Source organism: Bacillus sp. RE35 (assembly GCF_052146655.1).
GTDB lineage: Bacteria > Bacillota > Bacilli > Bacillales > Bacillaceae_G > Bacillus_A > Bacillus_A cereus.
This window is the reverse complement of record NZ_CP197377.1, coordinates 2,242,673-2,358,015: the sequence shown is the minus strand read 5'-3', so window position 1 is coordinate 2,358,015 and position 115,343 is coordinate 2,242,673. Positions and strand designations below refer to the sequence as shown.

Here is a 115,343-nt window from a genome sequence, read left to right as displayed (position 1 = left end):
TATTCCAATGTAGCTTGTGCTGCTTCAGAAGCATATCCTTTATTGAAATATTTAGGATTGAACACCCAACCAATCTCATATGTATGCTCACCAAAATATTTATGAAAAACTATATGACCAATCAGAATATCTTTATGAATTAATACTACAGGAAAGTTCTTAGCGTTTTCACCAATGTTTTCATTCACAAAGTTTCTTGTATTTTCTTCAGTAAAAACCCCTTCAGGTATGTATTTCATAACATTGATATCTGATGTATACTCATGAACAGCTTGCCAATCTTTGAACTCAAATTTCCGTATTAATAATCTTTCTGTTTTTATAAACATTTACTTTTCCCCCTCAAAAAATTGCAACTATATTTTAAATCCACATTTAACCCTTAAAACAAAAAGAACTTGTAGGACTCTCTACAAGTTCTTTTTGTTTTAAGGTGAATATACGAGCCAAACAAACTATCTTACAGATTGACTGTAGAAACTTTAGGGGTAATGCTTTGACAAATATATTATATAACAAATATTAACATCCACAGGATTTATTTTTGAAAATTATGTGAATTAAGAAAGGAAGTAGTTTTTTCTTAGCTATTATTATTATTAACTGACGGTATCATTATATTTTATTCTGCAACTTATTTAGAAGAGCTATGTACATTTCGAAGAAGTTCTTCAATAAGTTTTGTTTTTTCATTTACCTTTGTGGCATATGTGAAATCACCATAACAATATGGATACCTAAAATTATTTTTATTTCCACCACAAGTATACATCGCTGGATTTTGATCAACTTTCATCTTAGAAAACTTTTTGGCTGAATCCTCCGAGTGTTGTTTAACTTCTTGACTAGCAACAAAATCAATATAACCTGGCCCCATATTATAGCTTTGAATAATTGTATCCATGCTAACATCCTTGTCCGTTCCATATTTGTACATTTTAGCAAAGTGTTTTACCCCTTGTTCAATGCTCAAGCTTGTCTCTTGAATTTCATTTGGCTTTAATCCAAGTGATTCAGATGACTGCATAGGATCGTTTCCCTCACCTCTACTCTCTTGATACATAATTCCTAATAAAATTGGTGTTTTCTCTCCTAAATTATATTTTTCTAATTCTTTTTTTAAGGTAGACTCATATTGCAATACACGTTTTTCGGTGGCTTGCGCTTTATTTTGTTGAATATTGGTTTTATGATTAAAATATAGCATTCCAAGTATTATTACTAAGCCTAAAATACTAATAAGGAACACTTTTATAATTTGTTTTTTACTTGTATCCTTCATATATTCCTCCTCGTATAAAAAATTTAATTTTTCAAAGGTAATTGGTTATTTACAAACTATGTAATGAACATCTATCTCCCGCCCTTTTTAGACTCAAACATCAATACTTTAAGGTTTTAAGTTTAATATAAAAATTTAAAGATAAGGTAAAGATAAGATAAAGATAAAATAAAGGGTATTTTTTAGCGTACTTTAAAAGATATTGCTACAAAGGGATATATGGGACAACTTGTTGATATGAATGGATTTAGTGATAATTGAAAGGTTATTGTACAAGTTATTAATTATGGAGACATCATTCCAGAAGATTTAATCCATCTTTTCAATATGCTTTATATAAAAACCACAACATAACATATAATAAAAAACGGCGAACCCTCCACCTAGGAGAATCCACCATCACAAATAACTGATTATTTCACACCTAGTTTTTTTGCTTTCTTAGGGATCCCGTCTTCCAGCACTTCCTCTCAAGCTGTTACACCTGGAATATAATGTGATTGCATTTGAAACAGGGCTTTGGGAAGCAGCAGCTGTTCAGCAAAATTTTGATAACTCAACCGCTACAGAAGCGATGAAACAATCCTTATACTCTGTATGGAAAACTGAGGAACTTGAACAATTATTTACCTATATGAAAGAGCAAAAAGAAAAAGGAAAGCCACTCACATTAGCTGGTTTTGATATGAATTTGTTTTATAGATCTTCATTCCGCTCTTATGCAAAAGAATGGTTGCAAAAAGTAAATCCTGAAGTAAAGAGTGAATTTGATACAGCAGTGTCAGAGTTGATTGAACTGGATAGGTATTACAATAAAAATAAAACATATCCCTATGATCGGTTTAAAATGGAGATACAGCCCGTAATTAACAAGTTTGAAAAGGTTAGAATGTTTATTCAGAATCATAAATCTGAATTGATTCAAGTTACACCACATCCTACGTATGATGTGAAAGTCAGAGGTGGCATCTCCTCACCTAACCTGACAGACTATTCTTTTTATATCCGAGATCAAAAAATGGCACAAAACTTCGCATGGCTAACTGAAATGCAGTATGGAAACAAACTGGCCCCCTTTAACAAGTAATAATTTGTTCTGCACCCATGTTGATAATTCTTCTGGTAATCGGAATGTAACGGAACCATGTTGCTCTTTTATAATGACATAGGGATTGCGGAATTCTTCTTGAATGCCGATTCCAATCACTTGATACAATTTCCTGCACTGACTCGGAAACAATATATTTGGAATGTCTAATGATTCAATTTCATGAAAAGAATGACGGAATCTCACATCCATTGCAAATACCATCACACCAACTCCCAGCTATACGTAAAACACAATTAGTATACCGATGAGATCTATGTTGCGTGCAGAAATCCCTGTTTTCTCCCCAGACTTATCTACAAGAATAAAAAAGGAATCACAAGATATGTTCCCTTTTCACTATTTGTTTTCTACACTTTTAATTCCAATATTTCTAGATGCTGAATAGATCCGCCCCCTGGCAGGTAGACATCTTCCTCCTTCAGCAGGTATACGGAACTTTCCGTTTCTACTAGTGATGGAAGATTGCGCACGCCAAATAATAATACTTTTCCCCTATTGCCCAAATGACGTGGGGTATGCATGGAAATCGTAAGGTTGTTTATGCATGTAATTGTTCCTGTTCTTAAACATTTTCGGGTATCTATTTTTATTATGTTTTGCTTTTGTAGTATTTCTTATTTTTATTGTTTGATTGTTATGACTGGCATTTGCTCGTTTTCGGAAATTTCACTGTAACCAAAATAAAGTAGAAAAAACAATAAAATAATTGTCCAAATAAATATAAACACTTTATAACTATACTTCATATGAAAAACCTCATTTTCCCTATATAAGTGAATGTACATACACCCTATAAATCTAATTACATAAATTATCGGATGTTTTAGTAGTAGAGAATCATTAAGTATTAGGAATTGTTATTCATAAACATATCCAAGAATTCTTCAAAAAAATATCATCTAGGCATTTTAACATTTCATCAAAATGCACAGATGATATTTTGTACGTTTAGCTTGGTAATGCTTTTTATGTAATGAATTCTTATCTCTATTTCGCCTTAATGTTTATATGTACAAGAGTCTGTGTAGCAATTAGACTGTACTTTAAATATGTACTCAATTGTGTGTGGGAAAGGAAGCACATTTTATTTAAAGTGGTTACTTTAAAGCCCTTAATTAGTTGGTAGTCTTCTTCATTCAGACAAAAAGGAAATTTAAAGTGTGCACGTACTTTCAACTCAGACTTTTTACTACACACACTCCTATACACATAACAATATTTATAGTTTTTGTAACATTACGGAAATAACAAGAAATAATACCGAAACACTTATGATATATTGTAACAACTTAGTAATATTACTGTAACATAACGTGTATAATCGCACAATACTTTTTAACTGAAAATCAATAAATTTATGTAAGTACCCATAACATATTACATATTGTTTGTGAAACCTTTTAATGAACAAGTATAAGTGGATGGCGGGAATTGAACCCACATCAGAGGTTCTGGAGGCCCCTGTTTTACCCTTAAATTATACCCCCTCGTGGTCGGAATGACAGGACTTGAACCCGCACATTCAACGGCTACTAGATCCACAATCTAGCAAGTCTAGCATTTCGCCACAAACTCCATAAAAATAGAAAAAGACCACCGAATGTACTCGATTGTCTTTTTGCCATGCATATCTGCACAAGAAGTGTATACTTCAAACCCTTTAATATTTTTAGCTATGAGCATACTTATAAAACTCTAAAAACTATTTGATAATCTTTTAGAATCTAACTTTCTTTTAATACTATTTGCTATTTCTTCAATATTTTCATTTAGAAAGAAATGATTACCTTCAAAAGAATGAAAAGTACACGTTTTACTTGTGTATCGTTCCCATTTTATTACTTGATCATATGTAGTAAATTCATCATTTTTCCCATTAAATATAAGAAAATCAATATCACATGGTTGTGTATTTTTGTCATGAATATACGTCTCAACGATTTTAAAATCTGCTCTTAGAATAGGGAGAAAGATCTCCATTAATTCTTCTGATTGCAGTACCCCAGATGGTGTACCTCCCATTGCAATAACTTCGCTTTTAAATTGCTCATTAGAAAGATTATGTCGGATATTTCTTATTTTACTATTTGGATGATTTCTACCGGACAAAACAAGAAATTCAGGCGATACGTTTTTAGAATCTTTTATTTTTCTGGCTACTTCATAGGCGATCAAACTTCCCATGCTATGCCCGAATAGAATGTAGGGCGAATCATCTATCTGCATAACTATTTTATTGTAGACATCATTTACTGCCTCTTCCATACTTTGGTACAAGTTTTCTTCAATTCTATATCCTCTACCAGCTAACTCTACCGGGACTACCTCAATATATGGATTAAAGTGATTTTTCCATTTTGCGTAACTAAACGCAGATCCCCCAGCATGTGGAAAGCAAAAAAGTTTAGTCTTCTGCATTGATTTTCTCCTTACTTTCAAATTTGTATATAGTTTGGCAAATTGTATAAATGTCTTTAATTATTATCTCTTGAGGAAATTCATCTCTTGTTGCACAAGCAGATAACTTATAATTTGGATCAATGTTATATTGTTTAAAGTAAAAGTTTTTAGGTATATGCTTGTATGAAATTGAAGTTCGTGATTCTTTTTTTATAGAGAATGAATTTAATGGGGTATAAAGCCCTTTTCCAATCGTTTTTATATAGCTTTCTTTTAATGTCCATAAATCATAAAAATAATTAATTTGTTCATCAGAATTCATATTAGATATATCATAAAATTCTTCCGCTGAAAAAAATTCTTTTGCTAATTTAAAAGCCTCTATTTCTGAAACTTTTTCTATATCAATACCCACATTAAAATTAGCAGTAGTACAAACCACCCATTCTCCTGAATGAGACACATTAAAATGAAAGTCAGAAAAGTTTTCAACAAAAGGTTTTCCATACTCATTATATATAAATCTAATTTCTTCATTATTAATTTTATACTTTTGGCAGATTAGAGATCGGATTAGTAAATCCCCTATCAGGGTCCTATTAATGTCGCATGAATTTAATAATCGCTTCATTCGCTCTTTCTTCCCATTTGAAACCAAGTTACTAAGTTTCTTAAACAAATGACTTTCAATATTCTTTGGTATTTTCACAGCGTGAATTTGTATGATAAATCACGTCCTTTTTTAAAGAATGGCTTCATATATGAACGTTACAGAAACTCAAATTAACTTTATTAAATTGCATATACAATAGAAAAGGTGCATATTTACATATCAATGAAAATATGCACCTTCCCTCAGTAATATCATCAGGCATTCGCTTCTATTACAAAGATTTCTATGTCTCTACCAATTACTTTTTACATTATCCCCTTAAAAAGTAATGCTCTTAATATATTCATTATTCCCTACACTTGATATGCAGTTATTGGGCTGCCCTTTTCGTTCATAGCTTTGCATCTTTTATACCCTCTACTTTTCCGTTAATAAAATGGACTTCTCTTTTATTCCTTCAAATTCATTTAGTAGATACATAGCTATTTTTTCAACTGCAGGTGAATCTACTATTTCCTCATGTGATCCAGGGACTGAATACCTATTTACTCTACCTTTTAATAAAGGTCCCCAATCTGTAAACAACTCTTTTCCTTCCTCAGCACTAAAGTAGAGAACTTCTCCAGAGTATGGTATTAAATCATGCTCTGCCATTAAGTTCAGGCATTTCCTATGAGCATTGATAACTTGCTTCAAATTCATAAGATCTGCATCAGGCGGGAGTACTCCCTCCATAATTAATCGCTCCACAAGCATATCTTGTTTATGGATGAGGCCTTCTTCCTGCTCAGTAAAATCTCTAGGAATGAAATGCTCATATATATATGAGCGCATTTCTTCTCTTGTTTTATAGTCCTGCTCTGAAGGTACTTTAGTATCCATTAGTATCAACAACTCAACTTCCTCACCTTGATTCTTTAGTACAGTTGCGATTTTATAAGCAATTGCACCGCCTAAAGACCATCCTCCAAGACGATATGGACCTTCTGGCTGAACACGTTTTATTTCTTCGATGTAAAGTTGAATTACTTCCGGCAAAGTTAACTCGTCAATTTCTTTCTTTTCTATAAGAGGATTCTGTAAACCATAAAATGAACAATGGTTCTTAAGCAATCTTGCTAGTTGAATGTAACAGAATACATTCCCCATAAACGGATGAACGCAGAAGAAAGGTCTTTTCTCTGATTCTTGTAGTGGAACTAGCGCTGATACAGATTTTGTCATATCATGCTTATCACGAATAAGGCATGCGATTCCTTCCACTGTTGGATTCTTAATCATTGTAGACACCTTAATCTCTTTTCCAAACTTCTCCTTAATTTTTGAAATCAATTTAATTACAAGGAGAGAATGTCCCCCTCTATTAAAGAAATCATCATTTACATAGACATCTTCTATCTGTAACACATCCTGCCAGATTTTAATCAACTGATATTCAATTTCATCCCTTGGAATGATTGGTGTAGACAAATTATTTTCTCTTTGAATTGTTAAACTGTTCAATGCCTTTCGATCAACTTTTCCATTCGGTGTAAGAGGAATCTTGTCTACCTTTATAAAGTGTGCGGGAACCATATAATTCGGTACTTGTGTCTTGAGATATTCACGCCAGTCATGCATACTTCCATCTCCAACTACATAAGCAACCAATCTCTGCTCTCCTAATTTATCCTCTGTTACCAAAACTACTGCTTCTTTTACCAATGGATGCTTCTCTATACTCGCTTCAATCTCTTCAAGTTCAATACGAAAGCCCCTAATTTTCACTTGATTATCAATTCTTCTCAAGTAATCTAAATTACCATCAGGTAAATAACGAACCAAATCTCCCGTACGATATAAACGCTCTTCTTCATTAAATGGATGACGGATGAATCGCTCTGTTGTTAATTCTGGACGATTCAAGTATCCTCGCGCTATACCTGCACCACCAATATATAGCTCACCTGTTACACCAACTGGAACAGGTAACAAATTTTTATCTAATACATAAGTTTGAACGTTCGGCAACGGACGTCCAATTGTAACTCTCTTACTATCTGTTTCGATATGATAACACGTTGCATCAACCGTACATTCTGTAGGACCGTATACGTTATAAAAATCAATTTTTTCAGTCTCTACTAGCTGTTTCCATAATGACGGCATGATTGCTTCACCACCGACTAATATCTTACTTGGTACATGAACATCAGCACTTGTTTCTAGTAATCCTCCATCTATAAGTAATTGAAGTAATGAAGGTGTCATATCAAACATTTCCAATTTATTCTCCCTAATATAAGACACAAATCGTTCCGGATTAGTGCGAACTTCACTTGGGATAATATATAAACTTGAACCATACAGCAGCATTTGTAATTGCTGAATAGATACATCAAAGGCAATTGACGCATTCAAACCGACGCGCATATTACTAGGTATGTTATGTGAGAAAACTTCTTTTTGTAAACCATAGGAGAGGTTTATTACAGAATGGTGCTGTACTAAAGCCCCCTTTGGATTCCCTGTCGAACCAGAAGTATAGATAACATACGCTAAGTTTTCCCCTGTTACCTCACATATTGGTGAAAGTTTGCTTTCTTGAGAAAGCATTGCTTGATCCCTATCTAGGCAAACTGTCTTGATGTCTTTAGGTATCCATCCTAGTAATACCTCATTTGTAACTAACACTCTAATTCCCGTGTCTTCTAAAATATATTGCAGGCGGCTTTCCGGATTCGATGGATCTAATGGAACATAGGCTGCTCCAGCCTTCCAAATTCCCATGAGACCAACAACCATCTCAACTGAACGCTCAAAGCAAAGGCCAACTAATGACTCTGTCCCAATTCCACATTTCTGTAAATGATGGGCTAATTGATTAGCTCTTTCATTCAGCTCTCGATATGTTAGTTGCTGTTTTTCATCTACCACTGCCAACGCGTCAGGCGTACGATTTACTTGCTCTTCGAATAGTTGATGGATTGCATTCTCACGTGGATAGGATATAGTATTATTATTCCATTCTTCCAATAGCTTTCTTTGTTCAGCTTCCGTAATATATACTAGCTCCGATAGATTTTGATCAATGTTTTTGAGCATTTGCATTAACACTTGGTGTAAATGACCCAGCATTCGTTCAATGGTTACTCTATTAAACTTACTACGGTCATACATTAACTTTAACGATAACTGGATTCCTGGAACTACAGCTAACCCTAATGGGTAGTGGGTTTGTTCTACCCCTTCCAATTCACCAATTTCCAGATTTTCTGAAGACTCCTCTTTCACTGGATAATTTTCAAACACATATAAACTATTGAACAGCGGTATTCCTCTAGGAACTTCACTCCACCCCTGAATCTCTGTCAAAGAAGCATACTCATATTGTCTTCTTTCTATCTCTTCCTCTTGTATCTTCTGCAACCAATCTATTAATTTTATATCATCCATCAATTGAATTCGCGTCGGTGACGTTGTAATGAAAGGACCTACGATGTTTTCAACATCAATAATCTCCGTAGAACGCCCTGAGCTTGTTACACCAAAAACAATGTCATTTTCTCCACTATATCGGCTCATGAGATATGCCCATGCACCTTGAATTACTGTACTCAAAGTAAGTTTATTGCGTTTCGCCCATCCTTGTAACGCTTGAGTCTGCTCTTCTGATAAATACGTAACCTTCTCTGTGTAACCTTTTTCTTCCTCTTTACTTTCTAAGCCCAGCAAAGTTGGCGCAGTAAAACTTTTTAGCTTCTCTCTCCAGAATTGTTCCGCCTGCTCCTTATCTTGTTCTCTTAACCATTGGATATATTTCTTATATGGTGAGGACTTAGGTAACTTCACAGCTTCTCCATTCATTCTCTTCTGATAGACTGTAAGTAATTCATTAAATACTAATGGTAAACTCCATCCATCCAGTAAAATATGGTGATGGGTCCAAACAATCCGATATTCTTCCTCACCTTCTTGAATGACTGTTACCCGCATCAATGGTGCTTCATCAAATTGGAAGGCTTGTTTTCGATCTAATGCCAAAAAGACTTTTCTTTTTTCCTCTATCTCTTCACTTGTCATTGTACGCCAGTCTTCTTTGTTCACTTTAAATGGGATATTTTCATACACCACTTGTACAGGTTCTTCAATTTCGTCCCATACAAATGCTGTACGAAAAATTTCATGCCGCTGAATTACAGATTTCCACGCCTGCTCAAATGTAGAAATATTCATTTTCCCTCGAATCATAAAACTCAATTGCACTATATACGGTGCAACATGTTCATCCCCTTGGTCATGCAATGTGTGGAAAATCATACCTTCTTGCAAAGGTGATAGTGGATATAAATCAGTAATCTGATTGTTCTTTCCGCGATGCATTTTGTTTAGTACATTTGTCAAACCTTCTTGGCTAAGATTAGCCATTGCAAAATCCGAAATGGTCAGTGCAGATTCTCTATCTGAAAATTGAATCAATTTACTCAGTTGATATAGCATATTCTGTGCAATACTTTGAATCGTTGATTTGGCAAATTGTCCAACATTGTATACCCAAGTGAACTGAAGTTTTCCATCCGTTACAACCCCAATTACATCAATTACATGCGATCGCTTGGAACTGGCAGCATGATCTAAACGCTTAAATTCGTTCTCCGGAATAAACATTGCATCGCTAGAAAACATTTGGTCAAATTGTCCAAGATAGTTAAAACTAATAGACGGTGTATATTGGGAGCTTAATGGCTCACACATTGTTGTGTTCATGTAACGCAACACCCCATAATCAACACCCTTATTAGGAATTTTGCGAACTTGTTCTTTAACTGCTTTTAATGCTGCAATTGGGGTATTAGCACTAGTAATATTTAAATGAACTGGGTAAATACTTGTAAACCATCCCACAGTTCTCGATAAATCAACATCTTCAATAATCTCTTCTCGACCATGTCCCTCTAAATCTACGCTCAATATCGGCTGCCCCGTACATGCTGCCGTAGCTTGTACTAATGCTGCTAATAATACTTCATTGATTTGGACACGGTGAATGCTTAAAGTCTCTTGCAATAACATACGGGTCTCATTCTCATTTAACACCACAGTAATTTCCTCAGTTACTGCGCTTACTGGATTACTTATAGTACCATCTACCGGCAATTTAACTACGTCTTGTTCAGCCTGCTCCTCCCAGTAATGTAGCACTTCTTTTGATAGTCCAGTTTCAGCGTAATGATGTAATTTCTCCGACCATTCTTTAAAAGATGTACTCTTCATAGGTAATTGAATTTTCTGACCTTGGACTACTTGCGTATATGCTGTTTGCAAATCTTCCAATAAAATTCGCCAAGAAACACCATCCACGGCTAAATGATGAATTGTCCAAAATAATCGGCCAGCGTGCTCACCTTCATCAAAATACACCATTCTCATTAGCGGACCCTCATGTAAATTCAAACTTTCTTGTGCAACATTAATCTCTTTTTGAATAACCTGATGCCAATCCGCTTCCGGCACTTCGTCTAATGAAATGACAGTAAGCATCAATTGTTCTTCTATTCCTTCATTCCACTGTTTCCAAACCCCATTAGGTAAACGTTCATATCTTAAACGCAGAGCATCATGATGAAGTAGAAGGTTACCTGCCGCCTTTTCCAGTGATCCTATGTCCAATTTCTCTTTCGTTCTGAAGAACATGGATTGATTCCAATGATGTGGGTTAGGATGATTTTGTGCAAAAAACCTTTGCTGAATAGGTGTAAGTATCGTCTCTCCAGTTATAATTCCTTGTTCAGCTTGTACACCTTGTTCTTCTTTGACTACTTGCGCCAACTCAGCAATCGTTTGGTGTTCAAATATTTGTTTTGGTGTCAATTGTAAACCAGCTTGCTTCGCGCGCGCGACAATCTGAATGCTAAGAATTGAATCTCCACCAATTTCAAAGAAGTTATCATTCATACCAATACGTTTTGAACCTAGCACACGTTCCCAAATGATAGAAAGCTTATGTTCACGTTCATTTCTTGGGGCCACGTATCCTTCTTGTGTTCCTTGATAATCTGGTATAGGTAACGATTTCCGATCAATCTTTCCATTTATGGTTAGCGGTAATTCTTTCATTTCGACAAAGTAGGAAGGTATCATATGGATTGGCAGCTTTGTTTTAAGATACTCTCGCCATTCTTCTAAATTGCCTTCGCCCACTACATAAGCTACCAGCCTCTTATCTCCCGACTGATTTTCCCTAACCATTACAACTGCCTCTTTTACCAAGTCATGCTCTTGTAAAGTCGACTCAATCTCTCCAAGTTCAATTCGAAATCCTCTAATCTTCACTTGATTATCCATTCTTCCCAAGTAGTCTATATTACCATCAGGAAGATATCTCACAAGATCACCTGTTCTATATAACCTCTCGCCTTCTTTGAATGGATGAGAAATAAATCGTTCGGATGTTAACTCTGGACGATTCAAGTACCCCCTTGCTAGACCTGCTCCTCCGATATAAAGTTCCCCCATCACACCAACTGGAACTGGCAACCTATTTCTATCTAATACATAAGTTTGGATGTTAGGCAATGGACGCCCAATTGTTACTCTCTTACTATCTTTTTTGATATGATAGTATGTTGCATCAACCGTACATTCTGTAGGACCATATACATTATAAAACTGGATTTTATCAGTCTCTACTAGCTGTTCCCATAATGACGGCATAATTGCTTCACCACCAACCAGTACCTTACTTGGAACATGAACGCAATCGCACGTTTCTAACAATCCGACATCTATAAGTAATTGAAGCAATGAAGGTGTTATATCAAAGATTTCTAACTTGTTCTCCCTAATATAAGCTACAAACTGCTCCGGATCACTTCGTACTTCGCTTGGAATAATATACAAACTTGAACCATAAAGCAGCATTTGTAATTGCTGAATAGATGCATCAAAGGCAATTGACGCATTTAAACCGACATGCATGTTAGATGGTATCTCATGTTCGAAAACCTCTTTTTGTAAACCATGCGACAAGTTTATTACAGAATGATGCTGTATCAAGACACCCTTTGGGTTCCCCGTCGATCCCGAAGTATAGATAACATACGCTAGGTTTTCTCCTGTTACTTCACATTTTGGTGAAAGAATGCTTTCTTTTGAAATCATTGCCTGATCCCTATCTAGACAAACTGCCTTGACTTCTTTGGGGATCCAACCTTCTAATGACTCATTCGTAACTAATACTTGAATTTCAGTGTCCTCCAAAATATATTGTATGCGACTTTCTGGATATGATGGGTCCAATGGAACATATGCTGCTCCAGCCTTCCAGATCCCCATAATACTAACAATCATCTCAACTGAACGCTCAAAGCAAATTCCAACTAATGATTCAGTCCCAATCCCACATTGCTGAAGATAGTGGGCCAATTGATTAGCTTTTTCATTCAGCTCTCGATATGTTAACTGCTGTTTTTCATCTACCACTGCTACCGCATCAGGTGTACGATTTACTTGCTCTTCAAACAACTGATGAATCGTACTTTCCCGTAGATATGCTACAGCATTATTATTCCACTCTTCCAACTGTTTTTGCTGTAATCCTGATAATATAGGCAACTTAGCTAATGATTTATCAGGATTCTCCACGATTACATTCAACCAGTTTCCAAAATGTTCAGCCATGGATTCAATAGTTAAGCTGTCAAATAAATCAGTTCTATAAACAAAAGTAAGTAATAAACCCTCTTCCACTTCTGCAGCTGTTAAACTTAAATCAAACTTAGCGATTGGAGCATTACTTTCCATTACTTCTATATTTCTTCCATGTAGTTCTGGTAGCTTCTGTCCCGTATTTTGCAAAGTAAACATGGTTTGGAAAATCGGAGAATGGCTTGTATTTCGTTCAGGTTGGATAACCTCTACAATTTTCTCAAACGGAACATCTTGATACTCATACGCCTTCAATGCTTTTATCCGTACTTGAGATAACAACTCTTGAAATGCCGGTGCATTACTTAAATCAGCTCGATAAACCAAGGTGTTGACAAAGAAACCAATTAGCCCCTCAATTTCTCGATAATTTCGATTTGCAATTGGGCTGCCAACAATAATATCCGTTTGTCCCGTATAACGAGCAAGGAAACTTTGATACGATGCCAATAAGGTCATGAAAAGTGTGGCCCCTTCTTGACGACTTAGTTCGTTTAATTTATCCAGTAATGAGCGTGACAACAAAACATTATGAGTTAATCCATGATGGGTTTGCACTGGCGGACGCGGACGATCCATTGGCAACATTAAGACTGGTAACTCACCAGATAATTCTTCCTTCCAATATGCAAGTTGTTGATATAGTACTTCATCTTTCAACCATTCTCTTTGCCACTGAGCAAAATCGGCATATTGAACTGGTAGTGGTTCCAGCTCTGCTTGTTTTTCACCAATCGCATTCTCATAAAATGCCATCCATTCTTGAAGTAAGATTTCCATCGACCATCCATCTGAGATAATATGATGCATATTACACAGAAGAACCCATTCTTCTTCTGAAATTCTTATGAGTTTCCCACGGAACAATGGCCCTTGTTCTAAATCAAATGGAGATTCGACTTCAGTTTGAATCCATTGCTCCAACTTTCTTTCTCGCTCCTCTAATGAAAGCTTAGTTAAATCCATTTGGAGAAGCGGACGGAAAACGTACGGTTGAATCTGCTGCACAGGATAGCCATCCTCTTCATAAAATACAGTCCGCAAAGATTCGTGACGCTCTATCAACTGATTCCATCCCAACTCCAATGCTTCAGGTAACCAATTCCCTGTAAGGCGGCATGCCATTGGCATATTATAAAGTGCACTATTAGGTGCAAATTGATCAATAAACCATAAGCGCTGTTGGGCATAAGATAGTGGAATATTATTTCCGCGTTCCATCGGCACCAATGGTGGAATTTCTCGTTTTTCGCTCCCCTTACGTAACTGATCTATTCGTTTCGATAATGCCTCGACCGTTGAATATTCGAACAGTTCACGTACCGGTAATTTGATTTGAAAGACTTCCTGTAAGCGTGAGACCACTTGTGTAGCAAGTAGAGAGTGACCACCGAGCTCAAAGAAAGAATCCTGAACACCAATTTCTTTTATTCCTAGCACTTGACTCCACACTGAAGCGATAAGTTCTTCCAGCGGAGTTCGTGGGTATACAGTATTTTCGACGGATTGTTCACTAAGTATAGGCAATGCCTTCAAATCAAGTTTTCCATTCGGTGTAAGTGGTAAAAATTCCATCTCAATAAAGTTTGTTGGAACCATGTAATTAGGTAAATGTGTTTGTAGATGTTCTCGCCATTCATGTAAACTTCCTTCACCAACTACATAAGCTACTAATCTCTTGTTACCTTGATTATCCTCTCGTACCAATACAACTGCTTCCTTCACAGAAGAATGTGCCTGCAAAACAGCTTCTATTTCTCCCAATTCAATCCGAAAACCACGAATTTTCACTTGGTCATCTATACGTCCATGGAACTGGAGATTACCATCAGAAAGATAACTTGCTTTGTCTCCTGTATAATAGAGACGTTCTCCTGACTTGAAAGGATGTGGAATAAATTTTTCCTTTGTAAGATCCGGACGATTAGCATATCCACGTGCAAGACTCTTCCCTCCAATATAGAGATCTCCAATTACACCAATTGGTACTAGCTGAAGATGAGAATCTAACACATAAACTTCTGTATTCGCAATCGGTCGACCAATCGATGGCGTACCTGTTGTCACTCCTACAGGTACATAACAATCTGTGGTAACAACGGTATTTTCCGATGGACCATACTGATTAATTACCGCAAAAGGAATATCGTTAGATGGGTACTGCGTTAATTGATCCCCACCAGTAATGATAAAACGAAGATCCGTTTTATCTGGCCAAGATAATTTCAAGAGCCTTTCCAGAATAGGCGTAGGTGCAAAGCTAGCTGTTATTCGTGAATCGATGAGCCAGTCCCTTAGTGCTTCTGGATTAATTCTCAGTTCCTCTGTTGACAAGTAGAGTGCTGCACCAGCAGTTAGATACGGCCAAATCTCCTGGACAGCCGAATCAAAAGCAACCCCTGCAATCTGAGTCGCACGATCCTCTGCTGAAATATGATAAACTTCCTGATGCCAAGAAACCATATTCATTAATGAGCGATATTCAACCATGACACCCTTCGGTTTTCCTGTAGAACCAGAGGTATAGACAATATAGGCTAAGTTCTCTGGATTTATTTGACGTGTAGGTGCGATTACGCTTTCCATCGTTAATTCTTCTAACCTCACCATTTCGACGTGTGCGAAATGTCCTTCTTGTCCTTCCGCCGTCACTACAAATTGAATTCCTGCATCTTCAATCATGTATTCTAACCTTGATTTTGGATACAACGGATCTAAAACGACATAAGCTCCACCAGCTTTTAAAATGCCTAGTAAACTTGCCATCAGCTCAGCTGACCTCGAAAGATAAACTCCTACCACTGACTCTGGGGCTACTCCCTTTCGCTGTAAAACATTTGCCAACTGATTTGCTTGTGCATCCAGTTCACCATAAGTCCACTGTTTTGTTTGATCAACTACCGCAATCGCATCCGGACGCCTTGCTACTTGCTCCTCAAATCTGTCGCAAATAAGACCCTGATGAGACATTTCCATTACAGTGTCATTCCATGTTTCTAATAACAAAGTACGCTCGGGTTCTGATAGCATGCTCAGGTCATGCAACGGATTTTGTGGGCGATAAGAAACTTCATGTAGCCATTTCTCAAAGTGTCCTGCCATCCGTTCAATAGTAGTAGCATTGAATAAATCCTTATTATACTCAAAAGTAAAAAGTAATCCCTCTTCCGTCTCAACTGCCATTACACTTAAATCAAACTTTGCAATTGGACTATAGCTTTCTATCATTTCAATACTTCTACTAGACAACACCGGTAATTCTTGTTTCATATTTTGCAAGATGAACATAGTCTGGAAGATTGGCGAATGACTTGTACTTCGTTCCGGTTGCACAACTTCTACAATTTTTTCAAATGGAATATCTTGATATTCATACGCCTTCAATGCCTTTTGACGAACCTGATACAGTACATCTTGAAATGTCGGCCTACCACTCAAATTAGCTCGATAAACCAGCGTGTTAACGAAGAAACCAATTAGTCCTTCAATTTCTCTATAATTTCGATTCGCAATTGGGCTTCCGACCAGAATATCTTCTTGTCCCGTATAACGAGATAGAAAACTTTGATATGCAGCTAAAAGCGTCATGAAGAGTGTAGCCCCTTCTTTTCGACTAAGTTCATTCAATTTATCATGTAGCGTGCTTGGCAGAACCATAGTGTATGTCGACCCGTGATGAGTTTGTATTGCGGGACGCGGGCGATCCACAGGAAGTTGGAGTACAGGAAGCTCCCCAGACAATTCTTCCCTCCAATATTGGAGTTGTTGATCAAGCACCTCCTCCTTTAGCCATCCTTTTTGCCACTGAGCAAAGTCGGCATATTGAACCGGTAATGGTTCAAGTTCCGCTACCTTTCCATCCGTTGCTTTCTCATAAAATGCCATCCATTCTTCAAGTAGGATTCCCATTGACCATCCATCTGAAATGATATGATGTAGAGTACAAAGGAGTATCCATTCTTCCTCTCCCACATGCAAAATACTTGTCCTGATTAATGGACCCTCTGTTAAATCAAATGGCACTTCTGTTTCTTGTTGAATTAAACGTTTAACTTCTTCTTCTTGATCTTCAGAAGAAAGCATAGTTAAATCCGTTTTCGGAATTGATTGAAAAGCATACGGTTCAATTTGCTGTACGGGTTGACCGTTCACTTCGTGAAAGACCGTCCGCAGTGATTCATGACGTTCTATTAGTTGATTCCATCCCGTTTCCAATGCTTCAAGTAGCCAATTCCCTGTAAGGCGACATACCATTGGCATATTGTAAAGGGCACTATTAGGTGTAAATTGATCAATGAACCATAAGCGTTGTTGGGCATAAGATAGTGGGATAGCTTCTCCTCGTTTCATTGGTATTAGCGGCGGAATCTCTCGTTTTTTATCTCCTTTACGTAACTGATCTAATCGCTTTGCCAGTGACTCCACCGTTGTATATTCAAATAGTTCACGTACTGGTAATTCGATTTGAAAAATTCCCTGTAAACGTGACACTACTTGAGTAGCTAGTAGTGAATGACCACCGATTTCAAAAAAGGAATCCTGAACACTAATATTTTTTATTCCTAACACTTGACTCCAAACGGAAACGATAAGCTCCTCCACTGGTGTTCGTGATGAAGTAATATCTTCACTTATGAACTGTTCTTCTAATTCCAGTAAGGCTTTCCGATTCACCTTACCATTTGGAGTGAGTGGCATACCTTCAATTTTGAAAAAGTATGCCGGAACCATATAATGTGGCAGTTGCTTCTTGAGATATTCACGCCACTCTCCAGTATCCCCTTCACCCACTACATAAGCTACTAACTGCTTATCTCCTGGTCGATCTTCCTTCACCAACACGACTGCCTCTTTTACAGATGAGTAATCATGTAAAGCTGCTTCAATTTCTCCCAATTCAATTCGGAATCCTCTAATTTTAACTTGGTTATCTATTCTTCCAATATATTCTAAGTTACGATCATTCATATATCTCACCAAGTCACCCGTTCGATATAATCGTTCCCCGTCCTTAAAAGGATGCGAAATAAAACGTTCAGTAGTTAAATCCGGTCGATTGAAGTAGCCACGTGCCAATCCTACTCCTCCAAGGTAAAGTTCCCCTGCCACACCAATCGGGACGACTTGTTGATATTGATCTAGCACATACAACTCTGTATTATCAATCGGACGACCAATCGGAATAAGCATTGCTTCTTTTTCTAAATCACAATCATAATAAGTCACATCCACAGTTGCTTCAGTAGGACCATACAAGTTAATTAACTTTGTTTGCTGAGCATTGTAAAAGATCCCCTTAAACCGGCGAACCTGCTCAGTGTTTAACGCTTCTCCACTAGTAAAAACTTGAATTAAAGACGAGACATCCCTTTTCGAATTATATAGTTCCATATAATCTAAGAAAGTAGATAACATCGACGGAACAAAGTGCATGGTGGATACACGGTATCGTTCAATATACTCCTCAATCACCGCAGGATCTTTCTCTCCTCCTGGTGGAAGTAAACAAACACGTGCTCCTACAAATGACCACCAAAATAATTCCCAGACAGAAACATCGAACGAAAACGGTGTCTTTTGTAGGATTGTATCCTCCTCGGACAATGGATATTTTTTCTGCATCCACTGTAGGCGATTGATAACGGAATGATGTTCAATCATTACCCCCTTTGGATTTCCCGTCGAACCCGAAGTGTATATGATATAGGCTAAGTTATTTGCTGTTACTCCACTTACCGGAGCTAAATTACTCTCTTTAGAAATCATCACTTGATCCCGGTCTAAACAAATTGCTTGAATATCTTTAGGTAACCAGTCCTGTAGTGTTTCTTTTGTTAACAGCACTTGAATTTGTGAATTCTCCAAAATATATCTCAGGCGGTTTTCGGGATAACTTGGGTCCAGTGGGACATAAGCCCCACCTGCCTTCAAAATCCCAAAGAGACCGATAATCATATCAGGAGAACGTTCAATACATATACCGACCAATGATTCAGGTCCGATACCTCGTTTTTGTAGAAAACGTGCCAATTGATTCGATTTTTCATTAAGTTCTTGATACGTTAGCTTTCCACCCTCATAAACTACCGCCACTGCATCAGGTGTCCGTGCAACTTGCTGCTCAAATAGCTCATGAATCATACAATCATGACCATAAACTACGTCCGTATCATTCCATTCTTCTAGGAGTTGTTTTTGCTCATTATCCGATAACATTGACAGCTTTGTAAATGATTCATCTGGATGATACGTGATTTCATTTAGCCAGTTCTCAAAATGTCCTGCCATACGTGCAATGGTACTACTATCAAATAAATCCGTGTTGTATTCAAATGAGACGAATAGACCTTCTTCCACTTCATAGGCAGTTAAGCTCAAATCAAATTTAGCAATAGACATATTACTTTCTACCATTTCAATACTTCTATCAGGCAAATCTAGTCGTTCTTGTTTTATATTCTGTAGCGTAAACATGGTCTGAAATATAGGGGAATGACTCATGCTTCGTTCAGGTTGCACAGCTTCTACTACTTTTTCAAATGGTATATCTTGATATTCGTAAGCTTTTAACGCCTTTTTCTTTGTTTGGTTCAAAATCTCTCGAAAAGTAGGGGTGCCACTCAAATCTGATCGATAAACCAACGTATTAACAAAGAAACCAATTAATCCTTCTACTCCCTTATGGTTTCGATTTGCAATCGGACTACCAACTAGAATATCTTTTTGTCCCGTATAACGAGCAAGAAAGCTCTGGTATGCGGCCATTAAAGTCATAAATAAAGTAGATCCTTCTTGTCGACTTATATCCTTCAATTGACTGAGCAATTTATAAGGAAAAATTACATGATGCGTAGCCCCAGAGTAAGTCTGTTTAACCGGTCGAGGTCGATCCACTGGCAGTTGTAAGATAGGAAGTTCACCAGACAATTCTTCCTGCCAATACGTAAGCTGACGATTTAGCACATCACCTTGCAACCACTCCTTTTGCCACTTCGCAAAGTCTGCATATTGAATGGATAGTGAACTTAATTTAGCATGATTTCCGCCCGTTTCTTCTTCATAGAAAGCAAGTAATTCATTCATGAATATACCAATGGACCAAGCATCAGAAATAATATGATGCATCGTACACAGTAATAACCATTCATCCTTCTCTAATTGAACAAGCTGATTACGAATTAAAGGACCATTCATTAAATCAAATGGTTCTTGCGCTTCTCTCGCAATTAAACTATCTACCTCTTTTTCTTTTACTTCTAGAGGAAGTTGAGAGTAATATCTTACAGGTAATGCTCTAGGAAGGAATTCGACAATTTGTTGCACGGGTTGTTCTCCTACTTCTTTAAAAACAGTTCGTAATGATTCATGGCGTTCAATGAGTCGATTGAATCCCTTTTCTAATGCTTCAGGTATCCAATTTCCTTTTAGATGCCATACTGTTGGAATATTATATAAAGAACTGTTTGGATTAAATCTGTCCATAAACCACAAGCGTTGTTGTGCATAAGACAACGGGAGTGCTTCTTTATTCTCCTTTTTTTGCATTTGCTTCTGAAGCCATGCTCTCTTCTCAGGAGAAAGTGAACTCAGCTTTGCAAGTAAATCACTTCTCATTTTTTTACCCCTTCCTCAATCAAATTACTCTCGAATATCCCTTGTGCTTCTTCCTCTGATAGCTCCTCTAATTGCTTAAGTAGTTCCAATAATTCTTCATCATTACTGACTTCTGCTTCTTTTTGAACATAGTCTTGAAGACTTACATTCTCCTTACTATCATTCTGCATTTCTTGATTTTTGTTATCGAGCAATTGATCAATCTGTTCTGCCAATTGCTGCACCGTATGAAACATAAATAAATCATGCAATGGTATCTCGATTCCAAAAGCCTCTTTAAGATTGGAAACAGCTTGCGTAGCGAGTAGTGAATGGCCACCAATTTCAAAAAATGAATCTTGAATTCCGATGTTTTCCATACCTAAAACTTCATGCCATATCGAAACGATTGTTTTTTCCGTAGACGTACGAGGAGCAATATAACCACTTGCTATCTCCTGTCTCTCTGGTGCTGGTAAGGCCTTCCTATCAATTTTCCCATTAGGAGTGAGTGGAAATGCATTTAATCCAACAAAATAGGCTGGAATCATATAATTTGGTAGTTGATCCTTGAGATAATCACGCCACTTTTGAGCATCCCCGTCTCCTACAACATAGGCGATCAAACGCGGATCGCCAGGATAATCTTCCTGCACCATCACAATAACTTCGTTAACCAGTGTATGCCTTTGTAATGTCGCTTCAATTTCTCCTAGTTCAATCCGGAACCCACGAATTTTCACTTGATGATCGATTCGTCCAACATACTCCAAATTTCCATCTGGTAAATACCTTACTAGATCTCCAGTCCGGTATACTCGCTCTCCTTCTTTAAACGGATGCGGTATAAAACGATCTTGCGTTAAGTCAGGGCGGTTTAAATATCCACGCGCTAACCCTGATCCACCAATGTATAGCTCACCAACTACACCAATTGGAACCATTTTTTGTTCGGCACTCAGTACATATACTTCTGTATTGAATATTGGTTTACCAATTGGTGGTACCCTATGCATGTCACACTTTTCTAATTCCATATACGTGGAATACGTAGTATCTTCGGACGGTCCATATAGGTTGTACACCTTTTCGATCGTACTTCTCTCGTATAAATCTTGAACAAGCGAATATGGCAATGGTTCTCCAGCCAAATTCATCACCTTTACCGAAGAAGGGATTGTTTTTGCTCGAACCAGTTCCTTCGCTGCCGATGGTACAGTATTAACCAAAGTTACACCTTTGGTAGACAACTTCTCTAGATGTAGAGCATTTTCAGTGACAATCACCTTACCACCCATCGTTAAGGGAACAAATACTTCAAAAACGGATAAATCAAAAGATAGCGAAGTTGAAGCTAACACTCCCGCTAATTCCTTTCGGGAATACGTATGATGCGCCCAATGAATCATTGTTACTGTATTCCTGTGCTCAATCATTACTCCCTTTGGATTTCCAGTGGAACCTGAAGTATAGATAATATAGGCTAAGTTATCGCCCGTCACTTCACTCGTACATACCGTAGTTACTTCTTGTTCTATTTCTGCTCGATTACTATCAATACAAATCACGTTGACGAATTTAGGTATAACCATTTTTTGTTGTAACTTTTCCTGTGTCACCAGTACCTTTATTTGAGCATCTTCTAAAATGTACTGTAGTCGACTTTCCGGATACGCTGGATCAATTGGGACATATGCTCCTCCCGCCTTCATAATTCCTAAGAGACCGACAATCATCTCAGATGAACGTGTGACGCAAATCCCAACTAATGATTCGCATGTTACACCATTTTTTTGTAAATAATGTGCCAACTGATTCGAGCGTTCGTCCAACTCTCGATATGTTAGTTCTTCATCTTCGCACACTACTGCAATTGCTTCTGGTGTTTTTTTCACCTGTTCTTCAAACATTGTATGAATCGTACTTTCTTCCATATCTATAACACGCGATTTATTCCATTCCTCTAGTAGTTGCTTATATTCTACTTTCGATAACATATTCAGTTCTGATAATACACCTTTTGGATGAGAGACAATTTGATTTAACCAATGCTCAAAATGACTTGCCATACGTTCAATGGTTGTATCATCAAACAAATCAGTATTGTATTCAAAGGTTAGTGATAATCCTTCTTCCGTCTCAGTAACAAATAAACTCAAATCAAATTTCGCTACAGAAGCATGGCTTTCCATGAGTTCCATTTGTCTTTCAGATAGCTGAGGAAATTCTTGCTTCGCATTCTGTAAAGTAAACATAGTTTGGAATATTGGTGAATGACTTGTATTCCGTTCCGGCTTTACGGATTCTACCACTTTCTCAAATGGGATGTCCTGATACTCGTATGCTTTTAGTGCTTTTTTTCTTACCTGCGACAAAAGTTCTTGGAACGACGGATTTTCACTGAAATCAGCTCGATAAACCAACGTATTTGCAAAGAAACCTATTAATCCCTCAATCTCTTTCACATTTCGATTAGCGATTGGGCTTCCAACCAAGATGTCATCCTGTCCTGTATAACGAGAAAGGAAGCTTTGATACGCTGCCATCAATGTCATAAATAAAGTGCATCCTTCTTGCAGACTTAAATCTTTGAGCTTTTCCTGTAGGGAATTCGCCACTATTAAGGACTGACTTGCACCACGATGGGTTTGAACTGCAGGTCGAGGACGATCCATCGGTAATTGTAAAACCGGTAGTTCCCCAGATAATTCTTCCTTCCAATATTGAAGGTGCTGATTCAAATTTTCTTCTTTTTGCCATTCCTTCTGCCACATGACAAAATCTGCATATTGGATAGATAATTCCTTCAATTCCGCCGGTTTGCCGCTTAATGCTCCTTCATAAAAAGCCATCCATTCTTCAAGTAAGATTCCCATTGACCATCCATCTGAAATAATATGATGCATCGTACAAATGAGAATCCATTCTTCCCTGTCCACTTTCAATATTCGTGTTCGAATCAGAGGATCTTGTCCAAAATGAAATGGTTCCTCAGCTTCGTTTTGAATGAGCCGTTTCATTTCTCTTTCCCTATCTTCCAAAGAGAGATCTGTTAGATTCGTTTGAGGAATATGTCTGAATACATGAGATTGAACTTGTTGAAAAGGTTCACCCTCTTGTTCTAGAATTATCGTCCTTAATGATTCATGACGCTCCAACAATTGATTCCATCCGGCCTCCAATGCTTCAATTGACCATTCACCTGTTAAGCGACACGCTGCATGAATATTGTACATAGCACTATTTGGCATTAATTGATCAATAAACCATAGACGTTTCTGCGCATAGGAAAGTGGGATAATTTCTTCTCGTTTCATAGGTACAAGGGGAGCAACCTCTCGTTTTTTATCTTCTTTTCGTAACTGATCCACCCGTTTCGCCAATGCTTCCACTGTATCGTGCTTGAAAAGTTCACGTAATGGAATTTTAATTTGGAACAGTTCTTGCAATCGAGAGACAATTTGAGTAGCAAGTAGTGAGTGCCCACCACGTTCAAAGAAGGAATCTTGAATACCAATATTTTCTGTTCCTAACACTTGGCTCCAAACCGAGGCAATAAGCTCTTCCGATGGCGTCCGAGGTAGCACATTTAAATCTTCAATAGCTTGCTCATCAGGTGCTGGCAAGGCCTTTCGGTCAATTTTCCCATTCGGAGTAAGCGGGAAGTGTTCTAACTCTATAAAGTGCGCTGGAATCATATGATTCGGTAATTGGTTTTGTAAATACTCTCTCCACTCTTGGGTATTTCCATCGCTTATTACATATGCAACCAATCGTTGATCACCTGGACGATCTTCTCTAACTAATACGACAGCCTCTTTAATAAACGAACATTTTTCTAAAGTGGCTTCAATTTCTCCTAATTCAATCCTAAAACCACGCATTTTGACTTGATGATCCATTCTACCTATAAATTCTATATTTCCATCAGTTAGATATCTTACTGAATCTCCTGTTCGATATAGTCGTTCCCCCAATCGAAATGGGTGCGAAATGAATTTTTCAGTAGTAAGATTCTGACGATTTAAGTATCCACGCGCTAAACCAGCACCACCAATATATAACTCACCCTCAGTTCCTATTGATTGCAAGCGTTGATTTTGGTCTAATACATATAATTGCGTGTTCTGTATTGGCTGCCCAATAGAAACAAATTCTTGATTAGGCTGAATATCAAATGCATTCACATAAATAGTGGCTTCAGTTGGTCCATAAAAGTTGGTTAATTTCACTTGTCCACTATAATTCCATTTCTGTTGAAATCGTCTAACTAACCCTGAACTTAGTTCTTCTCCACCAGAAAATACATGGCGTACGGACGAACAATTCATGTTCATTTCAATATGATTGAAGTGATCTAAGAAAACAGATAACATCGAAGGTACAAATTGAACTATAGTAACCTGATGTTGTTTAATCACTTCAGCTATAATAGAAGGATCTTTTTCTCCACCTGGAGGTAGGAAAGATACACTTGCACCAACGTGAATGCCCCAAAACAATTCCCAAACAGAGACATCAAATGAGAATGGCGTTTTCTGCAAGACCACATCCTTTTCAGAGAGCGGATATTTATGTTGCATCCATTCTAGATAATTAATTACTGAATGATGCTCAATCATTACTCCCTTTGGATTCCCTGTAGATCCTGAAGTATACATAACATACGCTAAATTTTCTCCTGTTACACCACTTATACATGGGGTTGTTTCTTCTTTTTCAATTGCAGTATAATCTTTATTCATACAAATCGTTTCAATATTTTCAGATACAAACAAATTTTTAGAATTCTCTTCCGTCACTAGTACTTCGATTCCAGCATCCTCTAATATATATCGAAGTCGACTCTCTGGATAAGTAGGGTCAAGTGGAACATACGCTGCTCCTGATTTTAGAATACCTAATAACGCTATCATCATTTGTAATGAACGTTCCATATATACCCCAACTAGAGACTCTGGGCCTACACCATGCTTTTGTAAATAATGAGCTAGCTGATTTGCACGCTTCTCCAACTCTTTATAGGTAATTTGTTCATTTTCGTAACTAGCCGCGATTGCTTCCGGTGTTTTTTTAACTTGCTCCTCAAACATCGTATGAATCATGCCTTCAGCCGAATAATTAACTTGAGTATGATTCCATTCCTCTAGTAACTGTATCTGTTCTTCTTCTGTTAAATGAGTAATTTCAAATAGTTTTGAATCTAGGCTCTTCGTCATCTGAATTAATATTTGCAATAAGTGATTCTGAATCCGATTTATTGCTTCTTCATTAAAATAGCTTCGATCATACATCAACTTTAAAGTAATTTTCTTACCGGGCATTACAATGAGTGTTAAAGGATAATTTGTTTGTTCCGTGCTTGTAACATCTAGTAATCTTAAATCATCATTTCTCTCACCTTGAATTGGATAATTTTCAAACACATACAAGGTATGAAATAAGGAGCTATTTCGCGGAACCTCACTCCAGCCTTGAATATCTATCAACGAATTATACTCATACTGTCTTCGTTCCATTTCTTTCATTTGTATTTTACGAAGCCAATCTACTACTGATGTATTATCCGCTAATCGAATTCTGGTAGGCAATGTGTTAATAAATAGCCCGACCATATTCTCTGCTCCTATTAAATCAGTAGGACGTCCAGCGCTAGTTACGCCAAATACGACGTCACTGTCACCGCTATACCTACTCATCAAATAAGCCCATGCACCTTGTACTAACGTATTCAACGTTAATCGACTATTTCGTACCCACTCTTGTAAATTCTCAGTAAGTTCCTCAGATACTTGATAAGCAAACTCCCCATAACCCTTCTCTTGTCCTTGATCCTTTCTTTCCATTGCTAATGGAGTAGGTGCATAGAACCCTTTTAATTCTTCTTTCCAAAATTCCTCTGCTTGACTTTGATCTTGTTTATTTATCCATTGGATATATTTTTTATAAGGAAGAGATTTAGGAAGATTCAACAATTCTCCCTTTATCATCTTGAGATAAACTTCCATCACTTCACTAAAGACCAATGACACACTCCATCCATCTAGTAAAATATGATGATGTGTCCAAATAATTCTCGTTTCCCCTTCTGCTTCTTTAATCGCAGTGACTCTCATCAATGGTGCTTCATCCAATAAAAATCCTTTGCTACGATCTGCAGTCAAAAACTGGTGTAATTTCTTCTCCTTCTCCTCATGCGAATGGGTACTCCAATCCTCTTGATGAATAGTAAAAGGAAGACGTTCGTAAACTGCTTGTAGAGGTTTTTCTACTTCCTCCCAAACAAATACTGAGCGCAGAACCTCATGTCGTTGAATAACATATTCCCAAGCTTTTTCAAAAGTAGCAACATCCAATTGCCCCCCGAGCAAGAAACCTACTTGTACAATATAGGAAAAAGAATATTCATCATCTTGATCGTATAAAGTATGAAACAGTATTCCTTTTTGCAAAGGTGATAAACCATATATATCAATAACGTCTCCCATTTTTACACCCTCTTCTTTGTTAATTTAAGTAATACTTTGCTCAAGCTTTCTTCCGTAAGATCCTCTGCATCAGCAAAATCTGATACCGTAAAAGCAGACTCTGTTGTTGGTTTATTTATAAGTTGACGAAGATGCCTCAACATACCATCTGCTATCACTTGAATTTTTAATTTAGAAAACTGTTCCCTACTATACAGCCAAATAAAATGTAACTTTTCATCCTTCAACATTCCGATAACATCAATTAGATGAGATGGTTTGGAATCTGGAGCATGATCTAAAAATGTAAATCCTGTCTCTTGCATAAACAAAGAGTCCCTTGAAAACACCTGATCAAATTGGCCCAAATAGTTAAAGCTTATTGAAGGCTTTTGCTGATAAAACGGAAGTAATCCTTTATTCAAGTAACGTAAAATACCATAGTCTACTCCGCGATTTGGGATTCGACGCAATTGTTCTTTGACTGCCTTTAACCCTTCAATAGGTGTCTGAGTTCCTTGAAAATTGAGATGAACGGGATAAATACTCGTGAACCAGCCCACTGTCCTTGATAAATCAATACCTTCAATCATCTCTTCTCTTCCGTGTCCTTCTAGATGAATAGAAACGGTTTGCTGATTTGTACAATCGACGATAGCTTGTCCTAATGCCGTTAATAGTACCTCATCAATCCTTGTCTTATGAGTGACTAGAACTTCGTATAACAATGCTTGTGTTTCTTCTATTCCTAAAGTCCTCGTCACTTGATCAATCGATTCTTCTGTCGTTTCTTGTATTGGATAGTCCATTGGAATTTTCATCGTTTCTTTTTCTACTTGTTCATTCCAATAATCCTTTACTTCTTTTGAAATACCCGAATCACTGTATGTCTGAAGTCGTTCAGACCATTCTTTAAAAGATGTACTTTTCGCAGGTAAGCGAATTTCTTGACCTTGTTTCATCTGGTTATATACCACCTGTAAATCTTCCAATAGAATCCTCCATGACACTCCATCTACTACTAAATGATGTATCACCCAGAATATTCGATCATTTTCAGTCAAGTTATCTTCAAAGTACACTACTTTCATTAACGGACCAGTAATTAAATTGAAACTAGCTTGATGAATATTCATCTCTTCTTGTATTATTTTATTCCACTCTTTTTCATTAACTTGATTCCGTTTTACAACATGGAGTACTGACAGCTCATCAGTCCCTTCATTTCTCTGCCTCCACGTTCCGTTTGGTAACTGTTCGTACCGGAAACGTAAAGCATCATGATGTTTCAGTAAATTTAATATCGCTCCCTCTAGTAATTTCACATCCAATCTTTCTTTTACTCTTAAAAGCATTGATTGATTCCAATGCTCTGTATGTGGATGTTCTTGCTCGAAGAACCAGCACTGAATTGGAGTAAGAGGCACATCACCTATCACAATTCCCTGCTCCGCTTGTACTCCCTGCGTTTCTATAGCCACTTGTGCCAGCTCAGCGATAGTTGGGCATTCAAACATTTGCTTTGGAGTAAGTTTTAACCCCACTTGACTTGCTTGAGATATAATTTGAATACTGAGAATTGAGTCGCCACCAATTTCAAAGAAATTATCATAGATTCCCACCTTTTTAACACCTAATACTCTCTTCCAAATGGTAGTTAGTATCTGTTCGTTACTATTCCGAGGGCCAACACATTCACTATTAATCTGCTTTTCCTCCGGCATAGGTAAGGCCTCACGATCAACTTTACCGTTAGCTGTAAGTGGAATAGCTTCCATCGCCACAAATCCCGAAGGAACCATATAACTTGGTAGTTTCGCTTTAAGATACTCTCTCCACGCATCTACATTTCCATCTCCTACAACATATGCTACTAATCGTTTATCGCCCGGCTGATCTTCTCTTACAATTACAACTGCCTCTTTTACATATGCATATGTATTTAAAGTAGACTCAATTTCCCCAATCTCAATTCGGAAACCACGTATTTTAACCTGATGATCAATTCTTCCACGATAATCTAGATTCCCATCTGGCAAATACCTCGCTAAGTCTCCTGTCCGGTATAATCTTGCTTTCAGATCACTACTAAATGGATGAGATATAAAACGCTCTGCTGTTAATTCAGGTCTATTTAAATACCCACGTGCAAGCCCTGCCCCACCAATATAAAGTTCACCATCAACACCTATAGGAACAGGTTGTTGATAAGCGTCTAGTATATACACTTCTAAATCGGGAATCCGCTTTCCAATATTACTTCTTGAAGCCTGCTGCACATCATCTAAAGTAATTGGATAATATGTAACATGAACTGTAGTTTCTGTAATTCCATACATATTAATTAACTGTGGGTTTTTCTCCCCATACCTTTGAAACCACGGTAACAAGCTAGTAGGTTCTAACGCTTCTCCGCCAAATATGACATAACGCAGCTGCAAATTTTTATTCTTATCTTCTTGTTCACACACTTGTATTAATTGTCGAAATGCGGAAGGTGTCTGATTTAGAACTGTGACTTCTTCCTCCACCAATAATTGATAAAAATCCTTAGGTGATCGACTAATCCAGTACGGAACAACAACTAATTTTCCACCATATAATAACGCTCCCCAAATTTCCCATACTGAGAAATCAAATGCATACGAATGAAAAAGCGTCCAAGTATCTTTTTCATTAAACTGATACCAACAATCCGTCGATTTAAATAACCGAATGACATTGTGATGTTCTATCATAACGCCCTTTGGATTTCCCGTTGATCCCGAAGTATAGATTACATATGCCAGATTTTTGGGACCGACACTAGAAACCGGCAAAGTCTTACTTTCTTTCCCAATCTCATCTTGATCACGATCCAGGCAAATCGACTCAACATTTTCTGGTAACCAGTTCAATTCTTTTAAACTTTCTTGCGTTACGAATAACTGAATGCTAGCATCTTCTAAAATATATTGAAGTCGTTGCTCTGGATATGTTGGATCAAGTGGGACATAAGCCCCACCAGCCTTCAAAATCCCTAAAATACCTACAATCATCTCGTGGGAACGTTCAACGCACAGTCCAACTAAAGTATCAGGTCCTACTCCTTTTTTCTGCAGATAATGAGCTAACTGGTTTGCACGTCCATTAAGCTCCTTATAAGTAATTTTTTCTTTTTCATACGTAACTGCAATAGCATTTGGATAAATCATCGCTTGCCGTTCGAACATTTCATGAATAGTTACTTGAGGTGGGACATCCAGTTTAGGATTGTTGAACTCAACTAAACTTTTTCTTTTATCTTCCTCAGAAATGATTTCTATTTCAGCCACCTTCTGCTTTGGGTTTTCAAAAATATTTTCCAGTATCACTAGCATAACGTTAAAGAATCGTTCTATCTCTTCCTTAGAAAATAGCTCCTCACGATAATCAATATGTACATGTAAAGAGTCTATATCAATTAGATTTTCAATATGAACTGCAAAATCTTGTACTTCTTCACGGTTTGGAATCCATAGTGAGTCACCACTTTCATCACGATCCCTATAATCAATCGTAGTTCCGAAAAGTCTCACATTACTGTTATTCTCTTTATTAATCTGCTTTAATAACAAATCAAATGGATATTTCTGGTGTCTTAATGATTTACTTTGTTTTCTGGACACTCTACTAATAAATGAAAGTACTTCTTCTTCTGGATCAATATCCATTCTTAAAGGAACTGTACTCACCATCATTCCAATCAATTTTCGTTCCATTTTAGTCATACGGTTGCCGTAAGCCATTCCTAAACCAATATCAAGCGATGAGGTCCACCGATACATGGACAACGAAAAAGCAGCAACAAAAAGAGTATATAAACTATTTTTGTAATCTTCAGAAATTTTTTCTATCTTTCTCTTCAAATGTTCCGTTAATATAAACGTCTCACGTGATGCTTTTGTACTAACTTGGTACGTATTATAAGGCTTCAATCCAGTCACAGATGGCAGTGTTTTAAATTCCTCTAACCAAAATTTTTGATCTTTTTGAAAGCGACTACTATTCAAGTATGTTTGTTCGTTGGTCAGAAATTGAACATATGAATTTTTAATTTCGCCTTCCTCATTCTCGTTATGCATGTCATAATAATATTTTGCAATCTGCTCAGTAAATATTTGAATTGATAAACCATCCATAATAATATGATGAACATTTCCAAAGACTGCACATTCGTTATCGTTTAATTTTATTAAAGCAAAATAGTATAAATTCGAATTAAATAATGTAAATGTTTCTTTTGTTTTCTGCTCAATCCATTCCTCAAGCAAATTTGTATTCTCCACATTACTGAAATCAAAAAACTCAAATTCTTGTTCTTCATGTTTAATAAAATATTGTTTCGGTTCCTGATGCCCATTTTCTTTTAACCTAATGCACAGACCGTCATTTTCACTGATAACGCGATTCACAACTTGGTTTAATTTTGAATAATTCATTTTCCGATGAAGTTTAAATAAAAATCTTAAATTACATATTCCTTTATCAGAATGAATAACTTCTGTATACCATATTCTTCGCTGCGGATGGCTTAATGGATAGCATTCCTCATTGGTCATAAAAATCTTCCCTTCAAAAATTATTTGCTCTTATAGGTTCGTGTTTATGTTTAGCCCATAAATATTTCTGCAGTGAAACTCCAATTACTCCAATAATAACAAGTCCAATCCCTCCATAAACATAGAGTTGAGTTACTCCAAACAAATGCACTAATGGACCACTCATAGCAGGAGAAATAATTAGAACTGCGTTTGTTAAACTGCTTTGTATACCAAATACTCTTCCTACTTGATCTTGATCGGATTCTATTTGTAAAATGACTTGATTAGATACAAGCATCAGCCCACTTCCGATACCAGCGATAAAACTAATTAAATAAGCTAAAACGAAGACCGTACCGGGCGTTATCAAACCAATCCCCCCAAAACCAATTCCCATTAAAACCATACCTCCACATACTACCCAGCCATATTGAAATTGTTTTAATTTCTGAGTTAGTAATGCACCAAGTATTCCGCCAAGACCAATAATAGAAATGATATATCCCATTTTACTTTTATCATGTGGGAATAAGCTCTTAAATAAAGTTGGGAATTGTGAGTCTACTAATTGTAATACTGCCATGGCTATTGTAACGAAAATCATGGTTGATAATATTATCCGATTAGATAACACATAACCCCACCCTTGTACCCAAGCGGTCCAAGTACTTTGTTTTTGCTTTTCAACAAATTCTTTCGATATAGTTTCTTTAAATTTTATTGTGGGTATGAGAACTAAGGTAGCTAATAAACAACTTATAGCTCTTATAATGAGGCAGAACTCTGGTTGAAACCAGCTCAGCAACATGCCCCCTATAAGTGGGCCTACTATCTTTGTACCCTGCTCTACTATTCCGTTGATACTTACTGCTTTAGTAAGCAAGTCCGGGGATACAATCTGTCTTGTTAGTGTTTGCTGTGCAGGATAATAGAAAACAATAAAAATAGAACGAATCATTAATGCCACTAAGAGCCAGTGGATATCTTGTACAAATAAAAGAGCAATTGTTATTAGACCAACCATTAGATTACAGAACATCATAATTGGAATTTTTCTAAAACGATCCGCAATAACACCTGCCCATGAGCCAAAAATAATTCCAGGAAGTGCATATGCAACAGGAATCAATCCAATCATAGTAGGATCTACTTCCCATTCAAACCCAACTATAGTCATAATCGCTAACATATCAATAAAAACACCAAGCATAAGCAATGAATAGGCAGAGAAAACTTGTAAATAAACCCTATTTCCTAATAGGCCTTTTGAATCAGTAGTTTTCATAAAAGCAAGCTCCTTAGGTTACTAATATAAACGCTTTTGCGTATAAGGTACCTCTTTATTAAACCTAATTAATCAGTATTGACACCTCACCTAGAATTTAACTTCGTCAAAACTCAAATCAGTCTTATTTTTCGTATATTTAAAATAGTCAGACAAACGAAAGCGTACCTATTCCTTCATTTTTATATCAACTGTTACAAAATATATCTTTACCTTACACTAATAACAGCTAAACGTTGCCTTAATATAACCCTTTACAGTCGTTTACACATTCAATTCACATCCTTTTTAAAGTTGGCTTTTTTCTATCTCAAATACTATCACACAAATATTTCACCTACTATATTCATAAAGTTGAAATATTTGAATCAGAAAATTCGGATAAAAAACCAAATCCACAAATCATAACAAACTATTATTTAGTTATATTTTCATTTTATAGATAGCTTTAACCATAAGGGTATTAAGAATTAAGTTTTTTAATTTTATTAACATAATAGTTTAAAGAGACCGTAAATCCAACTAAACAAAAAAAATATACAATAAAGTATATTTTTTCTAATCCTACATATTTTCTATGCAAATTAATTCCAATAACTAAAGTTGATAATAAAAATATAATATTACCAATCACTAATGTACTCATAACAAGAATTGAATAATATAGTATTAATACTTCTGCAGCTACTACCTATTTTATTTATTGGATATTTATACTTCAAAAAAAATTACACATCATTCACAATTAAGATACATACCCAAAATATGATTTGAACGTTTTATTATATTTTAAGATAATATAAAATCAGTTTTTCTATAAGAGAACTTAATTTTTATGTAGTACGAAACTGTTAGTAATACAGTATATACTAATTTAGTTATAAAAACATTTAAAGACCACCTATTTCCATAAGTGATCTTTCTTTGTGATTCTGTATTTGTGCACTACTGTAGAAATATATCGTAGAAACGCTTTGTTTGCTAAATGTTTAGTTCTTTCTATTTACTAAAAAACATAGCTTCATACAATTAATATCATATTCGTTACATTGCAAACTATTATTTTGTCTTCTGTACAGGCAAACTACTAAAAATTAATTCAGCAACTTTTACATATCCTTTTGAGTTTGGATGAATTAAATCCTTAGACCAAAGCGTATTGTCATTAACTAAATGATGATTCCAAAAATCAACATGATGAAGCTTATACTCTCTGCTCAGTGAATGTATAACTTCATTTGCCTCTAATAATTGTTCTTTTATTACTTGTTTTTTTTCAGAAGCAAAAGGAAGCCTAACTGTAAAATCGGGAAGGTTTGCTATAATAATATCAGCCCCTGCTTTACTTAATGTATCTATCATAAATTCCATATCGTTCTTATATGCATCATGATTCCAACGTCCTTTTAAAACATCGTTTGCCCCTGCAATGAGACTAACCAAATCTGGATTAAAAGTTAGCGCCTTTTCCAATTGCTGCGATTGAATTTCTTTAGTTACTAACCCACGCTTTGCAAAATTGGCATATTCTATATCATTTTCACACAGTTGAACAAAATGATCTACCCAGCTTTTTAATGCAATTCCCTCAACTTCATCCCCTATCCCCTCTGTAAAACTATCGCCAATTGCTACAAATCGCTTCCACATATGTATTCCCCCTTTATTGTTAACCATATCTATACTATACAATAGCTCACACCGTAATTGTTATTTCTAAGTGGTTTTCGATTTCAATTATATTCCACTTTACTATATTTACATTTAGAATCTAAAATTGACCGATTCCTAAGTATACTTAGGAATCGGTCATATTCATATATTTACTAAAGAAATAAAATCTATCTAGGAATTATACTTTTTTCAAAAAATTTATTGTTCTTTGTTTTGCCCAGTTGATACATTTCTTTTCGATTAAATGATATGAAACTATAGAAAAAAGTAGTGTCATTGCAATGCACAAAGTAAGAAGGAAAAAGATAGGTATCTTTGTATACAATAGTTTAAATAGTACCATCATGATTGGAAAATGACACAAATAGATACTGTATGAAATTTCTCCTAAATATACAAATACACTCTTATTTAGAAATGCTTTTACTTTTAGGTTACTCATAGCCATTATAATAAATATACTAACCCCCATTACGACACCCCAATCTTTTAATAAGAAAGTTGTATCATTACGGGAAAAACCATAAATTAAAATGGAATATAAATATAGGATAACCCCTAATGCAATAAGAAATCCTTTTTTAAATTTTTTCATATTCCTATATGAGTAGATAAGTTTTTCCTGATACTTAAAAAGTAACATTCCAACCATAAACATAGATGTAAAATGCAGTGTATCAGCATAACCATTATAAAATCCTTCAGCTTTCCCAATATGCAACATATTAAGAACAACACTAATTAATGAAAAGCTCAAAGCAAATAGTATCGTTTTCTTCCAATTCAGTTTATAAAAAAGAAGGAATAACAAAGGAAACACAATAGATATACGCATTTCTTGAGCCAATGACCAAATAACTGGATTATAATTTTCCGTAAAAAAGTTATTAAGAAGCACAAAGTGGTTTAGAATATCTAATTTTGTTATAGACCCTTGCCACCTATCATAGAACCAATCCCGTAATCCTACCACTTCATACGACGAAAATAAAATAAATAAAACAAAGGTAACGATTATCCAAAAATAATAAGGAATATAGATTCTTACAAATCTCTTAATTAAATATCCCCAATAATTTGTTTTTGAATGATAAAGTGCCATAGATAACACAAAACCACTTAGTACATAAAAAACGATAACAGCTTCCCCACCCGCCCATAAAAACCTAAGCGGGGAAAATTTAATAGAATTAGGCAACGATGGTAGCATTAAACAAAAATGTCCAAATACCACAGTAAGTGCCGCTAACCCTCGTATCGAATCTAATTCTTTTATTCTCTTACTCATAAAATGTTCTCCTTGTAAAATATAAATCTTGCTGTTCATAAAGGCCACTATAAGAATGTAGTGTAGAATTGTACATATTGTTTCTTTAAATTTCTAATATAAGCAGTACAAAGTTAATTTTACCTCCATTTCTTTATATACATAATTTAAAACAAAACATTTAATACAAAGAAAAGATTTTATTAAATTTTTATAAAGTGAAACATTTAGTTGTATCCTATAAAATTAGCTTTTTATTATATCAATCGCACTATCCCACATACCACTAAAAAAAGATCCTGTTTTACGCATAAAACGTGTAAACCACTTTGCTTGTTCCACATCAGATTTTGTTACAAGGTCTATTTGTAATGATTTACCTGATAAGAACCCAGGATCTGTATTATCTTTAGGCGAAATAATCATTTTACTAATTGTTACACCTTTTTTAATAGGCGCTTCTTGTTCTTTATTCAATACTTTAAATTCTTTTTTATAAATGTCTTTATTGCCCTTCGACATTGGAAGTGAAACAGCTTGCTTCGTTTGAACTACTACATCTTTGTCTTTTGCATTTGCCACTCGAACTGTTTCATATCCTTTTATTACTGAATCTTTTCCATAGAAATTCTTCACTTCAAAATTCGCAAATCCATAATCGTATAATTTCTTTGTTTCATCAAAACGTGCCGTATGAGATTTTGCTTTTATCACTACAGAAATTAGGCGCATACCATTTCTTTCTACTGTACCAGTGAAACAATCTCCCGCTTCTGGAGTCGTTCCTGTTTTCAAACCATCTACACCTTCATATTGCTTAATTAAACCTTTTAACATCCAGTTAAAGTTCGCCATATCAATTGGATATTTACCACCCTCTTGGAATGTTTTTTTAGGGATTTTTGCTGTATTTAATATTTGGGGGAAATCTTGAATAAGACGTTGCGCTAAAATTGCACAATCCCTTGCAGACATTTTATTTTTCTCGTCTAGAGTTGTCCCTTCTGAGTGATATCCTTTTAAATCTTGATTTGTTAAGCCTGTAGAGTTTACAAATTTATAATCTTTCATTCCAAACTCTTTCGACTTATCGTTCATCATTTTTACAAAATTGACTTCTTTACCAGCAATCTGTTCAACTAAAGCAATTGTTGCACCATTTGCAGAGTAAATTGCCATTGCCTCATATAACTCTTTTACCGTATAAGAGCCACCATTTTCTAATGGAACGTTTGATAATGAACGATCTTGCGAAATCTTATGTGCATATTCAGAGATTTTAACTTTTTGATCCCATTTAAGTTTTCCTTTATCCACCGCTTCATGAACTAAGTATTCGCTCATCATTTTTGTCATACTAGCAATTGCCAATGATTCATCTGCATTTTTTTCATATAAAATTTTTCCGGAATTTGCTTCTATTAAAATTGCTGATCCCGCTTCAACGTCTATAGCAGAAACTGTTTCCGCTGCTGCTCTTCCAAATGTAACGAACATGCTAAAAAATAGTGTAAGCACTGTTACTATTGCAATAAATCTCTTGCAAAACATACCTTTCACTTCTGTTACCTCCAATACCTTTGTACTCAAAAAAACCGTTATTCTAACATAATCTCAAAAAAATAGACAGTGTTCTCAAATTATATATACATATTAGACGTTAGGATCGCTTTCATATAGACCATCTCATCCGACACTTTTAGGTGCCCTGATACTTTGTACTCCCACACATATCCCTATTTTTAATCCCCTTATATTTTTCAAAATGATTCGCACTTTCATATTTTTTAGGATTACAATTAATAGACAATCTAGATGCTACATTTGTTCCATATTTACAAAAAATAAAGTGAAACTTTAATCAGTGGGAGTCTTACTGCCCGTTAATGCTTTATTAGCTATCAAGGATTTTAATTATTCAATTCAGCTATTTGCTAGACCTATATTAGAGATGAATTTTATTTAGTCTAAACTATTAGTTTTTTGTAATAAAAAAACTACACCCTATACTGGATGTAGTTTTTCTAACTGATTTATTTATTTTTCACTTCATTTTTATAAAAAGCAAATAATGGTTCGATGGATGGACTAGATAACAGCGGAATTGCCTTCTCGATCAATTTCCTATCCCAATCAAACCAACGCATTTCCATTAACATATTTATCTCTATATCAGTGAATCGTTTCTTTATTTCCTTAGCAGGATTTCCACCAACTATTGTATACGGCGGAACATCTTTACTTACGACAGATCCTGCAGCAACAATTGCCCCTTCACCAATAGTAACGCCAGGCATTATTATAGCATTCATTCCAATCCAAGCATCACTTTGAATGACTGTATCGCCCTTTGGTTCATATGATTGTTTGATTTGCTCAGCGAATGGATATACTGTAATCCATTCTGAGTGATGATTATGATTACCACCCATTAAAATGACTACCCCACTTGCAATGCAAACATAATTCCCAATAATGAGTTTATCAAGATGCCATCCCATCTGTTCAATTGGATTGAAAAGTGCTTGAGACTTAGCATCTCCCCACAAATACCTTACACAGCCATCTTCAAAATTTTGATGGCTATAATAGCCTGAATAATAGGAGTACTCTCCTACTTCAATGAGTGGATTTGTTACTATATCTTTTATATACTTTGTTTCTGACCAATGATTAAATAATGGATACTTCATAACTTTATTCCTCGCTTCTAAGTATTATATATTTTGCTATTTACTTAGAAGCTTACTACGACAGCTACATTTTTTAGCTTTCTCAAACGACGAATCATTATCTTCAAGCCTTTCTTTTATACTAAAAAAAGCATAACGCAATACATTACACTAGTCAAATTGTGTAATTTTGAACACATCTTAAACAGCGTAATACTGCAATAAGAACATGAAAACACTCTAACTTTGATCCAAATAATATATTGATTACATTCAGTTTATATTTTGTAAAAAAATTTTAATTGCCATGACAAAGCAAACAATAACCACTATTGGTCGTATTAATGACGTCCCTTTTGTAAGCACCATCTTCGCTCCAATATACGATCCTATAATTTGACCAAGCATCATAATCAACCCAATTGTCCAATCGATTTGGCCAAAAATAATAAAATATAACAAAGCAGCGAAATTACTTGTAAAATTCAAGATTTTAGCATTTGCAGTTGCTCTCGTAGCACTATATCCACATAAAAGAATGAATGCTAAAGCAATTAAACTACCTGTTCCTGGGCCGAAGAAACCATCATAAAATCCAAGGAATGGAGCCACTGTTAACGCAAACAACAACATACTTATTTTTCTCGGTCGATCTTCGTTTGCTATATTTGGAGATAATAGAAAATAAAGACCAATAATAATAAGTAAAAAAGGTAATATCATGATTAAATATTCTGCTCGTATCTGTAAAACAAGCCATCCACCCAAAACTGATCCCAAAAAGGTCATTAAGATGGACAAACGCATTTCTTTAAGATTAATTTCTTTCTTCTTAATAAAAAACACTGTTGCCATGAGAGTTCCGCTACTCCCTTGTAGTTTATTAGTCGCTATCGCTACAGAAGGAGACATACCTACTAATAACATTATCGGGATAGTTATCATACCACCGCCCCCAGCAATCGTATCTATCCATCCTGCTAATACAGCTACTAAAAATAGTAGTATAAGTAATTCAATAGTAAAATCCATACAAAGAATATGGGGAGGCTTGAGCTATTATAACCCAAACCTCCCCATCGTCCCTCCTCTCTTTAAACTAGTTAATTAAATCTGTAAAGTAACTTTCTTTTTGATCACGTAATCGACTGGAAACGTATTGTCTGCAAACAATTCTTCTTCCATATTTATTGTTTCCAATCGGGATTTTATATTCTTCCTCAGATAACCTTTCCCTACCATGAGTTACATTTGTTTGTTTACCATAGTATGAATTTGGTATAAGTAATAAATCTTCAGATGTAAGTGGAACCTTATAAGTAGGCGTTGTTCGTAAGAGTTCTAAAAACATGTCAAATTTCAATTTTTCTTCTTCACTTTCTCCCACATAAATTAATCTATTTTCCGCTCCATTCAAACAAGTTGCAATAATATCACCATTATCATCTAAAAATATAATTTGGTTTATTTCTCCTACAAATCCCGATATTTCACCATCAGCCATTCCTGCGATATGAGCAATAGGCATTTTACTTACCGCCAATATGTCATCTTTACTGAAGTGATTTTCTTCAAGATGCTTTTGCAGTAATTTTGGCGTTCCAATATGAGTTTGAGTTTTTAAATTTAACACTCCTTTTAATAAAAGAGCATCAACTCTAGTAAATTTTCCACAAGTAATTTCAGACACTATTCGTTCCACGGATTTATTAAGTCTATTTGATACAATTTCTAAATTCGTATTGAATGTTTTCAATCTTGCTTCAATATCTGATTGGTCTTTCATATCTGTATACACTGTGGCATCATTATGTTGATAAAAGTTCCCGCCACCGGTGCTTGCACCGACATTTCGCAAAACTTCATCGTTGTTTAAAGGTGAAATAAGATGAAATCTATTTTTCCCTGCATGTTCGGATGGGTGAATTAAAGCATCATAATTAAAAAGTGTGGCAAAAAGCCATGTGACCCATTCTGCATAAAAATATTTTTTCATTCTATCGTGTTCGTCTTCGCCATAATTAAAACCTCTGCGATTTTCCCCAGGTAATAGTGTTTCCATAGGATCACATGGAGTATTTTTAATAAGAGTAGGTGGTACGTTTCCGCCACAATTCGCTATTTTTATTATATGTAGTAGGTTTTTCATATCTGAATTCGGATTTTTCTTTGAATAGTCAATCAAACAATTAAGCCACTCTTTTGAAAAATATGCTGCTATTTCTTGATCACAAGTATAAGGATTATGAGTTTTCAATTCATTTTCTATCAGATTCTTCATTTTATCCTTCAATACATTAGGAATGCTAATTTCTTCAATTTCTGTAATCTGCAGTATTCCTTTATTCATTATAAAACCTCCGTTGTTTTATTTTTTATACCCTATCTTCTATTAAACAAACTATCCATTTCTTTTTTGCTCCTTCGCTTTTCGTCAGAGCTATTAGAACTACCGATTTACAAATAAAAAACGTGGATTATAAGAGATTTCTTCTTAGGTACATTTCCCCGACGAACCTCTATTGAATTGGTAAATTTAATTTAAAAATCTCTTTCATTTTCTAAAGTTTTCCTAATTTTAAAATCAGAATTTTCAATACAACTATGTTAACATTAAAAATATAACACGAAACCAAAAAATGTAAATGAATAGTTTTTTTATAAAAAATAGTCAGATTATTCATGAAGTAATTCGTATTCCATTGAACGAACTACGGCCCCTCAATTTTATTGATAACAATAAAAAAACCCCTAAATTGATAGAGGAATTTTTTTCAAGTATATTCTATTTTAAAGTTCTTACTTACCTTTTACCCCGCTATTTGCCGGGCAGTCCGATTGGTTCAACTAATAATCAGTGGGGATGAACAAAACTCCCCCTGATTAAAGTTTCACTTTATTTTAAAAGATATTGCTGTAACTTCTTTATTAACAGTTCCATCCCGTTTGGACTTACAATAATCTTCCCATTCGCTAACGAAATATTGCTGTCTGAAATATCCCCTGTAAGTGCACAAGCTCTTGGAGATTGATATTTTCGTAAAATAATCTGGTCCTCTTCTATAAACATTTCAAGAGAATCTTTTTCTACAATTCCTAAACTCCGTCTTATTTCCATTGGAATAACAATACGCCCCATGCTATCTGCTTTACGAGTAATTCCTCTTGATTTCATAAAATGCCACCCTTTATATTTATCTAATATTACGGTATTTATTTTAGCAATAAACAACAATTAGGAATAGTTCGTATTACAGTACTTTTTTTAGAAATAAATAACAATTAGGAATAGTTTATGTTAGAATTCTTTCTTGTTTATTCTTGATTTTTAATATATTTTTCCTTGATCATTTTTATATATTGTTTTCTTTCAGTTAGTTCAAATATAAATAATGCTTTTTTTATGTCTGTTAAACCAACTTCATTAGAGTGCTGAACTTTCAATAAAATTGCACCTTTTTCAAAAAATAATTCACCTAATAAGTATAAAGTATTCATATTTATCGCTAATTTTATACCTATTTCACTATACTTTATTGCTTCTTCATATTGATTTGCAAGGTGTAAACATTTTGTTAACGTATGAATGAGTCTTAATTTGATTTCTTTTTCTCTAGGAAATTCTATCTTATTAAAATTAATTAAACTTTGTTTTAATATATTTATACTTTTCTCATACTCTTCATTTTCTGCATGTATTATAGCAATTGAATTCATTATGCTTATTTCTTTTTCTGATAAAAAGTTACTACTACTTAAGGTTTGTTTTAGTGCTCTATTTAAAATGTCAAAGGCATTACTTGTTGCTCCATTTACATAATATATAGCAATCGCTTCATGCCATAATAGAAATTGTTTATCTTCTTTTGATTGAAAATTATTCTCATCTTTCTCTTTTTTTACTATTTCGTAAAGCTCATTATATTGTTTTTGTTTCACACAATCTCTCATTACACATTTTACATTTTCAATATATTTTATTTTTTTATTTTTGGTTAGTGCGAATATATAATTTGGATCAATACCAAGTCTTTCAGATAATTGATACAACAATATGCTAGATGGATAAATAATACCTTTTTCTATCTTACTAATTTGACTTTGTGAACATATTCCATGACATAATTCAGATTGTGACATGTTTTTTTTCTTTCTAAGTTCTTTAATAATAATACCAAGATTGTAGAATTCCATCTTTCCTCCCTCAAATGTAACACTTTATGAGTATAAGAATATTTCCCAACTTTTAATGTAATGTAAAATTAATATAGTTACAATTACTAATTATATGGATTTATAGTTTCTTTTACAAACTTATATCACAATACGAGAAATTATTAAAATATGGTTCACTAATAATTAATGGGAGTTTTATTCCCCCCCACTGATTATTAGTCCACTCCAGGCAGGCTTTTACAGGGAGTTCGACTTCTTTGCCACATCTAAATTTTGAGGTAGGAGTCTTACTATCCGCAAATAGCTTGATTAAAATAAATATGATTTTTCACCTTTATTTCTTTTAATAGTTTCTTTTGATTTTTATATAAATAATTTCGAAGGAGCGTATTTTATGAAAAGAATGTTGACCGAAAGAGAGTTAGAAGTGGCTATTTATGTAGCAAAAGGATTTACAGATGTAGAAATTTCAAAAAAAATATATGTTACCCCTCGAAGAATTTCAACGATAATTAATCATATTAAAGAAAAATGGCATATTAATTCTAGAGTGGAATTAGGTATTTTAGTGTATCATTATGGTTTTATAGATGCACCCTTATTTTCAAATAAAGAAAATCATTTATTCGAAAAGGTTGCACAATAATTGGCCAAGTATAATGTGTTTCATTTACAAATAAAAACAGAAAAGTCGCTGAACTTTTATTATTCAAGGTAATTCTGTATTCTGAAGGTAATGGGCATGTATGACTTGCTAAAAGAAAAAATATAGATTGTATTTAGATATTTTAGTAAGACTAATTGTACCAGAAACTTTTAAAATTCCAATAATAGAGGACTCTTTAGACGGTTTATTGAAGGGCTTCAAACGACTTTTAAAAGGTAAAAACATACCTTAGATAATGTTTCTTCCGTAACAGCAAGTATAGCTTTTAATGTAGAAAATTCATCCATTTTGATTAAGCTTTTTTCAAAAAGGGTGGGTTTCTTCAGTTTATAGGAAAGGTATACTTAACTTATAAAGTGAAACTTTAATCATTCAAGCTGCCCGTTAATGCAGGATAAAAAATACAATAAAATAGGTAAAAACGCCATCGCATCTTTACCTATCCTATGGATAAACAGGTTCTCATAAGAAATAGAAAACTTCCCTAAACACTATAAATATATTATTTTAAATTAATTGGTTGTTGTTGAGTAATACAATGGATCATACCACCATTTTTATAAAGCTCTCTTACATCAACCCCCACGACTTTACGATCAGGATAAAGTTTTTGAATCATCTCATTTGCTATTTTATCATTAGGGTCATTATAGTTAGGAACTAAGATAACTTGATTCGCTATATAATAATTAATATATGAACCTTTATAATCAAGTTCCTTTCCGTTTTTTAATGTAACATTATGCTTGCTTAACGGCAGATATACATACTTGTACTTATTACCCTCAGCATCTTTTGCCTGCAACAACTTGTTAATATCTTTATCAGACGTTCCCCATTCAGCTAAATCTTTTTTGTTTAACGTTATAATAGTAGATTTATCGTGGAATTTTGCAAATCCATCAATATGAAAATCAGTAATATCTAAGTTAGGTACTCCATCTAACCAAATAAAATTTGTTACCCCAAGGTCACTAATATATTTTTCAATATCTTTTTCTGACAATTTTGCATTTCTATTTTTATTCGTCACAGCACTTCTAGTTAGTAAAACAGTTCCATTACCATCTAATTCAAATGCGCCACCTTCAAGAACAAATTTATTCCAATCAATTCTTTCAATTCCTAACTGTTTACTAAGATTCTCACGAAGACGAGCATCTTTCTTATATGGTGTTTTCTTTCCCCATCCGTTAAATCCTGGGTCTAATATCTTTAGATTTTTGTCATTATCATAAACAAAAATTGGTCCAGTATCTCTTGTCCATACATCGTCAGTAGGTGCGATAAAGAAATCAATTTCCCCCATATTCACCCCGTGATCTATTAAAACCTCAGTAATTCTTTCTTTTTCTTCTTGATCATATGCAACAATATGAACTTTTTCGCCTTTGCTTAAAGCATTTGTCATTTGAATCCAAATTGGCTCTACTTCTTGCTGATATTTTTGCCCATATGTAAATTCATGAGGCCATTGTAACCATGTTCCTTCATGTTTGCTTTTTTCATCTGGCATTGTATACTTTCCTACTTGTTTTCGCACCTCTACTTTCTTCATATCTTTTCTTTGCGTTTTTTCAATTTCCTTCGCCTGAACTTTCTCAATCCCCTTCCCTAGAGCATAACCACCGAAAATAGATGTGGTTAGTATAGCACTCATACACAAATTCGTTATTTTTTTCATTTCTTAACCTCCTTTTCTGTCTTACTGTAAACCTTTACATAGTGTGAAGGTCAAGCTTTTCTATTTGAATTATTTAAATATTTTAAATGTGAAGTGCAATTTGATCGAACTCTATACAAAACAAGTAAGAATCAACTCTTCCTACTATAATCATCATTTTTCATAATATCTTACACTCTTTTCTCTTGTTATCCTTTTTATACCATGTACTGTATTATTTTTGAAAATAATACAGTACATGAAATTTCATACTAAATACATATATATTTATTCAGTTTATAATTAACTATTCAAAAGCAGTTACAATTCTCTCTTTCATTTTCTGTAATACTTCACTGCTCAATACTTTTTGACCAGCAGGAAGTTTTAATATGGCAGCGGCACCTTTACTAAGGTATATTTCTTGATCATTATTTTGATTTACTACCAATATTCCTTGCCCTTCAAATTCAAAATAACTAATATCTTTTGTTTCATTTGTATTATTCTTTATTGCTGTATATAATCCATATAAATCTTTACTTCTATTTTCTCCGCCCGTTCGAATCGGTTCAGTATCATTCGCAACAATTAGTCCTTCTGGCTGCTCACCCTTCATAATAAACCACAGCTTTTCATTTGTTGGTAATAGTAAATTCTTAAATTCAGAGCTATTTAAAATTTGCTGTGCTGGAATTGTTGCATAGATTGGTAACGAAAATGGAGATGTTGTTATTTTTTCAAAACTTAAATTTTCAGAAGAACTTCCCTTACTATATTGATAATCTTTTAATGCGATCGATTGTACTGATTCACTTTTATTTTTTGATGCATAACTAATTTTACTAGCGAAAATAATAACGGTCATTAAGCACATGCACAATATCACAAGCTTAAGTAGTTTTCCCATTTATGAACCCCCGCTTTTAATATTATTAGTTTGCATGGATATTATAAACAGTTTCACTCCACCAAAAATTATTATTGTTATGGAACGTACTGAAATTATGATTATAATGATCACCATACCAAGGGTCCATGTACGTTATATAATCTGTTCCATTTGTCCCTTTATAAAACCCATCAAGTACTAGAAAGTGTCCGATGTTAGCTCCATTTTGCCACATAATGAGTGCAATCATCGGCTGATTACTATTAATTTGACTTTTGAACCAATCATAAGATTTTGCTCCAGAACTTATAGCTGAGCTAACACCGTATCCTGATAATCCATATTGTATTTCACGTGAAGTTGCAGGATTATTATATGATCCACCCTTAACATACCTAACGTACTGATCTTGTGAAGGAGTTTTCCCAAAATAATTTAAAACTGAAACCGAAGTGCCTGCCCAACACCAATTTGATCTTTCTTGTAATATGTTAGGTACAAATAATTTACGATCTATTGATGTATTTGGAGGATTTCCATTAATATACGCTGACGTTACATATACTTTTTTTCCATCTTTAAAATAATAAAACCAACGATTATCTAAATTTCCTGTCCAATAATCTTTAACCGTTTCACCATACTCCCATCCTTTAAAAGATACTTTTGTATTTCCGGGAATCACATCTACAATATTTGCATTTAAACTTTTTGCCTCTCTAACATTTACATTCAATGGAGCTGTTGTTCCTGAAAATTCAACTTCTTCTGCTATTATTTTCTGAACACCAATAAAACTAAATGTGAAAAACAATAAAAACATACAAACAATAAAATGCTTTCTTTCCTTCATTTCTCCACCCCTTCATCAGTACTAAAAAACATCAACAATTCATCCTTATTAATTGTTCAAGCTTAATATTACATACTAACGAAAAATGACTTCTCATAAAGTGAAACTTTAATCAGTAGTGGTTTTATTCATCCCCCACTGATTATTAGTTAAACCAATCGGACTGCCCGGCAAATTGCGAGATAAATTCCAATACAAAAAAGGAGCCTATAAATTTTTATAGACTCCTTTTTATTTCTTCGTTATTACTTAGCTAATTCTTTTGTACCCTTCATTACATCAATGAAGAATCCCCAGTTATTCACTACAGAAGAGATACTGATATGTTCATCTGGAGTGTGGACGTTAAAAATGTCTGGTCCGAATGAAATTGCATCTAATTCAGGCATTTTTTGAACGAATGCGCTACACTCAATCCCCGCATGCACAGCGAAGATTTCAATTTCTTTATTGTATTTTTCTTGATGCACTTTTTCAAATAAATTACGAATTTGTGAGTTTGGATTGTATGGCCATTCTGGATACTCTGACTCTATTTCAAATGTAGCACCAACTAATTCAGCAATATATTTGATTTCTTCTGTAACATGTTGTTTTAAACTACTTACAGAACTTCGCACTTCGTTACGTAATTTAATTTCATCTTGCAACGTTTCAATAACGCCTAAATTTGTTGAGCTTTCTACAAGACCTTTAATATCCATGCTCATACTTTGAATGCCATTTGGAATTAAGAATAATGATGAAATAAGCTGCTTTTGTGTCTCTTTAGCAAATACTTTTTCAACTTTTTCATCCAATTTTGTCAGTGTAACATGAACATCTGGATCAACAGCACGCATTTCTTCTTGTAATACACGTGTCCATGATTCTAGTTTTTCTTCTACTTGTCCTACATCTTCTGTACGAATTAAAAGTGTAGCTACACTTTCACGCGGAATTGCATTCGTTTTTAATCCGCCGTGAACTTCACTTATGTTAAACTCCGTATGTGCCGATAAATCACGTAATACTCGTCCTAATACTTTGTTCGCATTACCGCGTTGTTTATCAATTTCCATACCAGAATGTCCGCCTTTTAGACCACCAATATATAGACGGTATGCATCCATATTCGCTGGCGTTTCATCCCAAATTACGGGAATTGTTTCAACAGCTTTCGCACCACCTGCACTACTTACAAGTAATTTATGATCTTCTTCAGAATCAATATTTATAAATATCTTTCCTTCAAAATGATTTGGATCAATAGCAAAAGCCCCGCCCATTGTCGTTTCTTCTTCAGTAGTGATAACGACTTCAAGTGCTGGATGCGTAATTTCTTTTGAATCTAATAAAGCTAATGCATACGCAACTGCAATACCATTATCAGCACCTAAAGTTGTTTGATTTGCATATAACATATCCCCAATGATTCTTAATTCAATTGGATCTTTTTCAAAATCATGTACTGTTGCTTGATTTTTTTCGCAAACCATATCCATATGACCTTGAATAATAATAGCTGGTACATTTTCATAACCAGCTGTTGCTTCTTTTTTAATAATGACATTTAATGCTTCATCTTGAATGACTTCTAAGTTACGCTCTTTTGCAAAGCCCACTAAATAATCACTAATTTCCTTTTCATTACCTGATCCTCTAGGAATCTTTGAAATTTCTGCAAAATGATAAAATACAGGGTGCTTTGTTAATTGTTCTAAAGTAGAATACATTTTTCAAGCTCCTTTCAAAATGAAAAAATAGTATGTAAGTCTTTTATCATTATACCATGATTTATTATTTTACCTTTCTTTTAACTTTTATTGTTCATTTTATGTAAAACACTCTTACAACATTGTAAGGGCATTGTAATCTATATCGATTTTTCTCATTTAATAATAGCCGTATACTTTTTAAAGAAACACATTAAAGGAGATAAAGAAAATGAAAAAGTTTTTAGCAATTATTACACTATGTTTATTATTTTCTAGTTTTACTATTGGCTGTGAGAGAGCGTCACTAAATAGAATTGGTAAAGATGTATATTACATGCAGATAAAAGGCGAAGGAACTATCGAAAAGGTAGATGGTAGAAACTTACGAAACTATACGCTGCCCGCATATGATGAAGATGGCGTCAAAAAACAAATTACATTTAGAAGTACAAAAAAAGAAAACAATCATAAATTAAATGCAGACGCGTTTTTACGCCTTTATGTAGATCAAGATGATAATAATAAAAATGAAATATCATCAATTGAAGTAAAGTCCTATGAAGAGATTCAGAAAGCAGATTTGCCTGAAAAAATAAGAGAAAAGTTTACTATTAAATAAAAAAAAGAAAATGCTCTATGCATTTTCTTTTGTTCTTTTCACCTGTATATATTTTGAACTACTATTATTCATCAGTTTCTCTAACCGATTTATATTCTCCGTTAATGCACCTTTCACAAGAGAGAAATCTGTATTTGATTCTTCTTTTTTTTCTTTAAAAAACGAAGACTTTTGCACATTGACTTCAGCCATCTCTTCTCCCCCTTTTCAAAAAGATACAACCTTTTATTTATATTATATAGCAAATGTAGAAAGAGTGTACACTTATGATTTTCTTTTTAATTCTTCTTCTAATTCTTCTACTTGCTGCAACGTATCCCCTTTTATTAAAGAGAAATCTGTTGTATCTTCGTTACCTTCTTTAAAAAAATCATTGTCATAATCTTTTACCACTACAATCACCTCTACATGCTAGTGTAGGAATGATTGTCCAATTTTATTCAACTTTGTCGGATTTTGTTTTTAATTTATGTATAGAAGAAAAGGACAGAAAAAGATTCTGTCCTTATTTACTAAAATAACTATGATGTATTGTTAAATTATATACATTTTCAAAATCCCGATCTTGCAGGTTATTTTTCTTTCCATCAATAACAATGAAAACGTCACTTACTATTTTTGCTGGTATAATCCCGACATTTTCTACTTGCACCGCTTTCTGCTCATTCAATTGCTCGATATGTTCTAACGGAACGATAATACTAAATTGCGAGCGAATACCACGAAAGTTTGTATTTAATTCCTTCGCGGCTTCAAAAACAACAATTTTCGCGCCAATCTTTTCCCCATATGAATCTAAAAATGCATTTAAGCTCTTTGTATATTCCTCTTCCGTATGCCATTCCATCGTACCGAATACTGCTGGATTAACATTTTGAATAATTGTCGTGTATATTTCCCCTCTCGCTTTAGATGCAATTAATGATCGTTTTATTGATTGAACTGTCTTGCCAATATCGCTAAATTTCGCACCCCATATTTCTGAAATATTAGGCGTTAAAATGAACGCAATATCAACAAAAATAACCATTGCAGTAAACATTAAAAGATTTTTCCAGAGGGTTAAATCAATTCCTTTTATCATGAAATACACGGTGACAGATATGATAAACAAACCATACCAAGTCTTTCTAATACGTTGCTTTTTCTCCTCGTACAACTCCTCATTTTTCCAATAAAAGAAAACAAGGACTACAAAGACAATCGCTAAAACAAATAAGCCAATTCGAATGTTAGAGATCATTAATCACATCACCCTCCATTCAAAAACTACTCACGATATCATTACATGCGCAAGCTGCTCTCTTTATGACAAAAGACGTGGACAAGCTTCTAAAATTAGCTACATCGCATATATATTAGAAAGTACCACGTCTTTTATCCTGTTATTTGTGGGAAATAAGACCCCCACTGATTAAAATTTCACTTTACCATGAGTCTATATTGTATATGTAGACAAGCATTCATTTCAAATTTTCGTATTAAAAAGAAATATGTTTCGGAATTTCCCCTTCAGGTACTTCTCCATCCATACTTAAATAATAATGACGAATCGGACGTAAGTTTTCGTCTAATTCATAAACAAGCGGAATGCTAGTGGGAATATTTAATGAAACTACACCATCACTTGAAAGGTTGTCTAAATATTTTACTAGCGAGCGAATTGTGTTACCGTGTGATGAAATAATTACTTTATTACCACTTTTTAATGTCGGCGCAATTTCTGAATGCCAATAAGCAAGTACTCTCTTCTCCGTATCCTCTAAACATTCAGTTAATGGAAATTCACCTTTTTTGAGTGTTTTATATCTTGGATCGGTCGCTTCATATCGAGGATCGTCTTCAGTGAGAGCCGGTGGTCTTACATCAACACTTCTTCTCCAAATATGAACTTGCTCCTCACCATATTTTTGTGCAGTTTCATCTTTATTCAGCCCTTGCAATGCACCATAATGTCTTTCATTTAGCTTCCAAGATTTATGTATTGGAACCCAAGTAAGATCCATCTCATGAAGTACAATCCATAACGTCCGAATTGCGCGTTTTAATACTGATGTATAAGCCACATCAAAAGTATATCCGTTTTTCTTTAATATTGCTCCTGCTTCTCTCGCTTCACTTAATCCATTCTCTGATAGATCAACATCTGTCCATCCAGTAAAGCGATTTTCAAGATTCCATAAACTTTGTCCGTGACGAATAAGTACAAGTTTTATCATTATAATTCCCCTTTCGGAAATGTGAATTTTATTGTTCCATTGCGTACACGTATAAAGTATCTAGTAATGTATCTTTTTATCCATTCACTCTATGACCAAATCATAGTTGCCAAATGTATGGATAAAATTTGTTCTTTTTCAAACGATAAAAACAGAAGTTTTTTCATTATTTTTGATCGACTGGTAGTTCACGTTTCGTTATCCAAGCATCAAAACCTGATCGGCTATTTGCCATTTCATTCATAACTTGGTGCCAATTGTCCTCACATGATTCACCAAATTTTGAAAAAATAGCACCCATTTGTTGTCTTTGTACATCACTCAGTTTTTTCTCTAAATCTGTACCTTTTTCTGTTAAAGACAACTGTTTCACACGTCGATCATGCTTAGCTTCATTACTCTCAATTAAGCCCTTTTCCACAAGTTGACGTAGCGGTCCGTGGAGAGCTTGTTTACTTATTTCTAATAGTGATAATAACTCATTTACACTTATCCCTGGAAAACGTGCGATAAAAAATAAAATTCGATGATGTACTCGTTGAATGCCATATTCTTTTATAATTTCATCTGGCTTTTCAGTAAATGTTTTATATGCAAAATAAAATAATGCTAATGCCTCATTCATCTGTTCTTCTTTATGTTGTGTCATCTACTTTCCCCCTGTATGTAAATTATACCACAATCTAGTAATGAATATTTTAATCAACGCATTAGAACTTATTTAGTCTATTGAAACATTCATTGCATAATTAGGAGATGATTCATTTGAAAAAACAATATACTGTAAGTACATATTTATTGGATAGACTACATGAATTAGGAATTGAACATATATTTGGGGTTCCTGGTGATTATAATCTTGCCTTTTTAGATGATGTGGTAGCACATGAAAATTTAAAGTGGATTGGCAATTGTAACGAATTAAATGCTGCATATGCAGCAGATGGGTACGCTCGCATAAAAGGAATCGCTGCTCTTATTACTACTTTCGGAGTTGGAGAATTAAGCGCTATTAACGGTATTGCTGGCTCATATGCGGAAAACGTGCCAGTTATAAAAATCACGGGTACGCCACCAACAAAAGTAATGGAAAATGGAGCAATCGTCCATCATACGTTAGGAGATGGAAAGTTCGATCACTTTTCCAATATGTATCGAGAAATCACTGTGGCACAAACAAATGTAAAACCTGAGCATGCAGCTGAGGAAATTGACCGTGTATTACGTGCATGTTGGAATGAAAAACGCCCTGTTCATATTAATTTGCCAATTGATGTGTATAATAAACCAATTAATAAACCGACAGAACCTATTATAAATAAACCTATTTTAAGTAATAAAGAAGCATTAAATAAAATGCTTCTACATGCCATTTCACAAATAAATAGTGCCAAAAAACCTGTTATTTTAGCTGATTTTGAAGTAGATCGATTTCACGCTAAAGAAAATTTACATCAATTCGTAGAAAAAACTGGGTTTCCCATCGCGACGTTAAGTATGGGAAAAGGAATATTCCCAGAAAAACAGCCTCAATTTATAGGGATTTATACTGGTGATGTAAGTTCTCCGTACTTGCGAAAAAGAATTGATGAATCTGATTGTATTATTAGTATTGGTGTGAAGTTAACTGATACTATTACAGGCGGCTTCACACAAGGTTTTACAAAAGAACAAGTTATAGAAATCCATCCCTACACTGTGAAAATTATAGATAAAAAATACGGTCCAGTTGTAATGCAGGATGTTTTACAACATTTAAGTGATTCAATTGAGCATCGTAATAAAGATACCCTTGACGTTAAGCCATTTATTTTAGAATCCTCACCTTTTACTGAAGAGTTCATTCCAAAAGCACAAATGGTCACACAAAAACGTTTTTGGCAGCAAATGTACCATTTCTTACAAGAAAACGACGTCTTAATTGTAGAGCAAGGAACACCTTTCTTTGGTAGTGCTGCTATCCCTCTACCTAATAACACTGCATATGTAGGACAACCGTTATGGGGATCTATCGGCTACACACTGCCTGCTCTACTTGGTACACAGCTCGCCAATTTATCACGGCGCAACATTTTAATTATTGGTGATGGTTCTTTCCAAGTAACTGCCCAAGAGTTATCAACTATATTACGTCAAAATTTAAAACCAATTATATTTTTAATCAATAACAACGGATACACTGTTGAACGTGCCATTCACGGCCAAAACCAACCTTATAATGATATACAAATGTGGGATTACAATAAACTATCAATGGTATTTGTGGCAGAAGAAAAAAGTCTAACATTTAAAGTAGAAAATGAATCAGAATTAGCAGAAGTCTTAACAAATATAACTTTTAATAAGAATCAACTTATCTTTATTGAAGTTATAATGAGCCAAAGCGATCAACCTGAATTGTTAGCTAAACTCGGGAAAAGATTTGGTCAGCAAAATTCTTAATATAAAAGCATAACCTAATTATACAATTGGTAGTGTAAAACTTGTTTTGAGAATAGTTTCGACAATCAAAATACATAAGGAAAAGGATGGAAAACACCATCCTTTTCTATTTTAAGAGCGTTTTTCGACTAACGCCCCGTGCGACAAGCAAAAATTCTTAATCCATCTTTAACTTTATAGCTTTTGTCGCAATAAATGTTTTAATATGCTTATCTAATATCCTTGTTCCACCAAAATCATCCTCATAAAAACCTGTTATAGCAAAACCAGCTTCAATTTGGCCTTGGATTTGGTCTTCTAAAGTATGTGCATATTCTATTGTTTGATTTGAATCGATGTAATCTTGAACTTCATCCTCTGGTAAATAATCCAATGTTGATGAAGGAATTGAATGTTTAACATCAAGAATACCTTTTTGTTCTTGGTTATCATCAAAAATCCATAGTAACGGATTTGTAAATCCAGCAATAAGAATACCCTTATTCTTTAAAACCCTAGAAACTTCATTCCATACAAGATGAACATCTTTTACAAACAAAAATAAGCTACGCTTTTTCTTTTTTATTCAGCAAGAGTTAACTGCCAAGATACACCATACTTATCATTTAACCAGCCAAACTTTTTACTAAACGGATAAGAACCTAAAGGCATAAGAATTGCTCCATCCTGCGCTAGTTTATGAAAGACCGTTTCAATTTCTTCTTCTGTCTCACAAGTTACATAAAGAGACATAGCTGGAGTGAATGTAAAATTATGATTTACATAACTATCAATACACATAAACTCTTGGCCATTTAGCGTAAAAGTTGCATGAATTACAGTTCCCTCTTTACCAGGTCCATTTTCATCGTAGCGAGAAATACTTACAATTTCCGATTGGTCAAATAGCGACGTATAAAAATTCATTGCTTCCTCAGCTTTGCCTTCAAACATTAAAAACGTAGTAATTTTTTGATTTGTGTTACTCATATGGAGACAGCCCCTTGTTATATATTTATGTAAAACATAAGTCGGCAAAAAACCGAACGTACATTCCTATAAGTGTATTGTCTATAAAAACGATGAGTTTGTCAATTATCTACTTTATTATTTCTTCTTAAATAATGCTGTCCAAAGAAATGATTCTCCAAACATTTCTTTCGGTTGTTTCATTTGTTTCATCCTTCTAATCTCAATTACCTCAAATTCTTTAAATATCTCTCTTAACTTTTCTTCCGAGTATGCAAGACCACCTTGTAGACTCCATCCTCTATATACATCCCAATCTGTTATTTCCGATCCATTTCGCTCATCTAAATCGCCTGCCGCAAAACATGTTAATCCGAAATAACCACCCGATTTTAATGAGTTTTTAATTAAATCCACATAATTTATTCTTCTATGCGGTGGAATGTGATGCAAACAGCCCGAATCGTATACAAAATCAAATTCGTTTTGAACCTCTAAATTAAAAATTGAATCACAAATAAAATGAATTGCTACCCCTTTTGCCAATGCCCTTTCTTTAGCCCAATTAATGCCTTCTACAGATAAATCCACTGCTGTTACATCAAATCCTTGAGTCGCTAAATAAATGGCATTTCTACCTGGACCACATCCAAGTTCTAATACCTTCCCTTTTGAAACTCTCTCTTTTTGTATATACGAAACTAGATTCTCATCTGGAATATTTTCAAAAAACGGAACATCCTTTTCTCTATTCTCATAAAACTCATTCCAAAATGGTTCTGCAGGTCTTAATAATGAATCAAGCATTTTTAAAATGTCTTCTTGTGTGTGTAACGTTTCAGTTTTCATTAATACCCCTCCATAAATTAATAGTCAGAAAATTATTATATATCTTTTCGAACTTTCAAACAAAGAAAAAACTCCTATATTCAATAGGAGTTTTTGTCTTTAAAATCCGAGTACAGCTAACCATTTTAACAATTTCTCTTCTCGCGCTTTTAAATCATCATTCCTAAACTTGCCTAGTTGTATTTCACTAACAACTTCTCCGTCCTCCATAAAAAGAACTCTTTCTGTTTTCTCTGCTACCTATACAACATGAGTCACTTAAGAAGGTTACTTTGCTGAAAAATAAAGCCGATTTCGTTAAGGGATATTTTTGCTAACGCCTCTTCTTTCATACATGTTATTTCATACAATCATACTTTTCTAATAAAATAACGCTTTTGTTCACTTTTTTGATACATTTACGAAACATTCATGTGTTACCTTCATTAAGTTCTTTTCTTTTTATAATGTCGTGTGAGATATACCAACAGAGGAAGCCCTAGATCCCCTAATCCTAGGGCTTTTTTATAAGAATTTTATACATTTTATTATTTCCACTAACTCTTTAAATTGTATATACATAATATAAAATTTTCATGTTGTTATATTTTTTGATGGCCTCTTATCTTTCCTTAAAAGGCTTTTTTTCAAATAACGCTTTTATTTAATTTATATTTAAAAAGTTCCTTTTCATAAAGACTTCCCTTATATGCTATACTCATTCTTAAATAATTGTATAAGGAATGTTAAAAATGGATGATAGATCGTCAAGACAATGGAAATTGCGACAAAAGTTAAGAGCACTGAAAACCAAAAACAACAATGACACAAACCCTTTGTTTAGTGAATGCCTTGAATCCCTAGGAAACGAAACTCTCATTTTCTCCCAAGAAAAAAGCCAGCAGATTGCTATTATTTTAATGAATTCATTTCCTATAACTGTCTCGGGAAGAATAGATTGGGAACAGATAGATAACCAATTCATAGCTTCGAACAAAGAACAACTAATTTCCCTTATTAGAGCAAACCAACTAGATTTTGACGAACAGATTTTTATAATATGGGATAACTATGAAATCCCTGTAGTAAGTACAAATCTTGATAAAGTATTCCAATCACTAGTTGACGTTGATGCAGTCAGTTTTTATTACTGGATATTAGACAAAGAATATAGATTCGTAATTGAAATAAATGATAAAGAATTGATTAGGATTGGGTTTCGCTAATACTCTAAGCATATTTCCTCATTCTACTGATCTGCAAAATTTAAATTGTATTATTTATCAAAGACTTAAAATATACGAATGTCACGTAAACCGATTGGTGTTAATCATGTTTATGTTTATAATTACGTTGATTTGGATAACTTGCATTTATAAAATGTAAATGTTTTACAAATTTAAGTTAAACAAACATTGTTATATCAAGGTTTGTTTGACCTAACATGTTATATTCTTGATACTAAGACGGTTTTTATGAGCATTTCGTATAAGTGTGATTTAACTGATTAAGACTATTTTTAAAAACGACATATCAGCGATAATTTATGTCTATTCTGTATAAGTGTTAGCAAGATCGTTTGCAAACTTGTTAGCACTTTTTTAAAACTTAAACCAGAGGAGATTCATACAATTTAGTAACAATGTAAAATTGTATTTATCAAGGATAAACCATTTAACAAATAGTTTGCAGCACTGAATGATTTACAAAAGAATACCCATCGATACACTACGAATAAAAATAATCAGCTAATCGAGGGAATATAATTATTTTTATTTAATTCGCACTTGTACTTCTTGTTCTTGTATTACTTGAATGATTAACTCCAATACAATATTTTGTATTAACTGATGCTCATTATCATGAAGTTTACTTTGTTCTGATATGTATTCAATACATTGATATATATACCCTTCTACCAATAAGCTCCCTTTTTCAACTGTAAGTGTATTTTGCTCATTCTTTTTTACCTTTGGTATTAAAAATTCGGTTTTTGTCAAAATAATCTCCTGTTCAACCTCTTTTATTCCAATGACTTTTTCTTTAAATACAACCTTTTCTCGTAAACTAATTTCACCTTTATATCTTCCTATTTCTATTGGTAGTTTCGCTGTAATAAAATTATTTACGTCTTCCCCATTTTCACTCTCTAATATTATACTGTGAATAGGAATCCATGAAGATGCCTCTACCTTATTCTCTTCTTTATTCCCTTTATTTTTTTGGTTATATAATTCAAAATGAATTCTCTTCTCATGAAGATTTAAAGAAACTAATTTACAATAACTATCCGAATAATATTGTTGCACTGTAGTTAATAACTTACAATCTAATTCACGCCCTTCTACACCTTTTTCATTCCTAAATACAAATGCTTCTTGATTTTTAACATTTATTTTTGGAAATATTTTAAAACTAGTTACTTCTGAAAAAATAGAAAATGGAGTTTTGACCACCAGTGAGCGTATTAAAGGCCCTATTTGTGATCCAGACGCTTTACCTTCTTTCTCTAATTTTGATGCTACATATTCTCCCTTTAATTCAGGTGGTATTTCTTCTTTTCCCCCTCTTTTTTCGTGTAAATTATCTTGTATATTCAGTTTTTTATACTTGTAAATTTCATCCCATATCCCCTTACCAATCCATGGATTTTTCATCACCATCCCCCCGTCTGATGAAATTCAAAAAATTTGTTTTTTGTATGTGACCATTTCATCATTATATATGTTGTATAAAAATAAAAAAGAAATTGTCTTTTTAACAAAGACAATTTCTTTTTATTTTTATAGTGCTACTTGTACTTGTTGTACTTGTAAAACTTTTAAAGTAAGATCTAGTACAATTTTTTCACGAAGCGTATCAAATGGTTCGTTTAGGTTTGTAGGACAAGGTGAAAAGTCTAATTCAAAAAATTGAGCGCTTACTAATTCACAATATGGTTGTTCGTTATAAAAAACTGCATTTTCAAAGAAATATTTGTCTAGACGTGGTAAATCACCGTTTTTAGGATTTATAAAATGAGAAGTAGTGTCCGAAGAAGAAGCTACTAAAGCTAATGATAGAAAATCACCTTCTGTCAGATCTGCAAAACCAGAAAATGGAACATTTGCAATACGATCATATAGAACTCCATTACACTCGTCATTTGCATATTCAATATTTTTACGAATATAGCCTTGTACAAATAATTTCGCTCTTGTAACTCGTCGGTAAGGTGTACCTGGTACTGGTACGAATGCTACAGGCACTAACTTACATTGTGTTAAAAATACGTTTTTTAAGATGCGTTTAATTTCGACTGCTGGAGGCTCTAATGAAATATCGGACTCTACAACAATTTGAAGCGTTCTTTCAGCTAATACAACTGGAATCTTTACAATAGGTGCTCCTGGAGTAACAATTGGTGTTGCAGTCTCATCACTTAATGGTGTTTGGGTTTGTCCCGCTACCTGACATGGTACATTAATTGGACATTGTTCGCTCATGTTTTATGCTCCTCTTTTTATAAGATTTTAGAGTTTATGAAATTTTCAAACTCATAATACTTGTATATGTCTTTCTTCTACTAATGTTTGGGTTCTATAGTAGCCTTTTTAATCATTATCATTAAGTTAGTATAATCTAATCATTTTTATTGAAAATTCTGAAAATTAATATTTTTAGAGGAATACAAATTCTGTTTTCAACGTATCTCGCAGATTCGGTAAAATTATGAAGTCTTTATTACATGAGTTATCTTGAATTTAATTTTGGATATCACGATATGAACATGGTTACCAAATGATGATTTTTATTTTTATCAAGCTATATATTCGTAAAAAATCGCTTTACATATACTGAAGTTTTATTTGTTGTTACATAAAATCTTTTACCTATTCAATTTTGAAATATACATTCAAGACAGTATACTCCAAAATAAGAAATTATTTTAAATTAGAATATTTTCTTTGATAAATGTGTGTTGATTAATTTCATAATCAGTAGTTCTATCCACTCTCCCTTAAAAATTAGCATAGTTTTTATGAATTCTATATCTAGTAGAAAGCTCTCTATCATATAAAAGTATAATAATAGGTTAATAAACAAGCAGTTTTTTTACTAAAACATAGAATAATACTGACCCTAATTGAAGGGAGGCATAAAAGATTTCCTGGAATAATGATTGCTGAAAATTTAAAGACAAGCACCATTGTGATGACGATAAATTTAGATATATTATTTAAATAATTTGTGTTATAGTTTCAAATGTTAATTAATTACAATATTTTCCAAAAAGAGTATACATAGTCATATAAATCATGTTATTTTGGATAGTTTGTTCTTTAAATTAGGAATTAAATAAAGAATTATAAAAACGCGCTAGGTACAACTAAGAAAGAAACAGGATAAAAAATAAGTCATATTACCTGTAGTAATAACACTAAGTGAATTGCACCTCTTATAAGTGACTTGTGTATCTCTTACTGCGTTTGAAGTTAATTGCCAATATTTCGTGTCGTTCTTCTACAAGACATTGCGTAAAACCGTTTGGTTACCAATTCCACCAACGTAATCTTCAACATCTTTCATTCACTTCATTAAATTGTCCTGTTGCTTGATTTTGTGCTTCTTGAACTTTTTTATTCAACTCTGTTTTTGTGGTTTCAATATCTTTGTTGACTTGCTCTAAGGTATCTTCCTTTACTTTGTCCATATCAGGAACAACCGACTCCCAATTGCCATTCTTCCATAATTTGAGGATGCCAGGCTTGCCGTTTGAAATATCTAACCATAAGGTTTTTCCATTTTCTAAACCGATTGTCGGTGGTTTTGCGCTTTCAATAATTTTTGTTTGATAATTTTTAAGGTTTTCTTGTACTTTTTCTGCTAACTTTTTTGCTGCTTCTGATTCCTTTTTCACAACATCAACTTGTTCATTTGTCTCTTTCACAAGTTCTTCCAACTTATCTAACAAGCCTTTATTTGCTTTTCCAGCTAGACTGCCCATAACTTGGGCATACATGTGATCTAACAGACTTCTCGTATCTTCTACTTCTTTAAAATCAACAAAATAATATTTATCATTTGCCGCATTTGTATCACATTCATCCGCTGCGATAAGACGTGCTTCTAAAAACAAAGGTGGCGTAAATTTTGTATCTTTGAAATGGACAATATCGCCCTTATTTACTTTTTCATGAGATAAACCAAATATCTTTTCTAATGCAATTGGAGTTACTTCATACTGTACAGTGCTATTAATACGTTTCTTTAGTTCCGCTTCCGTTAGTTGTTTTAATCTTTCGGCTGACATATTTTGATCTTCTGTTTGTGGACTATAGATGTCATATTTGTGTGAACCATCTTCTGTCCAACGTTGTAAGGCATCTGCATCAGCGACGTATAACTTCCCACCGTTAATCTTTTCAAAAGTTAGATACTCACCTGTTTCTTCGTTTGCTTCAACAGTAAAATCCTGTAGCGGTTCTTTTAAACTTTTCCTAGCCACTCCGCCATGCCATGTACTACCTGCACCAAAGTTATCTATAACAAAGCGCTCACTATCTGACTTTAGAGTTCCTGTGTTTTCACCTTCGTTAGTGTTTGGACCATTTTGATTCCAACCAACCATTGTTTTCATTTCATCGTGCATAACAAGCTGTTCTTTCTCGACTGTTCGTTCTTCCACAGAAACAGGGTATCCCATACGAAAATGTTGAATTTCTTCTTCCTTTTTTCGTGAAATATCAATAAAAGTAGAGGGAGTTTCTACCTTAACTATGAACGTAGGATCAGAATATTTACTCTCATTATTCGATATATTTGTAATTAATCTACTTCCTTGTAATTTGAAATCTATTTTTCTCCTTGGGCCTAGTTTATAAGGCATTGGACAAATGAATTTTAAGGTGCCTTTTCCTAAACTCATAAAATTATCAACATTAAAATCTTCATCAATAACAGCTATATATGTTCTATCTAGTTTTGTATCAAAAGTTAGCTCGGTTGCTTGTTCAGTAATTAACCATGTCGCTATTTCTTCTTTTAACGTTTCTAAATCTGTTCCATCTGGAACGATAATTCCCACAGGGACAGAAAGTCGACGAGGATCTGTTTCCATTCCTAATAATCTTGCGCCTGGATATCCAGGCGTGTTTAAGAATTTACGTTTTAGAGGTTCCCATGTTGGCGGGCTCCATCCTCTTTCTAGTTGGATATATTCTTTTCGTTGATTGTTGAATGTAAAAGAGCTCATTTTGACACTCCGTTTTTTTATAAAATAAAAGAAACCCAAACCTAAAAGGCTGAGTTTCTCTTTTCTTCTCTTTCTTGATACTCGGTTGTATAGCCGATAAGTACCGCGTGCCACGTCTCTTCCTTCTAAATTTACGGGTACTTCAATAAATCTCCACCAAGCATTGGAATAACTCCACCGCCAGATGATCCGAAAGAATTATTAATGACTTGATTTGATACACTATTTGTCATGGCTTGTCTACTGTTTGACATACTTCCATATACACCACTCATGACGGTCTTTAATCCTCCTAATTGGCTTGCGGAAGTAGCCATCATACGGCTCATATTATCCATTAATTGATTTTATAGATTATAAAGGTATATTATGAGTTGTGTTTTCCGCCACTTCTCACAATACAAATATATCATGTTAACTCCAAAACGACCGGCACATTTCCTGCCAAAAAACGGCCATAACCCTTTCACTTTTTATTATCTGATTTACATATAATTACAATGAAAAATGCAATTATGCTCACAAAAGAAGGGATTATTTTTAATCCCTATCTTTTGTGATTGTAGTATTTATGAAATTAGAGCTATCAAAGAGATGTATATCAATAAAGGCTGATGTTAGTTTTCATCTTTATCATTTTCTGATTTCGTAGCAGTATCTTTAAAAAAATCACCTGCTAAATTAAGTAGTTTCTTTCCACCTTCACTATTCAAAAGATTCATTAAAAATACCGGATCTTGAACCTTTTGAATAAGAGCTTGCATAAATACGGATTTAGCAACACCTAATATCTCTGTCGAAGTTATTTTTATATTAAAATAAGGAATATTAATTTGGAATGGCGAATAATCAGATGAATTATTTTTCTGTTTTTTTAATGTTTCATCAGTCGTTCCATTGATTGCTTCATTGGTTGTTTCATTATTCGTTTTGGAAAGTGTAACAGCTTCGGCCGCTATTATTCGACTTTTCTTCTGAGTTACTTCGGTTATTGGAATAGATGAAGTTTGATACGAAACATTTTTATTAAAATATGGGCTAGATCCCATTTTTTTCTCCTTTCATAACGAACACATTATATATTCTAAACATATATTAAACTATATTAATGAAGGATTACTTCACACTACGTGAAGCAACCCTTTATTTATTCTTGGTGATATAAGAAGGTTGTTACTTAAAAACCACCATATCCGCACCAGCTTGCACCAACGATAATAAGCAAGATAAACAATACGATTAGTAATGCAAATCCTCCGCCATAACCACCACAACCACTTCCATATCCTTTTTCTGCAGCCAAGATACACTCCTCCTCTCTAGAAAAAAATGAAGTTCATAAACTAGCAAAAACAAGTTGCACCAACGATAATAAGCAAGATAAACAATACGATTAGTAATGCAAATCCTCCGCCATAACCACCACAACCACTTCCATATCCTTTTTCTGCAGCCAAGATACACTCCTCCTCTCTAGAAAAAAATGAAGTTCATAAACTAGCAAAAACAAGCAGCGCCAACGATAATAAGCAAGATAAACAATACGACTAGTAATGCAAATCCTCCGCCATAACCACAACCACTTCTATATCCTTTTTCTGCAGCCAAGATATTCCCCCCCGATCCTATAACAAAGATGCGTTTCATAATAACTAACAGAAGTTCTATTAATTTAACTCGTAATGAAAACAAGCTAACAGAAAAATAATTTTTCATTGCAGTCATGTTGTACTTGCTTATCACTACACTGACACTATATGTATTGGGCTGTAAACGGTTATGTGCTTTTATATCAACTTTTCCATTTTTGAGGAAAATGTCATTGACCATTTTTAAAATCGTTATATTTATATTAATAATTTTATAACCCACATTTAAATTTAATCATTCGTATCTTTTTCTCTACTTTGACGATTTGAAATCATTATCTTCTTAATCCATACTATTTTCACTAAGTAATTAATATATTATTTCAAGTTCTCTATGACTTACCCATATCTTATATTGTGTGTAACTGAACCCTTTGCTGAATCCCTTGGTATCATTGAATTTATAACACTTTCTTTTTTGAGTTACATAGTACAAAATTTATGAGTAACTGTAAGGAATACCACCACATTGCTACCAAGCTAAGAATATGAATTTTATCAATCCGTGTTTTTCTTTTGCATATTGGCTAGTATAGAACAAAAGGTTATCAAATGCCGAGGGAACTCTCAGCAGATGATAACCCTTTGAACTAGCGTATCAATAATTTAATTAGATAACCTCACAAATATATTATTGAACCACCCCAAATACATTAATTTCAGCGGCACTTGTCCATGGATTGTTGTTTACCTCGCTTAATGCACGTAGTTTAATATAACGACCTGTCTTGTTTACAAAGCTGACCTCTTTCAAGTTAATATTGTTTGCAAAAGCACCTATGGATACCGCTGTTCCCCAGTTTACTCCATCACTACTGACGTAAAACTCATAGTCCTTAATCGTTCCATTTATTTGGCCGTCTTGCCTTGGCAAGTAGCTGAATTTGGAGAGGTTATAAGTTGCACCTAAATCAATTTGAATCTCGTGCGGCATTGGAGCTACGGGGCTCCAGTTTGTATGCCAAAATGTGTCTTTGTTTCCATCAAAGGCATACGTACCTAAATTGTACCAATTATAACTATCTACATATTTTAGTGTCCAGTTTGTTTGCGGAATTAAACTAGCTTCTTTTGTTGTGACTGCTACATTCATAGCAGAATTACTTGTACTTGTCGTTGTAATCGTTACTCCTGATTTTTCTCCCGTGTAGGTATTACTATTCGGATTAGTGTCTGGACCAAAGGTAGCAGCATGATTTTGATTCGTGTAATAGAACGGGTCTTGGTATTCACTGACTGATTGTTCTATATCAATGAAAGGATGCGGATCACTGGAATTATTATTCATGGATTCATCAATATGCCAAACTGCAATACCACCAGAATTTGTTGGTAAGCTCGCATCATACCCAACCTTTGCGCGATTCTCAACTAAAAAATACGTATTATCCTTTAAAGGAATCTTTAACACATTATAATTATTTGGGATAGCATTTAGAGTAAAGTTATTAGTGGTATTTACTACATTTGGTGTTACAAATCCTAATTTTACTTTTGACCAAGCATCCATATGACCCGGTGTAGCTCCATAATCTTCTCCTTGTAGACTATTCCAAGATCCATTACCCATTATACTTAGGCTACCCACACGATTATTATCACCATATAGATCTGGCAGGCCAAAGGAATGACCTAACTCATGAGCAGGGATACCAATTGTTGCCATATGACCATATTGTTTTTCACCCTGCGCCGTATACATGCCTGATACCGTAACACCATCGTGATTTGTATTTGGAGCATACGACTGATGTGCCCAAATATAAGGAAGTGGAGCACCAGGAGCAGCCTGTTCATTACCAGCAAGAAAACTTACAATGTAGAAGCCATCTTTAGAGTCAATGACTTGATCATTATTAGTATCAAGACTAGCAAAATTCACTTGAGAATCAGCTTTAGCGAGTGCATCTGTTATAACCGTACCCATACTTTTTCCCGATGTACTCGGATGAGCGTAATCTAATTTCACTTTAACCACTCCATCATTTTGAGTACCATATGTTTCAGGAGCTGGAGTTATCTGTACTTTTCCGTTACTTACTTCATTATAGTAATTCTTAACTGACTTTTGATTTGTAGAAAAGAATTTGTTACTCCAGTCGTTATCGTTATATGCAATATCAACATCTGTAAACCCAATTAACAAAACAAGTAATTTTTTGGTTCCTACAACTGGAGTGACAGTTCCATCAATATTTTTTGGTGATTCTTTTTGTAATTTATTCATGTGCACCTGTTTTTTCTTTGCTTGAGGGTTGTATTTTTTTATCCACTTATTCAAATTGTCCTCATTTAACGCCATTGAAGGCTTCTTATCGATTTTATATTTTGTACCCGTTGATATCAGTTCATCTGATGTAAGCTCAGCGTAATTCCAATATCCCTTCTGATCTTGTAAAAGTATGTCGCCATCCTTTGTACTTACCCAGTGGAACCATTCATCTCCATGTAACGTGCCTTCAAAAGTTTCGCCTGACGGCTGCTTCATTTTGACAACTCCCTCGTATGCAGGTGCGGCAAAAGCGTTCGTTTGAACATACAAAACACAAATCAAAGAAAAAACGAACATGAACAGGAACTTTAAAATTCTTTGCATAAACATTCCCCCTTTTTCAATTGTGTGTGAAATATTCTGTTGATAGCCAGACTAGATTCATACATGGAATAGATTGAAAGATACATTTGTATAACACTAACAGAATACCTTTAATTATAATTACAGGAAATTGAAAAAATGTTAATTTTTCATCCAGATAAATATTTTCTCAAGATTATCCAATAAAACAGGATTGATAATGGTAGTTCTTCAGAGAACTACTGATTTTCTGCCTAAAATGTGTCTTAACGTAACATGCGAATTTTTTTGATGTGGCGATCCCATCGCAATCAGGCTAAGGTTTTAAACTATCCCAAAAGAAAAAGCAATGATTAAATTTTAAACCTAGTCATTGCCTTATCCATTGCATCTTGATTTACACCTATATAACGTAACGTGACCTTCTCTGACGAGTGATTAAATATCTCCATGAGCAATCTATGTTTTTCGTTTGCATGTACATGTGAGACCCGTATGTTTTTCTCAATGTATGTGTTCCTATTTCATCTAATCCAAACTCTGCCACTGCTCCGCTTAATATCTTATATGCCATACTACGACCAATTGGACGATTCCTACCTTGTCTACTTTGCAATAAATACTCATTATCTTCCCTTTCTTCGATAAACCATTTAAGCTCTCTTTTCAGTGCTGCAGTAATTTGTATTCGTTTCTGTTTCCCAGTTTTCATTTCTCTCATAGATATATGACTACTTTTAACATCTCCTACCTTCAATTTCAAAATGTCCGAGATTCTCAGGCCTGTATTGATTTTCATAATGAAGAGGATGTAATTGCGTAAGCTCTTTTCCTTAAAATACTCTTTAAGCTGCTGTATTTGTTCTGGATCACGTATTGGCTGAACAAAATTCATTATTCATTACCTCCAGTTTCTTCAGTCTCATAAACTTCTAATCTAAGAGCAAAAGCAAGTTTATAAAATACTCTAGCCTTAACACGTCGATAAGTACGCTCACTCATGCCGATTTCGTTATATACCATATAATCACATACATCTTCATCTTCTAGATAACGCTTAATGATGATGTCTCTTTGCTCCCTTCCTGCACGCCCATTACCCAAACGACTAAGAAACTGGTCAATACGAAATGATGTTTGCTTAATCCATTCTTCTCTTTTACTTTGTTGAATATTAGCCATCGCTACATCTTCTAATGGCTTTCCTACATCATTTGTAGATCCGTGATATCTAATTTCATAAGAAGGAGTAACTTTCATTTCTTCACGCATCATTCCAAACTGTCTATATAAATGTACATTTTCGAGAGCACCTTCTAATTTTTTCTGCGTTGCTACTCTATCGATTTTTGGTAAGAAAAATAATTGTTTAGTCATGTAAGACCACTCCTTTTTATTTTTAAATTATTTTTGTCTTAATGCTCCGTGTCTTCGTTCATAACAAGGTCTATGTATTCCCATTAAATCACCAATTTCACGAGTACTTAATTTCTCTTTTTGTTTTTTCTTATTTTTCTTCTTTCCTTGCTTGGATTGCTTTTTCCACTCGCGTAATTGTTCTTTTAGTGCCCTCATATTTCCCCATCCCTCTTTTCAAAATAAAAAGAACACCTATTCCTAAAACAGCTTTAATTGCTGCTTTAATGAATTGGTGCCCTCTAGTTTTCTAGCCGGACTATATTCTGTTTGTTTTACTTTAAAAGGATTATTTTGTTAAAAAATTCATTCTAACTTATAAACACTATCTTTTTCTTATATTTCCCATTAAAATTTAATAGAAATATTCCGATAACAAAGGAGCAACCTATGAAACATAATATAAATCTATGGTCCTTTATTTTTTCATTCGTTTGTATTGCTTGTTTTCTTTTATATCTTGAAGTATGTACACCTGAAATAAATGCATCTTTTATAAACGCCGTTTATTTTCACCCTTTATTTTTCGTACTCATTTTTTCAATAGGAACTTTTTTTGCTGGTATTAAAGGATTCTCTAAAGTAGATAATTGGATATCAATGCTTAGAAGCATAGTAACAGTTCTACTAACAATGTTATTATCAGTGTTTTTAACACTAACTTTGATTGTGGGCTATGCATTAAGTTAATCGTAGTTCTTCACGAATAAAAACCAATATTCCGTCAATACTGTAGACACATGGTTATCTTTCTCCGATTTCCTTATATAAGCAGTTAGCTTTTGCTAGCTGCTCTTTATTTGTACAAGGTACTCAATTGACTGGCGCACATATAATATCCTGAGTTCCTTTCTTTATAAAATAGTCGTTATAAAATGAGACTCGTCACGAGAGCACTTTACTAAGTGCTCTTTTTATATTCCAACTTAATACAAAATGAAAGTTTGATTAAGCTTATTTTTACTACCGCATAACATGTTTAATTCTGCTTATAATATAGTTGTAACTTAAAGTTACATATCATTTACTTGTAGGGCCTAATCTTCTTTTGTACAACAAGCAGTTAGCTAATTAAGCTGGCTGCTTTGTTGTGCAAAATGAAGTTTTTATACGATTTTAAACACATTTAAAAATAAATTCATATGATATTATTCCTCTCTTTTACAAAATGGATTTTGGTCAGAAGAGCACTTTTACAAAGTGCTCTTTTCCCATGGAATTAAAGCTCTACAAAATAGAGTTTTTGTTCAAATTAACGATCATACAATTGGACGGATTTACTAGTATTTTTACCAAAAAATTCATGATATGGTTAATTAGTCAAGTACGTCATTACTTGGCACTTCCCCTTAGAAGCCCCGCGGACAATCGGGGTTTCTTTTATCAATATATATTTGTCAAAATAGTTAGTTGAGTGTTAAAATATCATAGATTCTCCTTAGGGAGTTTTCATGTAATTAAACAAGAGTTTACAAGTTCTCGAATCTTCGCCCCTTGGAGCGCCCTTCAAGGGGCTGAACTAATTAAAATAACGATTTTGTTCACTTTTTTGATACATTTATGAAACATTCACATGTTATCTTCAATATGTTCTATTCTTTTTGAAAAACCATGTGAGAATACCAAAACAAGAAGCCCTAAATCTAGGGCTTCTTGTTTTCAAATAAGGATTTTGTTAAAAACTACACATTTATTAAGAACATGCATAAAATATAATGTGGTATTCTTTTTCAATATTATTTTTTATCCGAGAGCGCCTTGAATGGCGCTCTTTAATTTCTAAATAACATTTTCAGGTAATTACGAGAGCGGATTTTATTATGTCGTACAAGCACTACTTCACTTTATTAAATAGACTATATAGATATCTAAAAGAAGGGAGCTTTAAATTCATATGGCTGATTACTTTTATAAAGATGGTAAAAAATATTATAAAAATCAATCGCATTCCAACAATCAAAAAAACAACTGTTTTATTGAAACTCATACGATAGCTGGTTCTGTAGAAAATGCAAATGGGAATATACCTGTATCTGTTTTCCTTGAAACCACCGCTCCACAAACTGTATTTGAGGATTTTACAAACAATCATAATAAAACATTAATTCAGTTATTCGTTGTCGGTATGAGTGCACCCGTTCAAGTAACTATTCTAACAAGAAGATCTAACGTACCAATTACTACTACATTACAACCTGTTCAAACAAAAATATTTCAAGTTGAAGATTTTCAAAGTCTTACTCTTACAAAGCAAGAAGGTTCTACTAGTGTAGTTAGTTTATTTGTTCAAAAAACATTCTGTATATGCTGTAACGATAATAACGATTCATGTGATAAATATTACCACGAATGTAATTGATAGATTAAATCACCAGAAGAACCCTTTATATAAAGGGTTCTTCTCCTTTAACTCCCCCACATTTTCCGGTTTTTATTAAACTAACTATTTTGTTAAAAATCTTTCTTCATTCTTTTTAGATCAAGTAACATATCTTACTAGATAAGGATATATTCCACAAAATTTTGAAAGGAGGACTTTTTATTAACACTACTTTAATTTCTCATTTTTATAACGAAGAGTATCTGCTTCCGTGGTGGTTAATGCACCACACAAAATTATTTGATCATGGCATTCTTATTAATCGTGGGTCTACTGATCGTTCGGTTGAATTATGCAAATTATTTGCACCTCATTGGGAAATCCGTGAATCAAAGGTACTAGAGTTTGATGCCATTTTAGTTGATCAAGAAGTAATGAACATAGAAAAAGAAATTACGGGATGGAAAATGGTACTAAATACCACTGAATTTCTTTGCTGTGTTGATAAGGAAGCCTTTTTCTCATCTCTTGCCAATTTAGGGCAAAAGATGTATGCTATTAGAACTATTCTGATGGTGGATGACCCTGCTCACGGTTATACCAATCCCAGATACGGAATTCCCCTTGTCAAACAGCGTTATCATGGGAGAATAATCCCTCCTAATCCACCTGCTCCATACTATGGTGGTAGATTAATCCACCATTATTCGCATGGTAACTATTGGGCAGGGCGACATTGGTCACCTCATCCATTTATCGTTTACATGTATCCTGCTTTCATTTTAAAATTCTTTTACAGTCCCTGGAATACTGCTATGAAAAACCGAAAATTACAAATTGGGCCTACTCTTTCTAAACATAGCATCCAGCGTGGCTTAGGTACTCATCATCTGGCAACACTAGATAAATTAGAAAAAAATTATATACACTTTACAACCTCAACTACTGATCTTCGGTTAAACCCGGAATATCAAGTTTTATTTCCAGATTTATGTTTTCCTAACTTACAGTAATGTCCTTAAAAAAACATTCATATATATTTATCAGATGCACTTTGAAATCCCAGAGTATCGAATACTTTTATGAGTCGACTGACCAACAATATTCGATTTATCTTTAAAAATTTATTAAAAATAACTTAGATACAAAAAAGCTACGTTTTATATAGGATAAAAATTTTTTTACGCAAAGGAGCTTGATTATTTGTGAATTTCCAAAATGATAACAACTCTAACATTCACAAACCTTGCACTTGTCCATCCCCCACGGCTAATAGTTTAAATGTTGTTCAAACTACCCCATCAATAGTTTCTGTAAATTCCGCGATTCCACTAGATACCGTGGTAAATTCTAATGGTACAGCAATCTCGTTCACACCACCAACAACTGTTTTACTTGAAGGTGGAAGAACCTATTTGGCAATCTATGAAGTACAAGTTATCATTCAACCAGGAGGTAATTTGGCAGGTATCACTATGTATCTTAATAATAATCCAATCATTGGATCTGGTACTTCTCTGGGATATACTGCAGGATTCACTTCTGTATCAGCACCCGCAATTTTCACTACACCTTCAGGTATAACAAGTACTCTTACTATTAATGTAGGACCATATTCTAATACATTAAATACATTGGGCTTGACTCTTGCTGTTGTAGCATTAACATAGTTAAATCTAATACTTTCTAAAATAAATTTCTTTGTCCTTTAACTGCGGTTTGGAGTTAACCTCTTAGAACTCACTATAACTACATATAGAAAAAGATTATTATCTAAAATCAATAGTATTGGGTGACTCGGCTGACACAATTGCTGAGTCACCCATTTTTTATAATAAATTAACGCTTTTGTTTAGTTCTAATTTTTATAGTTAGATTAGATAAATTTATTTCTTATTATCTCAAAATACAATCACACCCAATTCATATCATGCATCTACTGGATATAATCTGCTATTCTTAGAGAGGATGATATACATATGTCTAGAAAAGACAGATTCAATTCACCTAAAATAAAATCTGAAATTTCAATTTCTCCCGACCTAGTCGGGCCTACTTTCCCACCAATCCCATCATTTACTCTGCCTACTGGAATTACCGGACCTACTGGCAACACTGGGCCTACCGGCGACACTGGACCTACCGGACCCACATTTAACATTAATTTTCGTGCAGAAAAAAATGGTGCACAGTCTTTTACTCCTCCTGCAGATATTCAAGTATCGTATGGTAATATAATATTTAATAATGGTGGAGGGTATTCTTCAGTAACGAATACATTTACAGCCCCTATAAATGGTATCTATTTATTCAGTGCCAATATAGGATTTAATCCAACTTTAGGTACGACTTCTACTCTAAGAATAACTATAAGAAAAAATTTAGTATCCGTTGCTAGCCAAACAATAGATATACAATTTTCTGCAGCAGAAAGCGGAACTTTAACTGTAGGCAGTAGTAATTTTTTTTAGTAGCGCATTATTACCATAATGAAAATCTTAAAATATAATAGCTACAACAAATCTCATACATATAGGAGGACCTTAATGATTCTAGCTCAAGAAAAGAACATAAAATTAATTATGCATTTTCTTACCTTATTATCTTTTTTTATTCTTATTTTCTTTAGCATCACAATTTTTTATATACCGTTGATTTTTTATTTTGTATACAAATCACAAAACATTCAAAAAAAATATCCTTGAAGCTGTGTTTTATCAACTATTCATTTGGATAATTACAGTAATTTGGAATCTCTTCGCAATAAGAATCTTAATGCTATCCTTGTCTAATTTAGACTTGACTTCAAATAATACTTTGATTATTTTCGGCATAGCTCCTTTATATCTAATACTGTTCCTTTTGTTAATTTTCGGGCCTATAAAAGGGATTTTATATGCGCTACAAGAAAAAGAGTTTCATTATCCTATTATTTCTAAATGGATTAACAAATAAAATCACGTGTAGAAGAATTCAGAGTTTTACTGAATTCTTTTTTTATGGACCTTTCAAAGTCTTTTACATATTCCTCCGTTCCTTCTTTTAAATAAAATCCAAATTCTATACCAATTAATTGACTTATATTTAATTTTTTGGGATTTCATAATAATATTTACCTATAAAATCATTACCCTTATATAAGGAGCCATGAGCCTTTCCACTCATGGCTCTTTTTTATTACGATTTTCATTTCACATCTACACGATTTTGACTAGCTTCTCGACTAAATCCGTCTGGATATCTTGTTGCTAATTTAGATATATTCATTTGAGCAATATCTCCTAGGGTATATTCCCTTTCGTGAGACATGATTGAAATGTAGTACAAGATGTCCCCTATCTCTAAAGCGATTTTATGTGTATTTCCTTCTTCTTTTCCTGGACAATAAGCTGGATCAAATCCATGACCATGAAAAATTGCTTTTTTTACAACATCAGCAACCTCACCAACTTCTCCCGTAAGCCCTAATGCTGCATTTAAAACAACTCTACCAAAATCGTTATTTGTATTCCATGTACATAATGTCGCTTCTTGATATTGATCTAATTCACAAATTTGATTGATATTCATTACAGCTTGTCATTCCATTGATTCACTAACTAATCTGGTTGTTTCATATACACCGTTTTCCATAGCGTTCATTTTATTTTCCCCTTTCTATTTAGCAAATTCCTAATCCTTTTTGAGGTAAGTTCGATGACTGGTATAAATCTTCAAATTCATTTATCTAATTTACATCTGTTAACTGAAATTCAATAAGATATTCTCTTTCTCCCAAATTTCGTTTTAATCTTTCTAAGTCTTCATTGCTTATTACAAATCGCTTTGAACTAACGATTGATGGATTCATTTGAACATCACGAACACATGCTGATATCGTAAATTCTTGTTCTATATTATTTTTTATAATCCATATTTCATCTCCAATATGCAGATTGTATTTTTGCATAAAATAAATCGGTACACCTATTTCCCCTTTACTAATCTGTATCACTTTATTATTTAAATCTAATAAAAAATTAAAATTAGCGTTTTGTTTCACGGAACTAATATCTATTACGCTATTATGTTCGCCTTATTTTTATTTTGTATAAAAATGTTATACCCGTTTACTTGTACTTGGATCATCTCTGCCGTTTGCTACTTTTTTACAAAAGGAGTTTTTTCTACAAATGAATCCATTGACTTTTGATTTATTTCTCCGGTATGAATCTGTACGACGTGCGGTGCGCTTGATACTTTAAACAATCGATCATAGATTTATAACGTTACTTGAAGCACTAGCCATTAAAAACTTGATAACTTGATAAACATAAATAAAATGATAATTATCATTTTATTTTTAGAGAAATCTCTTTTTAACATTCTCCTAATCATATGAAGCTAGTTCCCTTCATTTCTTAATATTTTCTTCGTCACTATAGCTATTAATATCATTATGAAACTAATAGCAAATATAGGTAAATAAATTTTCGTACTGAATCCTTCAAACATAAAACCATATACGACTTGCCCAATTGGTGCCATACATTGAGATACCGCTGTTATAATTGCCATCACTTTTCCTAGATTTTCATTTGGTGTTTTCTTTTGGACTACAGTAATCACATAGATGGATACAATTGTCATAATCATTGCGATTAAAAGAGAAGAAAGTATAAAGAGGATAAATGGTGGATAGTATCCTAAATTAAGAATAAACGGTGTAACTGATAGTGCCACTGGCATTACTAATAAAGCTATGATAAGCATCCAATTATATAATGTTTTCATCTGTAACTTTTTAGCAAAGAAACCGATTGACAATGCCCCTAATATGGTTGCAAAATCAATTAATCCCATTCCAATTCCATACATCGTATCGCTACTCTGCATAGTTACTCGTAACATAATAGGTCCCCCAACAACAAATAACGGTGTCAAAATTAAGTTTAGTAAAGCTGCAAGTAACATAGCCTTCAAAATAAAAGGTTGCTTTAAAACATAAAGAAAACCTTCTTTCATATCTTTTACAATTGTCGGTACGATATGGCCTTCCTGTATTCTTTTTATAAATGGTATTGTAATAAACATTTCTAAAATCGCAGATAAAAAGAAAGCAAGACAACTTGTTATTACGAGCATTTTCAAACCAATTATGCCGTATAATATTCCTCCTAGTACAGGTGCAACTATATTAGATAATGCTTGCACACCATTTACGATACCGTTTGCTTGTTCTAACTTTTTCTCTGGAACTAATTGCGGAATACTCGCCATTACAACTGGTGCGTACATTGCACTAATGACTGCTAGTAAAAACATAATTGTTCCAATCAATAAAATAGATACCGATTCAGTTAATAACAAAACTATAAAACTTAATACAATAGCAGCGTTTATAAAATCAAAAATGACCATTACATTACGGCGGTTGAAACGATCTGCTATTGCTCCGCCAAGAGGTGCTAGCAGAAACGGAATACTCGTTACCGCATATAACCCTGCGAATATATCTGCACGCCCTGTTATATCTAGCACATATAGTGAGAGAGCAAAACGTAATAGTGTTGAACCTAAAATAGTAATAATTTGACCACTTACCATTAAGTGAAAATCTTTCAAGGAAGATTGAATACTTGCTGGCATCCTCATCACATCCTTCATTTAGTTAGACCGACTGCTGGTCGATAATACTCAAACAGAAAATCACTATTTCTGTTTAATTAAAACTTCCATCATATAATCAAAAGATTCCTCTTTCGCTCCGACAGATGCTTCCATCATTTTGATATAAGCTTTAGCTCTGTTTATCATTTCTTCCGGTTTCCACTGGAATAAACCATCATCAAATATGACTTGTGCTGAAGAGAGTAATAATTCAATTGTTTCTCGTGGGTATGGAGTAGAAAATATGCCTTCTTCTATTCCTTGCTCTAAAACTTCCGTTAATACAGGAGATAAATGTATAATGGATTGTACTAAACTTTTCTGATGCATTTCTGCATTATTCGGTTGATGGAATTGTTCAATCATTTTTTCTTTTACATCTCCTGATTTTGGTGATTGTTCCATTAAAATTTGAAATAACTTATCTAAAACGGGGATATCGGGATTGGAGACAATCCTTTTCGCCTTAGTGACATCCTCTTTAATAATCCTCATAATGATTTCATCCATTACTTCCTCCTTCGACTTAAAATAATGATAAAACGTCCCCTTTGCTATACCTATTTCTTTTAAAATGTCATTTACGGTTGTTTTCGTATAACCTTTTGTAAGAAACAAACGCTCAGCTGTTTCTAAAATTTCCTTTCTACGCTCCTCATACTCCTTTACAATTCGCATTCAAGTTCTCCTTCCCACCTGACCGACTGTCGGTCTATTAAAATTATATGTTTAGTTTGCAAAAAGTTTCCTATTATTGTATATACAACATCCTACTTTCTATTTCCTTTATAAATTTTTATTTTTTAACGTACGCTCAATTTGTTTAAAACGTATCTCATGTTTTTTATCGTCATCTTTCATTTTAGGAAAAGAACGATGCCCTCCGCTTGATCCTATTTTTCTCGATTCTTCATCCAGACGCACAACACTTTGTAGTTTTTCAGCTCCTTCACCACGAGTCAGCGCATCTCCTTTACATCGATGACTTCAAAAAATGACAATTGATTCATACGACACGGTTCCCCTCCGTTCAATCTATGTTCTTATCAATGGAGTATTTTGTTGAGTTCCAATATGTAATATTGCATATTTTGTACTTTTAATTTTTGCACATGCGATAATTTATTTATAAAAATATAAATTATTAATAAGGGTGATTTATATGAGCAAGTTCCGAAAGAAAATGATTAAATATTTGCAAACATTTTGGGGATGCTTAGCATTTGGTGTATTAATGTTTGCTATCTTCTTAATTACGGATTTAACAGATGCATCTTTAAATACATTAGGCTGGAGAGACTGGCTAGGTTCTGTAGCAGGCGCAACCATTTTATCTGTTGGAATGTTTACTTTAAATAAATTGAATTTAAAATAAATATTCGGTCAATACTGTATGTAGGCTGTATGCCAACATTCATTTAAAGTAGTCTTCTCTGTATCTCCTTGTATTGAGCAGTTAGCTTTTGCTAGCCGCTCTTTTATTTTGTTCCGGTTCTTGCCTCTTAAAGAACTCTTTATCTACTTTCCCCCAATAAGTACACATATCTATTCCCCATTGCTACAAGATGAAATCTTTATTTTGTTTTACGCGTCGCTTCTTCAATCAGCCAAGATACAATATTAAAATCATTAGCTTCACCCTTTAAAGATGTTCCGTTCCAAAAGCATTCTTTCATCACTTCAAGTAATTCTTCAACAGCTTCAATTCATCTCATATTCATTTTCTCTTTCTCCCAAATAACTATTTTGTTTTACTAATTAGCCGATTAATTTCACAAACACCTTTATCAAACATTCCACGTTTCTTCACCCCGTGAATATTTTTCAAATAAAAATACATACTATTTTCAAGCCGCCGTGTCCACGGCTAATACCTCTTTCTTTTGTTACAGCAAAAGCAGGTAGGTTCTTCACTTATCTGCTTTCTCTGTATATTTTTTAAGAAATCGAAAATAATACCAACAAGCTGTTTGAACTAGCAGCTTCACTCTTCTCGCAATGGGGATGCAAATTATCACAATTAGCTAACTCATTGAACTCACTGGCAGACAACCAAAATCGTTGTCTGCTTTTTGTATGAGATTTTTCGTTTTACATATACTACTTTTGAACCTGCAGACCAATACGAGCCATTTTTGTACTTGGGATTTCCCTTCCGGGGGATAAGTATTTTTTACTTATCCCTTTTTTGTATAGACACGTATATTTAGGGTAAAACTAATTACAAGCAGATTTTCTGTTTATGCGTAGTTCTAAATAAGATTACTTTTTCTCCTATTAAAGGACGGCAGGTACGACTGCTAGTCCTTTTTTCTTATTTCGCATATTATCACTACATTACCTTCATCGTCGTAAGCAATTTCCTCATAAGGATGGCAGTGTTGCTTCTCGAGTTCCTCATCGATCAAAACTAACAAATTAGTTTTCCAGTTTCCAACGATCGTACACCAATACGAGTTTAATCCTTCATAAACTTCTCTTGTTCTATTTCGATAATTGCGGAATGTGTAATGAAAATACTCGCTCGCTTCAATACCTTTTTTTAACCAAAGTGTTCTGCTGAATGATAGTAATACCCTCGCTCTAATGGTTTTGGACTATAAAATTTCCTTTATAAATTCCAAATACGGTGAATGAAATTTTTGTTTTTTTCTTGCCATCATCCTTGTTGTATACAAACAAAAAAAGAGCCACAATATTTTGCGACTCTTTTACAATTATAACTATTTAACGGCCACGTCTTTGCTGACCTTGCTTTGTACTACCTTTTTTATTACTTGGCTTATTAAATGATCGGTTATTTTCATTTCTAGAACTATTTCTCGAACTATTTCTTGAATCACTTCTCGAGCTATTTCTCGAATCACGTCTTGATTCACTTCTTGAACCCTCGCGGCTATCTCTTTGACGATTTTGACCTGATTTCTTCGGAGCCGGCTTTGGTACCGGTTTTCCATTTTCATCTACACGTTTTATCTTCGGTTGTTCGATTATTTCTCTTTGTATTGGTGCACCAAGCGTTTTTTCAATTTCTTCTAAATGTTTTTCATCTTTCGCTGCAACGAACGTAATTGCAAGACCTGATCCACCTGCACGTCCTGTTCGGCCAATGCGGTGAATATAACTTTCTACATCTTCAGGGATATCAAAGTTAAATACGTGCGTTACACCATCTACATCAAGTCCACGAGCTGCTACATCCGTTGCGATTAAGTACTGAATTTTAGCTTCGCGGAAACTCTTCATAACTCTTTCACGTTTCGCTTGAGGTATATCACCATGAAGTTCAGCACAATTATAACCTAATCCTTTTAAATTATCATAAAGCTTACTCGCTCTAACCTTTGTACGACAGAAAATAACAGCTAAAAATGGCTGATCACGATCCATAACAAAACGAAGTGCATCTGGCTTTGCACGGTCTGTCGTCTCAATGACACGCTGCTCAATTGTATCAACCGTTACTTCTTCACTTTGTACTTGAATCATTTGCGGTTCATCCATATAACGCTTCGCCAATTTTTTAATATCTTTTGGCATCGTTGCTGAGAATAACATCGTTTGTTTACTACCTGGTGTCTCATCTAAAATATCTTCAATATCATATAAGAAACCAAAATAAAGCATTTGATCCGCTTCATCTAATACAATTGTTGAAAGATTACTTAAATCAATTGTTTCACGGCGTATATGATCCAATAATCGTCCCGGTGTTGCTACAACAATATGTGTATTACCTTTTAATTTTCTCAACTGTTGCGCAACATCTTGTCCACCATATATCGCTAGTACATTAATATCTTCTCTTTGAACAAGCATTTTTTTAATTTCAGTTGTAATTTGCAGGGCTAATTCCCTTGTTGGCGCAACGATTAAAGCCTGGACATCACTACACTCTGGATCAATTTTTTCTAAAATCGGTAACACGAATGCTAACGTTTTACCCGTTCCTGTTTTCGCCTGCCCAATAATATCTTTACCTGACAGAATAACTGGAATTGCCTTCTCTTGAATTGGTGTTGCTTCTGTAATTCCATTTTCACGTAATGTATGATTAAAAGTTTCACTAATTCCTAATTCTAAAAAGTTTTTCAAATAGACCACTTCTTTTCCTTATTTTTCACATTAGCTTTCATTGTACCATTTGTTTCGCCAAATATGAAAAATAAAAAAATTCTTATCTTCTTTTTTTATATTCATCCTGTACTAGATGAACAAATTCTTTTTGCTTTTTCTCAGATTTTATTAATGCTTCCATGTTAGTAGAAGACAAAATATACTTTTTAATTTTTCTATTACTCCAAATTAAACTTGTATACTTCGGATCTTCATGTAGATTTCGAAACCACTCTAATTCACTTAATTTTGCAATATGGTGTTTCAATTTCATGTCATTTCGAGGATAAAACAAAATTATATCCATTATTACATCAAGCAATAAACTCATCTTCTCCCCTCCTATACATATATATTTCAAATTTACGGAAACATAGTTAAAGGGTGATGGAATTGAACACTACATTCATAAAGATATTTTGCATATTTTTCTTACTATATTTTCAGTCGACCTCAATTATTATGGCAAAATCTCGAACAAATGTGATAAGTGAATTTAAACAAGCTTTACTCAAAAATGATAAAAAATTAATGCAGTCATATGTAACAGAAGGAGTTGAACTACCTACTTTCCAAAAGGAAAAACCTATTCATGAAATTAAAATAGTACCATCTCCAAAAGAAGATACTACAATTCTTATTTCTTATTTCTTATTTCAAAGGCACTAATGATGAATTTACTGTCGGTTTCATTTTAGAAATAGTAACAAAAAATAATAAAATATCTCAAATCAATCAAATTTATGATGGGAATCCACTTATGAAAGAAGCTACTATCGTAAAAGAATATGAAGTGAAGTGTAAGGAACATATACTTACTCCTACAAAATTCCCGTTCGAAATTCACGAATTTCAAGGATACATTTATAACGATTACTTAAACCTCCAATACTACAATGAAGATATTAATGGGATTTTTAAAATCACTGTTTCACCAGTTCAAAACAAATTAGGCTTCTATGTACCTAGTGGAGCTAAGTTCTACAGCTTAAAAAATAATATAAAAGCATTATATAATCCTCATTTTGATTCAGCATATGAGCTTATCTTTCAGCAGAATGGTTTTCAATATACAATTGCAATTGGTAACAAACGCTATATACAAGGTAAATATAACGTAAAGGATTTAATTCAAATTGCAGAATCTATGAATCAAAAAACCAATCTTTTCTATATCAAAAAGATTGGTTTTTTATTATTTTATACAGTAAGTTTTCCTCCATGATAGCAATAATACTGTGCTGCTTTAAGACTTTTAATCCTATTTAAAGACTGTTCCGCCCTTTCTATATCTAAACAAAAATTCGGATTAGCTATAACTAATTCTTGATTCTCTTGAACCGCTGCATCTCCTGTAATTACACAGTCTAAATTCGGAAAATATAATGAAATATGCCCCGAGGTATGTCCTGGCGTTGCCACTACTTGACATTCATTATTCAAAATCATTTGACCATCATGTACTTTTTCATCGACGGAAATATGTTTTATATTTTTTAACTGTTGTATAAACCATTTGCCAAATTCTTTTTCTTCATTTGGCATACGTTCTAACATTTCTTCAGCTTGAACTAACCTCTCTGATTTTATATCACCATTAATATAGTTAGATTCAATTTCACTAGCAATAACATTAATATTTGGATATTTCACTTTAAAATCATATACAGCCCCTATATGATCGTCATCATAATGGGTAATAATTATATTCTTTAAGTTTTTCATCTCATATCCATGTTTTAATATTGCATTTTCAATTAAAGGTAAAAAACTTGGATATCCTGTATCAACTAACGTTAATTCATTATGTAATATAATTAAACTTGGATAAATACATTGTTTTTGCCCGTTAAATTCGAATTCAATTGGTAGTTCTATTATTTTCATTTTTCTTCCCCCATACCGCTTATAAAATGCATAATAATAACTAAATCATACACATACATTTTACTGTACATATCACAAATAATTTGAATCCAAATATCCATTTTGTTAGAATTCACGTTTAATGTGTAATTTCTATATAACAAAGAAAAAAGCACCCGTTATGGATACTTCCTTATCTTACCTGCTCAACTACATAAATCAAATTGGGTCTATCCGAAACCTGATATGTATAGTCTTCATTTTTATGCATATATGTTTCTATCCTATTTATCACTTTAAACATTCTGTCTGAATTCGCACTGAAACGAGATACTGAATCACATAAAACTATTGACCCTTTCTTATAAAAATTTATAATTTCATAAATATCTCGTTCTAAACAAACTTCTCCTACTTGCAAACCCTCTTTCGCTTCATAATTATAAATTCCCATTCTCATTTTCCCCTCAAATTGTATTTTTTCTTACAACATCCCCTTGTTACATAAATAATACCACGATAAAATTCTCAAACTCAAACTCATCGGCTTCATTTGAGAAAATAAAAAAGCCATCACCGAAGCGACAACTTTTAAAAAAATGGGAGAAAAGAGAGGAAAAATGGTTCGAACCAAAGTAACACCTGAAATGCTAGATGAAGTGGCTAATCTTGCAATTAATACCAGAATTACATTAGAAGCCTATGAATCACCACCGAGTAAAGAGGCTATTTAAGAATTACAAAAGTTCTCATCAATAAATGCACCCTTAGATTATTTAGAAGTAATTCAATATTGTACGAATGCAGAGATTAATGTAGAAAATGAACTTTAATACGTATTACCACCAAACGTTACCTGCGTAGTACCTTTACTTGGAACGAACACATACTATGTAACGGAACACTGTTCAAAATAATCCACATTATAATATTTTGAACAGGTATTCCCCTATTTTTATGGAAATATATAATTAAGAAAAACAATAAAATTGATTAATCTTTCACTTCTTTGTCCATCCTTTTAAAAAATCTATGTTTTGTAAAAGGAGTGTTTATATGGAGAAACAGACACTTTGGAAAAAGTTCAAAAAAAGCTCTGTAAACCTCGGTAAATCTAGCGTATATGAAAGTATTATTTTATTCTACACAATGAAAAAGAAAGAATTACCTACTAAAGCGAAATTCATAATATTAGCCGCTTTATCTTATTACGTATTAACAATCGATTTCATTCCAGATATAGCTGCTATTATTGGGATTGGCTTATTAGATGATGTTTTAGCAATCGCTGTAGCGCATAAATACGTTATGAGACACGCAGATGCTGAAATTCGAGAAAAGAGCAAAATAAAGATGGAGTCATTATTTACTTCAGCACAAGCATAATGAAACTATCTAGTCATTTACCTACCTTTTTACTTTCAAATAAAGCTAACTGTAATTAATGATAGTTCCACCTCACTGAATATTACTCTTCACCATGAGAGCATAGCAGAATAAATTCCTAAACAAAAGCTTTTCTCTTAGCTCTCAAACCGTAAACAAATAGGGAATCAGCACTTGTTCCTAAGTTCTGACTCCCTTTTATTTATTCTTATATCTATCTGTTATACAGTTTCATGCGTTCCCTTATATAAAACTGCTATTGCCGCTACTATAAGAATCATACCCATAAAAGCAGGTGCGGCATGACCAAGTGATACATAGATTTGTCCTCCAAGAATAGGACCAATCATTCTTGCTAAAGCTTGAATAGATTGGCTTCCACCTTGAATCCTTCCTTGTTCACTAGAACTGACAGACTTTGAAAGCATCCCGTTGAATGAAGGCCCGAAAATTGAATCCCCAAAACCATACATCAGCATCCCAGCGATAAGTAGTGGATAGAGTGAAAACAAAGCTGATGCCGCAATAAAACTGTATCCTATAATCTCCGAAACCATCCCAAGAATTGCTATTTGTTTATCACTAAGCTTGATCAAAAGCTTTGGCATGATAAAACTTTGTGAAACAATGTCTTGAAAGCCCAAAATTGAAAACATAAGTCCGATTAATGCTGGTTTCCAACTGAAAGTATCCATTGTAAATTGCGTGAAAATTGCTTGTAAAGATCCGTTAGGTATCCAAAGTAAAAACGCTGAGACAAGTAACCACTTTAAATTTTTCATGGAAAGTATGTTTGCTAGCTGTACAAAAGGATTTAACCTTACAAACGTAATCTCTTTCAACCTATTATTTTTTTCAAGGCTCTCAGGCATATATTTGATCCCATATACAACATTTATTAACGTTATGATTGCACCAAAATACATAGGTACAGTATCACCAAACTTGGCAAGTACCCCCCCAATGGTTGGGCCAATGATAGTTCCCGCACCTACAACTGCACTCACCCATCCAAAGTATTTCGTTCTCTGCTCTTTTGGAATGATGTCTGCAAAATATGCGAAGATAGTACTTATGCTCCCACCTGTTATACCTTCTATTATGCGTCCAGCAAATAGTACCCATAAAGCTCCTCCTATTCCCAAAACTAAGTACCCAATTGCAGAACCAAATAAGCATATTAAAAGTAATGGACGACGGCCATACTTATCGCTTAAAGCTCCGAGTACTGGTGCAGTTAAAAACACGCAGGCCGCATATACGGAAGTTAGTAGTGTAACAACCAATGCTTGTTCTTCCGGATTACTTGTATATGGCTGTACTAAGAATGGGACTACAGGCATGATGATACTGAAACCTATACCACAAAGAAATACAGAAATAAGTCCGAATAGTAAAGCATGTTTATCTATGCTTTTTTCAGTTCCCCTTTCATTTTTCAATCTAAATATAGACATTTAACTTCTCTCCTAAAAAAATTGTTGCTTTGTCAACAAAATAATAACTCTTTTTTGTTGATTAGTCAACAAAAATAAAATAATAAAAAAGCAGCCTATTCTCATTAGAGTAAGGCTGCCCGTAAAAGCCCGATTGGTGAGGGCTGATAATCAGTGGAGATGAAGCCCCCCCACTGATTAAAGTTTCACTTTATTATTAAAATATATTACGATTTAATATGTATACCTTGTTTCTTTATTTCCGCATCCAAATGTCTACTATACTTTTCCACAAAGCTAATTATACTGTTGAATTCTTCTTCAGTTACTTGTTCAAATACAGCTTTATCTCGCTCTTGAAACTCTTTGTGCAGATTTTCATGGATTTTATAAATTTCTTTCCCTTGTTCGGTAAGCCTAAAATAAATTTCTTTCTTATTTTCTGACTTTTGGTAGCTTTCAACAAGGCCTTTTTGTATGAGCTTCTTAGTCATTCTACTTATAGCACCGCGAGTCACATAAAAAGCCTCTGCGAGTTGTGTCACGTTAGAATCTGCATTGTTTTCAATATATTCAATGCAGTGGACTTCAGAAGACTTAAAACCTTTAAGACCCTCTTCCATCTTATCTTTATTAAGCCAAACCAGCTTATTATATAATTCCCTGAAACCGTTCATGACCTGTTCTTCTTTATTCATGCCCTACCCTCCTCACCGCTCATTAGCACATTAAAACTATTATATTAAATTTCTGCTTACGTTTCGACAATATTGAAATAATTATTATAACATTAAAGATATGTGTAAAAATAGGCGCTTAAATAAAATAATTTTTAAACAGCAAATTTTGCAAGTTTATTTCTACTTACAGTAAACGGTAGACAAAAAGTAAGAGCTAAGATCATTTCTCTTAGCTCTTCTTTCATAAAACTATTTCACTTCATTAGCGACAAAAAAGTGCTCACATACACTTGATATGCGCTGTAAGTCCACGTTCCCACCAGATATAACAGCCACTACTTTTTTCCCTTTTATATAACTATCAACTTTTCCTGCAAGAAGTGCAGCAGTTGCTAATGCACCTGCACCTTCTACAACAGCTTTCCCACGTTGTAATAAATCTTTCATCGCTACTTCCAGCTCTTTTTCTGATACAGTTACAATATCATCTACTAATTCTTTTACAATTTCAAATGTTAATTCACCTGGTATTTTAACTGCGCAACCATCTGCAATAGTAGGCGCCTCATAGTGTTCTACGATTGCTCCTTTATCGTAAGATGCCTTCATTCCATGAACATTATCTGCTTGGACACCAATTATATTAATGGATGGATTAAAAGATTTCAATGCTACAGAAATGCCAGAAATAATTCCGCCTCCACCAATTGGTACAATGACAGTATCTACATCCCACATATCATCAAGAATATCTAATCCAATTGTACCTTGACCAGCCATTACCTCTACATCATCATATGGATGTAAGTATGTTTCACCTGTTTCTCTTATAATTTCTTCACATTTTGCCTTTGCATCATCAAAGGTTTCACCATGTAAAATCACTTCAGATCCATATCCTTTAGTTGCTTCAACTTTCGCCTGCGGTGCAGAAATTGGCATAACAATTTTACTCTTAATACCGAGTAAATGAGCAGATAATGCAACTCCTTGTGCATGATTACCTGCTGAACATGCAATTACACCTCTTTCTTTTTCTTGATCCGTGAGCCGCGACATTTTATTAAATGCGCCACGAAATTTAAAAGAACCCGTTAATTGCATATTTTCTAATTTCAAATGAATTTCTCCACCCGTTTTACTAGTCAAGTAAAAAGATTTTACTAATGGCGTTTTACGAGCATTTCTATCTAGAATTTTGTGAGCTTTTTTAATATCGTCTATATGTAATGGTAGTTTTCTAGTTATCATACTGACACCTCTTCCAATGTTCTATTCCTAAGTTTTCGTAAGTCGTAGCTCCTTTATACGAAAAGAAAAAGTCTTTATATATGTACCCCACTCTGAAATAAACACATTTGCAAACAATTTAACATCCTCTTCATATCGCGTTCTTTATAATGATTTAAACATGCAATTTGGATCCAATTATTCTTTTGTAAATAAGATGACTCATAATGAACGATGTATCCTTGTAATGCTAATGTATCGCCTACTACTTTAGAAGAATAATCTTCGCTCAATACAATAGTAAGTATAATTGGCGCGGCATGTTCTTTAGGTGAAACAAGCCTTAAACCCATATCAGTAATAACTTCTTCAACATAATCATATGTCTCTTTAATTTTTACAAATGCCTTTTCATCTTCAAATCTCTTCAACGCTTCTTGCAATGCATAAATTAAATTCCATGATTGTGAGTATGGAATACTTTCATTTTCTTCATACATGCCAATGTCCATATAGGCCGGCACAGCCTCGTTTATTTTTACAATGTGGTTATGAAAAACGAAAGAAATTCCTGTATATGATTTAATCGCTTTACCGCTAACACCACTTGCAAAATACACATCCTTCAAGTCTAATGGTATTGCTCCAATTGAGCTTATGCAATCTACACACAGTTTCATTTGATTCTCGTTACAAAGAGTATTTAGCTCGTTTAAATCGTTTAACATTCCAGTAGATGTTTCATGATGAACAAACCAAATCCATTCATAATTTCCAGTTGTCATAATTTCTTCTAATTCGGTATAAATAAATGGATCTCCCATTTCCTTTTTATAAGTATCAAAATGTAACCGTGCTCGTTTTGCATGTCCAACTAATCTATTACCAAATTCCCCATTTGTTAATACTAGTCCTTTCCCTTTTAAAGAACGTAACTGTAAAGCAATCGCATCATTTGCTAACGTCCCTGTTCCTAACATAAGCTGTACATGTTTTGCTTTTGTCATGTGAAGTAACCGTTTTTTCACATTGTCCATCATCACTTGAAATGACTTAGAGCGATGGGAAATAGGTCGCGTAGAAAATGCCTTTCGAACGTTCTCTTCAATATCTACTGGACCAGGTAAAAACGTATATTCTTTCGTCATAATCCCCCCAACACTCGACTCTTCAAACATAGCAGGGGTAACATACATTGGCTGGAAGGCTGCTTCTTCTGTACCAACTAACGTATGGAAAAATTTGAATCCCATTTGCTCATATAAAGCTAGTTCACGTGTTGTTGCAGAAATGAGTGCTAATTCATATCCATTTAGAAGCAAATAACGATGTAGAAAACGAATTAATCCTAACAACGCTCTTCCATTTCTATATTCACGTTCTACTGAAAGTAAACGAATTTCATACACTTTTTCTCCATGCTCTTGCAAATAAATATCTAAATTTGAAATTTTATAATCTAACGAGAATGGTCGTTTTCCCCGCACTGCGACCATACCTACTAATCTATCCTCATCTAAACAAATTAAATATGTATTTTCTTTATGAAACCGATCTATACGAAACCGTTCTTTCGTTTCTTCATGTTGTGGTATCTCTTCTACAAAAGTTTTATAATTCAATTTATGTATACTTTCAAATTCCCAATCTTGATCAGCAACTTTATAAATTAACCCCATGCCTTATCTCCTTTATCTATTTAATAAAAAATGATAAGTGGAGATTATCCCCACTTATTAAACACTCATTTTATTCTCGATTTACATATAGAATAAGTACAATAATTATTCCACTTAATATAGTGGTAACAATAGAATAAGAATAAAGAATCATACAAATTGGTAAACAAGCAATCGTAATTAGTCCTGGCTTCGTAAACCCTTTAAATATTAAATAAAATACAATAAAAATGCCTAAGAGGGTAAGCGCTATCAAATAATCAAATGCGATTAGTCCTCCTATAAATGTTGAAATACCTTTACCGCCCTTGCCTTTAAATAAAACTGGATAAATATGTCCAATAATAACGGCCAATAATGTTAACATTACGAATGTAGGATCTTCAAAAAGATATTTTGCTACAGCAACAACGATTGCCCCTTTAATTGCATCACCTAAAAATGTAGCGATGAAATACCCTTTTCCATATACGCGCCCCATATTTCTTGCGCCAGGATTTCCGCTTCCTTCATCCCTAATATCAACGTTATGTCTCAATTTTGTTACTATATAAGCGGTCAATATGTTTCCAATTAAATAAGAAGCCACCAAATATAAAAACTGCATACTATTAATCATGTAATCATTCACTTTCTACATGGGAATACATATACAATATTCAATTACTACGTATATTGTACGTTTTTAACATACATCCCTTTATACATTTTAACATCATATTTTTACAAATCATACAAAAATTCTCATACCTATTTTTAAAAATATATATCCCTCATTAAATAATATGTTCCTTTCACTGCCATTTCTGCTTGTGATACGAATGTAATTTCTTTCATACTTTCTTCACAGCATTTCTTAAATACAGCAAATATTTCAGGAACTAAACGCAATATACTGCCACTTGCTGCAATTGGCGTTGAGTGCTTAAAGTTCAACTTGTTATAAACATTTACTGTAATCCTTGCTAATTCCTTTCCAGCTTGCATCATAATTTCATGCGCATCATCATTGCCATCTCTCGCTTCCTGAATAACTAATGGGGCGATTGCTGCAATTTTATCTTTAGAAGAAGTATATACTAAGCTTTTTATATGAGACGGTGTCAAAAGTTGAAACTGCCTTTGAATATTCAAACTCAATGGACAAAGACTGATTCCTTGATCGAACTGAATTGCCATTTTCTTTAAAGCTTGTAATGCAATCCAATATCCGCTCCCCTCATCTCCTAAAATATGTCCCCATCCACCGCTATACTGATATACTTCTCCTTTCATTCCTATACAAATTGCACCTGTACCACCTATAGTTAATATTCCATCCTTACCTTTTAAAGCAGCTGCATGTGCGATCATTGCATCATTAAAAATTTCAATTTTTGTTCCGTATTTCTTTTTTAAACGTAATGTTAATTCATTTGTATTCGCTCCGCTTATACCAGCTAATCCTAAACAAACACAAACGCAATGCCCATTTATTAAACTCTTCTGGCATTGATTAATTGCTTCCATAATATGCACAAGAGCTTCTTCAAAATCTATTAATATGTTTCCAAAACCACTGGTAGCTCTTACAAGTTCATTTCCGTCTTTATCAAATGCAATTGCCTCGGTCTTCGTTCCCCCGCCATCTACTCCAATCATATACTTCATATGTTCGCCTCATTTTCATCTGCGTATGGAGGGAATGTTATATTCCCTAAAATTACGGAATTCTTAGCACCTGTTGCGCTCGGCACATTACTCGGATTACGATGATACGTTTCGTTTGCTAAAATAGCAAATGCAATTGCTTCTTTCGCTGCTGAAGAATGACCAATATCTTCTTGTATACATATGCTACATTTCTCTTCTCTTAATCCATTCCGTAACATTTCAACAAGTGTATTATTATAACTTCCACCACCACCTAAAATCACCTCATCAATTTCATAATACGGCAAAATAAACGCCTTATAATGATGAACAATTGAACATGCTGTAAACATCGTGACAGTTGCCAATATATTTTCTTTACTATGCTTTTTAAATCGATTCAATAATTCAGTCACAAACGCTTCTCCAAACTGTTCTCTACCTGTTGTTTTTGGTGGTTTCATGTTCAAAAATGGATGGTTCATACAGTATGTTAAAATTTCATCTACAACTACCCCCTGCTTTGCAATCCAACCATTTTGATCATATGGTACATGAAATAATCTTTGACATACTTCATCGATTACCATGTTGCCTGGTCCAGTATCGAAAGCAATAACACTCTCTTTACTTCGTTTACTTGGAACCACTGTAACATTACCAATCCCACCAATATTTTGTAGTAGTCTATTTTTAGTTTGATGCCGATATAAAATAATCTCTGAATATGGTACAAGTGGTGCACCTTGTCCCCCTGCCGCCATGTCCATCGTTCGGAAATTCGAGATAACCATCGTGTTCGTTTCATATGCTATTACTGCTGGTTCCCCAATTTGCAATGTTGAAGAAATAATATTCCCTTCTTGCTTTGGCTGATGATAAATCGTTTGTCCGTGAGAGCCTATTAAATCTAATTGTCTCAAAGGAAAATTGGCCTCTTTACAAACTTCCTTTACAGCATTGGCGAAGCATAAACCAAGTTTAAAATTTAAACTACATATAAGTTGGACATTCGAAGTTTCAATTGATAACGCTTGTTGGATCTCATTTTTCATATCATTACAAAATGGAACAGTAGTAAAATGGATGAGTTGGATTTTAGAATCTACACCACTTCCTTCTATATGAACGAGCGCTACATCTATTCCATCTAATGAAGTACCAGACATTACCCCTGCAATATACATAACGTGCATGACCTCCTATTTACTAAAAAACAATCATGTAAGTAACGAACGTACAACCAATCGAAAACAATATAAATCTAAAAAACAACTGAGCTTTCGATGCAAACGATCCATCAATGAAAGAAACAACTACCGTAAGCAAAACGCTTGCCGCAATACTTGTAACAAGCCAGATACTATGCATTTGTGATAGATTTAGCATGCCTAATAAAGGGACAAAAAGTAAATTTGCACAAATCACTCCAAATAATAATAAAAATACGCCTTTATAACTAAATTTTATATTCATTCTATTTCCCCCTTTCTAGTTTTAATGTGAAAGAAGTGATAGACAAAAAGTCTATCACTCAAAATAACAGCGTGCAGATTAAGGATTAACAGATTCCCCGTCACCATTTTTTTCAATTTCAAGCATATTTTTGTCGTACATTTTAAAGAATGGTAAATAAATAAGGAACGATATTGCTATATTTATAAAAACTAATACAATCGCACGCCAATCTCCACCTGTTGCTAAATATGCACCAATTGGAGCAGGTAGTGTCCATGGCGGCATAATATGCGTTGGTGTTACAAATCCCATCGCAGTTGCTGAATATGCAACAGTTGCTGTTACAAGTGGTGTAATGATAAATGGGATAATTAAAATTGGATTTAGTACAATCGGTAATCCGAATATGACTGGTTCATTAATATTAAAAATACCCGGAACAATACAAGTTCTTGATAATGCTTTCGAATATTTCGATCGACCAAATACAATCATAGCTAATACAAGCCCTAACGTCGCACCAGAACCGCCAATCCATATAAACCATTGATATAACGGCTCTGGTGAAATAAATGGCAACTGATCTGCTCCACTAGCAACTGCTTCACCATTTTTCCCTAGGTATACTTCCCATAATGGCCGAGCAACAGTTCCAACAACCGACACACCATGGATTCCGAATGACCAAAAAAACGTAATTAAAAACACTGGAATCATTACACCGAAGTAACTATCCCCAGCTTTTACTAATGGTGCTGCTAATTTATCAACAACATGGTGTAAATCAATGCTAAAAACGACAGTTACTAGACTCATTATAATAATAACGAATGCTGCAGGTATAAGTGCTTCAAATGAACGCGATACAGATGGCGGTACTTGTTCTGGCATTTTAATCATTACATTTTTCTTCTTACAAAACCTTAAAATCTCTACGGATAAAATAGAAACAATCATCGTCACAAATAATCCATGACCTCCGAGATTTGTCATCGGAAGCATGAATCCTTTTTTATCAATTAACTCAGGCGTTAATGTTAAAAGTAGTGAACATACCGCGAGCTGTGCTCCTGATAAAGCATCTAATTTATAACTTTTCGCTAAATTATATCCTATTCCAAATGCGATATATAAGGACATAATAAACATGGTTAAACGATATGGTATCAATATACTTGTTTGATTCTTTAATGCCCAAACTGATATAAAACTATCTTTCGGCAGTGGTGGAAATGCTACTATTAAAAAGAAGCTTCCTACTATAATAAATGGTAACGCCGAAATAACTCCATCACGGATTGCTTGTAAATGTCTCTGCTCAGAAAGCCTTGCCATCGGTCCAGATAAGTTCTTATCAAGAAACGTGACAAACTTATTCATAACGTTTCCCCCTAACTGATTAATTCATTTACAGTTTTTAATAAAGTCGGGCCGCCAAGCGGTGTGTATGCTTGCGGCGGTATGATGCCACACGGAATAGATTCCTCCTCTGCAATTTTTTTTACAGAGTCAAATCGGTGTCTTATTTGAGGTGCCACCATTACGACATCCCAGCCATTCTTTACTTCTTCCTCTACCTCATTCGTTCCAATTGCATGCACTTCCATGTTCACACCATTTTTCTCCGCTTCTTTTTTTAAAGCGTTTACAACAATTGCACTGGACATTCCTCCAGAACAGACGAACAAAACTTTCATTTATTAATCCTCCTATACTTATAATTTATTACCCTTCAAATGAAAGGAAGTTTCACTTTACTAACAAGCATATGAAGTAGTAAATGAATTTAGTTATAATGAAAGTAAATTTCATTAAAAATATTTTTCCTATTAAATTAATGTTTCAATATGCAATTTTCTCTATTGCAAGGTCAACCTCGCCTCAGATATTATTTTAAATAATCATATGATAGGGAGGCTTATAAATGATCGTTAAACGTTTATTAATGATATGTTGTATCGTTATCTTGTTCATCCCTTTCTCTTTCATTCCCCCTCACTCTACTTATGCTGAAGTAAATACTACGTACAAAAAACATGAATTACGTGCTGTATGGATCGCATCAGTTCTGAATATTGATTGGCCCTCAAAAACTGGCTTACCTATTGAAAAACAGAAGCAAGAATTTATAAGATTATTAGACGATGTAAAAAGCACTGGTATGAATGCAGTTGTTGTACAAATTAAACCAACCGCTGATGCTTTCTATCCTTCAAATTACGGTCCTTGGTCTGAATACATTACAGGAACACAAGGAAAAGATCCTGGTTATGACCCGCTCGCATTTATGATTGAAGAAACTCATAAAAGAAATATAGAATTCCACGCTTGGATTAATCCATACCGAATAACGATGAATCACACCGATATAAATCGATTATCAAATAATCACCCTGCAAGGCAACATCCCGATTGGGTTGTCCCTTATGGCGGAAAGTTATATTACAATCCCGGTATTCCGGAAGTGAAAAAATTTATAACAGAAGGCGCTTTAGAAATCGTACAAAATTACGATATTGATGCGCTGCATATGGATGATTATTTTTACCCATATAAAGTAGCCGGTGAAGAATTTCCAGATCAGAAAACGTACGAAACATATAATAATGGTAGATTTACAAATATAGAAGATTGGCGACGTAACAATGTAAATGAACTTGTAAAAGATTTAAATACTGCTATAAAACAAGAAAAATCATATGTAAAGTTTGGCATTAGTCCGTTCGGCGTATGGCGAAATATAGCTGACGATCCCACTGGCTCTAACACAACCGCAGGCCAAAGAAACTATGATGACCTTTATGCTGACACACGTGAGTGGATACAAAAAGGATATATTGACTACATTACACCGCAAATATATTGGAATATAGGTTTCACCCCAGCTGCATATGACATATTAGTAGATTGGTGGGTTAAAGAAACAAATAAGAAACCGATTCACCTATACATCGGTCAAGCGGCCTATAAAATTAATAATAACTCCGTCCCTGCTTGGTCTGATCCAGAAGAATATCCAAAACAAATTGCATTAAACCGGCTATATCCTGATATAAAAGGTAGTATGCATTTTAGCTTAAAAGATATTAATAACAATCCACTCGGAGTTAAAGATAGACTTTCAAAAAACATATATAAACATCCTGCATTAATCCCGCCTATGCCTTGGCTTGATCATGATCCACCAAAACAACCGACTTTAAAAGGCGCCATTCCAAGAGATGAAGGTATTGCAATCGGTATCATTGACAATAGAGATAATGATTCTGCTTATTACGCTATTTACCGCGTGAATGGGAAAAATGAAGTGGATGTACAAAATCCCAAAAATTTACTTACTACTGTAAGAAAAACAAAACTTGGAGAAATTTATGTAGATAAAACCGCTATTTCCGGAGAAACGTATACCTATGTCGTAACTGCAGTTGATCGATTGCATAATGAAAGTGTGGCTTCTAGTCATACTACCGTTAGTGCAAAATAAAACCTCATAAAAAAAGCGCCTTAAAGCTGTGATACTTAGCTTTTAAGGCGCTTTTTGTTATTTATTCTTAAACTTCTCAGTCGCTGCCCTCATCTTCACATTTAAATCGTGATCAATCGAGTCGCGAATATCTCGCTCTACTACTTCCATTTCTTTTTTGAAATTTTCCAAGTAGATCTTCAGTTCTTCTTCCTTCTCTGGTCTTTGTGAAGGTGGTAATTGTACTACCAACGATAACATGGCCGTTAAATCTTTCATTAAGAATGTTTCAAGTTTATGTTGTTGTTCAAACATGCGTTGCTCTTGATAGTACGGAAGTGCATTTAATACCGAAATTGTAATATCATCAACCGTTCTTTGTAATGAAGGATTTATTGAGCGTTTATACGCTTGAATTGTATTTAATGCGTCTGGATAACGGTCATAAAAATACAATTTGTAAAATGATAAGTCTGTCGGTTTTACAGTTTGCTGCGTTTCTTGTCTTAAGAAATCTTTCACTTTCATCGCAGCCACATCAATATCTTCATTCGTAAGCTTTTTCGTAGTTTTTGCCATTACATGCACTTTTTTCTGCTTTTCTTTCGGTAACATCGAGAAGACTTGCTCTCTCGTACGTTGACCTGATGCACAAAATAGAGTATTTAATGTATTTTGTTCTTTCTTTCCTTCGGTGCGAATCCAGCGATAAAACAGTGGATGTTGTGTAAATTCTTGTAGAAACGGTATTGATTTGTTTGATATCTTATCTAGAGAATCTTGCGCTCTTTTATATGGCTTCGTCCATGAAAAATACAGTTTCCGCCCGAAGTATACGACTAAAACAACGACAGTAAATGCTATTAAAAGCAATGTACCGAGTAGTAATAGTACTGTTTGAATGAAACTCATTTGTTCACCTCCTCTAATAATCCGTTATTTCCTTGGACGCTGAATGAGTTTCTGCTTCATCTCATCATTAAATGTGTCTAGTTCAATAACGAACTTCTTGCTTGACTCAATAATACGTTCTGACGATTTTTCAGATGCTTCAATTGCAGCGAACACATTTTGGAATGATTCACGTAATTTATCCATGCTAATAGCAGGGTTTTCAAGCAATTTCGTCGTTTCTTCTGTATTTTGTTTTAACGCTTGAGAATTACTTAATACCATCGATTCAATTGCTTCATTCGTCGCATTTACGGCATCAATTGTTTTCCGTTGATTCGTTAATGCAAGCTGAATAGCAGCTGAAACTGTTACAACGTTTTGTGTCATCGTAATCGCATTACGTATCGCCTCTGTTAATTTTTCATTATTTTTCTTAATGATGTCTACAGAAGCTATAGATTGTAATAATACACTTTTCGCTTGCTGCATATTACGTGTACGTACAAGTATCTTTTCTAATGCATCGTTAATTAACGGAATATCCCTTTGACGCTCTGGGTTTTGTTTCTCAGCTTCAAGCATGCCAGCAAGCTTTTTCCCTAAGTATACTTGTTTATCAAGAGCATGAATTTTATCGTGCGATTGTTCTTTTAACATTTCAAGACCAACTGTATCCTCTTGTAAGTTATCACGACCAATTAGAAGGGATCTAATAATTTCCTCAATTTGCTTATCTATAGATTGATATTTATGCACGTATGTTTCAAGTGGATTTTTCTTAAATACTTTAAACATAATTTTCTTCATACCACTTGCTTTTAATGAATTCGGATCAAGCTCTGATACTACTTTGCGTAATTCTAACAATGTATTTGGAATTTCTTCATTCTTTCCATTCATCATCGCTGTGACAGGACGTTTTAATGCTGATAACGTTTGTCCTGCTGCTTGTTGTTCTTTATCCCCCAAATCTCCTAGCTGCGACAATACTTTCGATAAATCTGTATTTTGCTCGCTATTTAACTTTTGTACATAAAGATCGGCTTCTTTATTTAATTCATCAAGTTCTTCATCTTTTATAACTGTATCAACTACTACTTCTACATTATTATCTTTCACAATTGATACGGGTTCTTTTTTCTCGAGTTCAGTCAACAAAATCGCTCCTTTATTTATATGTGCGAATTTATGTGCACTATATTTCATCTAATATATTGTATTTCATTTGCAAACAGCCTATATGAAATCAATTTTCAAGAAATACCTGCTTATGCAGTCATTCCCTGTTTCTTACTATAAGTATACCTGCAAACAACATAATTTTCCTCAGACTTAAGACCTAGAGACCGACATGCTGAAGGCGGATTCTTCGTATGTTACGTATATAAATTACGTCCTTCCCATACTACTGCACGCAATCTTTTGACATACACCCTTTTTCAATGTGATAATTATATTACACTCAATCCTATTTCTTCTTACGCGCTACAAATGCTCCCTTTTGAAACGCTAATAACACTGTTTCAAACGTATCATCTTCTTCAATCATTTTTATAAACTCATCTAATTCACTTGCATGAGAAGTTGCATTATCAACAACAAGAAAACCTTTTGGTTGTAACATACGTTTTATATGTTCAAGCCACCACATGTATTGCGTACGCTCTGAATCTAGGAAAATAAAATCAAATGAATCATCTAGTTGTGAATCTAAAAATGCCCCTGCTTCTTGATTGTGAACATCAATCCTTTGTAAAAGGTTTGCCTTTTCAAAATTGATAAGTGCCTCTCCAACTCGTTCTGAAGAAAGCTCTACAGTTGTTACATTTCCATTTGTTTCTTCTACCGCATTAGCCAACCACAATGTAGAATAACCATTAGAAGTTCCAATTTCTAAGATATTTTTTGCATTACACCCTTTTACTAAAATTGATAAAAATTGCCCCATCTCACGAGAAATATTCCGTAATTTTTCTTCCCGTATTTTTTTATTCCGATCATGCTCTTCTCCATATTGTTCAAGTTGAAGTAATAATGAATCTAACGTATCCATTCTTTTCATCGCCTTTCCAAGCAATATGATGAAAAAGCTCTTGCTGCCCGTCTACTTTTATTATATGCGAAACGAAATCCTTTTTCCTGTTATATGACAAAGATTTATAATTTTTTATAGCATATTGTTTCATTTTTTGGTAAAGTTAATTTCTACGTGCAATTATTCCATTCATATTATTTCATATTAAAATTGCAGTTATTAAATTATATAAACCCCATTTAAATGAATCGGTATTTCAAATTCAATTAAGCGCCCTTTTCGGACGCATTTTCTTTGTTTATATATTTCCAGAAGAAAGGATGCTTACAAATGAACGTGATTAGCTTAGATGCTGCTCGAAAACGAAAGCAGCATAAAAAATTAATGATTACTATACCGATTATTACACGTATTTATGAAGAAGACGGGGAAATTAAATTTGAGGTAGCTGGCGAAAAAGATGTACCTCTTGAAATGTTAGAAAAATAATAAAAAAACGCATTTCTAAAGAAATGCGCTTTTTTATATTTTTACATTTAAATGCATAAGTTTTTCAGGATTAACCATCATATAAATATTTGAAATCTTCTCATCCTCAAATGCAAACGAAAGAACATACGTTACTTTATTATTTATTGTAACTATAACTCCTGGTATACCATTTACCATTTTAAAATCAACAGTGTACTCTTCTGTCAATCGTTGTGCAATCCCAAAGAACAAGCGAATAATTCGATCTGCAGAATAAATTGGATTGATCGCAGTCGTAACTTTACCGCCACCATCAGCTTTGAGTATAGCATCTGTTTTTAATACTTCCAACATACCTTCCGTATCCCCACACTGTAATGATGCTACAAACTTTTCAACATAAGAAGCCATTTTCTCCGTGCTTAATTTTGATTGCTTCGGTTTCTCCAACATGCTTTTTCGTGCACGTTGAAAGATCTTCCTGCAGTTCACACTACTCTTATCAACAATTGAAGCTATTTCTTCGTATTCATAACTGAAAACCTCTCTTAATATGAAAACAATCCTTTCTACCTCAGATAGTTGTTGTAAAAGTAATAAATATGCGGTGGAAAGGGATTCTTTCATTATAAATGACTTTGATGGCTCATCACTCTCTTCCACAAGTGGCTCTGGTAACCACATCCCTACATACACGTTACGTTTATGCGCTGCCGATCGTAATTTATCAATTGAACGATTTGTCGCCATCTTACATAAATATGCTTTCATATTTTCTATAGATTGTGGATCTTCTATATTATTTAGCGAGATAAATACATCCTGAACGATATCCTCAGCATCCATAACACTCCCAAGGATTCTGTATGATAACGAAAATAATAATGGTTGATACGCTTCATATAACTGCTCCGTTTCCATGATGAACTGCCTCACTTTCATATTGCTTTAAAATGTGTAACGCTGCACGTTTCCCGCTTGCTACCGCAGCATCAGCTAATATTTCATCATGCCCTGCCCAATCTCCTGCAACATAAACACCTGGCATTTCAGGTATATTAGGACCCGGCTTTTCAACACGGTCAATATGAGGAAAACCATGTACTACTGTTATTTTCGGTAAATACTGCTGTGCAACAACTTCTCTTTTCCAATTTGGATGTAACAACTCCATCGTACTTTCCAACTGTTCTTTATCTTCATGAATATGATTCATCTCTAGCACAGGATTATGGTACTTAATTAGACTCACTGCAATTGATCCGTCTTCACTTAATTTAGCTGCTCTCGATTGATTTGTGAAAAATATAGGTCGATCTAATCCTAATACAAATTGATGTATAGGATTGGGTAATTGTCTCAAGCCAATATCTAATGCACCAACAGTAACCGGTACCGATTGTTCACTCCATTTATGCAAACTTGTTCCTTCTGCACCTTTTATTATTTTACAAGCCTCTTTCGGCGGAGTCGTCACGATGACTGTACCTACTTCAAAAACCTCATCATCAACACAATGTATTCTTTGTTTACCTTCGGAATGCTCAATTTCCACAACATGCTTTTTAGCCAAAAACTGCACCCCGATATCATTCGCTAAATCTCTTAATTTTGTTATTATCGTCTCCCAACCACCATCTACATAAAGCACTCCTTCTTTTATAGAAAGCTGTATTTGCTTTAGTACAGATGATGCTAATTGTATTGTAGGAGCAAACGTATATGTTGTTGTCCGGCATAGCGCATAAAATATATTGCGAACCATTGGATCTTTTATTTCATTTTCTGCCCATGTAGTTAGACTCATTTTCGAAACTTCTCCTACATCTAAATTTCCTAAACGAATCATAAGACGTGAGAATTGTACTTTTGCAGACCAAGAAAGTAGTGGTGTTGATAAAATTGAGCGAAAATCTGTTGGGATGGTGAATATATCCCCTTTCCATATTCCATGTGCTTTTGTAGATGGTATTCCACCTGGAAGAGTCATACCGAGCTCATTAAAAGTTATAAACGCTGCCCCACCTCTATATAAAGCATGTGCACCAAGATTCATGCAGATTCCATTTTTATTTGTAGTCATCCCTCGGCCACCGAATTGACTGGACTTTTCTAATACAATCACTTTCCTTCCAGCTTTCGCTAAATATATAGATGCTGTTAATCCAGCAAGCCCACCGCCAACAATTGCTATATCAAATGTATTCATAATAAAATCCCTCCTTAATCGTTCTACATACAAGACGAACGATTAAGGAGGGATGTGACATAAAAATAAATTTTTATTATCCTACTTTGTTTCTTTACTTTTTAATTCGATCATATTGCATACGAAATAACTCAATTGCAAATGGAATATCCTCTTCACTCTTTAAATAATAACTGACCCATCCTGATTCAGGTAATACGTGATGTGGTTTTACCAATCCTTGCTTCACTAATTCATCTCGCTTTAACTTCGGAAATGGTAAATCAGCTAATTTATCACCATGAAGATGCCCAAGTTCTTTCTTACCATAATTTATTTCAATACCACCAAATCGATGCGGTTTTTCAGAAACACCCGCCCAGCTGAGTACTTCATTTCTAATCATTTCACTAAATGACATGAACATTCACTCCTTATAAATGATTGATGTAATTTTAAATTAACATTTTCATTACTTTTTTCCATCAATCCAAAGTATGAATGGGAATACGAATATAGTTTAATCTTTATACTTTATACTTTATTCTTTATTCTTTATGGAATAAGTGAATTTATTAAGCTACCGACAACAGCACAAAACAAAGATTAGACACATATCCTAATTTTGTAACCTAACTTCCCTATAGAAAGGCGGGTAATATAATTGACTGCAAACATCGACTATACCTCCCCCTCAACCAATTTTACTTATGATGTAAATAAAAGTAATTTTTTTCGGAAAGATGCCCAAAATTATATAAATGTACTTGGTATTAAACAATTAAATACTTTAGAAAATACTTCATTATTAGATATTTATTTAAGTACAGGAAATGTTGTAGAACCACATATTCATCAAAATGCAGCTGAACTTGTTTATTGTATTTCAGGGTCTGCTGTTGTTTCTTTACTTAATCCATTTACGAATCAAATATTAAACTTACCGATAAAACCCGGGCAAGTTGCCAATATTCCACAAGCGTGGTGGCATTATGAAATTGCTACAGCAGATAATACTCATTTATTAGCTATTTTCAATGCCCCAGCGCCAGAAGTTATTTTCGGTTCTGATATTTTAAGATTAACTCCGGCTCATATGATGGCCCATACTTACTGCCTCAATGAACAACAATGGAAACAAGCGGTTTCTCCTATTCAATCAACTACTGTTATTGGCCCTCCGGCAAACTGCAATCAAAACCGTGGAATGAAAAATTACCCAACCCAGCCCCTCCCTCAACAACATAATCCGTATCCCCAAGATTCTTATTACTTTCCTCTTTACTGGGGCTATTAATTTGTAAATTTTTAAAAGAATCATCATTTATCTCCTAGGAAAATACCGAGGAGATTTTTTTATTGTATCTTCTCTTCCTATTAATAATAGTAACAATTGATAGTGTACATACATATAATATTTATATATTAAATTGGAGGTGATAGTACTATGAGTAATTATAACTATCGAAAAAACTACTCTTATAATAAAAATAGTAGCTCTTCAGCATCCTCTCAATCTTCCAATTCTCAATCTTCCAATTCCCAATCGCAAAGAGACTTAGCCGAGCAAGGCTATGTAAAGAAAAAAGGATGTAACTGCAATAAAAATAAATAGTTTATTTTATGGATGAATTCTTTTTTTAAAGAATTCATCTTTTTTTCTGATCGAAAATTTTTAAAGTTACATAACTTATTCCTTAAATGAGAAAGGGTAAATTATACTTTTTTATACGAACTTAACAAAGAGTAATTGTTCAATTGATTTATTACTTATTTTCCAAAAAAATATAGTCCTTCCTAAATTTATTAGGAAGGACTATATACAAACCCCTGTTTAATTTCCTACTAAACATTGTAACAAATTAAACGATATTAATACCTGCACTTACAAATCCAGCAACTGCAGCTATTGGACTTGCTGCTGTTAATGAAACATATAACAGTATTTTATCCCCAGCTGCTACTGGAATAGCTTCAGGTATGATTCCTGATGCTGTAGAACCAATCGCTATTGCGGCAAATGCTGGTGTTAATAAAAGAGGTGCGCCTTGTACTGTAAACGTATTGCTTGCTGCAGGTGCAGTTAATATTTGTATTTGCACTTGAACAGGTGATAATGGAGCTAATGCAGCTGTTGCACTAAAGAAACCTGCTAATGACGTAATAACCCCTGCTCGTGGTGCTACAAATGCATAATCACCTACACCTAATGCTAATGTGATACTTGTTCCACCCGTTAATGCTATACCAGGCTGACTAAATCCAAATCCAAGAAGAGTTCCTGTATTAGCTACTAACGCATTAACTAACGCTGCTGGTGTTGTACCTGAAGCAAACGGAATAATAGCTCCGCCACCAGTTGCACCCGTTGCTCCTGTTAAGCCTGTTGCTCCTGTTAAACCTGTTGCTCCTGTTGGACCTGTTGCTCCTGTTGGACCTGTTGCTCCTGTTGCTCCCGTTGCTCCTGTTAAGCCTGTTGCACCAGTTAAACCTGTTGCTCCCGTTGGGCCTGTTGCTCCCGTTGGGCCTGTTGCTCCTGTTAAACCTGTTGCGCCACCAGTACCTGCTGGACCTGTCGCTCCTGTTGGGCCTGTTGGACCTGTCGCTCCCGTTGGACCTGTTGCTCCTCCTCCTGGACCTGTTGGACCTGTTGGACCTGTTGCTCCTCCTCCTGGACCTGTTGGACCTGTTGGGCCTGTTGGGCCGCCTCCTGGAGTAGCACCAATTAATTGAGTTAATAAGTTTAATAAAAGTTGTAAACTTGCAGGGTCAATAATTAAAGAGAAGAAGAATGGTGCAAGAGCACTGTAGAATTGTTGTAATAAAGAAAGTAATTGACTTAGATTTGGGTTAGGAGATTGTAGTAAATTAATAATACTTTGAATTAATTGTTTTAAGAAATTCCCTTCTGGAGAAGGTGCTAATTCATTTAGTAAGTTCAATAGTTGAGTAAACAAATTGAGTAAAGCTAATCTGTTTGCATCACTTGGATTTGCAAAAAACGCTGCAATAGCCGCTATTAAAGAGTTTAGTAAAGTAATTAATCTACCTAATTGCTCACTGGTAATTGGAACTGTTTGTGGATTGTTACAGCAATCTGGAGTGAAAACAATCGGATTATTGCAGTGGTTATGACCAAAACAATTATTGTTTGTCATTTATGTCCTCCTTACTTGTTTTATATTTGAGTTTTTCCTATTATAAGGATCATAAAGTTGTAAAAAAATATGTTATATATTGACTTAAAATAGGAAACATGAAATATAATTAAACTTACAAACGCTATTTAATTATGTTCATGACTCACATATTAATTATATGTTTTTAATAATTGACTGCTTAGATTAAATACCTAAACTTACGGGTTTATTTTATTTTTCCACGTTTATCTCTTAGGTTTAAATACACATATTAATTTGAATATACTCAACAATTAACAGTGCCATTTTTTTATATAAATATACATTATTTCTTTACTAAGATTGTGTTCTCTTTTTAAACATGAAGCCGTTTGTATTATAGAGAACTCTCATATAATATATTGAAAAATTCATTTTATATTTTATTCCAATACACTGTGAAAAGGATTGAAGTTAAAATCCCTATCATTCAACCATTTATGACAGCTAGAAATTGAATGTACCTTCACTTAATTTTAACTATTTAAATATAAAACAAAAAAAGACAGATTCCTTTTCATTAAGGATCTGTCCTTTTAATTAATAATGATAAATTGTAATATAATTGAAGATCCTTGCGATGGAGGTTGAGTATCCAATAAAGTTAATTTACCAGTACTCACCTCATATAATGGCTGTGGTTGCATTATTCCATTAATAAATAAATTAATATATGAAACTTCACTAGGCGATAATATATTCGTTGTACCATATTGAGGTATCCCATCGGCATCTGTATATATAAGTTTCTCTCCATCTGCAAAAGTATAATATAACAAATTGGTTGTTGTTATAGGGCCAATACCCCCGGTAGGACCTGTTGCTCCGGTTGGGCCCGTTATTCCAATTGGTCCCGTTTCTCCGGTTAGCCCGGTTACTCCAGTTGGGCCCGTTATTCCAGTCGGGCCCGTTTCTCCAGTTGGACCTGTTGCTCCGGTCGGGCCCGTTATTCCGGTTGGGCCTGTTATTCCGGTTGCTCCTGTTATCCCTGTTGCTCCCGTTATTCCGGTTGCTCCTGTTATCCCTGTTACTCCCGTCGGGCCCGTTATTCCGGTTGCTCCTGTTATTCCGGTTGCTCCTGTTATCCCTGTTGCTCCCGTTATTCCGGTTGCTCCTGTTATCCCTGTTACTCCCGTCGGTCCCGTTATTCCGGTTGCTCCTGTTATTCCGGTTGCTCCCGTCGGTCCCGTTATTCCGGTTGCTCCTGTTATCCCTGTTGCTCCCGTTATTCCGGTTGCTCCTGTTATCCCTGTTACTCCCGTCGGTCCCGTTATTCCGGTTGCTCCTGTTATCCCTGTTACTCCCGTCGGTCCCGTTATTCCGGTTGCTCCTGTTATCCCTGTTGCTCCCGTCGGTCCCGTTATTCCTATTGCTCCGGTTACTCCGGTTGCTCCTGTTATTCCGGTCGGTCCCGTTTCTCCGGTTGCTCCTGTTATTCCGGTCGGCCCCGTTATTCCAGTCGGCCCTGTTGCTCCTGTTGGAATATAAATTGGTGGAAGAATCGGAAATGTAGGTCCAATATTTTCTGGTCCTATCATCCCCTTATTCAATGATAAATTGTCATTGCGTTTCAATTTAATACCTCATTCCACATGTTTTTTAATTCATACACATCATTATGACCCTATCATTAAAGAATAACTTTATAACTATTCTCTTTTTCCTTCCCAAAGAATTATTACATATATTAAACATTTTACCGTTGCTATAACCACTTTAATTAATATAATAAATTAATCATTCTATTTAAAAAGATGAGGTGATTTATATTCAAGATAATAATGAAATTAGAAAAAAAGAAATAATGTCAATGGCCCTTGACATTATTTTCCCTTACAGGCTTACTGGACCTACGGGGCCTACTGGAAGTACTGGGCTTACCGGGAGTACTGGGTCTACCGGAAGTACTGGGCCTACCGGAAGTACTGGGCCTACCGGAAGTACTGGGCCTACCGGAAGTACTGGTTCAATCGTTACAACAAACTCTATGTTCGCTAATAATACATCAGGTGGTCCTGTTTCAGTCATATTAGGAGGAACAAACATTCCACTTTCAAATAACCAAAGTCTTGGTAATTTTACAGTTAACGCTTCAAATGACGTATTTACAATTCCTGTAACTGGAAGATATCATTTAACCTATCAAGTTAATACGACAACCGCTCTACTTGCTGGAACTAGACTACTATTAAACGCTTCTACGCCAATTCCTGGCTCTATTTTTTCTCCCGCTTTATCAACTTCAAATTATAGTAATAATTTAATTACTAATTTAAATGCTGGTAATACAATTTCACTACAATTATTTGGTATATTATCCGTCGTGAATTTAGTTGGAGGTGGATCAACAGGTGCCTCTCTTACAATTATACGAATTGATTAAAAAATGATTCATTCTTTTTATAATAAACAATCTAAATACTCAATTGATAAATATTACGATAGTGATTAAGTAATAAAAATAAATTGTACTATATCCATAGTAGAAAACATCTATACTAAATTTTCCGTATATATATTATCAATTTACACTTCCCCCATGTCGATGTTACATTAAAGATGAAGATCGTTTCTTCTTTACAGACCATCTCAATATGTATTTGAGGAACATCTCCAATCCTATACGCGAGAGCAATACTATATTGACACTCAATTGAGTGTCTTTTTTTATATTCAAAAAAATAAAACCATCTCTTATAGATGGTTTTAACAATACACATTTACTTTTACTCTTTATATTATTGCCAGCTTATAAAGCTGGATAATAAATAGTCATACTTAACCGAGTTAATGTTCTTCCTGAATTAGTATAAGTATGCGGTCTATCCGCCTTAAAGCGAATTGAGTCTCCATTATTTAACGTATATTGACAATCATTTATGTCAATTGTCAATTTCCCTTCAAATACCGTTATAAACTCTTCTGTTCCTTCTTTATGCGCTTCTGAACTTAATTTCCCTTCTGTATCAATTTCAACCATATAGATTTCAAAATTCCTATCATCTTGGAAAGGAAATGAGGGATACACCTTATATCTCCCATTGTCTTCAGACAATACTTGAACATCATTTCGTAAAACTACTTTCGTATCAGGCTGTGGATTATTAATTAAAGAGGTAAATGATACTTTCAAACCATTAGCAATTTTCCATATTGTTGTTAGTGTCGGGCTTGAATCTCCTCTTTCTATCTGTCCAATCATTGTTTTACTTACACCTGTTAATTGAGAGACCTTTTCTAAACTTAATTTTTCTTTTTCACGTATTGATTTTAAATTTTTTGCCAGAATAAGTTGAATTTCTTCCATAAAAAACACTCCTACACTGTATACAATATAACGACCGTTATGTATAATAAAAAGCACACGTTATATTGTTCTTTTTGGTCATTATAACACACAAAAAATAGGGGGTTTTGAAATGCCTATATTTTCTTTTTTGTTATTTGTATTTATAAGTAGCTTCACACCTGGTCCCAACAATTTCTTAGCTATGACATACGCAAATCAACATGGATTAAAGAGAAGCATAAACTTTTGCTTTGGAGTAGCATTCGGTTTTTTCATCCTCACTTCTTTATGCAGTTTCTTTAATATTGTATTAATTAATATTATCCCTATAATTGAATTTCCTTTAAAAATTTTAGGTGTCGCGTATATGCTATATTTAGCCTTTAAAATAATTACTAGTAAAGGCGGTGCAGATCACAATGAAAAAAATAATAAAAACTTATTTACAGTGGGTATTTTCATTCAATTTGTTAATCCAAAAGGAATATTATTCGGACTCACAGTAGTCTCTACTTTTATACTCCCCTACTACAATTCATATTCAAGTTTTCTGCTTTTCTCATTATTTCTAGGTATAGTCGGTTTACTGAGTACATTTAGTTGGAGTTTATTTGGTTCAATATTCCAAAAATTATTAGTAAAACATAACCAATTATTCAACATCATTATGGCTGTTTTATTAGTTTTCAGTGCCGTTTCAATCGTTATACACTAATTCGATGCTCATTTTAGATTTTGTACTTTTTAATACCACTCTTTATCAATCAGACTACTTTATATACTAATCCATCCACATACCCTATGTGGTTTAAAACTTTTAAGAGGAAACCTTCTAACAATAGGTTTCCTTCCATATCATATTAAATAAGAAGCAGGTTAAATAAGGAGGTGATTTTGATTAAGACTACTTTAATTTCTCATTTTTACAATGAAGAATATTTACTTCCATGGTGGTTAATGCACCATACAAAGCTATTTGATCATGGCATTCTTATTAACCGTGGATCCACTGATCGTTCAGTTGAAATCTGTAAAACATTCGCTCCTAATTGGGAAATACGAAACTCAAAATCACTCGAATTTGATGCTTATTTAGTTGATCAAGAAGTTATGGAAATTGAAAGAGAAATTACAGGATGGAAAATGGTATTGAATACGACAGAATTCCTGTGCTGTTATAATAAAGAACAATTTTTCAAATCACTTAACACTATGAGCGGCAATATGTTTTCAATAAGAATGATTATGATGATTGATGAACCGACTCATGGCTACACTAATCCAAGATATAGCTCTCCGCTTGTTAAACAACGTTATCACGGCATAATAATTCAACCTAATCCAAACCAACTATATCTTAACGGTAGATTAATTCACAATAATTCGCACGGGAACTATAGAGTCGGGAGACATGGTTCGCATTATCCTTATAGCATTTACATGGAACCTGCTTTTATTTTTAAATTTTTTTATAGTCCATGGAACGATGCAATGAAAAAACGAAAATTACAAATTGGGCCGACTCTTTCTCAACATAGTGTACGACGCGGATTAGGTTCTCATCACTTAACAACAATTGAAAAATTAGAAAAAAAATACAAATACTATGCAACCTTAACTACGGATCTCCGGTTATTCCCAGAATACCAAATTATATTTCCTGATCTTTGTCCTTAATGTCATGAATATTTAGTTTCGACATCCATCCGTTTTTTATTAACATACCAACTCCAACTAAATACTTTTCTCTAGTAGAAATCTGAGCTAGAACTCTTGCTGCACGGAAATTCCTCTTATTTAATCTCGTATCACTAGCCTATAATCTTTCATACCATTTCATTAAGCACTTGATGTTGGATCAGAAATAAAAAATGGTAGTTCATTTGGAAAATTTTCAATTTCAGATTTTATACCTTCTAAAACAAAGAATTCAAACAATAGAACCTAAACTAAGATTTTAAGTTATGGCTTTATTTTTTTCTTATTATTCACTTTAAAATCTTTTTATAATAATATTGAAAAATACGGTATAATATAAATTACTGTTCTTTAGGAGGATCACAATGGCTGATAAGTATAAATTTTTTATTCTCATTGTTACCGCATTTTTTTCATTCTTTTCTTTAATAAAAGATTTTCGCAACACTTCAAAAAGTTTCTTTTGGGGTAGTTTTATCATTCTTACAAGCTTCATGATACTATTAATACATGCTCTAGATTTAACTCAAATACTTTTTTATCCAAAGCAAATTGCGCTTGAATTTATTACAATACCACGTAAATTATTTCTACCATCTGTCACTGAGGCCGCCAGTTTCCCTCCAACACTAAAATAATAATTTGATTAAGAGCTCTTTCTAAAAGAGCTCTCTTTTTTAACATAAACATACCATATACAAAATCCACCCTTAACCACTTAATTACTTATAAGAACCTAACTTATAAAACGCATAATAATTATACTTATTTACTAGTATACAAGCCGTATCTCTTAGTAGAAGCACAGCATAATATACGATACAGGACAAAACTTTCAAAAAACTTGTCTAAGTTAATTCTCAAAAAGGGGTGAATATAAATGCCTATCGTTAAACCTTTTATAGCCGGAAGACGATTTGTAAGTACGGCCGCAACAGGAACTGCTGCTGGTGCAGATTTAACTTTTGCTAACACAGACTTCACTGATGACACTGGTGCTGTAACAACATTCCCTGCTTCTTATGCCTTTTTAACACTTTATATTAATGGTGTTATTCAAACAGGTGATACTATTACTGGTGTGACTACTACAGCTGCTACTATTGTAGGAGGAGCAGTCCTAGATGGAGGCACTCCTATCGCAATTGAATTTACTATAACGTAAATTTAGTTGTCTTTTTAGAGGTTTCATTGAAAGAAACCTCTAATTTTAAAAATTCACATCAATTTTAGTAGCAACTACATAATACAGTGCACATACTAGATAGAATGATAGAATTTTATACTCACTCTCAAAAAGAGCACTTATCTATAGCGATCTTTTATATAGCGCAATAATTTTTCGCCTATTTGCTCTTGGAGAACCGACTAAGCAGTTAGTTAAATTAGCTAACTGCTTTTTCCATATAGTATTTATTATTATTCATAGCTTTATCCGTAATAGTAATGCTTGTGCACTATCTACTATAAATTTTCATATATTGTATTATGCTTGTCCAAAATGTGAAGTTAATACTCACGAAATCTAAATACAAGAAAGGAGTGAAAATATGCGCTCATCCATTCGTAAATTCGCTAATTTTAATTGTGAAGCACAAGCACCTAGTTCACTACCTGCCCTAGGTTTTGCCTTCAATGCTACTTCACCTCAATTTGCAACATTATTTACACCACTACTATTACCTAGTACAGGCCCAAATCCTAACATTACTGTCCCTGTAATTAATGATACAATTAGTACTGGAACTGGTATTAAAATTCAGGTAGCTGGTATTTATCAAATTAGCTATACATTAACGATTAGCCTTGATAACGTCCCATTAGCCCCGGAAGCAGCTCGCTTTTTCTTGACATTAAATTCATCGACTAATATTATTGCAGGATCCGGATCCGCAGTCCGTTCTAATATTATCGGAACTGGTGAAGTCGATGTATCAAGTGGGGTCATTCTAATTAACTTAAACCCTGGTGATTTAATTCAAATTGTCCCCGTTGAAGTAATAGGTACAGTAGATATTCGTTCTGCAGCGTTAACAGTTGTGCAAATTCGTTAATAAAGTGAAACTTTAATCAGCCCTCACCAATGGGCTTTTATGAGCAGTCCAGCCCCCACCTAACTTCTTTGCTTCCGCTAAATTTTAAGGTGGGGGTCTTACTGTCCGGCAAATAGCAGGATAAAAACAAAAGACTTAGCTAATTAATATTTATTGTTCCTTATACACAATATCTTTTTATAGATTTGACACACATTTATATTAAACAAGCATATTTTATTGTATGACTATATAGTCATACAAATCTAAAGCGTTCATAAAAGCACACTTATATGTGTGCTTTATTTTTAATTAAAACCTACAACATCCTCACACAATATCCATATATTATCTTGATTCCTCTCTAAATGTATGGTTTGTCTCAGAGCGCTTTTAACAGCGCTCTTTTTATTTAAACTCCGATTTTTAAAGTTCGATTTTATGATTTACGTTATTATACACATGCTACGCTACTTTTGAAACAAGGTATACATCCAAAGACTGTAAGTGAACACTTCAGTTATAAAGATATGTTCATAACATTAAATCGCTATTCACATGTTTTGCCTGGAATGCAGGTGGATGCTGTTAAAATATGTAGTGAAAGACCATTTGGATAGTAATATTTGCAAATATAAAAAATGCGGTTTCTCCTCTCAAGAGAAACCGCAACATATCAATGCTTTTACTATATTTTAAACTGACTCGTATACAAATCAAAATAAAACCCTCTATCTTCCATGAGAGATTCATGATTCCCTCTTTCTAAAATATTTCCATCTTTTATAACAAGAATTTGATCTGCTTTTTCAATTGTTTTAAGTCGATGAGCGATCACAAAACTTGTGCGACCTCTCATTAAATTATTTAGTCCTGCTTGTATTTGTAATTCTGTTCTTGTATCAATATTTGATGTCGCTTCATCGAGAATTAATATATCTGCATCTGCTAAAATTGCTCGTGCAATCGCAAGAAGTTGTTTTTGTCCTTGACTTAAATTCGATCCTTCTGAAGCAATTTCTGTTTCATATTGATTTGGCAAATGCTTAATAAAAGAATGTGCAGATGCTGCCTTAGCTGCAGTGATAACTTCTTCATCACTAGCATCTAAGCGTCCATAACGGATATTATCCATAATCGAACCAGCAAATAAATACGTATCCTGTAAAACTACTCCTATTTTACTTCGTAAAGAATTAATATCATAATCTTTTATATCTTTTCCATCAATATGAATTTGTCCTTGCTGTATATCGTAAAAGCGAGTCAACAAATTAATGATTGTTGTTTTCCCTGATCCAGTCGGACCAACTAAAGCAATTGTCTCTCCTGGCTGCGCTTTAAGACTCACTTCTTTTAAAATCGTTTTATTTTCTGCGTAGCCAAATGAAACATTCTCAAGTGCAACATGCCCTTGTAAATTTTGTACAACGAATGCGTCTTTTTTATTTTGAATTTCTGGTACCTCATCCATAATTTCAAAAACACGTTCTCCACCAGCAACTGCCGCTTGAATTGTATTCATTAAAGTCGCAAATTGACTTAGCGGTCTTGAGAATTGACGAGAATAATTAATAAAAGCCGCAATAACTCCTACTGTTGTCATTCCGTTTAAGACCATAACTGATCCAGTCCCAATGACAAGGCCCATACCTAAATTATTAATAAAGTTCATACTTGGAAAAATAAAAGCTGAAAATGTATCAGCCTTCGTAGCTGAAACTCTTAGCTGTTCATTAATTTTATTGAAATTTTGTACAGTTTCTTTTTCTTTTCCGTACAACGTTGTAACATCCGCACCTGTAATTGCTTCCTCAATAAATCCATTTAATTCACCTAAATCTTTTTGACGCTTCGCAAAGTTTTTACCACTATATGCAACTAGTTTTTTTGTAACGTAAAACATAATAGGTACTGTAATTAAAGTTACAATTGCTAAAATCCAATTTAAGGCGAACATTGCAATCGTTACACCTATAAAAGTTAATGCTGATGAAATAATTTGTACAACGCTTTGTGTCAAAGCTTGATTCAAATTATCTATATCATTTGTCACACGGCTCATTAAATCACCTTGAGAACGCACATCAAAGAACCGTAAAGAAAGCGTTTGGATTTTCTCAAAAATATCTTGTCGTATTTTTTGAATTGTTTTTAATGCAACGTTAATCATGACAAACGTTTGTAACCATGTTAAAAGTACAGTTACACCATAAATCGCGATAAGTAACATACACATTCTTGCTGTACCACTTAAATCTTTCGGTACAATATATTGATCTATAATAACTCCCATAAAATAGGGACCTAATAATCCAAGTAATGTAGTAACAACGACTAGAAATATAACAAACATAAGAGCAGCTTTTTGATAGCCCATATAGTTCCATACCCGCATTACAGTTCCTTGAGCATTTTTAGCTTTTCCCATCTTTGGGGTGTTTCGTCCACCTTTATTAGCAAATTGCCCTTGAAAATTACGCATGTTCTTCCCCACCTTCTTTATCTAAATTACCACCTTGGGAAAGATAAATTTCCTGATAAACCTCACTTTGTTCTAACAATTGTTCATGTGTACCATTGCCAACTAATTCACCATTATCTAATACAAGTATTTTATCCGCATCCATTATGGAAGAAATTTTAGACGCAATTAATAAAGTTGTTGTGCCTTTATATTTTGTTTTTAAAGCTATTTGAATAGTAGCCTCTGATTTTGCATCAACTGCTGATGTAGAATCATCTAATATGAGAATCGGTGGCTTTCTCACAAGTGCCCTTGCAATTGATACACGTTGTTTTTGTCCACCTGATAGATTTGTCGCGCCTTGTGTTAAATTATATTGATAAGATTCTTCGAGCTTATTGATAAACTCAGTCGCACAAGCTGATGCAGCTGCTACTTCCAGCTCGTCATGTGTTGCATCTTCTTTACCATAACGTAAATTTTCTTCTATACTGCCTGAGAACAACAACGCCTTCTGAGGTACAAACCCTATTGAAGCACGGAGTTTTTGCAAATCATATTTTTTAACATCTATTCCATCTATACATATTTCACCATGATCCACATCATATAGACGTGGTAACAGTTTCGCTAAGGTAGATTTACCACTTCCAGTTGATCCAATAATCCCTACTTTTTCACCTTTTTGTATGCTAAACGAAATATCTTTTAAAACGTATTCATTATTTTTCGTATAGCTATAACTAACATTTTTAAATTCGATATTTCCTTCAATTTTCTCAGGTTCGATTGCATTCGCTTCGCTTATTATATCAACCTCGGTATTTAACACTTGCTGTACACGATCCGCAGATGGAAAAGCTCTCGCAATTTGAATAAATACCATGCTAATCGACATAAGTGACATTAAAATGATATTCAAGTAATTAATAAATGCCAAAATCGCTCCTACTTGAAGCGTTCCATTGAATACTTTTTCTCCACCAATCCATAATGTTGCGACAATCCCGCCACTTACAACTAGCATAATGATTGGCATCATTAAAGAAATAAGCTGCACAGCTCGAATATTTATCTTCGTTAAATTTGTATTTACACTTCCAAATTGAGCGATTTCATATTTTTGTCTTACATACGCTTTTATAACACGTACACCAGATAAATTTTCTTGTAACTTTGTATTCACTTTGTCCAATGCCTCTTGCACCTTTTTAAATGTACCACTTGCTTTACTTGCAATTAAAATAATCGCAAGTAATAAAATCGGAACAACTACAAGTAATATTGGAAATAACTCTCTTGCTGTTACAAAAACAATAATTATACTTCCGATAAATAACAGCGGACCACGAACGAGAACACGTAATGTCATCGTCATTGCTGATTGAATGGAAGTGATATCATTCGTCACGATCGTTAATAATTTACCTGTTCCAAATGAATCACGATTATTACTAGAAAATGTTTCTATTTTCGCAAACACATCTTTTCGTATGTCAGTAGCGAAATTAACAGCTGCTTTTGTAGAATACATCATACACCCAAGCCCTCCAACTAAACCGAGTGCTGCTGCTCCTATCATAAGAAGCCCCATTTTTATTACATAATTTAAATCCCGATTTGCAATCCCAACATCAATGATATGTTGCATAATAGTCGGTTGAATTAAGTCCATCGCAACCTCAAGTACCATAAATAGCGGCCCAATAATAGCGAAGAACATGTATGGTTTTAAATACTGTAATAACTTACGAAATGATTTCATACATAATCTCCTTTTCCCATGAAATTACCACTGAATAATTCATATCCTTCCTTATTTAAGCGATATATTTTGTAATTTCTTTATTACTTCTATTATATTATGTAAATTAATATTTAACATTATTAAATGATAAGTATTAATGACTTTCTAGTCAATAAATGTGCTTTATATTATATAAATACAAAAACCGCATTCTTAATAAAAAGAATACGGTTTTTCATCTATATTTCTTCAATTGTAAAATGTAAAAACTCAGTCTCAAATCCCTTATTTTTAGAAGGACTACACGTGTAAAAACCTATTTTAACAGGCTCCTTCCCTATATCCTCCATTAAATGAGCGATTCTTATTTGTTCCCATTGATGGCCCTTTTTCACATATATTGTATAATCACCGCTTTTTCGAATAATTCGAAAACGAAGTTGTTGCTTAGCTGCTTCAGTTGGATAATCTTGCGTTGACCAGTCAGAATATCCATTATTCGTTACGACAGCACCTAAGTGAGATGGCCCTTCAGGGATATATTCTAAAGATGTTTTTAGCCAACAGTTCTCCGAAATCATAACAAAAAGACCTGCTTGATCGAATTTTGAATTTGGATTCATACATAACTGAACTTCAGCTTGAAAGTCTGTCATCATCTCATTATAAAATACATGACCATTCATTACTTCAAAACCATAATGTGTTTTAAGCCAAAAATCAGTTTCTGCTTTCGAACGGACAATAAACGCATGATTATCATTAATTTTATAGTATTCAGGTACATTCATTATAGTGAGTTGCTCAATATGTTCTGGTATATACGATATATTCATAGCTCCTCCATAATAAAGCATTTATATAGACATTTAAAACTCCGCTAATACTGGGAATTTATAACCTTTAAAATCTAACTCTTTATCACTTCGAACCATT

Annotated in this window: 89 protein-coding genes and 8 pseudogenes (2 of these 97 running past the window's edge); 23 read left to right on the top strand and 74 right to left on the bottom strand. The window is 34.1% G+C overall.

Going from position 1 to position 115,343, the window contains the following annotated elements; all coding sequences use genetic code 11:
- Nucleotides 1-329, bottom strand: partial view of a GNAT family N-acetyltransferase gene (locus tag ACTL4X_RS12150; RefSeq protein ID WP_000470150.1) — the 5' portion only. Its footprint begins 178 nt before the window's first position; 329 of the gene's 507 nt are visible here — the first part of the coding sequence; the start codon lies at nt 327-329; its stop codon lies off the left edge, out of view.
- Nucleotides 330-634: 305 nt separating this feature from the next.
- Nucleotides 635-1,282 (bottom strand): lysozyme family protein, encoded by a 648-nt coding sequence (locus tag ACTL4X_RS12145; RefSeq protein WP_000655735.1) that lies wholly within the window; start codon nt 1,280-1,282, stop codon nt 635-637.
- A 496-nt stretch (nt 1,283-1,778) separates the two neighbouring features.
- Between ACTL4X_RS12145 and ACTL4X_RS12140 the strand changes: the two genes are divergently transcribed.
- Nucleotides 1,779-2,369: an erythromycin esterase family protein gene (locus ACTL4X_RS12140; protein WP_002042143.1), complete on the top strand. Its 591-nt coding sequence runs from the start codon at nt 1,779-1,781 to the stop codon at nt 2,367-2,369.
- On the opposite strand, the gene ACTL4X_RS12135 is transcribed toward ACTL4X_RS12140, so the two are convergent.
- The 15 genes from ACTL4X_RS12135 to ACTL4X_RS12065 all read right to left on the bottom strand — a co-directional run bounded on the left by ACTL4X_RS12135 (nt 2,322) and on the right by ACTL4X_RS12065 (nt 42,806).
- The gene (locus ACTL4X_RS12135; RefSeq protein WP_002164541.1) at nt 2,322-2,594 is read right to left on the bottom strand and encodes a hypothetical protein; all 273 of its coding nucleotides are present in this window, start codon (nt 2,592-2,594) and stop codon (nt 2,322-2,324) included. The genes ACTL4X_RS12140 and ACTL4X_RS12135 overlap by 48 nt on opposite strands.
- A 1,494-nt stretch (nt 2,595-4,088) precedes the next feature.
- Nucleotides 4,089-4,811, bottom strand: a complete 723-nt coding sequence (locus ACTL4X_RS12130; RefSeq protein WP_001172948.1) for a thioesterase II family protein — start codon at nt 4,809-4,811, stop codon at nt 4,089-4,091.
- Complete coding sequence (locus tag ACTL4X_RS12125) at nt 4,798-5,502, bottom strand: 4'-phosphopantetheinyl transferase family protein (RefSeq protein WP_002042141.1); 705 nt, start codon at nt 5,500-5,502, stop codon at nt 4,798-4,800. Before ACTL4X_RS12125 ends, ACTL4X_RS12130 begins: the two co-directional genes overlap by 14 nt.
- 321 nt (nt 5,503-5,823) lie before the next feature.
- On the bottom strand, nt 5,824-20,706 hold the full coding sequence (locus tag ACTL4X_RS12120) for a non-ribosomal peptide synthetase (protein WP_086692357.1): 14,883 nt from the start codon (nt 20,704-20,706) through the stop codon (nt 5,824-5,826).
- Nucleotides 20,703-27,173, bottom strand: coding sequence for a non-ribosomal peptide synthetase (locus ACTL4X_RS12115; RefSeq protein ID WP_033696293.1), 6,471 nt, complete (start codon nt 27,171-27,173; stop codon nt 20,703-20,705). Before ACTL4X_RS12115 ends, ACTL4X_RS12120 begins: the two co-directional genes overlap by 4 nt.
- A gap of 2 nt (nt 27,174-27,175) precedes the next feature.
- Nucleotides 27,176-31,732, bottom strand: a complete 4,557-nt coding sequence (locus tag ACTL4X_RS12110) for a non-ribosomal peptide synthetase (RefSeq protein WP_086692360.1) — start codon at nt 31,730-31,732, stop codon at nt 27,176-27,178.
- A 13-nt stretch (nt 31,733-31,745) separates the two neighbouring features.
- A complete protein-coding gene (locus ACTL4X_RS12105; RefSeq protein WP_000858613.1) occupies nt 31,746-32,999 on the bottom strand; it encodes an MFS transporter in 1,254 nt (417 codons plus the stop codon).
- Between the two features lie 1,059 nt (nt 33,000-34,058).
- The gene (locus ACTL4X_RS12100) at nt 34,059-34,649 is read right to left on the bottom strand and encodes an SGNH/GDSL hydrolase family protein (RefSeq protein WP_000265880.1); all 591 of its coding nucleotides are present in this window, start codon (nt 34,647-34,649) and stop codon (nt 34,059-34,061) included.
- Between the two features lie 202 nt (nt 34,650-34,851).
- A complete protein-coding gene (locus ACTL4X_RS12095; RefSeq protein ID WP_025687556.1) occupies nt 34,852-36,000 on the bottom strand; it encodes an acyltransferase family protein in 1,149 nt (382 codons plus the stop codon).
- 186 nt (nt 36,001-36,186) lie between these two features.
- Nucleotides 36,187-37,500, bottom strand: a complete 1,314-nt coding sequence (locus tag ACTL4X_RS12090; RefSeq protein ID WP_000677651.1) for a D-alanyl-D-alanine carboxypeptidase family protein — start codon at nt 37,498-37,500, stop codon at nt 36,187-36,189.
- A gap of 473 nt (nt 37,501-37,973) precedes the next feature.
- Nucleotides 37,974-38,633, bottom strand: coding sequence for a CatB-related O-acetyltransferase (locus tag ACTL4X_RS12085; protein WP_000876937.1), 660 nt, complete (start codon nt 38,631-38,633; stop codon nt 37,974-37,976).
- A 252-nt stretch (nt 38,634-38,885) separates the two neighbouring features.
- A complete protein-coding gene (locus ACTL4X_RS12080; protein WP_000347994.1) occupies nt 38,886-39,644 on the bottom strand; it encodes a TSUP family transporter in 759 nt (252 codons plus the stop codon).
- A gap of 67 nt (nt 39,645-39,711) precedes the next feature.
- Nucleotides 39,712-40,962: a hypothetical protein gene (locus ACTL4X_RS12075; RefSeq protein WP_001032358.1), complete on the bottom strand. Its 1,251-nt coding sequence runs from the start codon at nt 40,960-40,962 to the stop codon at nt 39,712-39,714.
- A gap of 546 nt (nt 40,963-41,508) precedes the next feature.
- Complete coding sequence (locus ACTL4X_RS12070; RefSeq protein WP_000842216.1) at nt 41,509-41,787, bottom strand: AbrB/MazE/SpoVT family DNA-binding domain-containing protein; 279 nt, start codon at nt 41,785-41,787, stop codon at nt 41,509-41,511.
- Between the two features lie 140 nt (nt 41,788-41,927).
- Nucleotides 41,928-42,806: a helix-turn-helix domain-containing protein gene (locus ACTL4X_RS12065; RefSeq protein WP_000397979.1), complete on the bottom strand. Its 879-nt coding sequence runs from the start codon at nt 42,804-42,806 to the stop codon at nt 41,928-41,930.
- Between the two features lie 376 nt (nt 42,807-43,182).
- Here ACTL4X_RS12065 and ACTL4X_RS12060 point away from each other — a divergent pair, with 376 nt between their 5' ends.
- Nucleotides 43,183-43,434 carry a response regulator transcription factor gene (locus ACTL4X_RS12060; RefSeq protein WP_000827555.1) on the top strand — a complete coding sequence of 84 codons (252 nt, stop codon included), beginning with the start codon at nt 43,183-43,185 and terminating at the stop codon, nt 43,432-43,434.
- Between the two features lie 523 nt (nt 43,435-43,957).
- On the opposite strand, the gene ACTL4X_RS12055 is transcribed toward ACTL4X_RS12060, so the two are convergent.
- The 4 genes from ACTL4X_RS12055 to pepD all read right to left on the bottom strand — a co-directional run bounded on the left by ACTL4X_RS12055 (nt 43,958) and on the right by pepD (nt 48,578).
- Nucleotides 43,958-45,139, bottom strand: coding sequence for an agmatine deiminase family protein (locus ACTL4X_RS12055; protein ID WP_000724488.1), 1,182 nt, complete (start codon nt 45,137-45,139; stop codon nt 43,958-43,960).
- A gap of 286 nt (nt 45,140-45,425) precedes the next feature.
- The gene (locus ACTL4X_RS12050; RefSeq protein ID WP_000517259.1) at nt 45,426-46,028 is read right to left on the bottom strand and encodes a hypothetical protein; all 603 of its coding nucleotides are present in this window, start codon (nt 46,026-46,028) and stop codon (nt 45,426-45,428) included.
- A 25-nt stretch (nt 46,029-46,053) separates the two neighbouring features.
- A complete protein-coding gene (locus ACTL4X_RS12045) occupies nt 46,054-46,863 on the bottom strand; it encodes a papain-like cysteine protease family protein (protein ID WP_000664544.1) in 810 nt (269 codons plus the stop codon).
- A gap of 245 nt (nt 46,864-47,108) precedes the next feature.
- Nucleotides 47,109-48,578 (bottom strand): beta-Ala-His dipeptidase, encoded by a 1,470-nt coding sequence (gene pepD, locus ACTL4X_RS12040; protein ID WP_000287546.1) that lies wholly within the window; start codon nt 48,576-48,578, stop codon nt 47,109-47,111.
- Nucleotides 48,579-48,789: 211 nt separating this feature from the next.
- Between pepD and ACTL4X_RS12035 the strand changes: the two genes are divergently transcribed.
- Nucleotides 48,790-49,179, top strand: a complete 390-nt coding sequence (locus ACTL4X_RS12035; RefSeq protein WP_000713869.1) for a YxeA family protein — start codon at nt 48,790-48,792, stop codon at nt 49,177-49,179.
- 15 nt (nt 49,180-49,194) lie between these two features.
- On the opposite strand, the gene spoIISB is transcribed toward ACTL4X_RS12035, so the two are convergent.
- From spoIISB to ACTL4X_RS12010, 5 genes are all read right to left on the bottom strand, one after another.
- Entirely contained in the window at nt 49,195-49,371 is a 177-nt protein-coding gene (gene spoIISB, locus ACTL4X_RS12030) for a stage II sporulation protein SB (RefSeq protein ID WP_000852629.1), read from the bottom strand.
- A gap of 72 nt (nt 49,372-49,443) precedes the next feature.
- Nucleotides 49,444-49,572 (bottom strand): hypothetical protein, encoded by a 129-nt coding sequence (locus ACTL4X_RS12025; protein WP_000237819.1) that lies wholly within the window; start codon nt 49,570-49,572, stop codon nt 49,444-49,446.
- A gap of 112 nt (nt 49,573-49,684) precedes the next feature.
- Nucleotides 49,685-50,422, bottom strand: coding sequence for a type II toxin-antitoxin system SpoIISA family toxin (locus ACTL4X_RS12020; RefSeq protein ID WP_000624977.1), 738 nt, complete (start codon nt 50,420-50,422; stop codon nt 49,685-49,687).
- Nucleotides 50,423-50,660: 238 nt separating this feature from the next.
- Complete coding sequence (gene gpmA / locus ACTL4X_RS12015; protein ID WP_000594152.1) at nt 50,661-51,398, bottom strand: 2,3-diphosphoglycerate-dependent phosphoglycerate mutase; 738 nt, start codon at nt 51,396-51,398, stop codon at nt 50,661-50,663.
- A gap of 166 nt (nt 51,399-51,564) precedes the next feature.
- A complete protein-coding gene (locus ACTL4X_RS12010; RefSeq protein ID WP_000191885.1) occupies nt 51,565-52,047 on the bottom strand; it encodes a MarR family winged helix-turn-helix transcriptional regulator in 483 nt (160 codons plus the stop codon).
- 107 nt (nt 52,048-52,154) lie between these two features.
- Between ACTL4X_RS12010 and ACTL4X_RS12005 the strand changes: the two genes are divergently transcribed.
- Nucleotides 52,155-53,840: an alpha-keto acid decarboxylase family protein gene (locus ACTL4X_RS12005; RefSeq protein ID WP_002041140.1), complete on the top strand. Its 1,686-nt coding sequence runs from the start codon at nt 52,155-52,157 to the stop codon at nt 53,838-53,840.
- Nucleotides 53,841-53,997: 157 nt separating this feature from the next.
- Here the strand turns inward: ACTL4X_RS12005 and ACTL4X_RS12000 are convergent.
- From ACTL4X_RS12000 to ACTL4X_RS11985, 4 genes and pseudogenes are all read right to left on the bottom strand, one after another.
- Nucleotides 53,998-54,378: pseudogene (locus ACTL4X_RS12000) on the bottom strand (SAM-dependent methyltransferase); the annotation flags it as partial.
- A gap of 23 nt (nt 54,379-54,401) precedes the next feature.
- Nucleotides 54,402-54,809: a VOC family protein gene (locus tag ACTL4X_RS11995; RefSeq protein ID WP_000072495.1), complete on the bottom strand. Its 408-nt coding sequence runs from the start codon at nt 54,807-54,809 to the stop codon at nt 54,402-54,404.
- 117 nt (nt 54,810-54,926) lie between these two features.
- Complete coding sequence (locus ACTL4X_RS11990; RefSeq protein ID WP_000846294.1) at nt 54,927-55,637, bottom strand: class I SAM-dependent methyltransferase; 711 nt, start codon at nt 55,635-55,637, stop codon at nt 54,927-54,929.
- Between the two features lie 99 nt (nt 55,638-55,736).
- Nucleotides 55,737-55,877: pseudogene (locus tag ACTL4X_RS11985) on the bottom strand (ABC transporter ATP-binding protein); the annotation flags it as partial.
- Nucleotides 55,878-56,368: 491 nt separating this feature from the next.
- Between ACTL4X_RS11985 and ACTL4X_RS11980 the strand changes: the two are divergent.
- Entirely contained in the window at nt 56,369-56,842 is a 474-nt protein-coding gene (locus ACTL4X_RS11980) for a CDI toxin immunity protein (RefSeq protein WP_000342724.1), read from the top strand.
- Nucleotides 56,843-57,388: 546 nt separating this feature from the next.
- Here the strand turns inward: ACTL4X_RS11980 and ACTL4X_RS11975 are convergent.
- The 12 genes and pseudogenes from ACTL4X_RS11975 to ACTL4X_RS11920 all read right to left on the bottom strand — a co-directional run bounded on the left by ACTL4X_RS11975 (nt 57,389) and on the right by ACTL4X_RS11920 (nt 67,650).
- Nucleotides 57,389-58,273: a BC_2427 family protein gene (locus ACTL4X_RS11975; protein WP_000795504.1), complete on the bottom strand. Its 885-nt coding sequence runs from the start codon at nt 58,271-58,273 to the stop codon at nt 57,389-57,391.
- Between the two features lie 126 nt (nt 58,274-58,399).
- The gene (locus ACTL4X_RS11970) at nt 58,400-59,101 is read right to left on the bottom strand and encodes a CsxC family protein (RefSeq protein ID WP_001294982.1); all 702 of its coding nucleotides are present in this window, start codon (nt 59,099-59,101) and stop codon (nt 58,400-58,402) included.
- A gap of 1,070 nt (nt 59,102-60,171) precedes the next feature.
- Nucleotides 60,172-61,851 carry a distal tail protein Dit gene (locus ACTL4X_RS11965; protein WP_033696295.1) on the bottom strand — a complete coding sequence of 560 codons (1,680 nt, stop codon included), beginning with the start codon at nt 61,849-61,851 and terminating at the stop codon, nt 60,172-60,174.
- Nucleotides 61,852-61,892: 41 nt separating this feature from the next.
- A pseudogene (locus ACTL4X_RS11960) lies at nt 61,893-62,198 on the bottom strand (phage tail tape measure protein); the annotation flags it as partial.
- A gap of 270 nt (nt 62,199-62,468) precedes the next feature.
- Entirely contained in the window at nt 62,469-62,900 is a 432-nt protein-coding gene (locus ACTL4X_RS11955; RefSeq protein WP_000535863.1) for a hypothetical protein, read from the bottom strand.
- 128 nt (nt 62,901-63,028) lie between these two features.
- Nucleotides 63,029-63,154, bottom strand: coding sequence for a YjcZ family sporulation protein (locus tag ACTL4X_RS11950; RefSeq protein WP_000718599.1), 126 nt, complete (start codon nt 63,152-63,154; stop codon nt 63,029-63,031).
- Nucleotides 63,155-63,194: 40 nt separating this feature from the next.
- Nucleotides 63,195-63,308 (bottom strand): YjcZ family sporulation protein, encoded by a 114-nt coding sequence (locus ACTL4X_RS11945; protein WP_000718600.1) that lies wholly within the window; start codon nt 63,306-63,308, stop codon nt 63,195-63,197.
- A gap of 40 nt (nt 63,309-63,348) precedes the next feature.
- The gene (locus ACTL4X_RS11940; RefSeq protein ID WP_000718602.1) at nt 63,349-63,459 is read right to left on the bottom strand and encodes a YjcZ family sporulation protein; all 111 of its coding nucleotides are present in this window, start codon (nt 63,457-63,459) and stop codon (nt 63,349-63,351) included.
- Nucleotides 63,460-64,131: 672 nt separating this feature from the next.
- Complete coding sequence (locus ACTL4X_RS11935) at nt 64,132-66,096, bottom strand: M6 family metalloprotease domain-containing protein (RefSeq protein WP_001188938.1); 1,965 nt, start codon at nt 66,094-66,096, stop codon at nt 64,132-64,134.
- Nucleotides 66,097-66,428: 332 nt separating this feature from the next.
- Nucleotides 66,429-66,970: pseudogene (locus ACTL4X_RS11930) on the bottom strand (site-specific integrase).
- Entirely contained in the window at nt 66,970-67,452 is a 483-nt protein-coding gene (locus ACTL4X_RS11925; RefSeq protein ID WP_000166127.1) for an ArpU family phage packaging/lysis transcriptional regulator, read from the bottom strand. The pseudogene ACTL4X_RS11930 and the gene ACTL4X_RS11925 overlap by 1 nt, the downstream one beginning before the upstream one ends.
- A gap of 27 nt (nt 67,453-67,479) precedes the next feature.
- Complete coding sequence (locus ACTL4X_RS11920; RefSeq protein WP_001202055.1) at nt 67,480-67,650, bottom strand: hypothetical protein; 171 nt, start codon at nt 67,648-67,650, stop codon at nt 67,480-67,482.
- Nucleotides 67,651-67,881: 231 nt separating this feature from the next.
- Here ACTL4X_RS11920 and ACTL4X_RS11915 point away from each other — a divergent pair, with 231 nt between their 5' ends.
- The 6 genes and pseudogenes from ACTL4X_RS11915 (at nt 67,882) to ACTL4X_RS11890 (ending at nt 72,766) form a co-directional block, all read left to right on the top strand.
- Nucleotides 67,882-68,181: a hypothetical protein gene (locus ACTL4X_RS11915; protein WP_000682208.1), complete on the top strand. Its 300-nt coding sequence runs from the start codon at nt 67,882-67,884 to the stop codon at nt 68,179-68,181.
- A gap of 1,204 nt (nt 68,182-69,385) precedes the next feature.
- Nucleotides 69,386-69,850 carry a hypothetical protein gene (locus ACTL4X_RS11910; RefSeq protein ID WP_000796395.1) on the top strand — a complete coding sequence of 155 codons (465 nt, stop codon included), beginning with the start codon at nt 69,386-69,388 and terminating at the stop codon, nt 69,848-69,850.
- Nucleotides 69,851-70,092: 242 nt separating this feature from the next.
- Nucleotides 70,093-70,824 carry a hypothetical protein gene (locus ACTL4X_RS11905; protein WP_000546545.1) on the top strand — a complete coding sequence of 244 codons (732 nt, stop codon included), beginning with the start codon at nt 70,093-70,095 and terminating at the stop codon, nt 70,822-70,824.
- A 192-nt stretch (nt 70,825-71,016) separates the two neighbouring features.
- Nucleotides 71,017-71,481: a hypothetical protein gene (locus ACTL4X_RS11900; RefSeq protein WP_001010966.1), complete on the top strand. Its 465-nt coding sequence runs from the start codon at nt 71,017-71,019 to the stop codon at nt 71,479-71,481.
- 309 nt (nt 71,482-71,790) lie between these two features.
- Nucleotides 71,791-72,282, top strand: a complete 492-nt coding sequence (locus ACTL4X_RS11895) for an exosporium leader peptide-containing protein (protein ID WP_000087353.1) — start codon at nt 71,791-71,793, stop codon at nt 72,280-72,282.
- A 75-nt stretch (nt 72,283-72,357) separates the two neighbouring features.
- Nucleotides 72,358-72,766, top strand: a pseudogene (locus tag ACTL4X_RS11890) (DUF4870 domain-containing protein).
- 231 nt (nt 72,767-72,997) lie between these two features.
- Here ACTL4X_RS11890 and ACTL4X_RS11885 read toward each other — a convergent pair.
- The 5 genes and pseudogenes from ACTL4X_RS11885 to ACTL4X_RS11865 all read right to left on the bottom strand — a co-directional run bounded on the left by ACTL4X_RS11885 (nt 72,998) and on the right by ACTL4X_RS11865 (nt 76,384).
- Nucleotides 72,998-73,453: pseudogene (locus ACTL4X_RS11885) on the bottom strand (nucleoside triphosphate pyrophosphohydrolase family protein).
- Between the two features lie 25 nt (nt 73,454-73,478).
- Nucleotides 73,479-74,188, bottom strand: a pseudogene (locus tag ACTL4X_RS11880) (ABC transporter permease); the annotation flags it as partial.
- Nucleotides 74,189-74,194: 6 nt separating this feature from the next.
- Entirely contained in the window at nt 74,195-75,439 is a 1,245-nt protein-coding gene (locus ACTL4X_RS11875; RefSeq protein ID WP_001111720.1) for an MFS transporter, read from the bottom strand.
- A gap of 63 nt (nt 75,440-75,502) precedes the next feature.
- Nucleotides 75,503-76,138, bottom strand: coding sequence for a TetR/AcrR family transcriptional regulator (locus ACTL4X_RS11870; RefSeq protein WP_001223584.1), 636 nt, complete (start codon nt 76,136-76,138; stop codon nt 75,503-75,505).
- A gap of 108 nt (nt 76,139-76,246) precedes the next feature.
- Nucleotides 76,247-76,384: a hypothetical protein gene (locus tag ACTL4X_RS11865; protein WP_002041130.1), complete on the bottom strand. Its 138-nt coding sequence runs from the start codon at nt 76,382-76,384 to the stop codon at nt 76,247-76,249.
- 238 nt (nt 76,385-76,622) lie between these two features.
- Between ACTL4X_RS11865 and ACTL4X_RS11860 the strand changes: the two genes are divergently transcribed.
- A complete protein-coding gene (locus ACTL4X_RS11860; protein WP_000033159.1) occupies nt 76,623-76,835 on the top strand; it encodes a hypothetical protein in 213 nt (70 codons plus the stop codon).
- Nucleotides 76,836-78,187: 1,352 nt separating this feature from the next.
- Here the strand turns inward: ACTL4X_RS11860 and ACTL4X_RS11855 are convergent.
- Nucleotides 78,188-79,564, bottom strand: a complete 1,377-nt coding sequence (locus tag ACTL4X_RS11855; RefSeq protein WP_002164545.1) for a DEAD/DEAH box helicase — start codon at nt 79,562-79,564, stop codon at nt 78,188-78,190.
- Nucleotides 79,565-79,637: 73 nt separating this feature from the next.
- On the bottom strand, nt 79,638-79,907 hold the full coding sequence (locus tag ACTL4X_RS11850) for a hypothetical protein (RefSeq protein ID WP_000054894.1): 270 nt from the start codon (nt 79,905-79,907) through the stop codon (nt 79,638-79,640).
- Between the two features lie 62 nt (nt 79,908-79,969).
- Between ACTL4X_RS11850 and ACTL4X_RS11845 the strand changes: the two are divergent.
- Nucleotides 79,970-80,729: pseudogene (locus ACTL4X_RS11845) on the top strand (hypothetical protein); the annotation flags it as partial.
- A 47-nt stretch (nt 80,730-80,776) separates the two neighbouring features.
- On the opposite strand, the gene ACTL4X_RS11840 reads toward ACTL4X_RS11845, so the two are convergent.
- Both ACTL4X_RS11840 and ACTL4X_RS11835 read right to left on the bottom strand, forming a co-directional pair.
- Nucleotides 80,777-81,463, bottom strand: a complete 687-nt coding sequence (locus ACTL4X_RS11840; protein WP_000691157.1) for an MBL fold metallo-hydrolase — start codon at nt 81,461-81,463, stop codon at nt 80,777-80,779.
- A gap of 172 nt (nt 81,464-81,635) precedes the next feature.
- On the bottom strand, nt 81,636-81,896 hold the full coding sequence (locus tag ACTL4X_RS11835) for a hypothetical protein (protein WP_000513521.1): 261 nt from the start codon (nt 81,894-81,896) through the stop codon (nt 81,636-81,638).
- A gap of 602 nt (nt 81,897-82,498) precedes the next feature.
- Here ACTL4X_RS11835 and ACTL4X_RS11830 point away from each other — a divergent pair.
- The gene (locus tag ACTL4X_RS11830) at nt 82,499-82,828 is read left to right on the top strand and encodes a YkvA family protein (protein WP_000415088.1); all 330 of its coding nucleotides are present in this window, start codon (nt 82,499-82,501) and stop codon (nt 82,826-82,828) included.
- A 221-nt stretch (nt 82,829-83,049) separates the two neighbouring features.
- Here ACTL4X_RS11830 and ACTL4X_RS11825 read toward each other — a convergent pair whose 3' ends face one another.
- From ACTL4X_RS11825 to ACTL4X_RS11780, 10 genes are all read right to left on the bottom strand, one after another.
- Nucleotides 83,050-84,285: an MFS transporter gene (locus ACTL4X_RS11825; protein WP_016122504.1), complete on the bottom strand. Its 1,236-nt coding sequence runs from the start codon at nt 84,283-84,285 to the stop codon at nt 83,050-83,052.
- Nucleotides 84,286-84,491: 206 nt separating this feature from the next.
- Nucleotides 84,492-84,962: a MarR family transcriptional regulator gene (locus ACTL4X_RS11820; RefSeq protein ID WP_001030904.1), complete on the bottom strand. Its 471-nt coding sequence runs from the start codon at nt 84,960-84,962 to the stop codon at nt 84,492-84,494.
- A gap of 231 nt (nt 84,963-85,193) precedes the next feature.
- Nucleotides 85,194-86,195 carry a bifunctional threonine ammonia-lyase/L-serine ammonia-lyase TdcB gene (tdcB, locus tag ACTL4X_RS11815; protein ID WP_000632955.1) on the bottom strand — a complete coding sequence of 334 codons (1,002 nt, stop codon included), beginning with the start codon at nt 86,193-86,195 and terminating at the stop codon, nt 85,194-85,196.
- Nucleotides 86,196-86,269: 74 nt separating this feature from the next.
- Complete coding sequence (locus ACTL4X_RS11810) at nt 86,270-87,853, bottom strand: aminotransferase class V-fold PLP-dependent enzyme (RefSeq protein WP_016122503.1); 1,584 nt, start codon at nt 87,851-87,853, stop codon at nt 86,270-86,272.
- Between the two features lie 70 nt (nt 87,854-87,923).
- A complete protein-coding gene (gene plsY, locus ACTL4X_RS11805) occupies nt 87,924-88,472 on the bottom strand; it encodes a glycerol-3-phosphate 1-O-acyltransferase PlsY (RefSeq protein WP_000610870.1) in 549 nt (182 codons plus the stop codon).
- Between the two features lie 137 nt (nt 88,473-88,609).
- Nucleotides 88,610-89,503, bottom strand: a complete 894-nt coding sequence (locus tag ACTL4X_RS11800; protein ID WP_016122502.1) for a BadF/BadG/BcrA/BcrD ATPase family protein — start codon at nt 89,501-89,503, stop codon at nt 88,610-88,612.
- Nucleotides 89,500-90,672 carry an anhydro-N-acetylmuramic acid kinase AnmK gene (gene anmK, locus ACTL4X_RS11795; RefSeq protein WP_441395044.1) on the bottom strand — a complete coding sequence of 391 codons (1,173 nt, stop codon included), beginning with the start codon at nt 90,670-90,672 and terminating at the stop codon, nt 89,500-89,502. Before anmK ends, ACTL4X_RS11800 begins: the two co-directional genes overlap by 4 nt.
- A 22-nt stretch (nt 90,673-90,694) precedes the next feature.
- A complete protein-coding gene (locus ACTL4X_RS11790) occupies nt 90,695-90,961 on the bottom strand; it encodes a hypothetical protein (RefSeq protein WP_001021963.1) in 267 nt (88 codons plus the stop codon).
- A gap of 78 nt (nt 90,962-91,039) precedes the next feature.
- Entirely contained in the window at nt 91,040-92,323 is a 1,284-nt protein-coding gene (locus ACTL4X_RS11785) for a PTS sugar transporter subunit IIC (protein ID WP_001032280.1), read from the bottom strand.
- Between the two features lie 11 nt (nt 92,324-92,334).
- Nucleotides 92,335-92,640: a PTS sugar transporter subunit IIB gene (locus tag ACTL4X_RS11780; RefSeq protein WP_000865908.1), complete on the bottom strand. Its 306-nt coding sequence runs from the start codon at nt 92,638-92,640 to the stop codon at nt 92,335-92,337.
- Nucleotides 92,641-92,867: 227 nt separating this feature from the next.
- On the opposite strand from ACTL4X_RS11780, the gene ACTL4X_RS11775 reads away from it, so the two are divergent.
- Nucleotides 92,868-94,427, top strand: a complete 1,560-nt coding sequence (locus ACTL4X_RS11775) for a glycoside hydrolase family 10 protein (protein ID WP_086412524.1) — start codon at nt 92,868-92,870, stop codon at nt 94,425-94,427.
- Nucleotides 94,428-94,484: 57 nt separating this feature from the next.
- On the opposite strand, the gene ACTL4X_RS11770 is transcribed toward ACTL4X_RS11775, so the two are convergent.
- The 3 genes from ACTL4X_RS11770 to ACTL4X_RS11760 form a co-directional block, all read right to left on the bottom strand.
- Nucleotides 94,485-95,318: a DUF3974 domain-containing protein gene (locus ACTL4X_RS11770; protein WP_000008372.1), complete on the bottom strand. Its 834-nt coding sequence runs from the start codon at nt 95,316-95,318 to the stop codon at nt 94,485-94,487.
- A 24-nt stretch (nt 95,319-95,342) separates the two neighbouring features.
- The gene (locus ACTL4X_RS11765; RefSeq protein WP_000137402.1) at nt 95,343-96,455 is read right to left on the bottom strand and encodes a toxic anion resistance protein; all 1,113 of its coding nucleotides are present in this window, start codon (nt 96,453-96,455) and stop codon (nt 95,343-95,345) included.
- Between the two features lie 313 nt (nt 96,456-96,768).
- A complete protein-coding gene (locus ACTL4X_RS11760) occupies nt 96,769-97,362 on the bottom strand; it encodes an O-methyltransferase (RefSeq protein WP_086412533.1) in 594 nt (197 codons plus the stop codon).
- A 303-nt stretch (nt 97,363-97,665) separates the two neighbouring features.
- On the opposite strand from ACTL4X_RS11760, the gene ACTL4X_RS11755 reads away from it, so the two are divergent.
- On the top strand, nt 97,666-97,824 hold the full coding sequence (locus ACTL4X_RS11755; RefSeq protein ID WP_001100984.1) for a hypothetical protein: 159 nt from the start codon (nt 97,666-97,668) through the stop codon (nt 97,822-97,824).
- Nucleotides 97,825-97,857: 33 nt separating this feature from the next.
- Here the strand turns inward: ACTL4X_RS11755 and ACTL4X_RS11750 are convergent, their stop codons facing one another.
- The 3 genes from ACTL4X_RS11750 to ACTL4X_RS11740 all read right to left on the bottom strand — a co-directional run bounded on the left by ACTL4X_RS11750 (nt 97,858) and on the right by ACTL4X_RS11740 (nt 100,415).
- Nucleotides 97,858-98,727, bottom strand: a complete 870-nt coding sequence (locus ACTL4X_RS11750; protein ID WP_000447162.1) for a sigma-70 family RNA polymerase sigma factor — start codon at nt 98,725-98,727, stop codon at nt 97,858-97,860.
- Nucleotides 98,705-100,015, bottom strand: a complete 1,311-nt coding sequence (locus ACTL4X_RS11745; RefSeq protein WP_049107818.1) for a phytoene desaturase family protein — start codon at nt 100,013-100,015, stop codon at nt 98,705-98,707. The genes ACTL4X_RS11750 and ACTL4X_RS11745 overlap by 23 nt, the downstream gene beginning before the upstream one ends.
- 94 nt (nt 100,016-100,109) lie before the next feature.
- Nucleotides 100,110-100,415: a luciferase domain-containing protein gene (locus ACTL4X_RS11740; RefSeq protein ID WP_006921730.1), complete on the bottom strand. Its 306-nt coding sequence runs from the start codon at nt 100,413-100,415 to the stop codon at nt 100,110-100,112.
- Between the two features lie 243 nt (nt 100,416-100,658).
- On the opposite strand from ACTL4X_RS11740, the gene ACTL4X_RS11735 reads away from it, so the two are divergent.
- The gene (locus ACTL4X_RS11735; RefSeq protein WP_000126322.1) at nt 100,659-101,291 is read left to right on the top strand and encodes a cupin domain-containing protein; all 633 of its coding nucleotides are present in this window, start codon (nt 100,659-100,661) and stop codon (nt 101,289-101,291) included.
- A 565-nt stretch (nt 101,292-101,856) separates the two neighbouring features.
- Here ACTL4X_RS11735 and ACTL4X_RS11730 read toward each other — a convergent pair.
- Together ACTL4X_RS11730 and ACTL4X_RS11725 are read right to left on the bottom strand one after the other, a co-directional pair.
- Nucleotides 101,857-103,152: an exosporium glycoprotein BclB-related protein gene (locus ACTL4X_RS11730; RefSeq protein WP_242554581.1), complete on the bottom strand. Its 1,296-nt coding sequence runs from the start codon at nt 103,150-103,152 to the stop codon at nt 101,857-101,859.
- A gap of 557 nt (nt 103,153-103,709) precedes the next feature.
- On the bottom strand, nt 103,710-104,747 hold the full coding sequence (locus tag ACTL4X_RS11725) for a DUF4183 domain-containing protein (RefSeq protein WP_441395043.1): 1,038 nt from the start codon (nt 104,745-104,747) through the stop codon (nt 103,710-103,712).
- Nucleotides 104,748-104,932: 185 nt separating this feature from the next.
- Between ACTL4X_RS11725 and ACTL4X_RS11720 the strand changes: the two genes are divergently transcribed.
- A complete protein-coding gene (locus ACTL4X_RS11720; RefSeq protein WP_025690058.1) occupies nt 104,933-105,556 on the top strand; it encodes a BclA C-terminal domain-containing protein in 624 nt (207 codons plus the stop codon).
- Between the two features lie 366 nt (nt 105,557-105,922).
- On the opposite strand, the gene ACTL4X_RS11715 is transcribed toward ACTL4X_RS11720, so the two are convergent.
- A complete protein-coding gene (locus ACTL4X_RS11715; RefSeq protein ID WP_130813712.1) occupies nt 105,923-106,537 on the bottom strand; it encodes a helix-turn-helix domain-containing protein in 615 nt (204 codons plus the stop codon).
- A gap of 55 nt (nt 106,538-106,592) precedes the next feature.
- On the opposite strand from ACTL4X_RS11715, the gene ACTL4X_RS11710 reads away from it, so the two are divergent.
- The 5 genes from ACTL4X_RS11710 (at nt 106,593) to exsF (ending at nt 110,214) form a co-directional block, all read left to right on the top strand.
- Nucleotides 106,593-107,177, top strand: coding sequence for a LysE family translocator (locus tag ACTL4X_RS11710; protein ID WP_016122493.1), 585 nt, complete (start codon nt 106,593-106,595; stop codon nt 107,175-107,177).
- A 179-nt stretch (nt 107,178-107,356) separates the two neighbouring features.
- Complete coding sequence (locus ACTL4X_RS11705) at nt 107,357-108,139, top strand: glycosyltransferase family 2 protein (RefSeq protein ID WP_000598284.1); 783 nt, start codon at nt 107,357-107,359, stop codon at nt 108,137-108,139.
- Between the two features lie 386 nt (nt 108,140-108,525).
- Nucleotides 108,526-108,798, top strand: coding sequence for a hypothetical protein (locus tag ACTL4X_RS11700; RefSeq protein ID WP_000774114.1), 273 nt, complete (start codon nt 108,526-108,528; stop codon nt 108,796-108,798).
- 242 nt (nt 108,799-109,040) lie between these two features.
- Entirely contained in the window at nt 109,041-109,325 is a 285-nt protein-coding gene (locus ACTL4X_RS11695; protein ID WP_001123247.1) for a DUF4183 domain-containing protein, read from the top strand.
- A gap of 385 nt (nt 109,326-109,710) precedes the next feature.
- A complete protein-coding gene (exsF, locus tag ACTL4X_RS11690; RefSeq protein WP_001257871.1) occupies nt 109,711-110,214 on the top strand; it encodes an exosporium protein ExsF in 504 nt (167 codons plus the stop codon).
- 667 nt (nt 110,215-110,881) lie between these two features.
- On the opposite strand, the gene ACTL4X_RS11685 is transcribed toward exsF, so the two are convergent.
- The 4 genes from ACTL4X_RS11685 to ACTL4X_RS11670 all read right to left on the bottom strand — a co-directional run.
- A complete protein-coding gene (locus ACTL4X_RS11685; protein WP_001243560.1) occupies nt 110,882-112,678 on the bottom strand; it encodes an ABC transporter ATP-binding protein in 1,797 nt (598 codons plus the stop codon).
- The gene (locus ACTL4X_RS11680; protein ID WP_078404845.1) at nt 112,671-114,425 is read right to left on the bottom strand and encodes an ABC transporter ATP-binding protein; all 1,755 of its coding nucleotides are present in this window, start codon (nt 114,423-114,425) and stop codon (nt 112,671-112,673) included. The genes ACTL4X_RS11685 and ACTL4X_RS11680 overlap by 8 nt, the downstream gene beginning before the upstream one ends.
- 221 nt (nt 114,426-114,646) lie before the next feature.
- Entirely contained in the window at nt 114,647-115,243 is a 597-nt protein-coding gene (locus ACTL4X_RS11675) for a DUF1349 domain-containing protein (RefSeq protein ID WP_441395042.1), read from the bottom strand.
- A 33-nt stretch (nt 115,244-115,276) separates the two neighbouring features.
- Nucleotides 115,277-115,343: the end of a GNAT family N-acetyltransferase gene (locus tag ACTL4X_RS11670; RefSeq protein WP_075676997.1), read on the bottom strand. It continues 821 nt past the right edge of the window; 67 of the gene's 888 nt are visible here — the last part of the coding sequence; its start codon lies beyond the right edge, outside the window; the stop codon is at nt 115,277-115,279.

What these genes read in the sequence shown, in the direction of transcription:
- ACTL4X_RS11695 (WP_001123247.1), top strand. Translation starts at nt 109,041, where the DNA reads ATGCCTATCGTTAAACCTTTTATAGCCGGAAGACGATTTGTAAGTACG.
- ACTL4X_RS12055 (WP_000724488.1), bottom strand. Translation starts at nt 45,139, where the DNA reads ATGAAAAAAATAACGAATTTGTGTATGAGTGCTATACTAACCACATCT.
- ACTL4X_RS12135 (WP_002164541.1), bottom strand. Translation starts at nt 2,594, where the DNA reads ATGGTATTTGCAATGGATGTGAGATTCCGTCATTCTTTTCATGAAATT.
- ACTL4X_RS12080 (WP_000347994.1), bottom strand. Translation starts at nt 39,644, where the DNA reads ATGGATTTTACTATTGAATTACTTATACTACTATTTTTAGTAGCTGTA.
- ACTL4X_RS11685 (WP_001243560.1), bottom strand. Translation starts at nt 112,678, where the DNA reads ATGCGTAATTTTCAAGGGCAATTTGCTAATAAAGGTGGACGAAACACC.
- ACTL4X_RS11675 (WP_441395042.1), bottom strand. Translation starts at nt 115,243, where the DNA reads ATGAATATATCGTATATACCAGAACATATTGAGCAACTCACTATAATG.
- ACTL4X_RS11780 (WP_000865908.1), bottom strand. Translation starts at nt 92,640, where the DNA reads ATGAAAGTTTTGTTCGTCTGTTCTGGAGGAATGTCCAGTGCAATTGTT.
- tdcB (WP_000632955.1), bottom strand. Translation starts at nt 86,195, where the DNA reads ATGATAACTAGAAAACTACCATTACATATAGACGATATTAAAAAAGCT.
- ACTL4X_RS12130 (WP_001172948.1), bottom strand. Translation starts at nt 4,811, where the DNA reads ATGCAGAAGACTAAACTTTTTTGCTTTCCACATGCTGGGGGATCTGCG.
- ACTL4X_RS11820 (WP_001030904.1), bottom strand. Translation starts at nt 84,962, where the DNA reads ATGAATAAAGAAGAACAGGTCATGAACGGTTTCAGGGAATTATATAAT.
- ACTL4X_RS12075 (WP_001032358.1), bottom strand. Translation starts at nt 40,962, where the DNA reads ATGAATAAAGGAATACTGCAGATTACAGAAATTGAAGAAATTAGCATT.
- ACTL4X_RS11850 (WP_000054894.1), bottom strand. Translation starts at nt 79,907, where the DNA reads ATGAGTTTATTGCTTGATGTAATAATGGATATAATTTTGTTTTATCCT.
- ACTL4X_RS12010 (WP_000191885.1), bottom strand. Translation starts at nt 52,047, where the DNA reads ATGACACAACATAAAGAAGAACAGATGAATGAGGCATTAGCATTATTT.
- ACTL4X_RS11835 (WP_000513521.1), bottom strand. Translation starts at nt 81,896, where the DNA reads ATGGGAATTTATAATTATGAAGCGAAAGAGGGTTTGCAAGTAGGAGAA.
- exsF (WP_001257871.1), top strand. Translation starts at nt 109,711, where the DNA reads ATGCGCTCATCCATTCGTAAATTCGCTAATTTTAATTGTGAAGCACAA.
- ACTL4X_RS11760 (WP_086412533.1), bottom strand. Translation starts at nt 97,362, where the DNA reads ATGAAAAGAATGGATACGTTAGATTCATTATTACTTCAACTTGAACAA.
- pepD (WP_000287546.1), bottom strand. Translation starts at nt 48,578, where the DNA reads ATGTATTCTACTTTAGAACAATTAACAAAGCACCCTGTATTTTATCAT.
- ACTL4X_RS12005 (WP_002041140.1), top strand. Translation starts at nt 52,155, where the DNA reads ATGATTCATTTGAAAAAACAATATACTGTAAGTACATATTTATTGGAT.
- ACTL4X_RS11995 (WP_000072495.1), bottom strand. Translation starts at nt 54,809, where the DNA reads ATGAGTAACACAAATCAAAAAATTACTACGTTTTTAATGTTTGAAGGC.
- ACTL4X_RS11955 (WP_000535863.1), bottom strand. Translation starts at nt 62,900, where the DNA reads ATGGGATCTAGCCCATATTTTAATAAAAATGTTTCGTATCAAACTTCA.
- ACTL4X_RS12145 (WP_000655735.1), bottom strand. Translation starts at nt 1,282, where the DNA reads ATGAAGGATACAAGTAAAAAACAAATTATAAAAGTGTTCCTTATTAGT.
- spoIISB (WP_000852629.1), bottom strand. Translation starts at nt 49,371, where the DNA reads ATGGCTGAAGTCAATGTGCAAAAGTCTTCGTTTTTTAAAGAAAAAAAA.
- ACTL4X_RS11910 (WP_000796395.1), top strand. Translation starts at nt 69,386, where the DNA reads ATGGCTGATTACTTTTATAAAGATGGTAAAAAATATTATAAAAATCAA.
- ACTL4X_RS11700 (WP_000774114.1), top strand. Translation starts at nt 108,526, where the DNA reads ATGGCTGATAAGTATAAATTTTTTATTCTCATTGTTACCGCATTTTTT.
- ACTL4X_RS11935 (WP_001188938.1), bottom strand. Translation starts at nt 66,096, where the DNA reads ATGCAAAGAATTTTAAAGTTCCTGTTCATGTTCGTTTTTTCTTTGATT.
- gpmA (WP_000594152.1), bottom strand. Translation starts at nt 51,398, where the DNA reads ATGATAAAACTTGTACTTATTCGTCACGGACAAAGTTTATGGAATCTT.
- ACTL4X_RS12020 (WP_000624977.1), bottom strand. Translation starts at nt 50,422, where the DNA reads ATGATCTCTAACATTCGAATTGGCTTATTTGTTTTAGCGATTGTCTTT.
- ACTL4X_RS11915 (WP_000682208.1), top strand. Translation starts at nt 67,882, where the DNA reads ATGAAACATAATATAAATCTATGGTCCTTTATTTTTTCATTCGTTTGT.
- ACTL4X_RS12065 (WP_000397979.1), bottom strand. Translation starts at nt 42,806, where the DNA reads ATGGAATTCTACAATCTTGGTATTATTATTAAAGAACTTAGAAAGAAA.
- ACTL4X_RS11770 (WP_000008372.1), bottom strand. Translation starts at nt 95,318, where the DNA reads ATGAGTTTCATTCAAACAGTACTATTACTACTCGGTACATTGCTTTTA.
- ACTL4X_RS11990 (WP_000846294.1), bottom strand. Translation starts at nt 55,637, where the DNA reads ATGAAAACTGAAACGTTACACACACAAGAAGACATTTTAAAAATGCTT.
- ACTL4X_RS11965 (WP_033696295.1), bottom strand. Translation starts at nt 61,851, where the DNA reads ATGAGCTCTTTTACATTCAACAATCAACGAAAAGAATATATCCAACTA.
- ACTL4X_RS11730 (WP_242554581.1), bottom strand. Translation starts at nt 103,152, where the DNA reads ATGACAAACAATAATTGTTTTGGTCATAACCACTGCAATAATCCGATT.
- ACTL4X_RS12100 (WP_000265880.1), bottom strand. Translation starts at nt 34,649, where the DNA reads ATGTGGAAGCGATTTGTAGCAATTGGCGATAGTTTTACAGAGGGGATA.
- ACTL4X_RS11710 (WP_016122493.1), top strand. Translation starts at nt 106,593, where the DNA reads ATGCCTATATTTTCTTTTTTGTTATTTGTATTTATAAGTAGCTTCACA.
- ACTL4X_RS12115 (WP_033696293.1), bottom strand. Translation starts at nt 27,173, where the DNA reads ATGGGAGACGTTATTGATATATATGGTTTATCACCTTTGCAAAAAGGA.
- ACTL4X_RS12035 (WP_000713869.1), top strand. Translation starts at nt 48,790, where the DNA reads ATGAAAAAGTTTTTAGCAATTATTACACTATGTTTATTATTTTCTAGT.
- ACTL4X_RS11970 (WP_001294982.1), bottom strand. Translation starts at nt 59,101, where the DNA reads ATGAGCGAACAATGTCCAATTAATGTACCATGTCAGGTAGCGGGACAA.
- ACTL4X_RS11680 (WP_078404845.1), bottom strand. Translation starts at nt 114,425, where the DNA reads ATGAAATCATTTCGTAAGTTATTACAGTATTTAAAACCATACATGTTC.
- ACTL4X_RS11830 (WP_000415088.1), top strand. Translation starts at nt 82,499, where the DNA reads ATGGAGAAACAGACACTTTGGAAAAAGTTCAAAAAAAGCTCTGTAAAC.
- ACTL4X_RS11810 (WP_016122503.1), bottom strand. Translation starts at nt 87,853, where the DNA reads ATGGGGTTAATTTATAAAGTTGCTGATCAAGATTGGGAATTTGAAAGT.
- ACTL4X_RS11905 (WP_000546545.1), top strand. Translation starts at nt 70,093, where the DNA reads ATGCACCACACAAAATTATTTGATCATGGCATTCTTATTAATCGTGGG.
- ACTL4X_RS11740 (WP_006921730.1), bottom strand. Translation starts at nt 100,415, where the DNA reads ATGTCATTTAGTGAAATGATTAGAAATGAAGTACTCAGCTGGGCGGGT.
- ACTL4X_RS12070 (WP_000842216.1), bottom strand. Translation starts at nt 41,787, where the DNA reads ATGAAATCAAGAGGAATTACTCGTAAAGCAGATAGCATGGGGCGTATT.
- ACTL4X_RS12060 (WP_000827555.1), top strand. Translation starts at nt 43,183, where the DNA reads ATGAAAAGAATGTTGACCGAAAGAGAGTTAGAAGTGGCTATTTATGTA.
- ACTL4X_RS11745 (WP_049107818.1), bottom strand. Translation starts at nt 100,015, where the DNA reads ATGAATACATTTGATATAGCAATTGTTGGCGGTGGGCTTGCTGGATTA.
- ACTL4X_RS12050 (WP_000517259.1), bottom strand. Translation starts at nt 46,028, where the DNA reads ATGGGAAAACTACTTAAGCTTGTGATATTGTGCATGTGCTTAATGACC.
- ACTL4X_RS11750 (WP_000447162.1), bottom strand. Translation starts at nt 98,727, where the DNA reads ATGGAAACGGAGCAGTTATATGAAGCGTATCAACCATTATTATTTTCG.
- ACTL4X_RS12120 (WP_086692357.1), bottom strand. Translation starts at nt 20,706, where the DNA reads ATGAGAAGTGATTTACTTGCAAAGCTGAGTTCACTTTCTCCTGAGAAG.
- ACTL4X_RS11755 (WP_001100984.1), top strand. Translation starts at nt 97,666, where the DNA reads ATGAACGTGATTAGCTTAGATGCTGCTCGAAAACGAAAGCAGCATAAA.
- ACTL4X_RS12085 (WP_000876937.1), bottom strand. Translation starts at nt 38,633, where the DNA reads ATGAAGTATCCATTATTTAATCATTGGTCAGAAACAAAGTATATAAAA.
- ACTL4X_RS11925 (WP_000166127.1), bottom strand. Translation starts at nt 67,452, where the DNA reads ATGACTAAACAATTATTTTTCTTACCAAAAATCGATAGAGTAGCAACG.
- ACTL4X_RS12110 (WP_086692360.1), bottom strand. Translation starts at nt 31,732, where the DNA reads ATGACCAATGAGGAATGCTATCCATTAAGCCATCCGCAGCGAAGAATA.
- ACTL4X_RS11790 (WP_001021963.1), bottom strand. Translation starts at nt 90,961, where the DNA reads ATGAATATAAAATTTAGTTATAAAGGCGTATTTTTATTATTATTTGGA.
- ACTL4X_RS12105 (WP_000858613.1), bottom strand. Translation starts at nt 32,999, where the DNA reads ATGAAAACTACTGATTCAAAAGGCCTATTAGGAAATAGGGTTTATTTA.
- ACTL4X_RS11920 (WP_001202055.1), bottom strand. Translation starts at nt 67,650, where the DNA reads ATGAGGGCACTAAAAGAACAATTACGCGAGTGGAAAAAGCAATCCAAG.
- ACTL4X_RS11980 (WP_000342724.1), top strand. Translation starts at nt 56,369, where the DNA reads ATGGATGATAGATCGTCAAGACAATGGAAATTGCGACAAAAGTTAAGA.
- ACTL4X_RS11895 (WP_000087353.1), top strand. Translation starts at nt 71,791, where the DNA reads ATGTCTAGAAAAGACAGATTCAATTCACCTAAAATAAAATCTGAAATT.
- ACTL4X_RS12045 (WP_000664544.1), bottom strand. Translation starts at nt 46,863, where the DNA reads ATGAAGGAAAGAAAGCATTTTATTGTTTGTATGTTTTTATTGTTTTTC.
- ACTL4X_RS11875 (WP_001111720.1), bottom strand. Translation starts at nt 75,439, where the DNA reads ATGCCAGCAAGTATTCAATCTTCCTTGAAAGATTTTCACTTAATGGTA.
- anmK (WP_441395044.1), bottom strand. Translation starts at nt 90,672, where the DNA reads ATGTATATTGCAGGGGTAATGTCTGGTACTTCATTAGATGGAATAGAT.
- ACTL4X_RS11825 (WP_016122504.1), bottom strand. Translation starts at nt 84,285, where the DNA reads ATGTCTATATTTAGATTGAAAAATGAAAGGGGAACTGAAAAAAGCATA.
- ACTL4X_RS11775 (WP_086412524.1), top strand. Translation starts at nt 92,868, where the DNA reads ATGATCGTTAAACGTTTATTAATGATATGTTGTATCGTTATCTTGTTC.
- ACTL4X_RS11860 (WP_000033159.1), top strand. Translation starts at nt 76,623, where the DNA reads ATGAGCAAGTTCCGAAAGAAAATGATTAAATATTTGCAAACATTTTGG.
- ACTL4X_RS11840 (WP_000691157.1), bottom strand. Translation starts at nt 81,463, where the DNA reads ATGAAAATAATAGAACTACCAATTGAATTCGAATTTAACGGGCAAAAA.
- ACTL4X_RS11800 (WP_016122502.1), bottom strand. Translation starts at nt 89,503, where the DNA reads ATGAAGTATATGATTGGAGTAGATGGCGGGGGAACGAAGACCGAGGCA.
- plsY (WP_000610870.1), bottom strand. Translation starts at nt 88,472, where the DNA reads ATGATTAATAGTATGCAGTTTTTATATTTGGTGGCTTCTTATTTAATT.
- ACTL4X_RS11785 (WP_001032280.1), bottom strand. Translation starts at nt 92,323, where the DNA reads ATGAATAAGTTTGTCACGTTTCTTGATAAGAACTTATCTGGACCGATG.
- ACTL4X_RS11975 (WP_000795504.1), bottom strand. Translation starts at nt 58,273, where the DNA reads ATGAAAAATCCATGGATTGGTAAGGGGATATGGGATGAAATTTACAAG.
- ACTL4X_RS12095 (WP_025687556.1), bottom strand. Translation starts at nt 36,000, where the DNA reads ATGAACAGCAAGATTTATATTTTACAAGGAGAACATTTTATGAGTAAG.
- ACTL4X_RS11870 (WP_001223584.1), bottom strand. Translation starts at nt 76,138, where the DNA reads ATGCGAATTGTAAAGGAGTATGAGGAGCGTAGAAAGGAAATTTTAGAA.